We start from the raw sequence: 115,343 nt of genomic DNA on the forward strand, positions 1-115,343 counted from the left end.
GACCCCATGCCGAACTCAGAAGTGAAACGCCGTAGCGCCGATGGTAGTGTGGGGTCTCCCCATGTGAGAGTAGGGAACTGCCAGGCATTAATTAAGAAGAACCCCGTACCGGAAGGTGCGGGGTTTTTTGCTTTGTGCTTTTCCTCGCTGGCATTTCTCTTAATCCCTTATCCTGCTAATGGAATGTGTGATCTCTGTCTCAATGTTATTTATAACAAAATTATAACATTTCATTTACGAGGTAATTGAGTCTGCTGGCTCAATACGCCGCTGTTTATGGCAGGAGCATAATCACAATGACAGAAAGCATTGCATCAAACGGGACGCTGGCTAACAGCGATACCCGAAGAAGGGTATGGGCAATCGTCAGCGCCTCTTCAGGGAACCTGGTAGAATGGTTCGATTTTTACGTCTACTCATTCTGTTCACTCTACTTCGCACATATTTTCTTCCCCTCCGGCAACACCACGACGCAGCTTCTACAAACAGCAGGAGTATTTGCGGCAGGATTCTTAATGCGACCCATCGGTGGCTGGCTGTTTGGCCGCATTGCTGATCGTCGCGGGCGTAAGGCCTCCATGCTGATCTCCGTATGTATGATGTGCTTTGGTTCTCTGGTGATCGCCTGTTTACCAGGATATGAATCGATTGGTACCTGGGCTCCTGCGCTGCTTTTGCTGGCCCGCCTATTCCAGGGGTTATCGGTGGGCGGTGAATACGGCACCAGTGCGACCTATATGAGTGAAATTGCGCTGGAAGGCCGTAAAGGCTTTTACGCCTCATTCCAGTACGTCACGCTTATTGGTGGTCAACTGCTGGCGATTCTCGTCGTGGTGATCCTGCAGCAGATCCTGACAGACGAACAACTCCACGCCTGGGGATGGCGAATTCCTTTCGCGATGGGTGCCGTGCTGGCAGTTGTCGCACTTTGGCTACGTCGTCAGCTGGATGAAACCTCGCAGAAAGAGGTCAGAACGCTGAAGGAGGCGGGAACCTTTAAAGGGTTATGGCGTAACCGCAAGGCTTTCCTGATGGTGCTGGGCTTTACTGCGGGCGGTTCTCTCAGTTTTTACACGTTCACCACCTATATGCAGAAGTACCTGGTGAACACCACCGGGATGCACGCAAACGTCGCCAGCGTTGTAATGACCGTGGCGCTTTTTGTCTTTATGCTCATCCAACCGATCATCGGTGCGCTTTCGGATAAAATTGGCCGACGTACGTCGATGCTGATTTTTGGCGGGCTGTCGGCGTTGTGTACCGTACCTATTTTGTCTGCGCTCCAGCACGTATCATCGCCATATGCCGCATTTGCGCTGGTCATGATGGCAATGGTGATTGTCAGTTTCTATACCTCCATCAGCGGGATACTGAAAGCCGAAATGTTCCCGGCCCAGGTGCGTGCGCTGGGGGTTGGTCTTTCTTATGCGGTAGCCAACGCGTTGTTTGGCGGATCGGCGGAGTACGTTGCGCTGTCGCTTAAATCATGGGGAAGTGAAACGACATTCTTCTGGTACGTGACGGTAATGGGGGCGCTGGCCTTTGTTGTCTCCCTGATGCTGCATCGCAAAGGGAAAGGCATTCGTCTTTAATAATGCGCCATCTGCCACACGGCATAGCCGGTCGTTGCGCCGGCGACATCCCAGGCGAAATCTTTCCAGCTCCAGCCGCTCCCTGAGGGGCGGCTATCCCACAGTTCTTTTGATGCCCCAAGGCCCACTGAGAACATAAACCCTATCGCCGCGCTACGGTCCCGGCTGTATCCCTGATGCTGCGCGTACTCATTACCGGCTGCAGACAGCATAGCGGAAGCGAGGAAGTGTTGTGCTTTGTCCTGACCGGACCAGCTATCGTTGGCCATATGACTGCAGCCACTCAGAAAGAGGACGCTCAGTAACAGGAGGATGCGCATTATAGGGCTCCATAAAAAAGCCCTGCGGATAACAGGGCCTGGATATTACAGAATTCGGCTGATAAGTCGGTCAATACGGATACGACGCAAGCGGCGAATCAGCTTACGGACTTTCACCGGATAATCGGCAATGCTCTGCAGCTCGCGGTAATGATTAACCACCGTGGTATGCGTGCGAATCAACTCCAGTTCACGCTCACGCTGTGCGGCTAACTCATGCTGCGGGTCGTGGATCAGGATCGCGTTTTCCAGATCCAGTCGCCACGCGCGCGGGTTCAGGTTGTTACCGGTCAGCAGCATCCACTCATCGTCGACCCACATGCCTTTCAGATGATAACTGTTGTCTTCATCTTTCCACAGACGCACAACCAGCTGGTCAGTGTTTACGTAATACTGCAAACGGCTCAGGAAGCGGCGCAGGTTAATTTCGTAAAGGTAAGGCAGCGCACCGATGATTTTGAACGGCTGATCTTCAGGAATGAAGAAGTCGTTCGCCGTTTTATCCCCGACGATAATTTCCACTTTTTTACCATCGCGCAGCAGCTGAATGATATTACGCACCAGTACGGCAGGAAGGTTAAAGTACGGCGTGCAGATGGTGAGCTTTTGTTCCGCGCACGGCATCAGATGGAAGATCGTTTTATTCAGCAGGCTTGATTTGCCGAGCCCAACCAGCGGGGTAACGGATAACTCTTCGTTGTTTGCATCCCCCTGGAAATGATAGACCGCATCGCGCAGCTCCTGGCGGAAGGCGCGAACATCATTTTTGATCTCCGGGCTCTTAGGACGCTCAGGATCGTCAAGGCGATTAACGCCACGGCCGTGTACCAGGTTTTTATCAACCCAGTTAAACATGATATCGGCCATCTGCGGATTACGGATCAGATGGTAACGATCGTAGCGATATTTATCGAGCTGATGAAGGTAAACGTCATTAAGACTGGCGCCGCTGTACAGAACGCTGTCATCAATGATGAATCCTTTAAAATGGAGGACGCCGAGCGCTTCGCGGGTATTCACCGGTACGCCATAAACAGGCACATCGACGCCAGGATTTTCCTGCGCCGTGCGGCAATACCAGTCTGCATTGGTATTTGAAGCGGCCGCGCCAATACGGCCACGCTGGGCGCGATGCCAGTCAACCAGCACGCGAACATCCAGTTCTGGACGCTGACGCTTGGCTTCATAGAGCGCGTTCAGGATCGCGCGCCCGCCTTCATCTTGTTCAAGATACAGGGCCACAATGCAAATGCGTCGCCTGGCACTGGCAATCTTTTCCAGAAGCGTCTCCCGAAAATGAGCGGGAGCGTAAAAGAACTCTACATCATCAACTGACTGAGAAATCTTCGGTAGTTGAGCAAGGTGTTGTTGATGTTTATTACGCTTAAATTTTGACAACATCACAGTGCGTTTCTTCTCTGTTCATTGAAGGGTTGTCTGTCCCATGCAAACAACATAAGCGGACAATGATACCACCAGTCCTGTCCAAAGTGGGTAACATTTCCAGTAGCTTACTCGGGTTTGTCTGCTGATGTCAGGCCGAGGGATAGGGCGACAATACCTTCGTCCAGCTGAATATCAACGTCAAATCCGAGTTTTCGCGCCAGGGTCACCATACCGCGATTGTTCGGCATAGTAATGCCATTCAGACGTAACAATCCGTGATCTCGCGTATAACTGATGAGTTTTTCCAGCAGTCGTCTGCCCAGACCCAGGCCTTTAAGATCGGAGCGCACCAGCACAGCAAATTCCGCGTCGACGTTATCCGGGTCAGAAATTGCGCGCGTCACGCCCAGGATCTCATCGCCTTTATCAGAGCGCCGAACGGCGACAAACGCCATCTCTCGATCGTAGTCGATCTGGGTCATATTGGCTAAATCATCGTGGGTAAATTCGTTGATTTCGCTAAAGTAGCGGTAATAGAGATCTTCTTTCGTAACCTGAGAGATGAAGGTACGCAGCTGCGGTTCATCTTCCGGCAGGATAGGGCGGAACAGGGCGCGTTCCCCATTCTTCATCTCAACCCACTCCTCCAGCTGCAGAGGATACGGACGGATCGCCAGTCGGCTCTCTCTGTCCCCTTCGAATCGGGCGATATCCAGCGTCACGTCCAGCGCCGTAAACTCAGTGCCGGAGGCGAGCAGCGGATGGATATCCAGCCGCTGGATCTCCGCACAATCGACAATCAGGTTAGACACCTGCACCAGGAACTGACTCAGCCCGGCTATATCGAGCGGACGCAGGGCGCTGCGGCCACGGATCTTTTTGCTTTTAATCGCCTGAATGATCAGATAGCGCGCCAGATTCATGTTCAGCGGCGGTAGCGCCACCGCGGCCTGCTCCTCCGGACGCCACTCAACGCCGCCTTCTCCCAGCATAATGAGCGGACCGAAGACGGGATCGTGTTCAACCACCACCCGCAGTTCCTGAGCGCCCGCGCGGTTAGCCATGCTCTGCACCAGCAGCCCGTGGATCCGTGCCTGCGGCCAGGCCATTTTGACGCGATCGAAAATGGCATCGGCTGCCTGCTGCACCTCCGTTGCCGTACGCAGGTACAACATGACCCCCTGAACGTCCGACTTATGCGGGATATCGGGGGAACGCAGCTTAAGGGCGACCGGGTAGCCAATCTGTTCGGCTATATGTACGGCCTCAGCGCTGTCGCTGGCGATCCAGGTTGGCAGAGTTTGCATCCCGTAGCTGCCCAGTATGGGCTGCACTTCATGCGTATCAAGCGAGGTCGCACCTTCTTCGATAGCCTGCTGTAACAGTCGGTGAACGTCGACGGTATTCGCCGTCAGGTTACCGGGCAACGCCGGGGTCTCGCGTAACTGCTTCTGATTGCGCCGATATTCCACCATATGCATAAATGCCGTGATGGTGCCTTCCGGCGTGCGGTAGGTTGGCAGTCCGGCTTCACTGAACAAGCGTCGCGCCTCCTGAGAGGAAAACTCACCGCACCAGTTGGTCAGGAGGGTGACGTATTTGCCGCGCGGATGGTTTCGTACTGCCTCAATCAGCGCTCGCGCGCTTTCACTGCCCGGCGCGACCGCGCTGGGGGAGTGGATAATCATCAGCGCATCGAAATCCTGGCTGTCCAGCAAAATGGAGATTGCCCTGATATAGCGATCGCTGCTGGCGTCATCGCGCAAATCAAGGGGATTGCCGGGCGTCACGCTTGCCGGAAGCGCCTCTCTGAGACGTTGCAGCGTCTCTTCACCCAGCGTGGCCAGCTTGCCGTTACGTAGCCACAGCTCATCCAGCGCCAGCGCGGCGGGGGCCGCGCCATTGCTGACAATCATCAACTTCTCGCCGCGCAGCGGACGCATATGGCTTAGCGTCTCAACGGCGGAAAAAAGCTCGTGTGTATCCTGCACCCGCAGTAACCCCGCGCGCTGAATTGCAGCATCCCAGGCGGGGTCCATGCCGGAATGAGACTGCAGCAGACGCTGAGCCGCAGGGCTGCGGCCGCTTTTTATAACGAGGATCGGTTTATTGCGCGATGCGCTACGCGAAGCGGAAACAAAACGACGGGCGTCGCTCAGGTGTTCAAGATAAAGGAGGATTGCGCTGGTTTTACTGTCTCGCGCCAGGAAATCCAGCAGCTCGTCAACGTCGATATCCAGGCTGTCGCCCAGGGCTATGAAGTAGGAGAATCCCATTTCACGCTGCTGTGCCCAGTCGAGGATGGTGTTCGATACCGCAGCCGACTGCGAGATAAACGCCAGCTTGCCTTTACGGATCGGCACCGGGGAGAAGCTGGCGTTCAGCCCCTGCCAGGGCGCGAGCAGACCCAGGCTGTTCGGCCCAAGAATGCGCATTTGAAAGCGGCTGGCGCAGGCCAGCAGTTCGGGCTGCTGTTCAGGCGGAGACGAGAGAATAATGCAGGTTTTACATCCTTTCTTGCCGAGTGACTCCAGCAGTTCCGGATTGCGTTTGGCGTTTGTACACAGAACGGCGAGATCCGGTACGAAAGGCAGGCTCTCCACGTCCGGCCAGGCCAGCACGCCCTGAACGGCCTTATAAGCCGGCGTGACGGGCATAACGGGACCGTTAAATCCTCCGGCCAGCAGGTTGCGCATCATCAGATAGCCTGCACGATCCGGTTTCATTGATGCGCCGATGACGGCAATGGATTTAGGACGGAGTAGCGCTTCTAACCCTCTCTGGCTCATGCAGGCCTCCTGTGAATGCAAGCGACCTGATGATTTTAAACGCTTTCTGTCTCCGTTGCTGTGATGCTGCCCTTATGAACGGTTTTTCCCGCCAGATAGCGCTCCCGGAAACATGAGAAATGGTTGCCCAGGGCGCCTGCTGCAGCGGTATCTCCTGCTAAATCCAGCAGCGCGATGGCTACTTCGGCGGTGCAGTATTGCCCGTCAGCATGCGCTTCGCGCAGGCGGTAGGCCGAGACGCGGGAAAGATCGACAGAAATAACCGGCAGGGCGTCGAGGTAAGGGCTTTTGCGAAACATTTTCCGCGCTTCGGTCCAGGTACCGTCCAGCATAATAAACAGCGGCGGTTTTCCTGATGGCGGCGCAGTCAGAACCTGACGCTGTTCTCCTGCATAAGATGCCGGGAAAACCACCATCGGCTGGTAGTCCGGGCTTGCCACCAGGTCGAGCAGAGCCTGAGGTGGCTCAGTGCGCGACCACTGAAACGCGGCGGTATCCGGCAGAATATCGGCAATAAGACGCCCCGTATTGCTGGGCTTCATCGGCTCGGTATCGAACATCACCAGACAAAAGCGGCTCTCCGCCGTACTTGGGGCCAGCGTTTCGCACAGACACACCTTTAGCGGCAGCAGGCAGCGCTGACAGCGACGTATGCGGTTGCCACGAGCAAGAAAGGGGCGAGTCGCGCGCGCAAGGCGTTCGGCGCGTAATTTAAGGACGGCGTTATCAGTCATGGGCGAAATGGAGGAAAAACCCTATTTTCGCAGAGGCGGGAACGGGGCACAAGGTGTGCCCCGGGAATGTTACAGCGATTCGTTTAACCAGCTATCGAAGGGTGCTTTTGGAACCGCACCGTTGAGCATATCGATCACTTCACCATTTTTGAAAATCATGATGGTCGGGATACTGCGAATACGAAAACGTGCGCTCAGCTCGCGTTCGGCTTCGGTATTGACCTTAACGAACCGCATCTTTCCGCTGCGCTCTTCGGCAACATCTTCGAAGATCGGCGCAAAGCTGCGGCACGGACCGCACCATGGCGCCCAGAAATCGACCACCACCGGGAGATCGTCCTTGAGGAGTTTGTCCAGCGTAGCACCCGTCGCGTTAATGACATCGCCATCAAACAATTCATGGCCACAACGTCCGCATTTCGCACCATCTTCAATCCGATCGTCCGGAATGCGATTAAGAGCCTGACAGTTGGCACATACGGTATTCATAACTAACCTCTGATAGAGCCGTGGGACAGCGGCAGAACGCCGATAATGTTTCTAATATGTTACATATTATCAATGAGCCTGTTTGAAACAACAATGCGTTTTATTCAATGAGAACAATAGTCACAGGCTTTTGTACGAAATTATGGCTATGCGCTGGCACATCGGGTAATCTGCGCGCTTCGCGCAGCGCTGGTGGAGAAAAGCATGAACGACGAAATGAAAAATAAAAGCGGCAAGGTCAAAGTGATGTATGTCCGCAGTGATGATGACTCTGATAAACGCACCCAAAATCCGCGTACCGGAAAAGGGGGCGGGCGTCCGGCGTCCTCTCGTGCAGACGGTGGCCGTCGCCCCGCCCGCGATGACAGAAATAACCGCGGTGATGACCGCAAACGTGACGATCGTAAACGCGACGATCGTCCGCGTTCCGACCGCCCACGTAATGACCGCCCACGCGACGAGCGTCCGCGTGATGACTTCTCACGTGATAACGCCTCCCCGTGGCGCACCGTTTCTCGCGCCCCTGGCGATGAGACACCGGAAAAAGCCGATCACGGCGGCATCAGCGGTAAAAGCTTTATCGACCCGGAAGTGCTGCGTCGTCAGCGGGCGGAAGAGACCCGCGTATATGGCGAGAACGCCTGCCAGGCGCTGTTCCAGAGCCGTCCTGAGTGTATCGTCCGCGCCTGGTTTATCCAGAGCGTGACCCCGCGCTTCAAAGAAGCGCTGCGCTGGATGGCGGCGAACCGCAAAGCCTACCACGTGGTTGATGATGCTGAACTGACAAAAGCGTCCGGTACCGAGCACCACGGCGGCGTCTGCTTCCTGATCAAAAAACGTAACGGCACGACCGTTCAGCAGTGGGTCAGCCAGGCGGATGCCGATGACTGCGTGCTGGCGCTGGAAGACGTGGGCAACCCGCACAACCTGGGCGCAATGATGCGCAGCTGCGCGCATTTTGGCGTGAAGGGCGTGCTGCTGCAGGATGCCGCGCTGCTGGAGTCCGGTGCCGCGATCCGTACTGCGGAAGGCGGAGCCGAGCACGTACAGCCGATCACCGGCGACAGCGTTCTGGATGCCCTCGAGCAGTTCCGCAAAGCGGGCTATTCCATCGTGACCACATCCAGCCACGCCGGTACGCCGCTGTTTAAAGCGACGCTGCCGCGCAAGATGGTGCTGGTGTTGGGTCAGGAACGCGATGGTCTGTCTGACGCGGCGCTCTCCAGTGCGGATCTGAGCGTCTCTATCGACGGAACGGGCAATGTGGAAAGTCTGAACGTATCCGTTGCGACCGGCGTGCTGCTGGCCGAGTGGTGGCGTCAGAATAAAGCGTAAGCCTCTTATGTGCCGGGCCTGACCCGGCACATTCAAACCCTACTCGCTCTCTGCCGGCAACACAGGCATCCAGTCAATTGGCGTTTCGCCACGTTTTTCCAGCCATTCATTTGCCAGAACAAAATGATTACTGCCAAAGAAACCGCGATGGGCAGACAGCGGTGACGGGTGCGGTGCCTTCAACACGTGATGGCGCTGACGATCGATAATCGCCCCTTTCTTCTGCGCGTGAGAACCCCAGAGTAAAAACACAACCCCTTCACGATGCTCGTTAATCAGGCTGATAACTTTATCGGTAAAGGTTTCCCACCCAAGGCTGGCGTGCGAGTGCGCCTGTCCCGCCCGTACGGTGAGCACCGTGTTCAGTAACAGCACACCCTGGCGCGCCCAGCTTTCCAGATAACCGTGGTTGGGGCGGGTAAACCCGGGCACGGTTCCTTCCAGCTCTTTATACATGTTGAGCAGAGAAGGGGGGATAGCCACGCCTGGACGTACGGAAAACGCCAGCCCGTGCGCCTGCCCGGGGCCGTGATAGGGATCCTGGCCCAGAATGACGACTTTCACATCACTCAGCTCGGTATAGCGAAACGCGTTGAACACATCTTTTTGCGGCGGATAAATCGTCTGCCCGGACTGACGCTCAGCAGCAACGGTGCTGAGCGTATTGATAAAATAAGGCTGCTGCTTTTCTTCTGCCAGCACGTCATGCCAGGTTAAAGGTGTCGTCATGTCGCTCTCCTGCGAATCTCAATCTGTCACTAGCTTACCTGTTTAACTCTTGCGAGCAAAATTACGCGCTGAAATGCGTGCTAAGTAATTAAATTTATTTTGAAATGATGCAAGTTAAGTTGAAATGGTGGTGTCGTGAAATTGATCTAAAGCAATAAATTCAAACCACACTCTTTATGTGGTTGGTGTTTTTGTTGATTCAAATCAATAAATCGCCGTGGTGTGAATGATATATATACACACAAGAAACAATGGTTTTACCAATTGGCCGCGTAAGGCCAGCATCAGTTAATGTAGCCTAAGGGAGGCAACACATGATTACAGGTATCCAGATTACCAAAGCGGCAAATGACGATCTGCTCAACTCTTTCTGGCTGCTGGACAGCGAGAAAAATGAAGCGCGCTGTGTAGTCGCGAAAGCGGGTTTTGCTGAAGATGAAGTCGTGCCGGTGAACAAACTGGGCGAAATCGAATACCGTGAAATCCCAATGGAAGTGCAGCCGGAAGTGCGCGTTGAAGGGGGTCAGCACCTGAACGTTAACGTACTGCGCCGCGAAACGCTGATGGATGCCGTTGAGCACCCGGAAAAATACCCACAGCTGACAATCCGCGTGTCTGGTTATGCGGTTCGCTTTAACTCACTGACTCCAGAACAGCAGCGCGACGTTATCGCCCGTACCTTTACTGAAAGCCTGTAAGGCTTCAGCTACGGGGGGTGAATAAAAAAGCCGGGGATTTCCCCGGCTTTTTCTTACTCTTCAGTCTTCGTTTCCTGCGCTGCAGCGCTTGGCTTACGACGCTTACCAATGTTTTTGGTATCGCGGTGACGCTGCTTCACCCGCGGCTTCTCTTTTTCTTTCTCTTTTCTCTCAGCACGTTTCGCGAGCGCTTTCTTGGACGGTTTACCCGTCATTTTTTCGCTCGGCGCACGTGTGGTTGGGCGCAAGCCATCAATAACGCGCGCTTTCAGCGGCTCGTCAACATAGCGGCCAATTTTCTGCAGCAGCAGGTAGTCATGCGCTTCAACCAGTGAAATCGCAATCCCTTTGCGGCCCGCGCGACCGGTACGGCCGATGCGGTGCAGATAGGTATCGCCGCTGCGCGGCATATCGAAGTTAATGACATGGCTCACGTCAGGGATGTCGATCCCGCGTGCTGCAACGTCTGTTGCAACCAGCACGTTAACGCGGCCATCCGTCAGGCGCTTAATGCCTTCAGTACGCTTGATCTGCGCCATCTCACCTTCAAGATAGCAGTTGTTGATCCCGGCGTTACGCAGCATTTCAGCCAGCTCGTGCACGCGCTCGCGCTTACGCACAAACACGATGGTGCGGGTGGCGTCTTCCTGCTTCAGCAGGTGTTTGAGCAGTTCAACCTTGTGCTCAAGGTTGTCCGCACGGTAATACCACTGGTGGATCTTCTTACGCTCTCGCGTGGATGGCGTCGCAGAGACTTCCACCGGATCTTCCAGCAGGCGCTCTGCGAAGTCTTTAATCGCATCCCCTTCAAGGGTGGCAGAGAACAGCATCGTCTGGTTACGCCAGCGCGTTTCACCGGCAATATGCTCGATATCCTGCGCAAAGCCCATGTCCAACATGCGGTCCGCTTCGTCGAGGATCAGCGTTTCTACCGCGCGGCAGTCGAAGTTCTCTTCTTTAATATACTGCAGCAGGCGGCCCGTCGTCGCGACGACGATGTCCTGGTTTTCGCTGAACACTTCGGCGTGGTTCATATACGCAACGCCGCCGGTGATGGTCGCGATATCCAGATGCGTATTCGCCGCAAGTTCACGCGCGTGATCGGCAACCTGCATGGCCAGCTCGCGCGTAGGCGTCAGGATCAAAATACGCGGCGGGCCAGATTTTTTACGTGGAAAGTCGAGCAGGTGCTGCAACACAGGCAGCAAATAGGCTGCTGTCTTCCCCGTGCCGGTTGGCGCAGAACCGAGCACATCGCGGCCCTCAAGCGCAGGCGGAATGGCCGCTGCCTGAATGGCGGTCGGGCGTGTAAAGCCTTTGCTCTCAAGAGCATTGAGCAGGCTTTCATCGAGTTCAAGTTCGGAAAAAGTCGTTACAGTCATGTTCTACCTCTGTGTGGGGCGCTGATTATAGACGTTACGGCTGTAATCTTCATCTGTTTGTATGGATATCGCTTTGCGGCCACTTCGCTTTCCCCTATGCTACTCCAGTTTCACTTAGAAGGTTGTCCTGACATGTCTCAACTCAAAGCGCAGCTGCGCCGCGATGGTTTTACGTTTAAACAATTTTTTGTCGCTCACGATCGCTGTGCCATGAAAGTCGGTACAGACGGCATTTTACTGGGAGCATGGGCACCTGTCGCAGGTGTAAAGCGTATTCTTGATATCGGTACCGGCAGCGGGCTGGTGGCCTTGATGCTGGCGCAGCGTACTGAAGAGCATGTCACTATTGATGCCGTGGAGCTGGATGCGCAGGCCGCAGGGCAGGCGGGTGAAAACGCGGCCGAGTCCCCCTGGGCTGACCGGATAAGCGTTCAGTGCGCGGACGTGCTGGCTTGGGCGCCAGAGCAAACGGCGCGTTACGATCTGATCGTCAGCAACCCCCCTTACTACGAGCCCGGCGTGGAGTGCGGTTCACCGGAGCGTGAACAGGCGCGCTATACCGGTTCACTCGATCACAAAGCACTGCTCGTCAACGCGGCTGAACTTATCTCAGAAGAGGGCTTTTTCTGCGTGGTGCTGCCAGAAAGTACGGGCAATACGTTTATCGCTACCGCGCAGGAGATCGGCTGGACGTTACGTTTGCGAACTGACATCTCTGATACGGAAGGACGACTGCCGCACCGCGTACTGCTGGCGCTCTCGCCAAAAGAGGGGGAGTGTTTTAATGACCGCATGGTGATCCGTGGGCCAGACCAGCGTTATTCCGAAGATTACACCGCTCTGACCCAGGCGTTTTATTTGTTTATGTAAACCTGTGGGGCGAGTATCGACGGGCCGGACTCGGCAAGCTGATCCGGGTAGTCGAGTGTGTAGTGCAAACCGCGGCTCTCTTTACGCATCATCGCGCAGCGAACAATCAGCTCGGCAACCTGCACCAGATTGCGCAGCTCCAGCAGATTATTGGAGACGCGGAAATGGGCATAATATTCATCAATTTCCTGCTGCAGCATCGTAATGCGGCGCAACGCGCGTTCCAGACGTTTCGTGGTGCGCACAATCCCAACGTAGTCCCACATAAACAGCCGTAGCTCGTGCCAGTTGTGCTGGATCACTACCAGCTCGTCCGGGTTCTCCACGCGGCTTTCATCCCAGGCCGGTAAACGCTCTGTTTCACGGGCGTAAGGCATGCGCTTCGCGATGTCTTCTGCCGCTGACCAGCCGTACACCAGGCACTCAAGCAGCGAGTTAGACGCCATACGGTTCGCGCCGTGTAGCCCGGTATAGCTGACCTCGCCAATAGCATACAGACCGTCTACATCAGTGCGTCCGTGATCGTCAACCATCACGCCACCGCAGGTATAGTGGGCCGCAGGCACAATTGGCACCGGATCGCGTGTTAAATCAATGCCAAGATTGAGCAGCTTTTCGTAAATCATCGGGAAGTGCTGGCGAATGAATTCTGCGGGCTTATGGCTGATATCGAGATACATGCAGTCCACGCCAAGGCGCTTCATTTCGTGGTCGATGGCGCGGGCAACGATATCGCGCGGCGCCAGTTCACCCCGGGCGTCAAAGTCCGGCATAAAGCGGGTACCGTCAGGGCGCTTCAGATAAGCGCCTTCGCCGCGCAGGGCTTCCGTCAACAGGAAATTGCGCGCCTGAGGGTGGAACAGGGCGGTGGGGTGAAACTGATTAAATTCGAGATTCGCCACGCGGCAGCCGGCGCGCCAGGCCATGGCGATACCGTCTCCGGAAGCGATATCCGGATTCGTGGTGTATTGATACACCTTAGAGGCGCCACCCGTAGCCAGTACCACAGCCTTCGCCTGACAGGTTTCCACCTTCTCTTTATTACGGTTCCAGACCCACGCCCCCACCACGCGACGCGTGCCGGGCAGGCCTATCTTGTCGGAAATGATCAGGTCAACCGCGTTGCTCCGCTCAAGGACCCGGATGTTAGGATGGTTCAGCGCTTTGCTGACCAGCGTGGTTTCCACTTCTTTTCCGGTAGCATCCGCGGCGTGGAGGATGCGGCGGTGGCTATGGCCGCCTTCACGCGTTAAGTGGTAGCTCTCTTCACCGTTGGGCTGAACCTGAGTATCGAATAAAACACCCTGATCGATAAGCCACTGAACGCAATGGCGGGCATTGCTGGCGACAAACTCTGCCGCGTGTGCATCCACGATCCCGGCCCCGGCAATCAGCGTATCTTCAACATGTGACGCGATGCTGTCGGTCTCGTCAAATACCGCGGCAATACCGCCCTGAGCATAAAATGTGGAGCCTTCGCTTATCGGGCCTTTGCTCAGAACGATGACGTTCTGATGTTCGGCCAGACGCAGCGCCAGAGAGAGACCGGCAGCGCCGCTGCCGATGATCAGTACATCACAATGAAGTTCAGGTGTTGTGTTCATGATTGTTGTTTAATTTACTAAACAGTGTTGGGGCAGAATAGCACCTGAATGCGAGATATCGCACGTTTTTTTTAATGAGAGTTGCAATGGCTAAACGCACAGGCCGGGGTAAACGAAGGGTAAATGAATGAAATTATTTTGCGAAGCAGATCGTTAGCGTCAGATTTTGTGGTGAAATAAAGCCTGTGTTGCGTTACTCTTCTGGCGGGAAAAAGATGTTTCTTGTCAGAAAGTGGTGCGTATCGTGAACAGACTTATAATGAGAGAAAATGAATGGTCTGCGGCGCGATGAACAAAAACAAAGGCGTTACGGAACTTATTGAAGATCGGACACTCTAACCTGGTGCTTGCTCAAAGTGCGGTAGTTATAGAGTGGCGTTTCGATAACGCGTGGAATTTAGGTTTGGGGAGACATTACCTCGGATGAGCGAGCAGTTAACGGACCAGGTCCTGGTTGAACGGGTCCAGAAGGGAGATCAGAAAGCCTTTAACTTACTGGTGGTGCGCTACCAGCATAAGGTGGCGAGTCTGGTTTCCCGCTATGTACCGTCAGGTGATGTACCTGATGTGGTGCAAGAGTCTTTTATTAAGGCCTATCGCGCGCTGGAATCTTTCCGGGGAGATAGTGCTTTTTATACCTGGCTGTACCGTATTGCTGTCAATACGGCAAAGAATTATCTGGTTGCTCAGGGCCGTCGTCCGCCGTCCAGTGATGTAGACGCTATCGACGCCGAAAACTTCGAAAGTGGCGGTGCGCTGAAAGAAATTTCGAACCCTGAGAACTTAATGTTGTCAGAAGAACTGAGACAAATTGTTTTTCGCACGATCGAGTCGCTCCCGGAAGATTTACGCATGGCAATTACGTTACGGGAGCTTGATGGTCTGAGCTATGAAGAGATAGCCGCTATCATGGATTGTCCGGTCGGCACGGTACGTTCACGAATTTTCCGTGCGCGAGAAGCTATTGATAATAAAGTTCAACCGCTTATCAGGCGTTGACGATAGCGGGATACTGGAAAAGGTATTAGGCATGCAGAAAGAAAAACTTTCCGCTTTAATGGATGGTGAGACGCTGGATAGTGAGCTGCTCAACGAGCTGTCTCATTCTCCCGAAATGCAAGAGACCTGGGAGAGTTACCATCTCATCCGTGACACGCTGCGCGGTGATACCGGAGAGGTTCTCCATTTCGATATCTCAGCCCGCGTGATGGCGGCCATCGAGAATGAGCCTGTTCATCAGACCACTCCGCTGATTCCTGAAGCTCAACCCGCACCGCACCAGTGGCAGAAAATGCCGTTCTGGCATAAGGTGCGTCCGTGGGCCAGCCAGCTCACCCAAATGGGGGTGGCTGCATGCGTATCGCTTGCAGTTATCGTTGGCGTCCAGCACTATAATACTCAGTCTGAAACTAATCAGCAGCCAGAAGCGCCAGTGTTTAACACACTGCCGATGATGGGCAAAGCCAGCCCGGTAAGTCTGGGCGTACCGGCTGATGCCTCCGCCAGCGGCGGTCAGCAACAGCAGGTTCAGGAGCAGCGCCGTCGCATTAATGCGATGTTGCAGGATTACGAGTTGCAGCGTCGTCTGCACTCTGAACAGCTTCAGTTTGAGCAGGCCCAAACCCAGCAAGCTGCTGTGCAGGTGCCCGGAAACCAAACTTTAGGAACGCAATCGCAGTAATGAAGCAACTTTGGTTCGCCATGTCTCTGATGGCGGCTAGCCTGTTCTTCTCTGCTAACGCCTCGGCTGATGTTTCATCCGGGGCGTTGTTGCAGCAAATGAATCTGGCCAGCCAGTCACTCAATTACGAGTTGGCATTTATCAGCATCAATAAGCAGGGCGTCGAGTCGTTACGCTACCGCCATGCCCGTCTTGATAACCAGCCACTCGCCCAGCTTTTACAGATGGATGGCCCGCGTCGGGAAGTTGTCCAGCGTGGCAACGAAATCAGCTATTTCGAGCCCGGTCTGGAGCCTTTCACGCTGAATGGCGACTATATCGTTGATTCTTTGCCGTCGCTTATCTATACCGACTTCAAGCGGCTTGCCCCTTACTATGATTTTATTTCGGTAGGGCGTACCCGTATTGCAGACAGGCTGTGTGAAGTGATCCGCGTGGTTGCACGCGATGGCACGCGCTACAGCTATATCGTCTGGATTGATGCGGAAACCAAGCTGCCGATGCGCGTGGACCTGCTCGACCGCGACGGCGAGACGCTTGAACAGTTCCGCGTTATCTCCTTCAGCGTGAACAATCAGGTTGGCAACAGTATGCAGAATCTGGCGAAGGCCAGCCTGCCGCCGCTGCTTTCTGTTCCTGCAGGGGACTCCGCTAATTTCAACTGGGTTCCTTCCTGGATACCGCAAGGCTTTAGCGAAGTGTCCAGCAGCCGTCGTCAGCTGCCCACCATTGATACGCCGGTTGAATCACGCCTCTATTCCGATGGCTTGTTCAGCTTCTCGGTGAATATCAACCGCGCAACGGCAAACAGCGCTGAACAAATGCTTCGTACCGGGCGTCGTACGGTCAGCACCACGGTACGAGATAACGCAGAGATCACGATTGTGGGGGAATTACCTCCGCAGACGGCGAAGCGCATTTCAGACAGCATTAAATTCAGGGCCGCACAATGATTAAAGAGTGGGCGACCGTTGTCTCCTGGCAGAATGGCATTGCGCTGGTCAGCTGTGATGTTAAAGCCTCATGCAATAGCTGCGCATCCCGAGCCGGTTGTGGCAGCCGCGTGCTGAATAAGTTAGGACCACAGACATCGCATACGATCTCCGTGCCGAGCGAACAGCCGCTGGTGGCGGGTCAGAAGGTGGAGCTGGGCATTACGGAAGGCAGTCTGCTGAGTTCCGCGATGTTGGTCTATCTCTCCCCGCTGGTGGGGCTGTTTGCCATGGGCGGCCTTTTCCAGATGCTGTTTGGTACCGACGTGGCCGCCATGTGCGGTGCTGCTTTGGGTGGCGTAGGGGGATTTTGGCTTGCCAAAGGCATCTCACCGAAGCTCGCCGCGCGCGAAGAGTGGCAGCCCGTTATTCTGAGCGTTGCGCTGGCGCCTGACCAACTTCGCGTCGAGACGCTCTCTTCTGAGGCCCGGTGATCCACCGGGCTTTATCATTATTTACATCTCAAAAAAGAAAACGCCATTTCTTCGCGCTATGCTTGGGTCTAAGTGCATTTCCAGGTTGCGGGTATGTAGTGTAGAATGCTGCGTTTTCGCACTGAAAAACGTCAGGCTAAGAACAGCGGCCTCCAGGAATTCGTAAGGCATAATTATTTAACTATATGAAGAACATACGTAACTTTTCGATCATTGCTCACATTGACCACGGTAAGTCGACGCTGTCTGACCGTATTATCCAGATTTGCGGTGGCCTGTCTGATCGTGAAATGGCAGCCCAGGTACTGGACTCCATGGACCTGGAACGCGAACGCGGTATTACCATCAAAGCGCAGAGCGTGACGCTCGACTATAAAGCTTCTGATGGCGAAACCTATCAACTGAACTTTATCGACACCCCAGGCCACGTTGACTTCTCCTATGAAGTTTCACGCTCGCTGGCGGCCTGTGAAGGCGCGCTGCTGGTTGTCGATGCCGGGCAGGGCGTTGAAGCCCAGACCCTGGCGAACTGCTACACCGCGATGGAGATGGATCTCGAGGTTGTGCCGGTTCTGAACAAAATCGATCTGCCAGCTGCCGATCCTGAGCGCGTGGCGGAAGAGATTGAAGACATTGTCGGCATTGACGCGACCGACGCCGTGCGCTGCTCCGCGAAAACCGGCGTGGGTGTTCCAGATGTGCTGGAACGTCTGGTGCGTGACATTCCACCACCGGAAGGTGACCCGGATGCCCCGCTGCAGGCGCTGATCATCGACTCATGGTTCGATAACTACCTGGGCGTGGTCTCTCTGGTGCGTATTAAAAACGGCACCATGCGTAAAGGCGACAAAATCAAGGTTATGAGTACCGGACAGGTCTACAACGCAGACCGTCTGGGTATCTTCACGCCAAAACAGGTTGACCGTACCGAGCTGAAATGCGGCGAGGTAGGCTGGCTGGTCTGTGCGATTAAAGACATCCTCGGCGCGCCAGTGGGCGATACCCTGACCGGCGCGCGTAACCCGGCAGACAAAGCGCTGCCAGGCTTCAAAAAGGTGAAACCGCAGGTTTACGCGGGTCTGTTCCCGGTCAGCTCTGACGACTACGAAAACTTCCGCGATGCGCTCGGCAAGCTGAGCCTGAACGACGCCTCCCTGTTCTACGAGCCAGAAAGTTCAACGGCGCTGGGCTTCGGCTTCCGCTGCGGCTTCCTCGGCCTGCTGCACATGGAGATCATTCAGGAGCGTCTGGAGCGTGAATACGATCTGGATCTGATCACCACGGCACCGACCGTAGTCTACGAAGTGGAAACCACTTCGAAAGAAGTGATCTACGTCGACAGCCCGTCCAAGCTGCCGCCGCTGAACAACATTCACGAGCTGCGCGAGCCTATCGCAGAGTGTCATATGCTGCTGCCGCAGGAGTTCCTGGGCAACGTCATCACGCTCTGTATTGAGAAGCGTGGCGTACAGACCAACATGGTTTACCACGGTAACCAGGTGGCGCTGACCTATGAAATCCCGATGGCGGAAGTGGTACTCGACTTCTTCGACCGTCTGAAGTCTACCTCCCGTGGCTATGCGTCACTGGATTACAACTTCAAACGTTTCCAGGCCTCCAACATGGTGCGCGTGGACGTGCTGATCAACGGCGAGCGTGTGGATGCGCTGGCGCTGATCACCCACAACGACAATGCGCCGTACCGTGGCCGCGAGCTGGTTGAGAAGATGAAAGATCTGATCCCGCGTCAGCAGTTCGACATTGCGATTCAGGCAGCGATTGGCAACCACATCATCGCGCGCTCTACGGTGAAACAGCTGCGTAAAAACGTTCTGGCGAAGTGCTACGGCGGTGACGTCAGCCGTAAGAAAAAGCTGCTGCAGAAGCAGAAAGAAGGTAAGAAGCGTATGAAGCAGGTCGGTAACGTTGAGCTGCCGCAGGAAGCATTCCTTGCCATTCTTCATGTCGGTAAAGACGGCAAATAACCTTTAAGGAGTTGGCATGGCGAACATGTTTGCCCTGATCCTGGTCATCGCTACGCTGGTGACAGGCCTGCTGTGGTGTCTGGATAAGTTTATCTTCGCCCCAAAACGCCGTGAACGTCAGGCTGCCGCGCAGGCAGCGACTGGCGACCAGCTGGACGCGAAAACCCTGAAGAAAGTTGGCCCGAAACCGGGCTGGCTGGAGACGGGCGCGTCGGTATTCCCGGTGCTGGCGATTGTGCTGGTGGTACGTTCGTTTATTTACGAGCCGTTCCAGATCCCATCAGGTTCCATGATGCCAACGCTGCTGATTGGGGATTTTATTCTGGTGGAGAAGTTTGCCTACGGCATTAAAGATCCTATCTACCAGAAAACGCTGATCGAAACCGGTCATCCGAAACGTGGCGACATCGTGGTATTTAAATATCCGGAAGATCCGCGTCTGGACTACATCAAGCGTGCGGTAGGCCTGCCGGGTGATAAAGTAACCTACGATCCGGTTGCGAAGGAAATAACCGTTCAGCCGGGCTGCAGCTCCGGTACCGCGTGTGAAAACGCGCTGCCAATCACCTACTCAAACGTTGAGCCAAGTGATTTTGTGCAGACCTTCGCCCGTCGTAACGGCGGTGAGGCGACCAGCGGGTTCTTCCAGTTGCCGAAAGGTGAAACCAAAGAGAACGGTATCCGCCTGGTCGAGCGTAAAGAGACGCTGGGCGACGTGACGCACCGCATCCTGACCGTGCCAATCGCGCAGGATCAAGTGGGGATGTATTACAAACAGCCGGGTCAGCAGCTGGCCAGCTGGATCGTACCGCCGGGACACTACTTCATGATGGGTGATAACCGCGATAACTCCGCGGACAGCCGTTACTGGGGCTTTGTGCCGGAAGCGAATCTGGTGGGTAAAGCAACCGCGATCTGGATGAGTTTTGAGAAGCAGGAAGGCGAATGGCCGACCGGCGTACGCCTGAATCGTATTGGCGGAATCCATTAATTCTCAGGAAAAGAACACGTAGCCGCGTTATTTCGCGGCTATGTGAATTATTTCCTCGATAAATCTCTTTGAACTAACGACATCCCCTGTCGTTGTGTATAGAATATTCCCCCGAAGTTTAAGGTTGGCCCTGCAAGGGTGCCACGGCACACGAAACCGCGTTGGTTTTCTCAGGTCGGTTTCGTGTGCTGCATTTTTGACGCATTCATTGATTGGTATCGCATGAACCCCATCGTAATTAATCGGCTTCAACGGAAGCTGGGCTACACTTTTCATCATCAGGAGTTGTTGCAACAGGCATTAACCCACCGCAGTGCCAGCAGCAAACATAATGAGCGTCTCGAGTTTCTGGGTGACTCTATTTTAAGTTTCGTGATTGCGAATGCGCTTTATCATCGTTTCCCGCGCGTGGACGAAGGTGATATGAGCCGCATGCGCGCCACGCTGGTGCGGGGTAATACCCTTGCGGAAATCGCGCGCGAATTTGAACTGGGCGAATGTCTGCGTCTTGGGCCGGGTGAACTGAAAAGCGGCGGCTTCCGTCGTGAATCTATTCTTGCCGATACGGTCGAAGCATTAATTGGTGGCGTGTTCCTGGACAGCGATATCCAGACCGTAGAAAAGCTGATCCTTAACTGGTATCAGACCCGTCTGGACGAAATCAGCCCGGGCGATAAACAAAAAGATCCGAAAACGCGCCTGCAGGAATATTTGCAGGGTCGTCATCTGCCGCTGCCATCCTATCTGGTGGTGCAGGTTCGTGGCGAAGCGCACGATCAGGAATTTACCATCCATTGCCAGGTCAGTGGCCTGAGTGAACCGGTGGTGGGCACAGGTTCAAGCCGCCGTAAGGCTGAACAGGCTGCCGCCGAACAGGCGTTGAAAATGCTGGAGCTGGAATGAGCGAAGAAAAAACCTATTGCGGATTTATTGCCATCGTCGGACGTCCGAACGTCGGCAAATCCACGCTGTTGAATAATCTGCTTGGGCAGAAGATTTCCATCACCTCGCGTAAGGCGCAGACCACTCGTCACCGCATCGTCGGCATCCATACTGAAGGCGCGTATCAGGCGATCTACGTCGATACTCCGGGCCTGCACATGGAAGAGAAGCGTGCCATTAACCGTCTGATGAACAAGGCGGCGAGCAGTTCCATCGGCGATGTAGAGCTGGTGATTTTCGTTGTGGAAGGCACCCGCTGGACGCCGGACGACGAGATGGTGCTGAACAAGCTGCGTGACGGTAAAACCCCGGTCATCCTCGCGGTCAACAAAGTTGACAACGTGCAGGAAAAAGCTGACCTGCTGCCGCACCTGCAGTGGCTGGGCAGCCAGATGAACTTCCTCGACATCGTACCGCTGTCTGCTGAGACCGGCCTGAACGTCGATACCATCGCGGGGATCGTGCGCAAGCATCTGCCGGAAGCGATTCACCACTTCCCGGAAGACTACATCACCGATCGCTCTCAGCGCTTTATGGCGTCTGAAATCATCCGTGAAAAGCTGATGCGTTTCCTGGGCGCTGAACTGCCGTACTCCGTGACGGTGGAAATTGAGCGTTTCCAGAGCAACGAGCGCGGTGGCTACGACATCAACGGCCTGATCCTCGTTGAGCGTGAAGGGCAGAAGAAGATGGTGATCGGCAACAAAGGCGCCAAGATCAAAACCATCGGTATCGAAGCCCGTAAGGACATGCAGGAGATGTTCGAAGCGCCGGTTCACCTGGAGCTTTGGGTGAAGGTGAAGTCTGGCTGGGCCGATGATGAGCGTGCTCTGCGCAGCCTCGGTTACGGCGAAGACCAGTAATTCAAGACGACGATAATGGAAGGTTGGCAGCGCGCCTTCGTTCTCCATAGTCGTCCCTGGAGCGAAACCAGCCTGATGCTGGACGTCTTCACGGAAGAGTCCGGTCGCGTGCGCCTTGTTGCGAAAGGCGCACGTTCCAAACGTTCTAACCTGAAGGGTGCCCTACAGCCTTTCACGCCGCTGCTGGTTCGCTTTGGCGGGCGAGGGGAAGTCAAAACCCTGCGCAGCGCTGAAGCCGTCTCTCTGGCGCTTCCTCTTTCTGGTATTACCCTCTACAGCGGTCTGTACGTCAACGAGCTCATCTCACGGGTTCTTGAACATGAGACTCGCTTCTCTGAACTTTTCTTCGATTATCTGCACTGTATCCAGGCCCTGGCGGGTGCAACCGGCACGCCCGAACCCGCCCTGCGCCGTTTCGAACTGGCGCTGCTGGGGCACCTGGGGTACGGCGTGGATTTTCTGCACTGCGCGGGCAGCGGGGACGAGGTTGAAGACGCGATGACCTACCGCTACCGGGAAGAAAAAGGGTTTATCGCCAGCGTCGTGATAGACAACAGCACCTTTACCGGTCGCCAGCTTCGGGCGCTGTATGAGCGCGAGTTTCCCGATCGGGACACCCTGCGCGCCGCAAAACGCTTTACCCGGATTGCCCTCAAGCCGTATCTTGGCGGCAAGCCCTTAAAGAGCCGCGAATTATTCAGGCAGTTTATGCCGAAACGTTAGACCACAGAATCGAAAAGAAAACCGAGGATTGTCATGGCTGAATTACTGTTAGGCGTCAACATCGATCACATCGCCACGCTGCGTAATGCACGCGGCACGGCGTATCCCGATCCGGTTCAGGCGGCGTTTATCGCTGAACAGGCTGGCGCCGACGGCATTACCGTTCACCTGCGTGAAGACCGCCGCCACATTACCGACCGCGACGTGCGCATTCTTCGCCAGACGCTGGACACCCGTATGAATCTGGAGATGGCGGTCACCGAAGAGATGCTGACCATTGCCTGCGAGACTAAACCGCATTTCTGCTGCCTGGTGCCGGAAAAACGCCAGGAAGTGACCACCGAAGGCGGGTTGGACGTGGCGGGGCAGCAGGACAAAATGCGCGATGCCTGCAGGCGCCTGGCGGATGCCGGTATCCTGGTTTCTCTGTTTATAGACGCCGATTTCGCCCAGATTAAGGCGGCAGCCGACGTGGGCGCGCCGTATATCGAAATTCACACCGGCTGCTATGCCGACGCCAAAAACGATGCCGAGCAGGCCAAAGAGCTGGAGCGTATCGCCAAAGCGGCCACCTACGCCGCGAGCCTGGGACTGAAGGTTAACGCCGGTCACGGCCTGACCTACCACAACGTGAAGGCCATTGCCGCCCTGCCGGAAATGCACGAGCTGAACATCGGCCACGCCATTATTGGCCGCGCGGTGATGAGCGGCCTGAAAGAGGCGGTTTCAGAGATGAAACGTCTAATGCTGGAAGCGCGTCAGTAATGGCCATTCTGGGCTTAGGTACCGATATCGTCGAAATAGCCCGCATTGAAGCGGTGATCGCCCGGAGCGGCGATCGCCTCGCAAGACGCGTGCTGAGCGATAACGAATGGGCCATCTGGGAAGCGCACCAGCAGCCGGTGCGTTTTCTGGCAAAGCGCTTTGCGGTAAAAGAGGCAGCAGCCAAAGCCTTCGGAACCGGCATTCGTAACGGCCTGGCGTTTAACCAGTTCGAAGTGTTTAACGATGAGCTGGGCAAACCGAGCCTGCGTCTGTGGGGTGAGGCGCAAAAGCTGGCGGAGAAGCTGGGGGTGAATCACATGCACGTGACGATCGCGGATGAACGCCACTATGCCAGCGCGACGGTGATTATCGAAAGCTAAATTTTGTCCGCGTGATGCAGCAGGACAAATTTATCCCACAGCTGTTCTTCGCTCTCGACGTGTGCCGGATCCTTCAGGATAGTATTGGGGATCGGGCACACCTTCTGGCAGGTCGGCGTTTCATAGTGGCCGACGCATTCCGTGCAGCGGTCGCTGTTAATCTCATAAATGCTGTCGCCCATCGAAATCGCCTGGTTAGGGCATTCGGGTTCGCACATATCGCAATTGATGCATTTTTTGGTAATTAACAGCGCCATCAGGAAATTCTCAGAAACAACACAAACTGGGCGGGCATTATACGCGTCAAACCAGTTTCTTTACCAGTTCTTCGCTGTGACGAATGCGCTCGGGCGCGCGCTCCAGATCCTGCTGTACCAGCGCCATAAACAGCAGATCCGTCAGCATCATTTGTGCGCTGGTGGACGAAATTGCCGCGCTGCGCGTGGCCTGCTCTTCGGCAATGGTATACAAGCAGCGCGTTGCCCGCTGCTGCAGCGCATTTGGCGTAAAGCCGGTGATCGCCAGGATTTTGCCGCCGACGCGCAGGGCTTCGTCGGTCGCCATGTTGATCTCGCGGCGCTCGCCGGAGTAGGAGATCGCCAGCAGCAGATCGTCAGGATCCATCGCCTGCACGGTCGCCAGCAGGGCGTGCATATCCTGCTCGACGATTGCGTTAAAACCGATTTTAGTCAGCTTCCAGCCAAAATTACGCGCCACCAGACCGGACGCGCCAATACCGGTCAAAATAATACGCCGCGCCGCCCGCAGCATCGCCACGCTCTCCAGTAATTTCTCTTCGGTATTCACGTCCAGCGTGGCGTGCATGGCCGCCACGTTCTCCTTGATCAGCTTTTCCCCAACCAGACGCATCGGGTCATCGCCGCGGATCTGGTTATGCACCGGCATGGACTGCGGGTTCGGGTTACTCACCAGCGCTTCGCTGATTGCCAGCTTAAGAGCGGGAAAACCCTTAAACCCGATCTTCTGGGCAAATTTCACCACGCTTGACTGACTCACCCCGGCTTCGCTTGCCAGCTGCTGAGAGCTGAGGTGGCGGGCGCGATCGGGCTGAGAAAGCAGAAAATCCGCCAGCTTTTTGTCGCTTCGAGCAAAGCCGGCGTAGCGCTGGCGAATGCGAATTAAACAGTTCATAAGTACTCCCGGCGGAAATGTGATTGTCTGCGCAAATACGAATTTTGCTCGCCTGAATGAATTTTATATTCCATTATAGTGTGATTATTATGAATTAAAAATTCTTGAGGTACAAAAGATGAATCTTGGCTCACTTGTTTCTGAAACGCGTAACCCGCAAACCATGGATCTGGATGCGCTCTCCACCCTGGAGCTGGTTAACCGCTTTAATCAACAGGATACGCTGGTCGCGCAGGCAGTGAAAGAGACATTGCCCGAGGTGGCGAAAGCGGTCGATGCGGCGGCGGAGGCTCTTAAGGCCGGTGGCCGTATTATCTATATGGGGGCCGGCACCAGCGGGCGTCTTGGCGTGCTGGATGCCTCGGAATGTCCGCCCACCTTTGGCGTTCCGCACGGTCTGGTGGTTGGCCTGATTGCGGGTGGCCCCGGTGCGCTGCTGAAAGCCGTTGAAGGGGCGGAGGACAACAAACAGCTGGGTGAGGATGACCTGAAGGATCTGAACCTGACGGCGAACGATCTGGTGGTCGGCCTGGCGGCATCCGGGCGCACGCCGTACGTCATTGGCGGCCTGGAATACGCCAACCGGACCGGCTGCACGACGGTCGCCATCTCCTGCAACCCCGGCTCGCCGATTGCGCAGGTGGCCGCTATCGCCATCTCTCCGGTCGTTGGGCCGGAAGCGCTCACCGGCTCCACGCGCCTGAAATCCGGGACCGCGCAAAAGCTGGTGCTCAATATGATCTCCACCGGAGCGATGGTGAAGTTCGGCAAAGTCTACCAGAACCTGATGGTCGATATGCAGGCCACCAACGTCAAGCTGGTGGACAGAGCCTGCCGCATGGTGATGGAGGCGACAGGCGCTGGCCGTGAAGAGGCAGAAGCGGTACTCAAGCAGACCGATCACGACGTTAAACCCGCCATTTTGATGATCTTAAGCGGGCTGGACGCGGCGGCTGCGCGAGCCAGACTTGATGCGCACAACGGCTTCTTACGGGCGGCATTAGAAAACTAGCAGAGGCGTTTATGGACAAAACAGCAGCGCTCGCCAGCGATATCCTGCAGGGGATCGGCGGGGAGAAAAATATTCAGCGTCTGGAAAACTGCATGACGCGCGTGCGCGTCGAGGTGCATAACGACGATCGGCTTGACGTGCCGGGTTTGAAGAAGCTATCCGGCGTCAGCGGCTACGTGAAACAGGGGCAGCAGCACCAGCTGATCGTCGGGCCGGGCAAGGCGGCGCAGGTTGTCGACGCCATGCGCGCGCTGATGGTCGGCGGGGCGAGCGTGACGGTCGACGACGCTGAACGCACCAAAGCGCAGGCGAAGGCCAAATACAAAGCTCCCATGAGCGACGCGCTGCGACAGCTGGCAAACGTCTTTATCCCGCTGATCCCGGCGTTTATAGCCTCCGGCTTGATCACCGGGATTATCAATATCCTCAAGCGGCCGGATATCGTCGGGGACTTTGCCACGCAGTATCCGAACCTGCTGGGCATTCTCGCGATCTTCGGCAGCGCGGTGTTTGCCATCATGAACATCCTGGTCGGGGTCAATACCGCGAAGGTGTTTGGCGGCTCGCTGGCCATGGGCGGCGTAATGGCAGGGATCTTGTCCAGCCCGCAGCTGGCGCAAATCACGCTGTTTGGCGAGGCGCTTCAGCCGGGTCGCGGCGGGGTGATTGCCGTGCTGCTGGTGGTTATCCTGATGTGCTGGATCGAGAAAAAGCTACGTGCGGTTCTGCCTGGCTCGATTGAGCTTATCCTCAACCCGCTGCTGACCACGTTAATTACCGGTAGCGTCGCGATTGTGGTCCTTCAGCCGCTGGGCGGGTGGATCTCTGACGCCATCGCTCACGGCGCGTCTCTGGCAATCGACCGCGGCGGCCTGCTGGTGGGGGCGGTGCTGTCAGGTACCTTCCTGCCGCTGGTGCTGACCGGCCTGCATCAGGGGCTGGTGCCGATTCACGTTGAGCTGGTGCAGGCGCACGGTTATAACGCGCTGCTGCCTATTCTCTCAATGGCGGGCGTCGGGCAGGTGGGGGCAGCGATTGCCGTTCTGATGAAAACCCGCAACGCGCGCCTGAAAAAGGTGATTAAAGGGGCGCTGCCGGTCGGGCTGCTCGGCATCGGCGAGCCGCTGATCTTCGGCGTCACGCTGCCGCTGGGTAAACCGTTTCTTGCGGCCTGTCTGGGGGGCGCGGTAGGCGGGGCGCTTATCAGCTACTGGAAAGTCGCCACCGTTATCACCTTCGGTCTCTCCGGTTTACCGCTGGCGTTAACCATCGTGACCGGAAAAGTCATGCTCTATCTGTTAGGCTATTTAGTAGCGGTGATCGCCGGGTTCCTGTTTACCTGGCTGTTAGGATTCAACGACCCAGAGGAGTAAGGTTTGGCCAATCACGAGCGTCGCGTTGTCTTTTTCGATCTGGATGGAACGCTGCATCAGCAGGATATGTTCGGTACGTTTATGCGCTACCTCCTGCGGCGCCAGCCTCTGAACGCGCTGCTCGTCTTACCGCTCTTACCCGTGATTGGCATCGCGCTGCTGGTAAAAGGCCGGGCGGCGCGCTGGCCGATGAGCCTGCTGCTCTGGGGATGCACGTTCGGCCACAGCGAAGCGCGGCTTAAACAGCTCGAACAGGAGTTTGCTCTCTGGTTCCGCGGCCACGTTGCCGCGTTTCCCGTGGTGCAGGCGCGCCTGACCAGCTATCTTGACGCCAACGATGCCGACATCTGGCTGATTACCGGCTCCCCGCAGACGCTGGTGGAGCAGGTCTATTTTGATACGCCCTGGCTGCCGCGCGTGAATCTTATCGCCACGCAAATTTCCCGCGGCTACGGCGGCTGGGTCCTGACGATGCGCTGTCTGGGACATGAAAAAGTGGTCCAGCTGGAAAAACGTATCGGCACGCCGCTGCGCCTGTACAGCGGCTACAGCGACAGCAAGCAGGACAACCCGCTGCTCTATTTTTGCCAGCACCGCTGGCGCGTTACTCCCCTCGGTGAACTTCAGCAACTCGAATAGTCTTATCTATAAGGGCTGTGTATAATGCCGCCCGCTTTTCGACTGGAGTATCAGCCTTTGTCCACCTCAGAACACAATCATGAATACTGGATGCGCCACGCGCTGGCGCTGGCTCAACGTGCCTGGGACGAGGGCGAAGTGCCCGTGGGCGCGGTGCTGGTTCATAACAACCAGGTGATTGGGGAAGGGTGGAACCGTCCTATTGGCCGCCACGATCCTACCGCGCACGCCGAAATTATGGCGCTTCGTCAGGGCGGGCTGGTGCTGCAAAACTATCGCCTGCTCGATACCACCCTGTACGTGACGCTGGAGCCGTGCGTGATGTGCTCCGGTGCGATGGTCCACAGCCGAATCGGTACCCTGGTGTTTGGCGCGCGGGATGAAAAAACCGGGGCCGCCGGTTCACTGATGGACGTGCTGGGTCATCCCGGGATGAATCATCAGGTGCAGACTATCGGTGGGGTACTTGCACCAGAGTGTTCGGGGCTATTAAGCGATTTCTTTCGAATGCGCCGTCAGCAGAAAAAGCAACAAAAGGCAGAATTGAAGTTGTCGGATGATTAAGCTCGTCCGGCGCCACAACCGGGTAACTTTCCGCCAGCTGTTTTGCCTCTGTTGCCTCTTTCTCTTTCTCCAGCAGATAGCCGACCAGGCTAATCTGATACTTACGAATATTTTCCACGTAGGCGTAGGCTTCATGTCCGCGCGCGTAGCCATACGTCAGCTTGTTGTACCAAGGCTTCTGGCTCAGCAGCGGCAGGCGCTGTTTTACGTCTGACCAACTGTCCGGGTTTCCCTTCGTTTTCGCCGTCAGAGCCCGCGCGTCAAGCATGTGCGCGTAGCCCATGTTGTAGGCCGCCAGCGCAAACCAGATCCGTTCCTCTTCCGGCACCGTTTCCGGCACTTTAGCCATCATATCCTGCAGGTAGCGCGCCCCGCCGCTGATGCTCTGTTCCGCATCGGTACGGTCGTTCACGCCCAGGCTCAGCGCGGTATTTTTGGTTAACATCATCAGTCCGCGTACGCCCGTGGGGGAGGTTGCCTGGGTATCCCAGTGGGACTCCTGATACGAAATAGCCGCCAGCAGTTTCCAGTCAATCTCCTGGGCATATTTTTCGAATAGCGGCTGCAGGTCAGGCAGGACGCTGTCAACCGCGCGCAGGAAGCTGCGGGTGTCAACGTAGTCAAAGTCATCCCCGTGGCCGAGGTACTTCTCCTCAAGTCGCGCCAGCGTGCCGTCTTCATTGATGGTGTTATAAAAATCCAGCATGGCCGCCGAGAGGGTCTGGTCGTCATCCAGATGGGTAAACCAGGTCACCGGCTGTTCGTCCGTCACGTCCAGCGCCACGGCGATTTCAGGATGCACCCGCTGGAACAGGCTGATCGCCACCGAATCGGCGATTGTGTAGGGCAGTTTCCGATCTTTGACCTGCTCCAGCAGCTCCGTCGTGCCGAGCTTAGGGTCAACCGTCCAGCTCAAATCCGGGTATTTCTTCTCCTTCAACTCACGCAGGTCGTCAATCACCACGTGGCCGGGAGCAATCGTCAGCTGTTGCGCGTTGATCGAGGCAAGCGTACGCGGGCGCAGGCTCCCGACGCGATAAACCAGCTGCTGCGAAACGGAGTAGTAGGTCGGGCCCGGCTGGTAGTTCTTGCTGCGCTCGCTGTTGTACACCAGCCCGGCAGCGAGGATATCGGCGTTGTTGGTATCCAGGTCGTCAAACAGCTGGTTGATGTTCTGGCGGACGGTAATTTTAAGCTTCACGCCCAGATAATCGGCAAACTGCTGCGCCAGCTCATAATCCAGACCAATAATTTTGCCGTTGATGTCGCTGTAAATCAGCGGAGAGTTAAGGGTGCTGACGCGAAGTTCCCCCCGCTCCTGAATGGCGGCGATACGGTTTTCGGCTTTGCCGAACCAGGGGATGGAAGGCCAGAGGGCCACTGCCAGCAGCAACGTTACAATGCCGATGAGCAGATAATTAATCTTTAATTTTTTCAATTAGTTAATTCTCTGCGACGCCGGTTGCCTCAGTTTGCTGTAGCCATGTTAATCATAAGGTTTGCCATTGAATGAGCGGCATTTTGCGTAAACTTGCGCCACTTGGCAACCAATTAGAGAGACAGGTCACATCTATTGTTAAACGCTGAAGTCGATTTTATTTCGACGCAAACGGTTTCGTCGGCGCTCAGGATTCTCTATAATGACGCCCGTTTTCCCCCCTTGCGCACACTGTAAGCGCCCCGGCGCTTCGAAGACGAGAGACTTATGATGGAAATTCTGCGTGGTTCGCCTGCACTGTCTGCCTTCCGTATTACCAAACTGCTGGCACGTTTTCAGGCGGCCGACCTTCCGGTAAGCAATATTTACGCTGAGTATGTCCATTTTGCTGACCTGAATGCCCCCCTGAATGCAGAGGAGCGCGTACAGCTGGAACGCCTGCTCAAGTATGGCCCAAATCTGAGCAGCCATACGCCAACCGGCAAACTGATCCTTGCGACGCCGCGTCCGGGCACCATCTCCCCCTGGTCTTCCAAAGCCACCGACATTGCCCACAACTGCGGCCTGAACCAGATTAACCGTCTGGAGCGCGGCGTAGCGTACTACGTCGAAGCCTCTACCCTGAGCGAGGCGCAGTGGCAGGCGGTTGCGGCAGAGCTGCACGACCGCATGATGGAGAGCGTGTTTGCCTCTCTTGATGACGCACAGAAGCTTTTCTCCCACCATCAGCCTGCGCCGGTACAGAGCGTGGACCTGCTGGGGCAGGGCCGTCAGGCGCTGATTGACGCCAACCTGCGTCTCGGCCTGGCGCTGGCAGAAGACGAAATTGACTACCTGCAGGACGCGTTCGTTAAGCTCAACCGCAACCCGAACGACATCGAACTCTACATGTTCGCGCAGGCCAACTCTGAGCACTGCCGCCACAAGATTTTCAACGCCGACTGGATTATCGACGGCGAACAGCAGCCGAAGTCGCTGTTCAAAATGATCAAAAACACCATGGAGCAAACCCCTGACCACGTGCTGTCTGCCTATAAAGACAACGCCGCGGTGATGGAAGGTTCCGAGGTGGGCCGCTTCTTCGCCGATCGCGAAGCAGGGCGCTATGACTTCCATCAGGAGCCTGCGCATATCCTGATGAAAGTGGAAACCCACAACCACCCGACGGCCATTTCTCCGTGGCCGGGTGCGGCGACCGGCTCCGGCGGCGAAATCCGTGACGAAGGGGCGACCGGTCGTGGCGCTAAACCAAAAGCGGGTCTGGTCGGCTTCTCCGTCTCCAACCTGCGCATCCCTGGCTTTGAACAGCCGTGGGAAGAAGATTTCGGCAAGCCAGAGCGCATCGTGACCGCGCTGGATATCATGACCGAAGGCCCGCTGGGCGGCGCGGCGTTTAACAACGAATTTGGTCGTCCGGCGCTGAACGGTTACTTCCGTACATACGAAGAGAAGGTGGACAGCCACAACGGTGAAGAGCTGCGTGGCTACCACAAACCGATCATGCTGGCGGGCGGGATCGGCAACATCCGTGCCGATCACGTGCAGAAAGGCGAGATCGTCGTCGGCGCGAAGCTGATCGTGCTGGGCGGTCCGGCCATGAATATCGGCCTGGGCGGCGGTGCGGCCTCCTCTATGGCTTCCGGCCAGTCTGACGCGGATCTCGATTTTGCCTCCGTGCAGCGCGACAACCCTGAAATGGAGCGTCGCTGCCAGGAAGTGATCGACCGCTGCTGGCAGTTGGGCGATGCCAACCCGATTCTGTTCATCCACGACGTGGGCGCGGGCGGTCTGTCCAACGCCATGCCGGAACTGGTGAGCGACGGCGGCCGCGGCGGACGCTTCAACCTGCGCGACATCCTGAGCGATGAGCCGGGCATGAGCCCGCTGGAAATCTGGTGTAACGAATCCCAGGAGCGCTACGTGCTGGCTGTGGCCGCCGACCAGCTGCCGCTGTTTGACGAGCTGTGCCGCCGCGAGCGCGCGCCGTATGCCGTCATCGGTGAAGCGACCGAAGAGCAGCATCTTTCCTTGAGCGACACCCACTTTGACAACCAGCCGATCGATCTGCCGCTGGACGTGCTGCTCGGCAAAACGCCGAAGATGACCCGCGACGTGCTGCAGACCCGTAAAGCGGCGGGCAAAGCGCTGGATCGCCAGGGCATTACCGTGGCGGAAGCGGTCAACCGCGTGCTGCACCTGCCTGCTGTGGCAGAGAAAACCTTCCTGGTGACCATCGGCGACCGTACCGTGACCGGTATGGTATCCCGCGACCAGATGGTCGGCCCGTGGCAGATCCCGGTGGCGAACTGCGCCGTGACCACCGCGAGCCTCGACAGCTACTACGGCGAAGCGATGGCCCTGGGCGAACGCACCCCGGTGGCGCTGCTGGACTTCGCCGCCTCTGCCCGTCTGGCAGTGGGTGAAGCGCTGACCAACATCGCGGCGACGCAGATTGGCGACATCAAACGTATCAAGCTCTCCGCAAACTGGATGGCCGCTGCCGGTCACCCAGGCGAAGACGCGGGCCTGTATGAAGCCGTGAAAGCGGTGGGTGAGGAGCTGTGTCCAGCCCTCGGCCTGACCATTCCGGTGGGTAAAGACTCCATGTCGATGAAAACCCGCTGGCAGGAAGGCAACGAGCAGCGCGAGATGACCTCTCCGCTGTCGCTGGTGATCACCGCGTTTGCCCGCGTGGAAGACGTGCGTCACACCGTTACGCCGCAGCTTGTGACCGAAGACAACGCCCTGCTGCTGATTGACCTGGGTAAAGGTCACAACGCGCTGGGTGCCACCGCGCTGGCGCAGGTTTACCGTCAGCTCGGCGACAAGCCAGCCGACGTGCGAGACGTGGCGCAGCTGAAAGGCTTTTACGATGCGATTCAGGCGCTGGTGGCGCAGCGCAAGCTGCTGGCCTACCACGACCGCTCCGACGGCGGCCTGCTGGTGACCCTGGCAGAGATGGCCTTCACCGGCCACTGCGGCGTGGAAGCGAACATTGCCTCTCTGGGCGAAGACCGCCTGGCGGCGCTGTTTAACGAAGAGCTGGGCGCGGTGATTCAGGTTCGCGCGGCAGACCGCGAGGCGGTGGAAGCGATTCTGGCGAAGCACGGTCTGGCAGACTGCGTGCACTATCTGGGTAAAGCCGTTCAGGGCGACCGCTTCGTCATTGAAGCAGACGGTCACGCCGTGTTCAGCGAAAGCCGCACCACGCTGCGCATGTGGTGGGCAGAAACCACCTGGCAGATGCAGCGCCTGCGTGATAACCCGGACTGCGCCGATCAGGAGCACAATGCGAAGGCTAACGACAACGATCCTGGCCTGAACGTGAAGCTCTCCTTCGACATCAACGAAGACATTGCCGCGCCGTACATTGCGACCGGCGCACGTCCGAAAGTGGCGGTGCTGCGCGAGCAGGGCGTTAACTCCCACGTTGAGATGGCGGCTGCCTTCCACCGCGCGGGCTTTGACGCTATCGACGTCCACATGAGCGACCTGCTGGCCGGGCGTACCGGTCTGGAAGATTTCCATGCGCTGGTGGCGTGCGGCGGTTTCTCCTACGGCGACGTGCTGGGCGCGGGTGAAGGCTGGGCGAAGTCCATTCTTTTCAACAGCCGCGTGCGCGACGAGTTCGAGACCTTCTTCCACCGTCCGCAAACCCTGGCGCTGGGCGTGTGCAACGGCTGCCAGATGATGTCTAACCTGCGCGAGCTGATCCCTGGCAGCGAAGCCTGGCCGCGCTTTGTGCGTAACCAGTCCGACCGCTTTGAAGCGCGCTTCAGCCTGGTAGAAGTGACTCAGAGCCCGTCTCTGCTGCTGCAGGGGATGGTTGGCTCGCAGATGCCAATCGCCGTTTCCCACGGTGAAGGTCAGGTGGAAGTGCGCGATGCGGCCCATCTGGCTCAGTTGGAGAGCAAAGGCCTGGTAGCGCTGCGCTTTGTCGATAACTTCGGCAAGGTCACGGAAACCTATCCGGCGAACCCGAACGGCTCCGTCAACGGTATTACGGCGGTGACCAGCGAAAGCGGTCGCGCGACCATCATGATGCCGCACCCGGAGCGCGTGTTCCGTACCGTGAGCAACTCCTGGCACCCGGAAAACTGGGGCGAGGACAGCCCGTGGATGCGCATCTTCCGCAACGCGCGTAAACAGTTGGGTTAAGACGTAAAGCAGGTACTTTGTAGGCCCGGTAAGCGGTAGCGCCACCGGGCTTTTTTGTATCTGTCGCAAAATCGCGACAAATAATATATGCAGGTGTCTCCAAAAGGAGACATTTAAATCATTGATTTATATAGGCTGGTATGGGTTCCCGTTAAGGTGTTGCTTAATAGCGACACTTAGCCTGGAAATCATTCAGCGCACAATGAACAGGTTAAGCGAATAAAAGTTATAAATTTCAGTATGTTAATATTTTGTTTTGCATTCTGGCATGGGTGTTGCATAATATTAACCAGTGGCTCATTCACCTTCTTATGTCAGCCCCTTCGGGACGTGCTACATAAACTTCGAATGACGCACAAAAAGGTGCCTGCCGTCCAACTACTGATCATAGCGATGCTTTATCAGGCCAGGGCGAAACGTCGAGTTAGGCACCGCCTTATTCCATGACAAAGCCGGGTTTTTACCCGGCTTTGTTGTATCTGAAGGGCAGACTCAGTTACGCTCTCCGTAAACCCCCATGAAGAGAGTAATGCGTTGAAACGCTGGCCCGTTTTTCCCCGCTCCCTGCGACAGCTCGTGATGATGGCCTTTCTGCTGATCCTGCTGCCGCTGCTTATCCTCGCCTGGCAGGCGTGGCAGAGCCTCAACGCGCTGAGTGCCCAGGCGGCACTGACGAACCGCACCACGCTTATCGATGCCAGACGCAGTGAAGCGATGACCAACGCCGCGCTGGAGATGGAGCGTAGCTATCGTCAGTACTGCGTGCTCGACGATCGGACGCTGGAGAAGGTGTACCAGAGCCAGCGCAAGCGCTACAGCGAAATGCTGGATGCCCACGCGGGCGTGCTGCCGGACGACAGGCTGTATCAGGCGTTACGTCAGGATCTGAACGATCTCGCGCAGCTGCAGTGCCAGAACAGCGGCCCGGATGCGGCTGCCGCCGCGCGCCTTGAGGCATTCGCCGCCGCCAATACCGAAATGGTGCAGTCAACGCGCACGGTCATTTTCTCTCGCGGTCAGCAGCTGCAGCAGGAGATTGCCGAGCGCGGCCAGTTCTTCGGCTGGCAGGCGCTGGTGCTGTTCCTGGTGAGCCTCGGGCTGGTGCTGCTCTTTACCCGCATGATCATCGGCCCGGTGAAGGGTATCCAGCGTATGATCAACCGCCTGGGGGAGGGGAAATCGCTCGGGGATACGGTTGCCTTTAAAGGCCCGCGCGAGCTGCGCTCCGTCGGCCAGCGCATTATCTGGCTATCCGAGCGCCTGGCGTGGCTGGAATCCCAGCGTCATCAGTTCCTGCGCCATATTTCCCATGAGCTGAAAACCCCGCTGGCCAGCATGCGTGAAGGAACGGAGCTGCTGGCGGACGAGGTGGCAGGGCCGCTTACGCCGGAGCAGAAAGAGATTGTCGACATTCTGGACGCCAGCAGCCGCAATCTGCAAAAGCTGATTGAGCAGCTTCTGGATTACAACCGCAAGCTGGCTGACGGGGTGGTGGTGCTGGAAACCGTCGAGATTGAGCCGCTGGTGGATATGGTGATCTCCGCCCATAGCTTGCCGGCACGAGCTAAAATGATGCATACCGGGGTAGAGCTGACTGCGCCGACCTGTCTCGCTGAACCCATGCTATTAATGAGCGTTCTGGATAATCTTTACTCCAATGCGGTGCACTATGGTACTGAATCCGGTAACATTTATATCCGAAGTTATACGAAGGGTTCCCGGGTGTTTATTGACGTCGCAAACACCGGCACCCCCATCCCCGATGACGAAAAAACCATGATCTTCGAACCCTTTTTCCAGGGGAGTCATCAGCGGAAAGGTGCGGTAAAAGGAAGCGGTCTGGGCTTAAGCATTGCCCGGGACTGCATACGACGCATGCAGGGTGAGCTAAACATTGCCACGGACGAACGTTCAGATGTTTGCTTCCGTATTGAACTGCCCCTGAGCCGGAAAAATTAATAAAATGAATCTATATCTGGTGAGTATGTCACACGTCTTTTTCCGCGCCATACGCGCGGTGTTTTCCAGCAAAGCGGGTCGCCTGAGTCTGCCCTGTTTAGTTCTGGCGGGGTGCGTTTCCCATGCGCCGCAAAGTGCGATAAGCGGTAAACAAGAAGATAAATGGCCCGATAACCAGCTGGCGGATTTCCTCTCTACCCGCTGTGACGATATCTGGAGCCTCTCAGGGCATGATGTCGAAAATAATCCGCTGTTCTGGCTGCGCGGAATAGATTGCGCCCAGCGGCTTGCGCCGGTAGACGCCCGCTCGAAGGCGGCGATGCTGGATGAAGACACCTGGCAGGACGCTTTCAAGCGTGGGATTTTACTGGGCGATGCGAAAATTACCCCCGTTGAGCGTCGGGCTAACGTGACCCGTCTTGACACGTTTGTCATCAATCTTCCGGCACAGGTGCGCCCGGTATACCAGCTCTGGCGGGATGGGCAGACGTTACAGCTGCAGCTGTCTGAAGAGCGCTCCCGCTACAGCAAGCTGCAACAGTCAACCGACAGCGAGCTTGATACGCTGCGCCAACAGCAACAGCATTTACGTACTCAGCTGGATACCACGACGCGCAAGCTGGAAAACCTGACCGATATCGAAAGACAGCTCTCGTCGCGTAAATATCAGCCCGGTAGTTCATCTGCTGCGCCGGACAGCGATATGCCGAAACAAGAGGATGTGAAGCATGACGAGCCGTAAACCAGCCCATCTCTTACTGGTGGATGACGATCCCGGCCTGTTAAAGCTGCTGGGAATGCGTCTGGTGAGTGAAGGCTATACCGTGGTGACCGCGGAAAGCGGGCAGGAGGGGCTTAAAGTCCTCAGCCGCGAGAAGATCGACCTGGTGATCAGCGACCTGCGGATGGACGAAATGGACGGCATGCAGCTGTTCGCGGAGATCCAGAAGCAGCAGCCGGGCATGCCGGTAATTATCCTGACGGCGCACGGGTCAATCCCGGATGCCGTCGCCGCAACCCAGCAGGGCGTGTTCAGCTTCCTCACCAAGCCGGTAGATAAAGACGCGCTCTACAAAGCCATCGACAGCGCGCTGGAGCACGCCGCGCCCTCCGGCGACGACGCATGGCGTGAATCAATAGTCACCCGCAGCCCGATAATGCTGCGTCTGCTTGAGCAGGCGCGAATGGTTGCACAGTCAGACGTTAGCGTGCTGATTAACGGCCAGAGCGGAACCGGGAAAGAGATCCTGGCGCAGGCGATCCACAACGCCAGCCCGCGCAGCAAAAACGCCTTTATCGCCATTAACTGCGGCGCGCTTCCGGAACAGCTGCTCGAATCTGAACTGTTTGGCCACGCCCGCGGGGCATTCACCGGTGCGGTCAGCAGCCGGGAAGGGCTGTTCCAGGCCGCGGAAGGCGGCACGCTGTTCCTGGACGAGATTGGCGACATGCCCGCGCCGCTGCAGGTCAAACTGCTGCGCGTGCTTCAGGAGCGCAAAGTGCGCCCGCTGGGCAGCAACCGCGATATTGATATTAACGTGCGAATCATTTCCGCCACCCACCGCGACCTGCCAAAAGTGATGGCCCGCAACGAGTTCCGTGAAGATCTCTACTACCGCCTGAACGTGGTGAACCTCAAGATCCCGGCGCTGGCGGAGCGTGCGGAAGATATTCCGCTGCTGGCGAATCACCTCCTGCGCCAGGCGGCAGATCGGCATAAACCGTTCGTGCGCGCCTTTTCGACGGATGCGATGAAACGGCTGATGGCCGCCAGCTGGCCGGGTAACGTGCGCCAGCTGGTGAACGTGATTGAGCAGTGCGTGGCGCTGACGTCCTCGCCCGTTATCAGCGACGCGCTGGTGGAGCAGGCGCTGGAAGGGGAGAACACGGCCTTGCCGACGTTTGCGGAAGCGCGTAACCAGTTCGAACTGAACTATCTGCGCAAGCTGCTGCAGATAACCAAAGGCAACATGACCCACGCGGCGCGGATGGCCGGACGCAACCGCACCGAGTTCTATAAGCTGCTCTCACGCCACGAGCTGGAAGCAAACGATTTTAAAGAGTAGTGCCGTATGGTACTGTGAGCAACCGATTACGAAGCAGCTTACAGGCAAGAGTTTAAGGACCCACCATGAAAAAGATTGATGCGATTATTAAACCTTTCAAACTGGATGACGTGCGTGAAGCGCTGGCGGAAGTGGGCATCACCGGGATGACCGTGACGGAAGTGAAAGGTTTTGGTCGTCAGAAGGGCCACACCGAGCTTTATCGTGGCGCAGAGTACATGGTCGACTTTCTGCCGAAAGTGAAAATTGAAATCGTGGTCAGCGACGATATCGTCGATACCTGCGTGGATACCATTATCCGCACGGCGCAGACGGGCAAAATTGGCGACGGGAAAATCTTCGTCTTTGACGTGGCGCGCGTGATCCGTATCCGTACCGGTGAAGAAGACGACGCGGCGATTTAACCATTCGCCACCCGGCGAAAAAAAGCCCCTCGTTCGAGGGGCTTTTTGCGTTACAGCACCTTATGCGGCCCGAAACATTCGTAATGAATATTGTCTTTATTCACGCCCAGCTCAACCAGCTGCTTCGCGGCATACTGCATAAACGCCACCGGTCCACAGACGTAGAACTGCATCTCCGGCGCGCTAAACGCCCCTTCCATCTGGCTTAAGTTCATCAGACCTTCGCTGTCAAAGCGAGCGGCTGCGCGGTCTGCCTCCGTCGGCAGGCGATACCAGGTGTGGGCGGTGAAGCGGGGCAGATCCGCCCCCAGCGCTTTCACTTCATCCGCAAAGGCGTGCACGTCGCCGTTTTCCGCGGCGTGGAACCAGTTAACCTGCGCGCCGTGGTTTGCTTTCGCCAGCGTGTCCAGCATCGCCAGCACAGGCGTTTGGCCGACGCCCGCAGAGATCAGCGTCACCGGAATATTGGCTTCAACGGCCATAAAGAAGTCACCCGCCGGCGCTGCCAGATGAACGACGTCACCCACGTTCGCTTCGTTGTGCAGCCAGCTGGAAACCTGACCGCCGTCCTCGCGCTTCACCGCAATGCGGTAGCCTTTGCCGTTTGGTTTGCGGGTCAAGGAGTACTGGCGGATCTCCTGGTGCGGGAAGCCTTCAGGCTTCAGCCATACGCCCAGATACTGGCCCGGCTGGTAATCGGCCACCGGCTGTCCGTCTACCGACTCAAACTCAAAGCTGGTGATTAAGGCGCTGCGCGGCGTTTTCTCGACAATGCGGAAGGCGCGCGTCCCTTCCCATCCACCCGTTTTACCGGCGTTTTCGCTGTAGATCTGCGCTTCACGATTGATAAACACGTTTGCCAGCACGCCGTAGGCTTTGCCCCAGGCGTCCAGCACCTCCTGGCCCGGGCTGAACATTTCGTCCAGCGTCGCCAGCAGGTGAGTGCCGACGATGTTGTACTGCTCGGGTTGGATCTGGAAGCTGGTGTGCTTCTGGGCGATTTTTTCCACCGCGGGCAGCAACGCCGCCAGGTTTTCGATATTGCTGGCGTAGGCCGCGATGGCGTTGAAAAGCGCTTCACGCTGATCGCCGTTACGCTGGTTGCTCATGTTGAAAATCTCTTTGAGCTCCGGGTTGTGCGTGAACATGCGATCGTAGAAATGGGCGGTAAGTTTAGGACCGGTTTCCACCAGCAGGGGAATGGTGGATTTAACGGTAGCGATGGTTTGAGCGTCGAGCATAGCAGCTTCCTTCTGATGTCACTTTAATGATGTATTTTAAATGCATCTTATAAAAAATACCCATGCTTTGTAAATGGTTCTTTGTAAGATGAAAAATACGCATCACAAACCTGAAAAGAAATCCGCTGGAAATAGCGAGATCTTTATTCCTCAAACCCTTGCGTGGCGCGAAGGGAAACGTTTGCGTAAAATCATTTGTCAAGACCTGTTATCACAGAACTATTCAGTTATACTGTTGCCCGTCGTCCAACAGGACTGCCTTTTCAGGCCAAAATTTACTTGTTAGCTGAGTCAGGAGATGCGGATGTTAAAGCGTGAAATGAACATTGCCGATTATGATGCCGAACTGTGGCAGGCTATGGAGCAGGAAAAAGTACGTCAGGAAGAGCACATCGAACTGATCGCCTCCGAAAACTACACCAGCCCGCGCGTGATGCAGGCGCAGGGCTCTCAGCTGACCAACAAATACGCTGAAGGTTATCCGGGCAAGCGCTACTACGGCGGTTGCGAGTACGTTGATATCGTTGAGCAGCTGGCGATTGACCGTGCGAAAGAACTTTTTGGCGCTGACTACGCGAACGTGCAGCCGCACTCTGGCTCTCAGGCTAACTTCGCGGTCTACACCGCGCTGCTGCAGCCGGGCGATACCGTTCTGGGCATGAACCTGGCGCAGGGCGGCCACCTGACTCACGGCTCCCCGGTTAACTTCTCCGGCAAACTGTACAACATCATTCCTTACGGTATTGATGAGTCCGGTAAAATTGACTACGAAGATATGGCGAAGCAGGCCAAAGAGCACAAGCCGAAGATGATCATCGGTGGCTTCTCTGCTTACTCCGGTATCGTTGACTGGGCAAAAATGCGTGAAATCGCAGACAGCATCGGCGCGTACCTGTTCGTTGACATGGCGCACGTTGCGGGCCTGATCGCCGCTGGCGTTTACCCGAACCCGGTTCCTCACGCTCACGTTGTGACCACTACCACCCATAAAACCCTGGCGGGTCCACGCGGTGGCCTGATCCTGGCGAAAGGCGGTGACGAAGATCTGTATAAGAAACTGAATTCTGCCGTGTTCCCAAGCGCGCAGGGCGGCCCGCTGATGCACGTTATCGCCGCAAAAGCGGTAGCGCTGAAAGAAGCGATGGAGCCAGAGTTCAAGGTTTACCAGCAGCAGGTTGCTAAGAACGCCAAAGCGATGGTGGAAGTGTTCCTGAGCCGTGGCTACAAAGTGGTGTCTGGCGGTACTGAAAACCACCTGTTCCTGCTGGATCTGGTTGATAAGAACCTGACCGGTAAAGAAGCTGACGCTGCCCTGGGCCGCGCCAACATCACCGTGAACAAAAACAGCGTGCCAAACGATCCGAAGAGCCCGTTCGTAACCTCCGGTATCCGTATCGGTTCTCCGGCCGTAACGCGCCGCGGCTTCAAAGAAGCGGAAGTGAAAGAGCTGGCTGGCTGGATGTGTGACGTTCTGGACAACATCAATGACGACGCGGTTATCGAGCGCGTCAAAGGTAAAGTACTGGATATCTGCGCACGCTTCCCGGTATACGCATAATTCCTCTGCTTTGCAGAAACAAAAAAGGCCGCGCTTGCGGCCTTTTTTTATGGCTTAACGTCGGTCCAGGGAAATGGCCCCCGGTCCCACAATCGCCAGCAAAATAAACGCGCCAGCAATACTGACGTTCTTGTAGAAATTAATCATATTCGGCACCACCGCATCACCGTTCATATCCCAGTAGTGGTGACCAATAATCGCCGTGCCCAGCGTGTAGAAAACAAAGAGAACCGCGAGAGGGCGGGTGAAAAAGCCCAGTACGATCAGGATGGCGGCAGGCACTTCCATCACCACCGCAATAATGGCCGCCAGCATGGGCATCGGCGTGCCCAGCGAGGTCATATATTGTACGGTGCCGCTAAATCCCGTCAGTTTCGGGTAACCAAAGATAATAAACAGTACGACAAGCGCGATGCGGCCAATCAGCAGCAGCAGATGACGCGACTGACCAAAATCAAGATAACGCAGTGAGTTCATGGCAGAAATACCTCTGCAAGTGGAGTAATTTAAACGTAATACACATTTTCATTCCCCGCCATAAGCCAGACGACTGCGCAATATGTTAATTTTTCGTTAATTTATAGCAGGCTATCTACTTGCTTAATTTTTCTATTCTCGCCAGACTATGGCCTCCATTTCGGGAGGGATTCATGGTCTTGCATTCCACGCGCTGGCTGGCGCTCAGCTACTTCACCTACTTCTTTAGCTACGGTATTTTTCTGCCTTTCTGGAGCGTCTGGCTCAAGGGAATTGGTTTGACGCCAGAAACCATCGGCATCCTGCTGGGCGCTGGGCTGGTGGCACGTTTCCTGGGTAGCCTGTTGATTGCACCCCGCGTCAGCGATCCCTCTCTACTGATTAAAGCGGTGCGTATTCTGGCGCTGCTGACGCTGGTCTTTGCGGCCTGCTTCTGGGTCAGCCACCAGTTTGCCTGGCTGATGGTGGTGATGGTCGGTTTTAACCTGTTCTTCTCGCCGCTGGTACCCCTGACGGATGCCCTGGCAAACACCTGGCAAAAGCAGATCACCATGGACTATGGCCGCGTGCGCCTGTGGGGCTCGATTGCCTTCGTGATCGGCTCGGCGCTGGTGGGGAAACTGGTCAGCCTATACGACTACCGCGCAATTCTGGCTCTGCTCAGTATCGGGATAGGCTCAATGCTGCTTGGGATGCTGCTGCGTCCGTCGGTGATGCCGCAAGGGGAGAGTCGCCATCACGAGAGCGCGGGCTGGCCCGCCTGGCGGAGCCTGGTGGCTCAGAGCTGGCGTTTTCTGGCGTGCGTCTGCCTGCTTCAGGGAGCGCATGCGGCGTATTATGGATTCAGCGCAATCTACTGGCAGGGGGCGGGCTACTCTGCCTCTGCGGTCGGTTACCTGTGGTCGCTCGGCGTGGTTGCGGAAGTGATCATCTTTGCGCTTAGTAAAAAGCTCTTTCGCCGCTTTGGCGCGCGCGACCTGCTGCTGCTTTCCGCCGTCTGCGGCGTGGCGCGCTGGGGCATTATGGGCTGGACGACCGAACTGCCGTGGCTGATTGTGGCGCAGATTCTTCACTGCGGCACCTTCACCGTGTGCCATCTGGCGGCGATGCGCTATATCGCGGCGCGCGAGGGCGGGGACGTGATACGTCTGCAGGCGGTCTACTCTGCGGTGGCGATGGGCGGCAGCATTGCGGTGATGACGGTCTTTGCGGGCTTCCTCTACCAGCATCTGGGACACGGCGTGTTCTGGGTCATGGCGCTGGTGGCGCTCCCGGCGATGTTTGTTCGACCTAAAGTGGCTGCGCGGGCGTAGCTACGATTCCAGCATGGCGCGAATATGTTCCCGCTGCTGCGCGTTCAGTGATTCAACCGCGTGGATCAGCGGCGGCGAGAACAGCGGCAGCGCGGTAGGATAGGGGGTGACAACCAGCGCGGCTTCGCGCGGTGCCCCCTCTTTCTGGAACGCCTGCAGCGTCAGATAGCGAATGTTGAGCGGCAGCAGGGTTAATTCGCGCAGCTGCTGTTCAATCACTTCCTCACAGGATTTATCCTCCCCGGTCAGCAGCACCACCTGTTTTTCATGCAGATCGGTCTCCTGCATCAGCCAGGCACCGAAAATAACCGCTACCAGCGCCATCTCTTCATCGGAAAAACGCAGGCCAAACTCCGCCTCCAGCTCAAAGAGTGCCTCTTTTGTGGTGCGCAGCAGCCGGGGATAGAGACGGTGAATTTCCTCGGGCAGGCTATTGTCGATGCCAATCTCAAACAGCGAGCGGTCCAGCGCCTGAGCCAGATGGATATACAGCTGATCGGTCAGCCCCTGCTCGTCGCTGAAGTTCATCCCGGTCTGGGAGCGAAAACGGGCCACCATGCGCACAATGGCGCGGCGCAAACGCTGATCCTGCTGGTGCTTATCGAGCACCGGATCGGGCGTGCGGAGCATCATAAACAGCAGCGCCAGAAACAGCTGCTCGTCCACGTGCGCGCCCTGCGGCACGCGCCGCTTCCAGTGACGGACTATTTCCTGCGCCGTAAAATACTCTCCCCGCGACTGGGTCCAGCTACGCTGGGCGTGGGAAAACTGCGGCGTATTTCCTAAGTGGTGCTGGATGAGGCAGTATTGTAAATAGAGCTGTAAGAACTGGACGTCCCGGCATTCAAACTGACGCTGCAGCTTGCGCGAGCAGAAGCCGATCAGCGCCCGCAGGTTCGCATCGTCGTAAAGAGGCCGCGCGATGCCGTGCTGTTTAAGCGCGGTTTTTAAGGCCGGGGTAAACTGGTGCGAGACAAACTGCGGGCAAAGGCGGAGCGCCCTGCGCAGCCAGTGCAGCAGACATAAACGCTGATTCAGGGCAGTGCCTTCAATTCGGTAGCTGCCGTCGTGGTGCGTGACGATATCCAGCCGGTGATAGCGCTGGATTTCATCGCGCGTCTCGGCTATATCTTGCCGTGCCATGACGTCGTCCACGCCGTTGGCAGCGATTATGCTCTGTGCGGTGACGGCAGCATCGGGCAGGTAAAGCATTAATAGCACCTGGCAGCGGCGCTGCGAACTGGAAAGCACAGATGGAATTTCAAGCGTCGTCATCATCTGTCGGGTATCCAGTGTGAATGTTTGATAAGAATAGCTAAAGGATGGGCGCTGAAAAGCGCGCCGGCAGGCCTTTCACTCAGGATTGCTGGGGAACATCACAGAATTTTTGACGTGAGGAATTGATGCAGACAGTTAAACAAAATGCGATGGCGGTATTTTTGGCGGTTATCACCTTCACCGCCAGCGCACATCCTCACAGTTTTATCAGCCTGAAAACCGAGCTGGTCACCGACGGCACGCAGCTGAGCGGCCTGAAAATGCGCTGGACGATGGATGAAATCACCTCGGCGGATCTGCTTTATGATGCGGGCAACGCGAAGCCCGGCGACGAAATCTGGAAAAAGCTGGCGGCGGAAGTGATGGCCAACGTGCTCGGGCAGCACTACTTCACCGAGTTCTGGCATAACGGACAAAAGGTGAAGTTCCTCAATCGCCCGACAGAATACGGCATGTCCCGCGACGGGCATCAGGCGGTGCTGACGTTCGTGCTGCCGCTGGCTCACCCGCAGCCGCTGGCAGGACAAACCTATACGTTTTCCACCTTTGATCCAACGTACTACGTAGACATGAGCTATGCCGAAGATCGCGACGTTCAGCTTCCGGCGTCGTTGCAAAAAACCTGCAAAATTGCGGTCCACACTCCAAAGCCCAGCGAAGAGACGCTGAATTTTGCGGTCTCCCTCGATAAAGAAGATGCGCCACCGGAGGACATGGAGCTGGGTAAACAGTTTGCGCAGAAGGTGACGTTACAATGTCAGTGATCTCCTCTTCGGTACGAAAACCGCGCCGCTGGCTGCACCTCTGGCCGCTGGCGCTCTTTTTACTGTTAGCCTTCGGCGGTTCGCTCTGGCTGTGGCAGACCTGGCCGCAGGTGATGATGAAAAGCATCATCTGGCAGCGTGAGGTCAATCAGCAGATGAGCGGGCTGCTGAAGGCGGTGGCGGAGAACCCGACCAAAGCGGGCGGTTCCCTGCTGGCGTTCAGCTTTATCTACGGCGTGCTGCACGCGCTGGGTCCGGGGCACGGTAAAATCGTTATCACCACCTGGCTTGCGACCCATCCGTCGAAGCTGAAATCGAGCATTGGCCTGACGCTGGCCTCTTCGCTGCTTCAGGGGGGCGTGGCCATTGCGCTGGTGGTGGTTGTGCTTTCGCTATTACAGCTTCCCGCGCGCCAGCTGCACATGAGCAGCTTCTGGCTGGAGAAGGGCAGCTATGCGCTGGTCGGCGTGCTGGGGCTGATCCTCTGCTGGCGGGCGCTGAAAAAGCTGCGCGCGCTGCTGCAAAAGCCCAAATTCAAAACCTTTACGCCGCACCACGTGCATGATGAACACTGCGGCTGCGGGCATCAGCATCTGCCGACGCAGGAACAATTACAGAGCGGTGACGACTGGCGCGCGCGGCTGATGATCGTTCTCTCGATGGGGATGCGCCCGTGCTCGGGGGCAATCATGGTGCTGCTGTTCAGTAAGGTGATTGGCGTGTTCGGCTGGGGCATGCTCTCGGCGCTGGCGATGGCGGCGGGAACGTCCCTCACCATTTCATCTTTAGCCCTGCTGGTTCACAGCTTCCGTCAGCTGGCGGTAAAACTCAGCGGCAATAAAACGCCGGTACTGTGGCGGCAGGTAGGATGGACAACGCTCGCGCTGGCGGGGGGAGTGATTCTGCTAGTGGCGGCGGTGACGATGTGGATGAGTACGGTGCCGGTGGGGCGGGGATTGCGGCCGTTTTAAAAGGGTGCGGCCTGATGCCCTCACCCTGACCCTCTCCCACAGGGAGAGGGCATTTTCGGCATTAACGCTTCAGCGCATCGCTCAGCTCGTCACGCATGTTGGCCAGCATGGCTTTAACAACGCGTGGGTTACCCGCAACGATGTTGCCGGTGGTCATGTAGTTGTGGCCGCCGGTGAAGTCGCAAACAATCGCGCCGGCTTCACGCGCGATCAGCTCGCCCGCAGCGAAGTCCCACGGCTTCAGTGACAGTTCGAAGTAACCGTCAACGCGGCCGGTGGCAACGTAGGCCAGATCCAGCGCAGCGGAGCCGGTGCGACGGAAGTCCGCGCATTCGGTGAACAGCTTGCCCAGAATATTCATATAGGTGGTTGCGTGCTGCTTCGCCTTGAACGGGAAGCCGGTCGCCAGGATGGTGCCGTCCAGGTCGCGTGCATTGCTGCAGCGCAGACGGTAGCCGTTCAGCTGTGCGCCCTGGCCACGGGTAGCGGTGAACAGTTCGTTACGCATTGGATCGTAAACAACGGCGACTTCAGTACGGCCTTTGATGCGTACTGCGATTGACACAGAGAAGTGTGGCAGGCGTTTGACGAAGTTGGTGGTGCCATCCAGTGGATCGATAACCCATTGAACATCCTGATCGGTACCTTCATGTTCACCGCTTTCTTCGGTGATGATGGTGTGCTGCGGGTAAGATTTACGGATCGTTTCGATAATAATCGCTTCTGCGGCTTTATCGACGTTAGTCACGAAATCATTGCTGCCTTTCTGGCTGGTTTCTACGGAGTCTGGCGTTTCGTAGTGTTTGGCAATTACGTTACCCGCCTTGCGCGCTGCGCGCACGGCGATGGTCAGCATCGGATGCATCGGTCTCTCTCACTGGATGTTAAAGAACAGGAAAATCGGCGCAGAGTATAGCAGCGGGATCGGATTATGTCTCCCGTTTATGATAATATGCCCGAATATTCTTCAGACACTGAATCCAGACATCTAAAAATTATGCTGCAAAACATTCGAATCGTGCTGGTCGAAACATCGCACACCGGCAACATGGGCTCCGTTGCCCGCGCTATGAAAACCATGGGCTTAACGAACCTGTGGCTGGTTAACCCGCTGGTGAAGCCTGACTCCCAGGCCATCGCTCTGGCGGCCGGAGCCAGCGACGTGATCGGCAACGCGCAGATCGTTGATACCCTCGACGAAGCGCTGGCCGGCTGCAGCCTTGTTGTGGGCACCAGCGCGCGCTCACGCACGCTGCCGTGGCCGATGCTGGACCCGCGTGAATGCGGCCTGAAAAGCGTCTCGGAAGCAGAGCAGGCGCCGGTTGCGCTGGTGTTTGGCCGCGAGCGCGTTGGCCTGACCAACGACGAACTGCAGAAGTGTCACTACCACGTGGCGATTGCCGCCAACCCGGAATACAGCTCGCTGAACCTGGCGATGGCGGTGCAGGTTATCGCCTACGAAGTGCGTATGGCGTGGCTGGCGACGCAGGAGAAGCAGGCAGAACCGAAAGAAGAGACGGCCTATCCATTGGTGGACGACCTGGAGCGTTTCTACGGTCACCTGGAGCAGACGCTGCTCGCGACCGGCTTCATCCGTGAAGGCCACCCTGGCCAGGTAATGAACAAGCTGCGCCGCATGTTCACCCGCGCGCGCCCGGAAAGCCAGGAGCTGAATATCCTGCGCGGAATTCTTGCGTCGATTGAGCAGAAGAATAAAGAGTAGTGCCGGTTTGTTTTCGCCCTCTCCCAGTGGCAGAGGGCCGGGTTGAGGGCATCAGGCCGCACCCCGGCAAAACGGCACGGAAGGTTAAATACCTGACTAAAACAGTCAAGTAAATAGTTGACCATTTTAGTCAGGAATGTCAGACTTGGCCCTGCTATGCAATACCCCCATTTTACAATAAAAAACCCCGGGCAGGGGCGAGTTTGAGGTTAAGTAAGACATGAGACTGACATCTAAAGGGCGTTATGCCGTGACCGCGATGCTGGACGTTGCGCTCAACTCCGAAGCGGGCCCGGTTCCGTTGGCTGATATTTCTGAACGACAAGGGATCTCCCTCTCTTACCTGGAACAGCTGTTCTCCAGACTGCGTAAAAATGGACTGGTTTCCAGCGTTCGTGGCCCGGGCGGCGGTTATCTGCTGGGGAAAGACGCGGGCAGTATTGCGGTTGGCGAAGTGATTAGCGCCGTTGACGAATCCGTTGACGCGACCCGTTGCCAAGGTAAAGGCGGCTGCCAGGGCGGCGATAAGTGCCTGACCCACGCGCTGTGGCGCGACCTGAGCGACCGTCTGACCGGCTTCCTGAACAACATCACCCTCGGTGAGCTGGTCAATAACCAGGAAGTTCTGGACGTATCAGGCCGTCAGCACAGCCATGATTCACAACGCAGCACCCGCGCGCAGGACGCTATCGACGTCAAATTACGCGCGTAATAAAACGATAAGTATTTCAGAATCAGGCCGGGGTGATAACACCCCGCGTACTCGGTCGTACATCCAGCCGGTTGCCTGATTCCTTGCATTGAAGCGATGTACGGAGTTTATAGAGCAATGAAATTACCGATTTATCTCGACTACTCCGCAACCACGCCGGTGGACCCGCGTGTTGCCGAGAAAATGATGCAGTGTCTGACCCTGGACGGAAACTTTGGTAACCCAGCTTCCCGTTCACACCGTTTTGGTTGGCATGCTGAAGAGGCGGTGGATATCGCCCGTAATCAGATCGCTGACCTGGTGGGTGCCGACCCGCGTGAGATTGTTTTCACCTCCGGTGCGACCGAATCCGACAACCTGGCGATCAAAGGTGCAGCCAACTTTTATCAGAAAAAAGGCAAGCACATCATCACCAGCAAAACCGAACACAAAGCCGTGCTGGACACCTGCCGCCAGCTGGAGCGTGAAGGGTTCGAAGTAACCTATCTGGCGCCACAGAGCAACGGTATTATTGACCTGAAAGAGCTCGAAGCAGCCATGCGTGATGACACCATCCTGGTCTCCATCATGCACGTTAACAACGAAATCGGCGTCGTTCAGGACATCGCGACCATCGGCGAAATGTGCCGCGCGCGCGGTATCATCTACCACGTGGATGCGACCCAGAGCGTGGGCAAACTGCCTATCGACCTGAGCCAGCTGAAAGTAGATCTGATGTCCTTCTCCGGCCACAAAATCTATGGCCCGAAAGGGATCGGCGCGCTGTATGTTCGTCGTAAGCCTCGTATCCGCATCGAAGCACAGATGCACGGCGGTGGTCACGAGCGCGGCATGCGTTCCGGTACGCTGCCTGTTCACCAGATCGTGGGCATGGGCGAAGCGTACCGCATTGCGAAAGAAGAGATGGAAACCGAGATGGCGCGCCTGCGCACGCTGCGTAACCGTCTGTGGGACGGCGTGAAAGATATGGAAGAAGTATATCTGAACGGCGATCTCGAGCAGGGCGCGCCGAACATCCTCAACGTCAGCTTCAACTATGTTGAAGGCGAATCGCTGATCATGGCGCTGAAAGACCTGGCCGTTTCTTCCGGTTCTGCCTGTACGTCTGCAAGCCTGGAGCCATCCTACGTGCTGCGCGCGCTGGGCATGACCGACGAGCTGGCACACAGCTCTATCCGTTTCTCTTTAGGTCGTTTCACTACCGAAGAAGAGATTGACTACACCATCAAGCTGGTTCGTAACTCCATCGGCCGTCTGCGCGATCTTTCTCCACTGTGGGAAATGTTTAAGCAGGGCGTGGATCTGAACAGCATTGAATGGTCACATCACTAATCGGTACATAAGGAGAATTCAATCATGGCATACAGCGAAAAAGTTATCGATCATTACGAGAACCCGCGCAACGTTGGCTCTTTTGACAACAGCGACGAATCTGTCGGTAGCGGCATGGTTGGCGCACCGGCGTGTGGCGACGTGATGAAGTTGCAGATTAAAGTCAACAATGAAGGTATCATTGAAGACGCGCGTTTCAAGACTTACGGCTGCGGTTCTGCAATTGCGTCCAGCTCCCTGGTCACCGAGTGGGTGAAGGGCAAGTCTCTGGACGAAGCACAGGCAATCAAAAACACGGATATTGCTGAAGAACTCGAACTGCCGCCGGTGAAAATTCACTGTTCAATTCTGGCAGAAGACGCGATCAAAGCCGCCATTGCGGATTACAAAAGCAAACGTGAAGCAAAATAATTGAGGTTTGAGTATGTCGATTACCCTTAGCGACAGCGCTGCCGCGCGAGTAAGCTCTTTTCTGGCGAACCGTGGTAAAGGCTTTGGCCTGCGACTGGGCGTACGTACCTCCGGCTGTTCTGGTATGGCTTACGTACTGGAGTTTGTTGACGAGCCGGCGTCTGACGACACCGTGTTTGAAGACAAGGGCGTGAAGGTGGTGGTCGATGGCAAAAGCCTGCAATTCCTCAACGGCACTCAGCTGGACTTCGTAAAAGAAGGCCTGAACGAAGGGTTCAAATTCACGAACCCGAACGTTAAAGACGAGTGTGGTTGCGGCGAAAGCTTCCACGTTTAACCGCGCGTCATCCGAAACCCCACCGTGGCTTTGCTACGCGTGGGGTTTGTTCTAACAGGCTACCCCTGAGATTGTTATGGATTACTTCACTCTCTTCGGACTACCCGCTCAATACCCGATCGATTTGCAGGCGCTGACGGTCCGCTTTCAGGATCTGCAGCGTCAGTATCATCCGGATAAATTCGCCAGCGGGACGCAGGCAGAACAGCTGGCTGCGGTTTCCCATTCTGCCACCATCAATCAGGCCTGGCAGACGCTGCGCCATCCGCTGGCGCGTGCAGAATACCTGCTCTCGCTCCACGGCTTTGATCTCGCGAGCGAGCAGCACACCGTGCGCGACACGGCGTTTCTGATGGAGCAGCTTACGCTTCGCGAAGAGCTGGACGAGATTGAACAGGCCAAAGACGAAGCGCGTCTGGAAAGCTTCATTAAGCGCGTAAAGGGCATGTTCGATACCCGCCATCAGCAGATGGTGGAGCAACTGAACAACGAGACCTGGGACGTGGCGGCAGATACTGTGCGCAAACTCCGTTTTCTCGATAAACTGCGAAGCAGCGCTGAACAACTCGAAGAAAAGCTGCTCGATTTTTAATTTCGGAAGCAATTATGGCCTTATTACAAATTAGTGAGCCTGGCTTAAGTGCCGCACCGCACCAGCGTCGACTGGCGGTGGGTATCGATCTGGGCACCACCAATTCCCTCGTGGCGACCGTGCGCAGCGGCCAGGCGGAAACGCTGGCCGACGAGCAGGGCCGCCATCTGCTGCCTTCCGTGGTTCACTACCAGCAGCAGGGGCACGCGGTCGGCTATGACGCCCGCGCCAACGCCGCGCGCGATCCGGCCAACACCATCAGCTCCGTCAAGCGCATGATGGGCCGCTCGCTGGCCGATATTCAGGCCCGCTATCCGCATCTGCCGTATCAGCTGCAGGCCAGTGAAAACGGCCTGCCGATGATCGCGACCGCGGCCGGCCTGCTGAACCCGATTCGCGTTTCCGCTGACATCCTCAAAGCGCTGGCGGAGCGTGCTAAAGCGACGCTCGGCGGCGATCTGGACGGCGTGGTGATCACCGTTCCGGCCTATTTTGACGATGCACAGCGTCAGGGCACCAAAGACGCCGCGCGTCTGGCGGGCCTGCACGTGCTGCGCCTGCTGAACGAACCGACGGCGGCGGCGATTGCCTACGGCCTCGACTCCGGTCAGGAAGGGGTAATCGCGGTTTACGACCTCGGCGGCGGCACCTTTGATATCTCGATCCTGCGCTTAAGCCGCGGGGTGTTTGAAGTCCTGGCGACCGGCGGGGATTCCGCGCTGGGCGGCGATGACTTCGACCATCTGCTGGCGGATTACATTCGCGAGCAGGCGGGCATCAGCGATCGCAGCGATGCCCGCGTACAGCGTGAACTGCTGGACGCGGCGATTGACGCCAAAATCGCCCTGAGCGATGCGCAGGCGGTTACCGTTAATGTCGCAGGCTGGCAGGGTGACATCACCCGCGACCAGTTCAGCGATCTGATTGCCCCGCTGGTGAAACGTACCCTGCTGGCCTGCCGTCGCGCATTGAAAGATGCGGGCGTCGAGGCCAGCGAGGTGCTGGAAGTGGTCATGGTGGGCGGTTCGACCCGCGTGCCGCTGGTGCGCGAGCGCGTGGGCGAATTCTTTGGCCGCACGCCGCTGACCTCCATCGACCCGGACAAAGTGGTCGCCGTGGGCGCCGCGATCCAGGCCGATATTCTGGTCGGCAACAAGCCGGACAGCGAAATGCTGCTGCTGGACGTCATCCCGCTGTCGCTGGGTTTAGAAACCATGGGCGGCCTGGTGGAGAAAGTGATCCCGCGTAACACCACCATTCCGGTGGCGCGCGCGCAGGAGTTCACTACCTTTAAGGACGGCCAGACCGCGATGTCCATCCACGTGATGCAGGGCGAACGCGAGCTGGTGCAGGACTGCCGCTCTCTGGCGCGCTTTGCGCTGCGCGGCATTCCGGCGCTACCTGCGGGCGGGGCGCATATTCGCGTGACTTTCCAGGTGGATGCGGACGGCCTGCTGAGCGTCACGGCGATGGAAAAATCCACCGGCGTGGAATCGTCCATCCAGGTGAAGCCGTCTTACGGCCTGACCGATGGCGAAATCGCCTCCATGATTCAGGACTCAATGAGCTACGCCGAGCAGGATGTGAAGGCGCGTATGCTGGCTGAACAAAAAGTTGAAGCCGCCCGCGTGCTGGAAAGCCTGAACGGCGCGCTTGCTGCCGATGCCGCGCTGTTAAGCGCCGCTGAGCGTCAGGTAATTGACGAGGCTGCCGCGCACTTAAGCGAGGTCGCTGAAGGCAATGACGCTGACGCAATAGAAGAAGCCATTAAAAACGTTGATAAACAAACCCAGGACTTCGCTGCTCGCCGCATGGACAAATCTGTCCGCGTCGCGCTGAAAGGCCAGTCCGTGGACGAGGTTTAATATGCCAAAGATTGTTATTTTGCCTCATGCGGACCTCTGTCCGGATGGCGCTGTTCTGGAAGCGAAGACCGGTGAAACCATTCTCGATGTTGCCCTGCGTGCAGGTATCGAAGTGGAACACGCCTGTGAAAAATCCTGTGCCTGCACCACCTGCCACTGCATCGTGCGTGAAGGTTTTGACTCTCTCGCCGAGAGCACCGAAGACGAAGACGACATGCTGGATAAAGCATGGGGTCTGGAGCCAGACAGCCGCCTGAGCTGCCAGGCCGCGGTGACCGATGAAGATCTGGTCGTGGAATTCCCACGCTATACCATCAACCACGCACGCGAGCATTAATATGGGACTGAAGTGGACAGACAGCCGCGAAATCGGCGAAGCGCTCTACGACGCGAACCCGGATCTCGATCCGAAGACCGTACGATTCACCGACATGCACCAGTGGATCTGCGATTTAGAGGATTTCGACGACGATCCAAACGCATCCAATGAAAAAATTCTGGAGGCGATTCTGTTAGTCTGGTTAGATGAAGCAGAGTAAATCACTTAACGGGCTGCCTTCAGGCGGCCCGTTTGCTAATAAGGATAAATAAAATGACCGAAGCGATGAAGATTACGCTCTCTACGCAGCCAGCCGACGCGCGCTGGGGCGAGAAAGCCACGTACAGCATCAACAACGACGGTATTACCCTGCACCTGACGGGCAAAGATGATTTAGGTCTGATCCAGCGCGCGGCGCGTAAAATTGATGGACTGGGCATTAAGCATGTGTCCCTGGAAGGCGAAGGCTGGGACACCGACCGCAGCTGGGCATTCTGGGCGGGCTACAAAGGCCCGAAGGGCACCCGCAAAATTGAGTGGGCGAACCTCGACGAAGCCGGTCAAAAAGAGCTGGAAAGCCGCCTGCAAATTATCGACTGGGTGCGCGACACCATCAACGCCCCGGCGGAAGAGTTAGGCCCTGAGCAGCTGGCGCAGCGCGCGGTTGACCTGCTGTGCGGCGTGGCGGGCGACAAGATGTCTTACCGTATCACCAAAGGTGAAGATCTGCGCGAGCAGAACTACATGGGCATCCACACCGTGGGCCGCGGTTCTGAGCGTCCTCCGGTCCTGCTGGCGCTGGATTACAACCCAACCGGCGATAAAGAAGCTCCGGTGTTTGCCTGCCTGGTGGGTAAAGGCATCACCTTTGACACCGGCGGCTACAGCCTGAAGCAGAGCGCGTTCATGGACTCCATGAAGTCCGACATGGGCGGCGCGGCTACCATCACCGGCGCGCTGGCGTTCGCCATCACCCGCGGTCTGAACAAGCGCGTGAAGCTCTACCTGTGCTGCGCGGACAACATGGTGAGCGGCAACGCCTTCAAGCTGGGCGACATCATTCGCTACCGCAACGGTAAAAACGTTGAGGTGATGAACACCGACGCCGAAGGCCGTCTGGTGCTGGCCGATGGCCTGATCGACGCCTCCGCGCAGAAGCCAGAGCTGATTATCGACATGGCGACCCTGACCGGCGCGGCGAAAACCGCCCTGGGCAACGACTACCACGCGCTGTTCAGCTTCGACGACAAGCTGGCCGCTCGCCTGCTGGCAAGCGCCGCTGCGGAAAACGAACCGTTCTGGCGTCTGCCTCTGGCCGAGTTCCACCGCAGCCAGCTGCCGTCTAACTTTGCCGAACTGAACAACACCGCGAGCGCGGCGTACCCGGCGGGGGCAAGCACCGCAGCAGGCTTCCTGTCGCACTTCGTTGAGAATTATCACGAAGGCTGGCTGCACATCGACTGCTCCGCAACCTACCGTAAAGCGGCAGTTGAGCAGTGGTCCGCGGGCGCGACCGGTCTGGGCGTTCGTACCGTGGCGAACCTGCTGACGGCTGAGTAATCGTTGCCCCTCACCCCAGCCCTCTCCCCAAAGGGGAGAGGGTGTTCAAATTCCCTCTCCCCTTTGGGGAGAGGGTTAGGGTGAGGGGAAAAGCACCATCTGGAATAACTATGTCCGAAACCAAAAACGAATTAGAAACCCTGCTGGAGCAGGCGGCGACCGAGCCCGCCCACCGTCCGGCATTTTTCCGCACGCTGCTGGAATCCACCGTCTGGGTGCCGGGCACCGCGGCGGAAGGTGAGCAGGTTGTCGAAGACAGCGCGCTGGATCTGCTGCACTGGGAGAAAGACGACGGCACCTCGGTGATCCCGTTCTTCACCTCGCTGGAAGCGCTGCAGGAAGCGGTAGAAGATGAACAGGCGTTCGTGGTGATGCCGGTGCGTACCCTGTTTGAAATGACGCTGGGCCAGACGCTGTTCCTTAACGCTAAGCTGCCAACCGGGAAAGAGTTCACCCCGCGTGAAATCAGCCACCTGATCGGTGAAGAGGGTAACCCGCTCAGCACCCAGGAGGTGCTGGAAGGGGGAGAAACGCTGCTGCTGTCTGAGGTGGCCGAGCCGCCTGCGCAGATGATCGATTCGCTGACCACGCTGTTCAAAACCCTGAAACCGGTTAGACGCGCGTTCCTCTGCTCGATCAAAGAGAGCGCTGACGAAAAGCCTGTTCTGCTGATTGGGATTGAGGCCGACGGCGATATCGACGACATCATTCAGGCGGCGGGAAGCGTGGCCACCGACACGCTGCCTGGCGATGAGCCGATCGATATCTGTCAGGTGACGAAAGGTGAAAAGGGCATCAGCCACTTTATCACCGAACACATCCCCCCGTTCTACGAGCGTCGCTGGGGCGGCTTCCTGCGCGATCTCAAGACTAACCGCATCATCTGATTACGGCGGGGTGAATATCACCCCGTTGCTTCCAGCAGCAGTAGATCCATCAGCAGCACCAGATTCGACTCAAACGACGTCACGCCCGCGGCTTCGGCGGCGAAGTGCACCGCTTCGTCATAGAGAGCAAAATGCACGTCCGCCATCCCCGCCAGCGTATTGGCCGACGCGCGGGTAAAGGCGACGATCGTCATGCCGACGTTTTTGGCAATCCGCGCTTTATCCAGCACCTGCTCCGTTTCGCCGCTTCGCGAAACGGCGATAAACACCTGATAGCGGGCGGCGTTGCTGAGGAAAATATTCCGGCTGTCCCCCGGCCCGGAGATGAACGCCGTTTTGCCCAACACCTGCAGCTTCTTGGTCAGGTACTCGGCAAACAGATAGGAAAATCCGGCCCCGTAGAGAAAAAAGCTCTCTTTCTGGCGCAGCAGCCCGGCAAACTGCTGGCGCTTCTCCTGCGTGACCCACTGGAAGGTGTGCTGATAGTTGGCGATAAACTGATTAAACAGCGCCGGGAGTTCAGGAAGGGATTGCGCCTCGGCGGCAATATGCGGCGTGTCGGAGAGCAGCTGCTTGCAGTGCCAGATAAATTCGCTAAAGCCGCTGAACCCCAGCTTCTGACACAGCCGCATAATGGTGGCGGTCGAAACAAACGTCGCCTGCGCCAGCTCACGCACCGTGATGTTGCCCACCAGCAGCGGATGCTCCGTGAGGTGGGCGAGGACGCGATACTCCGCGCGGGTCAGCGACGCCCCGCGCGTTAACAGCGTGGCCAGGCGGTTATCCATTATTTCGTTGGTTCAACCGGCAGATCGTCTCGCGCACCCCATTCGCTCCAGGCGCCGTCGTAGAGCGTGACGTCGTTCGCGCCGAGCGTGGCGAGCGCCAGAATCACTACGCAGGCGGTTACGCCGGAACCGCAGCTGGCAATAATCGGACGATGTAAATCCACGCCCGCACGATCAAAAATGGCGCGCAGCTCGTCGGTGGTTTTCAGCTCGCCCTCAAACACCAGGTCGCCCCACGGCACGTTCAGCGCCCCCGGGATATGTCCGCGCTTCAGTCCCGGACGCGGCTCGTCCGCTTCGGCATTAAAGCGCGGGGCGGGGCGGGCATCGACGATTTGCGCCGTTTTTTCATGGCTCGCGACCAGCACGTCGGTCAGGCGTTTCACCACGTTAGCGTCGAACGTCGCGTCGAACTCGCCTTCCGGCAGCGTCACGTCGCCCTGCTGGAGCGGCAGCTCGTCGCGCTTCCAGCCCGCCAGACCGCCCGCCAGAATCGAAACTTTTTCCACGCCAAACTGTTTCAGCATCCACCACGCGCGCGGCGCGGAGAAGAGGTTACCTTCATCGTAAACAACAAGATGTTTGTCTTTGCTGACGCCCAGCTCGCGCATCGCCACGGAAAACGCTTCCGGGCGCGGCAGCATGTGCGGCAGGGGGGAGGTATGATCGGAGAGGGCTTCGATATCAAAAAATACCGCGCCAGGCAGATGCCCTTCGCGGTATTCACCTGGAACGTCTCGATGTTCCTGGCCCGGCGGGGCCATACGCGCGTCAATGATCTGGACTTCCGGATCGTCGCCGTGCTCAATCAGCCAGTCGGCGGCGACAAAATATGAGGTGGACATGGGTTGCCTCCATTCTTTTCCGTAAAAAAGGATTGTCGGTGTTTTTTCTGACACCGACAAGCAAACCTCGTTCAACTCGCGAGCAAGCCCCTATTTTTTCACCGGTTCGCCGTCTTGCCAGGCTTTTTGCAGCGCAGGCCAGTAGTCGCGGTTGGCTTCAATCATATCATCCAGAATCGCTTTCGCGTGCTCCATGGTCGGCACGGTGCGGTTGAGGGTGAACGCCTGAAGCGCTTTCTCATAGCTGCCCTCGATGGTCGCCTCTACCAGCAGCTGTTCAGACGCCAGCTGCTGTTGCAGCAGAGTCTGATGGAACAGCGGCACCTGCCCCACGCGCACAGGCTCCGGCCCTTCGGAGGTGATATAGGCGGGCACTTCCACCACCGCATTGTACGGTAGATTAGTTATCGCCCCGCGGTTTTCCACCATCACCAGATGTCGTTGGCGCAGGTTAAAGGCCAGCGAGCAGGCGACATCGACGATAAACTCGCCGTGAACGCCCACGTGGAAGGCATCCGGTAAAATCCCGGTGCGCTTGTACTCTTCAGCAGCGGCAAAAAGTTTTTTCTCACGCCCGTTCATCACTTCATTGGCGCGGGTATAGTCCGGGTTCTGATGCTCCACAATCTGGTTCGGCATCAGGTAGTACTGCAAATACGGGTTCGGCAGGTACTCCGGGAAGTTATCCATAATCGGCTTGATGTTGCGCCAGGTTTTAACCCACGACGGATCGGAGTGCTGCGGATCGGTTTTGGCCGCATCTTCCGTCAGCAGGCCAAACTTCGCGATATGCTTGCGCAGCTCCGGCAGCTTGTCCTCGCCGTCCACCAGCACGCGAGTAAACCAGCCGAAGTGGTTCAGGCCAAAGTAGTCCACCTCCAGCCTGCGGCGATCCACGCCCAGAATCGCCCCCATATTGCGCATCGCGGCGACGGGCATATCGCAGATGTTCAGCACGCGAGCGTGCGGGCGCAGGCGGCGCACGCCTTCCGCGACGATCGCCGCCGGGTTGGAGTAGTTCACGATCCAGGCTTTCTCATGCGCGTAGCGATCCACCAGATCGATAAGCTCGACCATCGGCAGGATCGTGCGCAGTCCGTAGGCCAGCCCGCCGGGGCCGCAGGTCTCCTGGCCGACCACGCCGTGACGCAGCGGGATCTTCTCATCCTGCTCGCGCATTTTGTACTGGCCGACGCGCATCTGGGCAAAGACGAAATGCGCGCCGCTGAACGCCACTTCCGGGTCACTGGTGACGGTAAATTTGATGCTCTGGCTGTGGTCGCGAATCACTTTCTCAACCACCGGCGCAATGGTGTTCTGACGCGCCTCGTCGATGTCATAGAGGCGGATTTCGGCCAGCGGGAAATCCTGCAGGCGCACCATCAGGCTTTTCACAATACCCGGCGTGTAGGTGCTGCCGCCGCCGGCAATCGACAGAATGAATGGGGGTGTAAACATCTTTAGCTCCTTTCAGAGAAACGTCTCAACGGCTTCTCGCATTTTTTTGACGTGCAGCCCGTAGACCACCTGAACGTTATTACCTTGTTTGATAACCCCTTTCGCGCCGGTCGCCTTCAGGCGCGGCTCGTCGATGATGGCGACATCCTTCACCGTGACGCGTAAGCGGGTGTAGCAGTTATCCACAACCTCAATATTTTCCCGGCCGCCCAGGCCCACCACGATGGACTCGCCCAGCCCGTCGTTATTACCTTTCGCCTGGTACTCCTGCTTGCTGTAGAGGCGTGTCTCCCGATCCTCATCCTCACGGCCCGGGGTTTTCATGTTGAAGCGCAGGATCAGGAAGCGGAACACCACGAAGTAGAGGGCAAACATGATCAGCCCGACCACGATGTACATCGGCCAGTTGGACTTCTCGGTGCCGAGCGGCAGGTTGTAGAGAATGAAATCGATTATCCCGTTGGCGCCGATGGCGTGAACGCCCAGCAGCGAGAACAGCATCATGCCGATACCGGTCAGCACCGCATGCACCACGAACAGCAGCGGGGCGACGAACAGGAAGGAGAACTCAATCGGCTCGGTCACGCCGACCAGCAGCGAGGTCAGCGCCGCCGGGATCAGAATGGCTTTCGCAACGGCTTTACGCTCCGGCTTCGCGGTCATGTACATCGCCAGCGCGGCGGCGGGTAGGCCGAACATCTTGCTGATGCCGCGCGCGTCCCACACTACCGTACTGCTGAGCTGCTTCACGTCCGGGCAGGCCATCTCGGCGAAGTAGATATTGCGCGCGCCCTGATAGGTTGCGCCGCACACCTCCTGCGTGCCGCCCAGTTCGGTATAGAGGAACGGCGTATAAACCAGATGGTGCAGGCCGGTCGGCACAAGAATGCGCTCAAGGAAACCGTAAATGGCTACGCCGAACGGGCCGGAACCTTTAATGGCCAGCGCCAGCGCGCTAATGCCGTGCTGGGCAAACGGCCAGAGTTCGCTCATTACCACGCCGAGCAGCATAGAGACGGGCAACATGACAATCGCCACAAAGCAGTGGCCGGAGTAAATCGCCATCGCGCCGTTAAACTGTACGCCGGAATATTTGTTGTACAGATAACCGGAGAGCGCCCCGGTCAGGATCCCGGCGAAAACGCCCATCTCCAGCACCTGAACGCCCAGCACCATGCTTTGCCCGGCGGCTTTCATCTGCTCAGCAGGGGCCAGTTCGCCCTGCAGCTGTAGCGTCACGTTCATGGCATTGATAAACACCACGAAGGTCACCAACCCAATCAGCGCCGCGTAGCCTTTATCGCGCGTCGCCAGGCCAATCGGGATCCCGACGGCAAACACCAGCGCCAGGTTGACCAGTACCGACACGGCAGATTTGGCGATCAGCTGGCCGATACTCTGGATAAGCGGATGGCCAAGGAACGGCAAGTATTCGGCCAGGTTGCCGTTGCCCAGCACATTTCCAAAGGCGATAAACAGACCGACGATAGGTAAGATAAGTACCGGTCCGTACAATGATTTTCCGAAATTTTGTAGGGCGTTCACGGCTCGTTTCATGGCTTTCTCTCTTATTGAACCGCGCACTCGGGGTGCGTCATGGTCATAAAACTAGCAGGCTCAGAGCGGACATATCCAGCTATCTTCTTGTTTTAAAAACAAATGACGTAAAAGGTAACATGTGACGTTATGCGCTGTGATCGCTGTTCCATCCCGGTATAACGGGGGAATACCATTCTGCGAGGCGCTTTCCAGATTCTAAAATTGGACTTTTGGTATTAACGAAACTTGCGGATAATACTTATCCGGACGACGACCAACAGGCCCCCTCAGGCCAGGGACACAGGATGAAACCGTTTCGCTTAGCCGCGATCTCTCTCGCGCTGCTCACCACGTTTACGCTTGTCGGCTGTGATAACAGCGACGATAAGCCTCAGGCTGCTGCGCCAGCAGCGTCTACTGCATCAACACCGAAAGCCGCAGAAAAGCCCGACGCTGAAAAGCTGGCTAAAATGGCCGCCCAGAGTCAGGGAAAAGCGCTGACCCTGCTTGATGCCTCTGAAGTTCAGCTCGACGGTGCCGCCACGCTGGTGCTGACCTTCTCTGTGCCGCTGGATCCAAATCAGGATTTCGCCAAAACGGTGCATGTCGTGGATAAGAAAAGCGGCAAAGTTGACGGGGCGTGGGAACTCGCGCCTAACCTGAAAGAGCTTCGCCTGCGTCATCTGGAGCCTAACCGAAACCTGGTCATCACCGTGGATCGTGGCCTGGTGGCGCTGAACAAAGCGACCTTTGGCATTGATTATGAAAAAGCCCTGACCACGCGAGATATAGAACCAACGGTCGGTTTTGCCAGCCGCGGCTCGCTGCTGCCGGGCAAGGTGGTGGAAGGTCTGCCGGTGATGGCGCTTAACGTCAACAACGTGGACGTCAATTTCTACCGCGTGAAGCCGGAATCGCTGGCCTCGTTTGTCAGCCAGTGGGAGTACCGTAACGCCCTGACCAACTGGGAATCCGACAATCTGCTGAAGATGTCGGAACTGGTCTATACCGGTCGTTTTGACCTCAATCCGGCGCGCAACACGCGTGAAAAATTGCTCCTGCCGCTCAAAGATATCAAGCCGCTTCAGCAGTCCGGCGTTTATATCGCCGTCATGAACCAGGCCGGGCACTACAACTACAGCAATGCCGCAACGCTCTTTACCCTGAGCGATATCGGTTTGTCCGCTCACCGCTATCATAACCGGCTGGACATTTTCACCCAGAGTCTGGAAAACGGTGCGGCGCAGTCCGGCGTCACCGTCACGCTGTTGAATGACAAAGGGCAGACGCTTGCCGAGGCGAACAGCGACGCCGACGGTCATGCGAAGCTTGAAACCGATAAAGAAGCCGCGCTGATTCTGGCCAGCAAAGACGGCCAGACCACGCTGCTTGACCTCAAGCTTCCGGCGCTGGATCTGGCGGAGTTCGATATTGCCGGTAACCCGGGCTTCAGCAAGCAATTCTTTATGTTTGGCCCGCGCGATCTCTATCGTCCGGGTGAAACGGTGATCCTCAACGGCTTACTGCGCGACAGCGACGGAAAACCGCTTCCCGACCAGCCCGTGAAGCTTGACGTGCTGCGCCCGGACGGCCAGGTGGCACGCACGATCGTTGTTCAGCCTGAGAACGGCCTCTACCGCTTCAATTATCCGCTGGATAGCGGCGCGCAGACCGGCATGTGGCATATTCGCGCCAACACGGGCGATAACCTGCAGCGCCTGTGGGACTTCCACGTCGAAGACTTCATGCCTGAGCGTATGGCGCTGAACCTGACGGGACAAAAAGCGCCGGTTTCCCCGCAGGATAACGTGGACTTTAACGTCGTGGGCTATTACCTCTATGGCGCGCCGGCCAACGGCAACTCGCTGCAGGGCCAGCTTTTCCTGCGTCCGCTGCGCGAGGCGGTTGCTGCGCTGCCGGGCTTCCAGTTCGGTGATATTGCTGAGGAAAACCTGAGCCGCAGCCTGGATGAAGTGCAGCTTACGCTGGACGAGCAGGGGCGCGGGCAGGTGACCACCGAAAGCCAGTGGAAAGAGGTACACTCGCCGCTGCAGCTGATTCTGCAGGCCAGCCTGCTGGAGTCGGGCGGTCGTCCCGTGACGCGCCGCGCTGAGCAGGCCATCTGGCCCGCGGCGGAGCTGCCGGGTATTCGCCCGCAGTTCGCCAGTAAAGCGGTTTACGACTACCGTACCGATACCACCGTCAACCAGCCGATTGTCGATGAGAACGGCAACGCCAGCTTTGACATCGTCTATGCCGACGCCAGCGGGGCGAAAAAAGCGGTGTCCGGCTTGCAGGTTCGTCTGATCCGCGAGCGCCGCGACTACTTCTGGAACTGGTCTGAGAGCGAAGGCTGGCAGTCTCAGTTCGATCAAAAAGATCTGGTTGAGGGCGAGCAGGAGCTTAGCCTCAAGGCCGATGAAACCGGCAAAGTCACCTTCCCGGTGGAGTGGGGCTCATACCGTCTGGAAGTGAAAGCGCCTGATGAAATGGTCAGCAGCGTGCGCTTCTGGGCAGGCTACAGCTGGCAGGATAACAGTGACGGCACGGGAGCCGCACGCCCTGACCGCGTGACGCTGAAACTGGATAAGCCGGCCTATCAGCCAGGCGATACCATCCAGCTGCACATTGCAGCGCCAGCCGCAGGCAAGGGCTATGCCATGATTGAATCCAGCGAAGGGCCGCTGTGGTGGAAAGAGATCGACGTACCGGCAAACGGTCTGGATCTCTCCATTCCGGTGGATAAAGCCTGGAAACGGCACGATCTCTACCTCAGCACGCTGGTGGTGCGTCCTGGCGATAAATCCAAATCCGCCACGCCGAAGCGCGCGGTCGGTCTGCTGCATCTGCCGATGGGCGACGAAAATCGCCGTCTGAACATAGCGCTGGATAACCCGCAGAAAATGCGTCCAAACCAGACGCTCTCCGTGAAGGTGAAGGCCAGCGTGAAAGAGGGGGCGGTTCCGCAGAAAGTGAACGTGCTGGTCTCGGCGGTGGACAGCGGCGTGCTGAACATTACCGATTACGTCACGCCGGATCCGTGGCAGGCTTTCTTTGGCCAGAAGCGCTACGGCGCGGATATCTACGATATTTACGGCCAGGTCATTGAAGGGCAGGGCCGTATGGCCGCGCTGCGCTTCGGTGGTGATGGCGATGAACTCAAGCGCGGCGGCAAACCGCCGGTGAACCACGTCACCATTATTGCCCAGCAGGCTCAGCCGGTTACGCTGGATGCCAACGGAGAAGGCACCGTTACGCTGCCGATTGGTGATTTCAACGGCGAACTGCGTCTGATGGCGCAGGCGTGGACGGAAGATGATTTCGGCAGCAGCGAAAGTAAGGTTGTGGTGGCCGCGCCGGTTATTACCGAGCTTAATACGCCGCGCTTCCTGGCAAGTGGAGATACCTCACGGCTGACGCTGGATCTCACTAACCTGACCGACAAACCGCAAACGCTGAACGTCGCCCTGAGCGCGACAGGCAAACTGTCACTGGAAGGCGCACAGCCGCAGCCGGTTCAGTTGCCTCCGGGCGCGCGCAGCACCCTGTTCATTCCGGTGCGCGCGCTGGAGGGGGATGGCGAGGGTGAGGTGACGGCGCAGGTTACCGGCCTGGAGCTTCCGGGCGAAACCTTTGCCCCGCAGCAGAAGAGCTGGAAAATCGGCATTCGTCCGGCGTTCCCGGCGCAGACGGTCAATACCGGTGCCATGCTGACCCCCGGCGAGTCCTGGACCGCACCGGCGCAGCATAGTAACGGTTTCTCTCCTGCCACCCTGCAGGGGCAACTGCTGCTGAGCGGCAAACCACCGCTCAACCTGGCACGCTACATCCGCGAACTGCAGGCGTATCCGTATGGCTGCCTGGAACAAACCACCAGCGGCCTGTTCCCGTCTCTTTATACCAACGCGGCGCAGCTGACCGCGCTTGGCATCAAAGGAGATACCGATGACAAGCGCCGCGCTGCCATTGATATTGGGATCTCCCGCCTGCTGCAGATGCAGCGTGATGATGGCGGTTTTGCCTTGTGGGATAAAAACGGCCCGGAAGAGTACTGGCTGACCGCCTATGTGACTGACTTCCTGGTGCGCGCGGGCGAGCAGGGTTATAGCGTGCCTGCCGATGCGGTGAACAACGCCAGCAACCGTCTGCTGCGCTACCTGCAGGATCCGGGCATGATGTCTATCCGCTACAGCGACGACACCCAGGCCAGCAAGTTTGCCGTACAGGCGTATGCCTCGCTGGTGCTGGCGCGTCAGCAAAAAGCGCCGCTCGGTGCGCTGCGTGAAATCTGGGAGCGTCACGCTCAGGCCGCCTCCGGGCTGCCGCTGATGCAGCTGGGTATGGCGCTTAAACTGATGGGCGACGCGCCGCGCAGCCAGCAGGCGCTGGATCTGGCACTTAAAACGCCGCGCAACGACAGCAAAAACTGGATGGCTGATTACGGCAGCCAGTTGCGCGACAATGCCCTGATGCTCTCCCTGCTGGAAGAGTACAAGCTGCTGCCGGATGCGCAAAATACGCTGCTGAACGCGTTGTCTGAACAGGCTTTCAGCCAGCGCTGGCTGTCTACTCAGGAAAGCAACGCGCTGTTCCTGGCCGGACGTTCTCTGCAAACCCTGTCAGGCGCATGGCAGGCGAAAACCTCCCTGTCTGATACCGCATCAGGCGGCGATAAGGCGCAGGTACAAAACGTGAACGGCGACCAGCTTGGTGCGCTGCAGGTAACCAATACCGGCACGGCACCGCTGTGGGTACGTCTGGACAGCACCGGCTATCCGGAATATGCGCCTCAGCCGAGCTCCAGCGTGCTGCAGGTTGAACGTCATATCCTGGCAACAGACGGCAGCAGCAAATCGCTCTCTTCGCTGAAGAGCGGTGAGCTGGTGCTGGTCTGGCTTGAAGTGAAAGCCAGCCAGAACGTGCCGGATGCGCTGGTAGTGGATCTTCTCCCGGCAGGTCTGGAGCTGGAAAACCAGAACCTGGCGAGCAGCAGCGCCAGCCTGCAGGACAGCGGTAGCGAAGTGCAGAACCTGCTCAGCCAGATGCAGCAGGCGGACATTCAGCATATGGAGTTCCGCGACGACCGCTTTGTGGCAGCCGTGCCGGTAAACGAAGGTCAGCCGGTCACGCTGGTCTATCTGGCCCGCGCCGTGACGCCGGGAACCTATCAGGTGCCGGTTCCGATGGTGGAGTCTATGTACGTTCCGCAGTGGCGGGCAACGGGTGCGGCCAGCGGCCCGCTGATTGTTGTTCCGTAACATGCGAATGGCACGTCTGATACGCTCCCGCTGGCTCTGGCTGGCGGGAGCGCTTCTCGTTTTAGGGGGGCTGATTGTCGCCGCCGACCGCCTGTGGCCGCTGCCTCTGAAAGAGGTTAACCCCGCGCGAGTTGTGGTAGACGAAAAGGGCGCGCCGCTCTGGCGTTTTGCCGATAGCGAAGGCATCTGGCGCTACCCGGTTACGATTGAAGAGGTTTCTCCCCGTTATCTTGAGGCTCTGATCCAGTATGAAGATCGCTGGTTCTGGGATCATCCTGGCGTAAACCCGCTCTCTGTTCTTCGCGCAGCCTGGCAGGATCTCAGCTCCGGAAGAGTGGTTTCGGGAGGAAGCACGCTTACCATGCAGGTGGCGCGCCTGCTGGATCCGCATCCGCGCACCTTTGGCGGCAAAATTCGCCAGCTCTGGCGGGCGATGCAGCTGGAGTGGCATCTTTCTAAGCGTGACATTCTTACGCTCTATCTCAACCGCGCTCCGTTTGGCGGCACGCTGCAGGGCGTGGGGGCGGCAAGCTGGACCTATCTTGGAAAACCCCCTTCGCAGCTGAGCTACTCCGACGCGGCGCTGCTGGCGGTACTGCCGCAGGCACCCAGCCGTCTGCGCCCGGACCGCTGGCCCGAGCGGGCCGAAGCGGCACGCAACAAAGTGCTCGACCGCATGATGATTCAGGGCGTCTGGTCAGCAAAGCAGGTGAAAGAGTCCCGTGAAGAGCCGGTATGGCTGGCTCCCCGGCAGATGCCGCAGCTGGCGCCGCTCTTTGCACGCATGATGCTTGGCAAAAGCCGAGATACGAAAATTGTCACCACGCTGGATGCCGGACTGCAACGGCAGCTGGAAGAGCTGGCGATGAACTGGAAATCCCGCCTGCCTGCGCGCAGCTCGCTGGCGATGATCGTGGTCGATCATACCGACATGAAGGTGCGAGGCTGGGTTGGCTCGGTGGATATCAACGATGACAGCCGTTTTAGCCACGTGGATATGGTCAACGCGATCCGATCCCCGGGATCGGTATTAAAGCCCTTTATCTACGGCATGGCGCTGGACGATGGTCTAATCCATCCCGCCTCGCTGCTTCAGGACGTGCCCAGAAAAACCGGTGATTATCGCCCGGGAAATTTTGACAGCGGGTTCCACGGGCCGGTCAGCATGAGTGAAGCGCTGGTGCGTTCGCTCAACCTGCCAGCGGTACAGGTGCTGGAAGCCTATGGTCCCAAACGGTTTGCCGGGATGCTGAGCAATGCCGGGCTGCCGCTGATCCTGCCTGCCGGAGCGCAGCCGAATCTGTCGCTGATCCTGGGTGGCGCAGGCGCGAGGCTGGCGGATATCGCCGCCGCGTACAGCGCCTTTGCAAGGCATGGCAAGGCGGGCCGGCTGCGCTTACAGCCGAGCGACCCGCTGACTGAACGCCCGCTGTTATCGCCAGGTTCGGCGTGGATTATTCGCCGTATTCTGGCGAACGAGGCGCAGCCGCTGCCGGACAGCGCGCTGCCGCAAATCGCCCCCCTGGCGTGGAAAACGGGCACCAGCTACGGCTATCGCGATGCCTGGGCCATCGGTTTGAATGCCCGTTACGTAATAGGTATCTGGACAGGGCGACCTGACGGCACGCCGGTAGCGGGGCAGTTTGGTTTCGCCAGCGCGGTTCCGCTATTAAACCAGGTGAATAACCTGCTTCAGTCACGCTCGACGATAGACGAAGCCCGCCTGCCGCGCGATCCGCGCCCGGAAAGCGTCGGGCGGGGCGTGATCTGCTGGCCGGGCGGTCAGTCGCTGCCGGAAGGCAGTGAAAACTGTCGGCGCCGTCTTTCGACCTGGCTGCTGGAAGGGAGTGAACCGCCCACGCTACTGCTGCCGGAACAGGAAGGCATTCGCGGCATTCGTTTTCCGGTCTGGCTGGATAAAACGGGCAAGCGTGTGGCGGCAGATTGCCCTGATGCCACAGAAAAAGTTCTCGACGTCTGGCCGCTGCCGCTGGAGCCGTGGCTGCCTGCGACCGAGCGTCGTGCGGTACGGGTCCCGCCTTCATCAACAACCTGTCCTCCGTTGTCGCAGGATGCACCTGCGCCACTCATCCTGACAGGCGTGCGCGAAGGGGCCGTTATCAAACGTCTCCCGGGTGAATCCCGCGTTTCGCTGCCGCTTCAGGCGACCGGCAACAGCGGTGAGCGCTGGTGGTTTTTGAACGGTGAACCGCTGAGTGTAAAGGGAAGAGTTTACACATTACAGCTTGATAAATCGGGCGATTATCAGTTACTCGTTATGGATGAGAGCGGGCAGGTCGCGACGGTGAATTTTACGTTGCAGTGATCTGAAAACAGCTTTCGGATGTGAGCTGTTGCTAAAACTCGTCTTATTTTAAAAAAATGTTACCTGAATCCATAGGCAATGGCGCTATTGCTCTTTATAATCCGCGCCACACCATACTCAGGTATGCAAAACAACAGAACATTTTACAGAGGTTATCATGGCTATTGAACGTACTTTTTCCATCATCAAACCAAACGCGGTGGCAAAAAACGTTATTGGCAGCATCTTCGCTCGCTTCGAATCAGCAGGGTTTAAGATCGTTGGCACCAAAATGCTGCACCTGACCGTTGAGCAGGCTCGTGGTTTCTACGCTGAGCACGAAGGTCGTCCATTCTTTGATGGCCTGGTTGAGTTCATGACCTCCGGTCCAATCGTGGTGTCCGTGCTGGAAGGCGAAAACGCAGTTCAGCGTCACCGCGATCTGCTGGGTGCAACCAACCCGGACAACGCGCTGGCGGGTACCCTGCGCGCTGACTACGCGGACAGCTTCACCGAGAACGGCACCCACGGTTCCGACTCTGTTGAATCTGCTGCGCGCGAAATCGCCTTCTTCTTCGCGGAAGGCGAAGTGTGTCCACGTACCCGTTAATTTAACGGTTTCGTTTACACATTATTTTCGTAAATGCCACGTCCAGACGTGGCATCCCTGCGCCAGACTTTGTACAATGCAACGCCCCGGACGAGCAGACCGCTTTCCGGGGCGTTTCTATTCAACCCTCCATGGGCCACAACGTGTAACAACGAGGCCGGAAAAAATTATGTCTGAACTAGTGAATACCTCCGAAGTCGCCATTCCTGCGGTTCCCAATAAAAATGGAAAAATTAACCTGCTGGACCTGAACCGTCAGCAGATGCGCGAGTTCTTTAAAGATATGGGTGAGAAGCCGTTTCGTGCCGATCAGGTAATGAAGTGGATGTACCACTACTGCAGCGACAACTTTGATGAGATGACCGACATCAACAAAGTGCTGCGCAACAAGCTCAAAGAAGTGGCTGAAATCCGCGCGCCGGAAGTGGTGGAAGAGCAGCGCTCGGCAGACGGCACCATCAAATGGGCGATTGCGGTAGGCGATCAGCGCGTTGAAACCGTCTACATCCCGGAAGAAGACCGCGCCACGCTGTGCGTCTCTTCTCAGGTGGGCTGTGCGCTGGAGTGCAAATTCTGCTCTACGGCTCAGCAGGGTTTTAACCGTAACCTGCGCGTGTCTGAAATTATCGGCCAGGTCTGGCGTGCCGCTAAGATCGTGGGTGCGGCAAAAGTGACCGGCACGCGTCCGATCACCAACGTGGTAATGATGGGGATGGGCGAACCGCTGCTGAACCTGACCAACGTGGTGCCGGCGATGGAGATCATGCTGGATGACTTCGGTTTTGGCCTCTCCAAGCGCCGCGTGACGCTGTCTACCTCAGGCGTTGTGCCTGCGCTGGACAAGCTCGGCGACATGATTGACGTTGCGCTGGCTATCTCCCTGCACGCGCCAAACGATGAAATTCGTGACGAGATTGTACCGATTAACAAAAAGTACAATATCGAAACCTTCCTCGCTGCCGTGCGTCGCTACCTGGAGAAATCCAACGCGAATCAGGGCCGCGTTACCATCGAGTACGTGATGCTTGACCACGTTAACGACGGTACCGAGCACGCGCATCAGCTGGCTGAGCTGCTGAAAGATACGCCATGCAAAATCAACCTGATCCCATGGAACCCGTTCCCGGGCGCGCCGTATGGCCGCAGCTCGAACAGCCGTATCGACCGTTTCTCCAAGGTGCTGATGGAGTATGGTTTCACCACCATTGTGCGTAAAACCCGTGGTGATGATATCGATGCCGCGTGCGGGCAGCTGGCGGGCGACGTCATTGACCGTACCAAACGTACCCTGCGTAAACGCATGCAGGGCGAGACGATTGCGGTCAAAGCTGTTTGATTATTATGCACTCACGGCGCATTATCTGCGCCGTGATGCTTAATCTTTCTGAATAATCAGTCAGATTCGTGATGACTGATCAATAATTACGGTGCGTTTCATCCGACTTTCGGGCAGTATGTAACGACGTAACAACAGTTTAGCCGTTCGGGCAGGGCTGTACTGTCATCTCCGGGCTGACAGTCTTATACTGTCTGTTCAAGGTTAACTGACCTGAAGTTTCGCGGTGCGGGTGGCATTGTGACTCACCGGCACCTGAACCCTTTTTTTCACGTACCAGTAGTTGTAGCGAATGAATACTGAAGCCACTCACGACCAACATGAAGCACTCTCCACTGGCGTTCGTCTTCGCAACGCCCGTGAACAACTCGGACTCAGCCAGCAAGCTGTCGCAGAACGCTTGTGCCTGAAGGTTTCCACGGTTCGCGATATTGAAGAAGATAAGGCGCCTGCCGATCTGGCTTCAACATTTCTGCGCGGGTATATCCGCTCTTACGCAAAACTGGTGCACATCCCCGAAAACGAATTACTGCCAATGATGGAGAAGCAGGCACCGGTTCGTGCAGCAAAAGTTGCCCCGATGCAAACTTTCTCCCTGGGGAAACGTCGTAAAAAACGCGATGGCTGGCTGATGAGCTTTACCTGGCTGGTGCTGTTTGTTGTTGTCGGTCTGACCGGCGCGTGGTGGTGGCAAAACCACAAGGCGCAGCAGGAAGAGATCACCACCATGGCCGATCAATCCTCCGCCGAACTCAATCAGGCGAGCAACGGTGGCGCCCAGAGCGTCCCGCTGAACACCGAGGGTGCGGCGGCCTCAAGCGAGCCGCAAACGACGGCTCCGGCAACCGATGCAGCACAGGCTCCGGCCGCAACGGCTAACACCGCTGCGCCGCAGGCTCAGGATCAAAACGCGGTCGTCGCGCCTTCTCAGGCAAATGTCGATACCGCAACGAACGCCCCTGCAGCGACTCAGCCTGCGGACAACGCCGCGGCGTCCCTGCCGACTGACCCGGCGGCAACCGCCGCACCAGCCGCCGATCCAAACGCGCTGGTGATGAACTTCACGGCTGACTGCTGGCTGGAAGTGACTGACGCGACAGGTAAAAAACTCTTCAGTGGCCTGCAGCGTAAAGATGGCAATTTAAATCTGGTCGGTCAGGCTCCTTATAAGCTTAAAATTGGCGCTCCGGCAGCGGTACAGATCCAGTATCAAGGAAAACCTGTCGACCTGAGCCGCTTTATCAGAACTAACCAGGTTGCACGTCTTACCGTTAATGCCGAACAATCAGCAGCACAGTAACAGACGGGCAACGCGGGAGATTTTTCATGCATAACCAGGCTCCGATTCAACGTAGAAAATCGAAACGGATTTACGTTGGGAATGTGCCAGTCGGCGATGGGGCACCTATCGCCGTCCAGTCGATGACCAATACGCGCACCACGGACGTGGAAGCGACGGTCAACCAAATCAAAGCATTAGAGCGTGTAGGCGCGGACATTGTTCGCGTCTCCGTGCCCACCATGGATGCCGCTGAGGCGTTTAAGCTGATCAAACAGCAGGTCAGCGTTCCGCTGGTTGCAGATATCCACTTCGACTACCGTATCGCGCTGAAAGTCGCTGAATACGGCGTCGACTGCCTGCGTATCAACCCGGGCAACATCGGTAATGAAGAGCGAATCCGCATGGTGGTGGACTGCGCCCGCGACAAAAATATCCCTATCCGTATCGGCGTCAACGCCGGCTCCCTGGAAAAGGATCTCCAGGAAAAATACGGCGAGCCTACGCCGCAGGCGCTGCTCGAATCCGCGATGCGTCACGTCGATCATCTCGATCGCCTTAACTTCGATCAGTTTAAAGTCAGCGTAAAAGCGTCCGACGTCTTCCTCGCGGTGGAATCTTACCGCCTGCTGGCAAAAGAGATCGATCAGCCTCTGCACCTCGGGATCACCGAAGCGGGCGGCCTGCGTAGCGGTTCGGTTAAGTCCGCGATCGGTCTGGGGCTGCTGCTCTCCGAAGGGATCGGCGACACCCTGCGCGTCTCGCTGGCGGCCGATCCGGTCGAAGAGATCAAGGTCGGTTTCGATATCCTGAAATCACTGCGCATTCGTTCGCGCGGGATCAACTTCATTGCCTGCCCAACCTGCTCACGTCAGGAATTTGACGTGATCGGCACGGTGAATGCCCTGGAACAGCGTTTGGAAGACATCATCACCCCGATGGACGTTTCCATCATCGGCTGCGTGGTGAACGGTCCGGGTGAAGCGCTGGTGTCAACTCTGGGCGTAACCGGCGGTAACAAGAAAAGTGGTCTCTATGAAGATGGCGTTCGTAAAGATCGTCTGGATAATAGCGACATGATCGATCAGCTTGAAGCCCGCATCCGCGCCAAGGCCGCGATGATGGACGAAACGCAGCGCATTAGCGTTCAGCAGGTTGAAAAATAACGTGATGGGAAGCGTGCCGCTTCCCATGTATGATTGAACCCATTCTTTGGGTTTTTTTTGTATATAGAAAGAGAATAAACGTGGCAAAAAACATTCAAGCCATCCGCGGCATGAACGATTACCTGCCTGGCGAAACCGCCATCTGGCAGCGCATTGAAGGCACGCTGAAGCAGGTGCTCGGCAGCTACGGTTACAGCGAAATCCGTTTGCCGATTGTAGAGCAGACCCCGTTATTCAAACGCGCGATCGGTGAAGTAACCGACGTGGTTGAAAAAGAGATGTACACCTTTGAGGACCGCAACGGCGACAGCCTGACCCTGCGTCCGGAAGGTACGGCGGGCTGCGTACGCGCCGGCATCGAACATGGTCTTCTGTACAATCAGGAGCAGCGCCTGTGGTATATCGGCCCGATGTTCCGCCACGAACGTCCGCAGAAAGGTCGTTACCGTCAGTTCAACCAGCTGGGTGTGGAAGTCTTTGGCCTGCAGGGCCCGGACATCGACGCCGAACTGATTATGCTGACCGCCCGCTGGTGGCGTGCCCTCGGTATCGCCGATCATGTCTCCCTGGAGCTGAACTCAATCGGTTCTCTGGAAGCGCGCGCAAACTACCGCGATGCGCTGGTGGCGTTCCTGGAGCAGCATAAAGAGAAGCTGGACGAAGACTGCAAACGTCGCATGTACAGCAACCCGCTGCGCGTGCTGGATTCCAAAAACCCTGATGTCCAGGCGCTGCTGAACGATGCCCCTGCGCTGGGTGACTACCTGGACGACGAGTCTCGCGAACACTTTACCGGCCTGTGCAAGCTGCTCGAAGCGGCGGGCATTGCCTACACCGTGAACCAGCGTCTGGTGCGCGGTCTGGACTACTATAACCGCACCGTGTTTGAGTGGGTAACCACCAGCCTCGGTTCGCAGGGTACCGTGTGTGCCGGCGGCCGTTATGACGGTCTGGTTGAGCAGCTGGGTGGCCGTGCGGCGCCTGCGGTTGGCTTCGCGATGGGTCTTGAGCGACTTGTTTTGCTGGTTCAGGCAGTTAATCCGGAATTTAAAGCAGATTCCGTTGTCGATATATACCTGGTGGCTTCAGGCGCGGAAACGCAGTCTGCGGCGATGCAGCTTGCCGAACGCGTGCGCGATGCGCTGCCGGGCGTTAAGCTGATGACCAACCATGGCGGCGGCAACTTCAAAAAACAGTTTGCTCGTGCCGATAAGTGGGGCGCAAGTATTGCACTGGTGCTGGGCGAGTCCGAAGTGGCTAACGGCGAAGTGGTAGTAAAAGACCTGCGCTCTGGTGAGCAGACAACGGTAACGCAGGACGGCGTTGCGGCGCACTTGCGCACTCTATTGGGCTAAGGAGAAAGACGGCGTGGAAATGTACGAGAACGAACACGATCAGGTCGACGCGATTAAACGCTTCTTTGCTGAAAACGGCAAAGCGCTGGTTGTTGGGGTAATTTTAGGTGTGGGTGCGCTGGTTGGCTGGCGTTACTGGAACAATCATCAGGCGGATTCCGCGCGCGGCGCGTCGCTGTCTTATGAAAATACCGTTAGCGCGCTCCGCGCCGATCAGCCACAAACGCTGGTGGCGGCAGAGAAATTTGCCGCTGACAACAAAAACACCTACGGTGCGCTGGCTGCACTGGAAGTGGCTCAGCAGTACGTTGATAAAAACGAACTGGATAAAGCCGCTGCTCAGCTGTCTCAGGGCCTTGCTGCTGCCAGCGATGAAAACCTGAAAGCCGTGATCAATCTGCGCCTGGCACGTATTCAGGTTCAGCAGAAAAAAGCTGACGACGCGCTGAAAACGCTCGATACCATCAAAGGCGAAGGTTTTGCTGCCATCGTTGCCGATCTGCGCGGTGAAGCACTGCTGAGCAAGGGTGACAAAGCGGGCGCGCGTAAAGCGTGGCAAGCTGGCGTAGAGAGCAAAGCGTCACCTGCGCTGAGCGAAATGATGCAGATGAAAATAAATAATTTGTCCGTCTGAGAGGGACCCGATGCAATTGCGTAAATTACTTCTGCCAGGACTGCTTTCTGTTACGTTATTGAGTGGTTGTTCACTGTTCAGTGGCGAAGAAGACGTTGTGAAAATGTCCCCACTGCCGACGGTTGAAAACCAGTTTACCCCATCCACCGCGTGGGATGTCTCCGTGGGAAGTGGGATTGGCGATTTCTATTCCAACCTTCATCCTGCGTATGCAGACAGCGTTGTCTATGCCGCTGACCGCAAAGGCACCGTGAAAGCGGTAAACGCCGATGACGGGAAAGAAGTCTGGTCCGTTAACCTGGCGGAAAAAGACGGCTGGTTCTCCCGTAAACCTGCACTGCTGTCTGGCGGCCTGACCGTTTCCGGTGGGCATGTCTACGTGGGCAGCGAAAAAGCGCAGGTTTATGCGCTGAACAGCAGCGACGGCTCTATTGCCTGGCAAACAACCGTAGCCGGTGAGTCGCTGTCTCGCCCGGTGGTGAGCGACGGCCTGGTGCTGATTCATACCAGCAACGGCCAGCTGCAGGCGCTGAACGAAGCGGACGGTCTGGTGAAATGGACCGTTAACCTGGATATGCCTGCGCTCTCTCTGCGCGGTGAATCTGCACCTGCGACCGCATTCGGCGCTGCCATTGTGGGCGGTGACAACGGTCGCGTGAGCGCCGTGCTGATGCAGCAGGGCCAGATGATCTGGCAGCAGCGTATCTCTCAGGCCACTGGCTCAACGGAAATTGACCGCCTGAGCGACGTAGATACTACCCCGGTTATCGTTGACGGTGTGGTTTACGCCCTGGCCTATAACGGCAACCTGACCGCGCTGGACCTGCGCAGCGGCCAGATCATGTGGAAACGTGAGCTGGGCTCTGTGAATGATTTCATCGTGGACGGTAACCGCATCTATATGGTTGACCAGAACGACCGCCTGCTGGCGCTGAGCACCGAAGGCGGCGTGACGCTGTGGACGCAAAGCGATCTGCTGCACCGTCTGCTGACCGCGCCAGTGCTGTACAACGGTAGCCTGGTGGTTGGCGACAGCGAAGGCTATATGCACTGGGTTGATCCAGAGAATGGCCGCTTCGTGGCACAGCAGAAAGTGGACGGTTCAGGCTTCCTGACCGACCCGGTTGTGGCTGACGGCAAACTGCTGATTCAGGCAAAAGACGGCACGCTGTACGCGATCACGCGTTAATTACCCGGCGGTTGTAGTATACTAAACGGCTCCTGTTCACTCAGGAGCCGTTTTGACATTTTTAAAAACGCTGCGAAAGCGACGTTTATTTGAATTTTATGAGGCTTCAAACATGGTACCTGTGGTCGCGCTTGTCGGGCGCCCTAACGTTGGAAAATCCACTCTTTTTAACCGTTTAACACGCACCCGTGATGCGCTGGTTGCGGATTTCCCGGGGCTGACGCGTGACCGTAAGTACGGTCGTGCAGAGGTGGAAGGACGCGAGTTCATCTGTATCGATACCGGCGGTATCGATGGCACAGAAGACGGCGTTGAAACCCGCATGGCGGAACAGTCCTTGCTGGCGATTGAAGAAGCGGACGTCGTGCTGTTCATGGTGGATGCGCGCGCTGGCCTGATGCCGGCGGACTCCGCAATCGCTAAGCACCTGCGTTCACGTGAAAAGCCAACTTTCCTGGTGGCGAACAAAACTGACGGCATTGACGCCGATCAGGCTATCGCGGACTTCTGGTCTCTGGGCATGGGAGATATCCACCCGATTGCGGCATCGCATGGCCGCGGTGTGACCAGCCTGCTGGAAACCGTTCTGCTGCCGTGGGTTGACGAAGTGAACCCGCCGGAAGAGGTGGACGAAGACGCCGCATACTGGGCGCAGTTCGAAGACGGTGAAGAGGGCGAAGAAGAAGAGCCTGAGGATGACTTCAACCCGCAGGATCTGCCGATCAAGCTGGCTATCGTCGGTCGTCCAAACGTAGGTAAGTCTACACTTACTAACCGTATTCTGGGTGAAGAGCGCGTGGTGGTTTACGACATGCCGGGCACTACGCGTGACAGCATCTACATCCCGATGCAGCGCGATGAGCGTGAGTATGTCCTCATCGACACCGCCGGGGTACGTAAGCGCGGAAAAATCACCGACGTGGTGGAAAAATTCTCCGTAATCAAAACCCTGCAGGCGATTGAAGATGCCAACGTGGTGCTGCTGGTCATCGACGCGCGCGAAGGTATCTCCGATCAGGATCTCTCTCTGCTCGGCTTTATCCTCAATAGTGGGCGCTCACTGGTTATCGTGGTCAACAAGTGGGACGGCCTGAGCAATGAAGTGCGCGAGCAGGTGAAAGAGACCCTGGACTTCCGTCTTGGCTTTATCGACTTTGCCCGCGTGCACTTTATCTCTGCGCTGCACGGCAGCGGCGTCGGTAACCTGTTCGAATCCGTGCGTGAAGCGTATGACAGCTCCACCCGTCGTCAGAGCACCGCCATGCTGACCCGCATCATGAATATGGCTGCGGAAGACCATCAGCCGCCGCTGGTGCGCGGTCGTCGCGTGAAGCTGAAATATGCCCACGCCGGTGGCTATAACCCGCCAATCGTGGTGATTCACGGCAACCAGGTGAAAGACCTGCCGGATTCCTACAAGCGCTACCTGATGAACTACTTCCGTAAATCGCTGGACGTGATGGGCACGCCTATTCGTATCCAGTTCAAGGAAGGGGAAAACCCGTTCGCCAACAAGCGCAACACCCTGACGCCGAACCAGATGCGTAAGCGTAAGCGTTTGATTAAGCACATTAAGAAAAGCAAATAATCATTGCCGATCTCACTAAGGCCCGCGTTTATCGCGGGCTTTTTTTTGCCCAGCCATACCGACGGTTTTCTCTGTGTGATGTCAATCACTATTCATTTTCAACCACGTTTAAATCTAAGAAAGTAGACAATCGTCGAATTTTCATCTTAAAGTCCAGGGGCTGGTACTAGACAAAACTAGCGACTGGTTATCAAATGGTTAACTAACTTTTCGCCGCATGTAAAAAATCGGTCAGATACGTAACTGGCCGGCGTACCTGCTGGTGTTTACAAGCACGACACATACCTTTCGGGAGAATTATGCAATCCTCTGTTAATCAAAAAGAGAGCCGAACGTTCTTCGGCCATCCGTATCCGCTCGGTTCGCTGTTCTTTACCGAGATGTGGGAGCGTTTCTCGTTCTACGGCATTCGCCCGCTGCTGATCCTGTTTATGGCCGCCACCGTCTATGACGGCGGCATGGGGCTGGCGCGCGAAAACGCCTCGGCGATTGTCGGTATCTTTGCCGGCACCATGTACCTGGCCGCGCTGCCGGGCGGCTGGCTGGCGGATAACTGGCTCGGCCAGCAGAGAGCCGTCTGGTACGGCTCGATTCTGATCGCGCTCGGCCACCTGTCGATTGCGCTGTCGGCCATCATGGGCAATAACCTGTTCTTTATCGGCCTGATGTTCATCGTGCTCGGCTCTGGCCTGTTCAAAACCTGTATCTCGGTGATGGTCGGCACCCTGTATAAAAAAGGCGACGCGCGTCGTGACGGCGGCTTCTCGCTGTTCTACATGGGCATCAATATGGGCTCGTTCATCGCCCCGCTGATCTCCGGCTGGCTGATTAAAACCCACGGCTGGCACTGGGGCTTTGGTATTGGCGGCATCGGGATGCTGGTGGCGCTGATTATCTTCCGCGTGTTTGCGGTTCCGGCGATGAAGCGCTACGACAGCGAAGTCGGCCTGGACTCCACCTGGAACAGCCCGGTGGTGAAGCGCAACGGCGTGGGCGTCTGGCTGCTGGCGCTGGCGGCAGGCGTGGCAACGCTCGTGACGCTGATCGCGCAGGGCGTGATTGTCATTAACCCGGTCGCGGTAGCCAGCGTGCTGGTCTACGTAATTGCGGCGTCCGTTGCCCTCTACTTTATCTACCTGTTCATTTTCGCGGGCCTGAACCGAAAAGAGCGCGCCAGGCTGCTGGTCTGCTTTATTCTGCTGGTCTCCGCCGCGTTCTTCTGGTCCGCGTTTGAGCAGAAGCCAACCTCGTTCAACCTGTTTGCCAACGACTACACTAACCGCATGATGGGTGATTTTGAAATTCCGGCGGTGTGGTTCCAGTCGATCAACGCCCTGTTCATTATCCTTCTGGCCCCGGTGTTCAGCTGGGCATGGCCGAAGCTGGCGAGCATGAACATTCGCCCGAGCAGCATCACCAAGTTTGTTATCGGCATTCTGTGTGCGGCAGGGGGCTTTGGCCTGATGATGCTGGCAGCACAGAACGTGCTGAGCAACGGCGGGGCGGGCGTGTCGCCGTTCTGGCTGGTGGGCAGTATCTTAATGCTGACGCTCGGCGAGCTGTGCCTGAGCCCTATCGGTCTGGCGACCATGACCCTGCTGGCGCCGGAGAGAATGCGCGGCCAGATGATGGGGCTGTGGTTCTGCGCCAGCGCGCTGGGTAACCTGGCGGCGGGCCTGATTGGCGGTCACGTGAAGGCCGACCAGCTGGATATGCTGCCGGATCTCTTCGCGCGCTGCTCCATCGCGCTGCTGATTTGTGCCGCAGTGCTGATCGTCCTCATCGTTCCGGTGCGCCGCATGCTGGAAAATGTGCAGACTAAACCGGCAGCTAGCGCCTCATAAACCTCGGTGTGCCGGGGCAGGCGTTTCGCCCCGGCACGGTATTTTCTGAGGTGAAACTATGCAGTTAGGATTTGTTGGTCTTGGTGCGGTAGTGGAAACAGCGTATCTGCCCGCACTACGTAACCTGTTCGATGGCGCTGTTCGTTGTTTCGGCTTTGATGTTCTCCCCGCGAAGCACCCTGAAGGCGTTACGCGCTGCGCCTCGCTTGCGGCGCTTTTAGCCACCCCGCTGGATACCCTTTTTATTACCACCGCATCGCTGCACCACCTTGAGGTGCTTGAGCAGGCGATTGCCTCGCCGATCCCGCGGATTGTGATTGAAAAACCGATTGTCGCCACGCTTCCTCAAATCGAAAAACTCAACGCGCTGCTGGCAACGCCCGGTGTGGCGTCCCGCGTGCTGGCGCTCGACCACTGGATGGCGCGCATTGAAACGGTGACGCGGTCGCTGGTCGGCCATGTTACTGATATCGCCAGAATCGAAGGCTTTTTGCAGGAGCCGAGCGGGTATAACGCCGCAGGGGAACCGATTGCGCTCAATTTCGCAACCGGAGAACCGGATACCAGAACGCTTCGCCACCCGGACGGTGTGATTCTGGATATCGGTACGCACGTGCTGGCGATGCTGCGTGAAACGGTGCGCTATCTGGGCGGTCAGGACGAGATGACGCTGCAGGTGGTGGCGGCCAAAGACCGCCTGGGCCGCAATATTGCAAAAGGTGACCTGACCACCGCAGAAGGCGAGGCGCACCTGCAGGGAAGCATCAGCGGCGTGCCGGTGGACATCTGGCTTAACAAATACGCGGGGCCCGCGGGCGGGCAAAAGGGGCTGCGGCTCTGGTTACGCGACGGGCGAATTATCAACTACGACCGACGCGGCGCGGAAGATGTGCTGGAGCTAATTAAAGGTAAGGATATTCAGCGCTGGCATATCCCCGGCACGATCTACGAACGCTGTCTTGCAGGACACATTCTTGGCGCAAACAGTCTGTTTGAGCGCGATCCCCAGGAGGTGAGCCGCACAACGCGCCGCAGAATTGAAGAGGTGGCGCTGCTGCTGACCTTGCAGCAACAGTTGCGTGGCCCGCACTGAAGACGTGGTAAAATTATCGCAGACCTGAACGCCCTGAAGGAGACACCATGACCATTACCTGCCCGGATTGCCAGGCACAGCTTGAACCCCTGAACGGGGTAGCGCACTGCGAAAACTGTAATAAAGATATCGCGCTCGAAGCCCGCTGCCCGGAGTGCCATCAGCCACTCCAGGTACTAAAAGCCTGCGGGGCGGTGGACTATTTCTGCCAGAACGGCCACGGCTTAATTTCTAAAAAGCGCGTGGAGTTTGTCCCGGCCGAAGGTTAATCGCACACGCAGTCTTCGCCTTTCTTCCACAGCTCGACCAGCGACTCGGGCGCTTCCTGCTCAGGTACCAGCACGATGATATCGGCGTAGTGCGCCTGATTTTGCCCGGTCCAGATAATCTGGATGCGGAAATAGCGCTGGTCCCCGCTGCCGGGTGACGACGACTGACCCGGCGGCTGACCGCGTGGAAAGGCCTGCTCCAGGATGCTCACCAGGCGCTGGCGCTGGGCCTCATTAAGCGAGGAGAGCGCGATGGTACGCTGGCCGCTCAGCTTAGGGATAAAAGCGACGCCGCCTTCCCGGGCCAGCTCAACCACGGCGTCATCCGTCAGTTCCGGAACCTGCATTTACAGCACTCCCACCTGTTCCCAGGCGTGTTTTATCGCCGCCCCAACGTCGCTGCCGGAGCGTTTCTCTCCGTGGGCTATCGTCAGTTTTGCGAAGGCATCAAAATCCGCATCCTGCGCCAGATTACGATCGCAAACCGTGTCGTACCAGGCATAACCGGCTTTTTCCCAGGCGTAACCGCCGATCGCCGTCGCGGCCAGATAAAACGCCCGGTTGGGGATGCCGGAGTTAAGGTGCACGCCGCCGTTATCCTCGCGCGTTTTGATGAAATCTTTCATGTGCGCGGGCTGCGGGTCTTTTCCGAGCAGAGGATCGTCGTAGGCGGTGCCGGGTTCAGACATGGAGCGCAGCCCCTTGCCGTTAATACCCGCGGCCAGCAGCCCTTCACCAATCAGCCAGTCTGCTTTATCTGCGGTTTGCTTCAGATGGTACTGTTTCACCAGCGAGCCAAACACGTCTGAAAGGGACTCATTCAGCGCGCCCGACTGCTCAAAATAGATAAGCCCGGCTTCGGTCTCGGTTACGCCGTGGCTCAGCTCGTGCGCCACCACGTCGATGGCAATCGTGAAGCGGTTAAAGATCTCCCCGTCGCCGTCGCCAAACACCATCTGCTGACCGTTCCAGAAGGCGTTCTGATATTCCCGGCCGTAGTGAACGGTGCCGGTCAAAATAAGCCCCTTATTATCGAGCGAATCACGCTGATATTCTTTCCAGAAGAAATCATGGGTGATGCCTAAATAGCTATAGGCTTCATCCACCGCCACATCGCCGTTGGAGGGCTGCCCCTCATAACGCACCTGGGTACCCGGCAGCTCCTGGGTCTGTTTCGCGTCGTAGATATCGCGCTCAAGCTGACCGGCCTTATTCACGTGCGGCGCGGCGGGTTTGCCCGGCATATGCGCCATCAGCGTCTGGACGTGGGTTAAGGTCTGACGGGCATAGCGCTGCTGCGGCTCGGAACCGCTTTCGATAATACGACGAAGAATATAAGGGGGAATAACGCTACGAAGATGGGACATGCTGCTCTCCTTATTAAAAAAGGGAATAGCAGCAGTATAGTAAGTAACCGGCGAAGAATTATCCGGTTTTGCGCTGACGCGTCTTTTTCACCGGTTTAATTGATTTCACTTCGCTTTCTACCCAGCCGTCAGACAGGCGGGTGGTAAGAACGTCACCGGTATTCACCTGTTTTGCTTGCTTCAGCACTTTGCCGTCCGCTGCCGTCGTCACGCTATAGCCGCGCGCCAGCGTGGAGAGGGGGCTCACGGCTTCCAGATGGGTCACCGCGTTGCCAAAACGTTCGCGGGTGGTGCTCAGCCGCGCCCGGAGAGTCTCCGCCAGGCGATACTCCAGCTGCTGAATGCGCGTTTGCGCACGATAGATTTTCGGCTGCGGGTTCTGCTGGTTCAGGCGCTGGGTCACGCGCTGCTGGCGCGACACCGCGCGCTTAAGCTGATTATCCAGCGCAAAGTTCATGCGCTGACGCAGGCGCTCCAGCACGGTCTGCTGACGCGCCAGACGCAGCTGCGGGTGCTGCTGCTGAAGACGGTGATGAAGCTGGGTAAAGCGGCGGGTACGATTCGCGAGGAAGTAATCCATCGCCATCTCAAGACGCTGCTGGCCGTTCTGAAGCTGACGCAGCAGCTCCAGCTGGTTACGGCTCACCACTTCCGCCGCGGCGGACGGCGTAGGCGCACGCAGATCCGCAACAAAATCGGCTATCGTTACGTCCGTTTCATGCCCGACGGCGCTCACCACGGGGATGGCGCTTGCAAAGATTGCCCGCGCCACGCGCTCGTCGTTAAAGCTCCACAGGTCTTCCAGCGATCCGCCGCCGCGCCCGACGATTAATACGTCGCACTCCTGACGCGCGTTCGCCAGTTCAATGGCGCGAACAATCTGGCCTGGCGCATCGTCGCCCTGAACGGCGGTCGGATAGATAATGACGGGCAGGGAAGGGTCGCGACGCTTCAGGACGTGCAAAATGTCGTGCAGAGCGGCACCGGTTTTCGAGGTGATGACCCCAACGCAGTGGGCAGGTGAGGGCAGCGGTTTTTTGAACTGCTGGTCGAACAATCCCTCGGCAGAGAGCTTTGCTTTTAGCTGTTCATACTTCTGCTGCAGCAGGCCTTCGCCCGCGGGCTGCATGCTATCGACGATAATTTGGTAATCGCCGCGCGGCTCATACAGGGTGATATTGGCGCGAACCAGAACCTGCTGACCGTGCTGCGGACGGAACGTCACGCGGCGGTTGCTGTTGCGGAACATCGCACAGCGCACCTGAGCGGTATCGTCTTTTAAGGTAAAGTACCAGTGTCCGGAGGACGGTTGCGTGAAGTTAGAAATCTCACCGCTGATCCAGACCTGCCCCATTTCCTGCTCAAGCAGCAAACGCACCGTCTGATTAAGGCGGCTGACAGTATAAATTGAGGGGGATTGAGAGGATAACATGTGAGCGGGATCAAATTCTAAATCAGCAAGTTATTCAGTCGATAGTAACCTGCTGAGAGGCATTCGCAAGCATTTTTTCAAAAAAGTGTAGATGCAATCGGTTACGCTCTGTATAATGCCACGGCAATATTTAACCACCCAGGTCAGAGATATTGCCCATGCTACGTATCGCTAAAGAAGCACTGACGTTTGACGACGTCCTCCTCGTTCCCGCTCATTCCACCGTTCTGCCGAATACTGCCGACCTCAGCACGCAGTTGACGAAAACCATTCGTCTGAACATTCCTATGCTCTCCGCGGCAATGGACACCGTGACTGAAGCGCGCCTGGCTATCGCCCTGGCACAGGAAGGCGGCATTGGCTTTATCCACAAAAACATGTCTATCGAGCGTCAGGCGGAAGAAGTTCGCCGCGTGAAGAAGCATGAGTCCGGCATCGTGTCCGACCCACAGACCGTTCTGCCAACCACCACCCTGCACGAAGTGAAAGCCCTGACCGAACGTAACGGCTTTGCCGGCTACCCGGTAGTGACCGAAGACAATGAACTGGTCGGCATCATCACCGGTCGTGACGTGCGCTTCGTGACTGACCTGAACCAGCCTGTCAGCGTCTACATGACGCCAAAAGAGCGTCTGGTGACCGTCCGCGAAGGCGAAACCCGCGACGTGGTGCTGGCGAAAATGCACGAAAAACGCGTTGAGAAAGCGCTGGTTGTGGATGCGAACTTCCACCTGCGCGGCATGATCACCGTTAAAGATTTCCAGAAAGCAGAACGTAAACCGAACGCCTGTAAAGACGAGCATGGCCGTCTGCGCGTTGGCGCTGCGGTTGGCGCAGGTGCAGGTAACGAAGAGCGCGTTGACGCGCTGGTTGCTGCGGGCGTTGACGTGCTGCTGATTGACTCCTCTCACGGCCACTCCGAAGGCGTGCTGCAGCGTATTCGCGACACCCGTGCAAAATATCCTGACCTGCAGATCATCGGCGGCAACGTAGCAACAGGCGCAGGCGCTCGCGCGCTGGCTGACGCCGGCTGCAGCGCGGTGAAAGTGGGTATCGGCCCTGGCTCTATCTGTACCACCCGTATCGTGACCGGCGTGGGCGTTCCGCAGATCACCGCGGTTTCTGACGCGGTTGAAGCGCTGGAAGGTACCGGTATTCCGGTTATCGCTGACGGCGGTATCCGCTTCTCTGGCGACATCGCTAAAGCCATCGCCGCGGGCGCAGCTGCCGTAATGGTAGGCTCCATGCTGGCCGGTACCGAAGAATCCCCGGGCGAAATCGAACTCTACCAGGGCCGTTCTTACAAATCTTACCGCGGTATGGGCTCCCTGGGCGCGATGTCCAAAGGTTCCTCTGACCGTTACTTCCAGACCGATAACGCCGCTGACAAACTGGTACCGGAAGGTATCGAAGGCCGCGTTGCCTATAAAGGCCGTCTGAAAGAGATCATTCACCAGCAGATGGGCGGCCTGCGCTCCTGTATGGGCCTGACCGGCTGTGGTACCATTGACCTGCTGCGTACCAAAGCGGAATTCGTACGCATCAGCGGTGCGGGTATCCAGGAGAGCCACGTTCACGACGTGACGATCACCAAAGAGTCCCCGAACTATCGTCTGGGCTCCTGATTTTTCTTCGCCCGACCTCGTGTCGGGCGATTTATTTAATCTGTTTCACTTGCCTCGGAATTAGCGTCAATGACGGAAAACATTCATAAACATCGCATTCTCATCCTGGACTTTGGTTCTCAGTACACTCAGCTGGTGGCGCGTCGCGTACGTGAACTGGGCGTTTACTGTGAACTGTGGGCGTGGGATGTCACGGAAGCACAGATTCGCGAATTCAATCCAAGCGGCATCATCCTGTCCGGCGGCCCGGAAAGCACCACCGAAGAGAACAGCCCGCGCGCGCCGCAGTACGTGTTCGAAGCGGGCGTGCCGGTATTCGGCGTTTGCTACGGTATGCAGACCATGGCAATGCAGCTGGGCGGCCACGTTGAAGGCTCTAACGAGCGCGAGTTTGGCTATGCGCAGGTAGAAGTCGTCACCGACAGCGCGCTGGTGCGCGGTATCGAAGACTCCCTGACCGCAGACGGCAAACCGCTGCTGGACGTGTGGATGAGCCACGGCGACAAAGTCACCGCCATCCCGTCTGACTTCGTGACCGTTGCCAGCACCGAAAGCTGCCCGTTTGCGATCATGGCGAACGAAGAAAAACGCTTCTACGGCGTGCAGTTCCACCCGGAAGTGACCCACACCCGTCAGGGTATGCGCATGCTGGAGCGCTTCGTGCGCGACATCTGCCATTGTGAAGCCCTGTGGACCCCTGCAAAAATCATCGACGACGCCGTTGAGCGTATCCGCCAGCAGGTTGGCGATGACAAAGTGATCCTCGGCCTCTCCGGCGGCGTGGACTCCTCCGTGACCGCGATGCTGCTGCACCGCGCCATCGGCAAAAACCTCACCTGCGTCTTCGTGGACAACGGCCTGCTGCGTCTGAACGAAGCGAAACAGGTCATGGACATGTTCGGCGACCACTTCGGTCTGAACATCGTTCACGTGGAAGGCGAGCAGCGCTTCCTGGACGCGCTGAAAGGCGAGAACGATCCGGAAGCCAAGCGTAAGATCATCGGCCGCGTGTTCGTGGAAGTGTTCGACGAAGAAGCGCTGAAGCTGGAAGACGTGAAGTGGCTGGCGCAGGGCACCATCTACCCTGACGTGATCGAGTCTGCGGCCTCCGCAACCGGTAAAGCGCACGTCATCAAATCTCACCACAACGTGGGCGGCCTGCCGAAAGAGATGAAGATGGGCCTGGTTGAACCGCTGCGCGAGCTGTTCAAAGACGAAGTGCGTAAGATCGGTCTGGAACTGGGTCTGCCGTACGACATGCTCTACCGTCACCCGTTCCCTGGCCCGGGTCTGGGCGTGCGCGTGCTGGGCGAAGTGAAGAAAGAGTACTGCGACCTGCTGCGCCGCGCGGACGCTATCTTCATCGAAGAGCTGCACAAAGCTGACCTGTACAACAAGGTGAGCCAGGCGTTCACCGTGTTCCTGCCGGTTCGCTCCGTCGGCGTGATGGGCGATGGCCGCAAGTACGACTGGGTTGTTTCCCTGCGTGCGGTGGAAACCATCGACTTCATGACGGCGCACTGGGCGCACCTGCCGTATGACTTCTTAGGCCGCGTGTCTAACCGCATCATCAACGAAGTGAACGGTATTTCCCGCGTGGTGTATGACATCAGCGGTAAGCCACCGGCTACGATTGAGTGGGAGTAACCCCGCGTCTGGCATAAACCGACAGCGAGTTGCAAGAAACACCCGGAAGCCCGCGAAATTGCGGGCTTTTTTTGTGCACAGAAAACCCCCAGCTAGGCTGGGGGTTCCGTCAAGCTTTCAGCTTTGAGCCAGTTATCAAAACCCCTTTTGATTTGTTAAAACACCTTGCGGTCTGGCAACTGCAAAAGTTCAACAAGAAATCAAAAGGGGGTCCCAATGGGGGACGAAAAGAGCTTAGCGCACACCCGATGGAACTGTAAATATCACATAGTTTTTGCGCCGAAATACCGAAGGCAAGTGTTCTACGGTGAGAGACGTAGAGCGATAGGCAGCATTTTAAGGAAACTGTGTGAGTGGAAAAATGTGAACATTCTGGAAGCAGAATGCTGTGCAGATCATATCCATATGCTTCTTGAGATCCCTCCGAAGATGAGTGTCTCGGGGTTTATGGGTTATCTGAAGGGGAAAAGCAGCCTGATGCTTTATGAGCAGTTTGCGATTTGAAATTCAAATACAGGAACAGGGAATTCTGGTGCAGAGGGTACTACGTCGATACGGTGGGTAAGAACACGGCGAAGATACAGGAATACATAAAGCACCAGCTTGAAGAGGATAAAATGGGAGAGCAGTTATCGATCCCTTATCCGGGAAGCCCGTTTACGGGCCGTAAGTAGCGAAGTCTGATGCAAATGTCAGATCGCATGCGCCTGTTAGGGCGCGGCAGGTAAGAGAGCCTTATAGGCGCATCAGAAAAACCTCCGGCTATGCCGGAGGATATTTATTGTTTTTGTGTCTGGCACTTCCTGACAGCTGTTAGCAACGGTACGTACGTTTTATTCACTGGTATATTGATGGTACTCTCTGGTTTCGAATTTAGGTTTGGAAAAGTATCACGTAATGAATAGCAGATGATTTATGGTATTTTTATTACTGAACTAAAAAATAATAAAGTTATTTTATTTTTAGATTTTACAACATCGCACTTATTAAAAAAGGAGAGCAATATCTATGTATGACTCATACAAGTAATTACTACCTTAAGTAATTGAAAAAAATAAATTTTAGCAGGATGAGGTCTTTACATGGTGATGACTAGGGTTGGACAGGTATAATCTTGCTATAATTATTCATTAAACGGAATACAAAATAGCTAGGGCTATGTCGTTAAAGGGCGCACGCTAGAGAGTTCTCATCGCAAGTCTATCGTTGGCTGTTGAGTACGGATGAAAAATTAAGAATGTAATTGATAGTATGCGCACTGCAAGCATTGACGCCAAGCGAAATTGCGTAGATGTATCGTTATAAAGAAAGGATATGGGTGGCGTATGAATTGCCATCCATACCATAAACTCACAAAAACTTCCGCACTTGGACTGTTTTGTGACTAATTAAATTCAATATAGGCCTGAGTCATCCAATTATGCTATTTCCTCAAAATTGTGCTGCAACTAATTTTTCACATCATTTGTATATTGACTACTATGTTAGTAAACTGACTGTTTTAACCCTCAAACTCTCAGCTAAATCAAGTCTGCTGTTGTGCTTTATAGATATACTAAAATACTATCGTGACTTTAAGTCAAACTCACCATATAAAGACTTAGAAAAACCATCAATTCCGGGGTAAAGAGTTTCACTTGAAATATTCATCAGTTTTAGCTCTTTTCGTATTTCATTATGCAATAATTTTGGGATCTTAATTTTTAATAATGCACATTCGTACCGCAAAATCTCAAGTTCTTCAATATAACTATCGATAACTCTGCTTTTGGGTAATTCTTTTTGGTAACGATTTACGGTTAGTGATAAGTTATACTCGAACGATTGCCTCCCTTCAAAAGGCACCGCAAACAATCCTTGTTGTCTGGATAATCTTTCATGCATGTTAAAAGGCTCAACTAGAATTACTAAGGGGTTTGATGTCTGTTCTTTAAGTGCATCATTGCAATACTCCCGAGTTCCAAATTTATTCTCATTATCTAATCCTCTCCATTTTTCTGTCTCTAGTCCTTTCTGTCTAACCAATTCTCTATTGAGACAGTAAATGGAAGACTCTTTTATTGCTTGATCGATTGAGAAAAATAGTGAAACGTAATAGGAATACGAAAAGTCTAACAATCTCGTAGGGCCTCCATGATGTTGAATTAGAGATAACCACTCCAGAATGTTTTCTTTTTCTGGATATTTATCTAAATAATGAATAGCTCGTCGTTGAAATTTATCTATAATATTTTTTTCCACTAATGGTATGTTCCTTGTATTGGTGGAGTTAATTTTAGCTCCCCTTTCAAGAGTGGTTTGTAGGAGCCAGTCACTATCCGCTTGTCCTCTAAAAACCCAACCCTCGATAAGCTTCAATAATTCTCTACAATCCTTCCAGGACTCAACGGTGTACTCGCAGAATATATTTTCACTATGTTGAATCATTTTATCTTTTTCCTTTGTTAATTAATGATATTAAAATATAGGGGTAGGCTCACGACAAGATAAGCAATACCCCCATTATTTCAAAGCACCCTTTTAGCCCATAACACAGAAACAATCCTCAAAAAAATCCAGCTTAGAAGCATGTCTTCGACGCATTGCTAAGTATAAATTTCCATAATGCCTTTTAATTCTTTTAAAGAATATGGAGGGATCCGGGTATGAGCTATTCGATGACACGTTGGACATAGCGAAACAAGGTCATCTAATTTTGTTTTTCTTTTCCCTAAATTAATTGGGTTCAAATGGTGGCAATCAATAACATATTTATTATTCACTAGGTATTGTTTTTTACATGACTGACAAGTGTAATTATCCTTTTTCTTTCGAGCATTAGCTAAATCTCTATCTCTAGCACTCATCATTTGGCTATAGTCTTTTCTATATCCTTCTTCGGCTTCAATTGAGTCAGGGTCTAGATATTTAGGTTTCTCCTGTCCTTTGTTTTCTAAATATATTCGTTCGAAGCCACCATTGTTTTTTCCTACAAAAGAAGTCCAGTTTGTATTAGTTTTTAGAGCTAGCTTAATATTTTTTATAAAAATTCGATAGCGTGGGTATTTTTTTTCCTTCCGCTCGGTAAATTCCTCAGCCTTTTTTCCAATAAATTCGCCAATATATACATTGTTAACAGAACTTGTTTGGTGAAAAACAATCACATAATCATCGACTCTATCTTTTGATACAACCCAACAACCTGTAGATGATATTCCCTTGCGATCGATGAAAAAGTTGTGCCCCTTTGTTTTCACTGCTATAGCTGTAAATCCTTTAGGTAAAATATCTAAGTATGAATCCATTAAAACTCCAAAAGAATTATTTTTTCTGCATTTTTCATTTTGATTGAGAATCGAGTGGGAATAATCCCCTCTCAATTAACGCTGAAACCCTCTTCTCCCCGAAGGGGGGCTACTTCCCGCTATTGCCCCGACGATACGCCAGCGCCACCACCAGCGACTGCACCAGGCACAGCGTTGCCGACTGAGACCGGAACGCATCCACCTGCGCCTCTTTCACCACAAAGCAGAGATCGCTGAACGTCGCCAGCGGGCTGATCTGGCTGTCCGTAATCACAATCTGCCGCGCGCCGACGCTGGCGGCGGTTTCGCTGACCATCACCGTCTCTTCCGCGTACGGCGAGAAGCTGATCGACACCACAATGTCGCGCGCCTTAATGCGGCTGATCTGCTCGCGCAGCATCCCGCCCATGCCGTCGAGCAGGATAGGGCGACACTCGAGGTGGCTCAGGGCGTAGGTAAGATAGGCCGCGACGCTAAAGGAGCGGCGCAGTCCGGCGATGTAGATGGTGTCGGCGTCGGCCAGCAGCTGTACGGCGCGCTCCAGCATTTCCGGCTCGGCGCGGGCGGCCAGCTGCTGCAGCGACTGCGCGTTAGAGCGGGCGAACTCCTGCAGAATATCGAGCGGCGTTTCCGGCACGGCCTCGCTCTCCATTTCGCGGAACAGCCGCGCGCGGTCGCTGTAGCTGGCGGTCTCCTCCACCAGGTTCATGCGAAACAGCTGTTTCATTTCGTTGAAGCCGGTGAAGTCAAACGCGTTGGCAAAGCGGATCAGCGTCGACGGCGGCACGTCGGCGCGCTCGGCAATGACGGCAACCGTATCAAAGGCCACGCTGTTGGTGTTATCCAGCACGTAGCGGGAGACCTGCTGCAGCCTCTTGCTCAGGCTATCGTAGCGATCGCGGATTTGCTGCTGCAGTTCGTTCAGGCTGGTTGCTGTCGTCATCTTATCCCCCAAATACAGTCTTATGATTCTAAACGCAAAACCGCGTCTTTTAAATGTCGGCCATCCATCTGGCAGCAAAAATGAAACAGAAGCTTCAGCCATTTCCTCGCCCGAAATCCCTTAATAGCGCACGCGGCGTCAGTGTTGCTGGCTATTAACATAAAAATCCATCCTTGATCACAATAATCATTATTTATTTTATTTCAACTTAAAATGGAATGTTTGTTTCATATATAGTGTCCAGTACACAGCGTTCAGGTAACAGTCACGTATCAACAGCGAGAGGTTAAGGATGGAGACGGTAGCGAATTTTATTCACGGCGAATGTGTCACCGGTTCAGGCCAGCGCGTTCAGGCGATCTTCAACCCGGCCACCGGCGAGCAGATCCGCCAGGTGGTGATGAGTACGGCGCGGGAAACCGAACAGGCGATTGCCGCCGCGCAGCAGGCGTTTCCGGCGTGGGCGCGCCAGGCTCCGCTTAAGCGCGCGCGCGTGATGTTCCGCTTCAAGGCGCTGCTGGAAGAGAACATGACGCGCCTGGCCCGCATCATCAGCGAGGAGCACGGCAAGGTCTTCTCCGACGCGGTGGGCGAACTGACCCGCGGCCTGGAAGTGGTGGAATTTGCCTGCGGCATCCCGCATCTGCAAAAGGGCGAACACTCTGCGAACGTTGGCACGGGCGTGGACAGCCACTCGCTGATGCAGCCGCTCGGCGTCTGCGCTGGGATCACTCCGTTTAACTTCCCGGCGATGGTGCCGATGTGGATGTTCCCGATTGCGCTGGCGACCGGCAATACCTTCGTGCTGAAACCCTCTGAAAAAGATCCCTCTCTTGCGCTCGCGCTGGCGCAGCTGCTGAAAGAGGCCGGCCTGCCGGACGGCGTGTTCAACGTGGTGCAGGGGGATAAAGAGTCCGTTGACGTGCTCCTGACCGACCCGCGCGTGCAGGCGGTGAGCTTTGTTGGCTCCACGCCGATTGCCGAATACATCTACCAGACCGCGTCCGCCCACGGTAAGCGCTGTCAGGCGCTGGGCGGCGCGAAAAACCACTGCATTCTGATGCCGGACGCCGATATGGAGATGGCGGCCAACGCCATCATGGGCGCGGCCTATGGCGCGGCGGGCGAGCGCTGCATGGCGCTCTCGGTGGTGCTGGCGGTGGGGGATAAAACCGCCGACGACCTCTGCTCCCGGCTGGAAAAACAGATTGCCGCGCTGCGCGTCGGGCCGGGCCTGGACCAGTCGCCGGAAAACGAAATGGGGCCGCTTATCTCTTCCGCGCACCGCAGCAAGGTGCTGGGCTACATCGACAGCGGGGAAGCGCAGGGGGCGAATCTGCGCGTGGACGGGCGCGGCTTCAGCGTGAAGGACCACGAGCAGGGCTACTTCGTCGGGCCGACTCTGTTCGATAACGTCACCCCGGAGATGACCATCTATAAAGAAGAGATTTTCGGCCCGGTGCTTTCTGTGGTGCGCGTAGCAGATTACGCCAGCGCGGTGGACCTGATTAACCGCCATGAATATGGTAATGGCTCGGCGATCTTCACCCGCGACGGCGGCTGCGCGCGCCGCTTCTGCGAAGAGGTGCAGTCGGGCATGGTGGGGATCAACGTGCCGATCCCGGTGCCGATGGCGTTCCACAGCTTCGGCGGCTGGAAGCGATCCATCTTTGGCGCGCTCAACGTGCACGGCAACGACGGCGTGCGTTTCTACACCCGAATGAAAACCATCACCGCGCGCTGGCCGGAAATGCAGCAGGAGACAGGCGCTGCGTTCTCCATGCCGACGCTGGGCTGACAGGAGGCGTTATGCAAACCGAACGTATGACCATGGCCCAGGCGCTGGTCCGGTTCCTGAATCAACAGTACGTCAGCGTGGACGGCAACGAAACGCCCTTCGTGGAGGGCGTGGCGACCATCTTTGGGCACGGCAACGTGCTGGGTATCGGCCAGGCGCTGGAGCAGGATCCCGGTCATCTGAAAATCATGCAGGGGTGCAACGAGCAGGGCATCGCCCACATGGCTACGGGATTTGCCAAACAGCACCGTCGCCAGCGCATTTTTGCCGTCACCTCCTCGGTCGGGCCGGGCGCCGCCAATATGGTAACGGCGGCGGCCACCGCCACGGCGAACCGCATCCCGCTTTTGCTGCTGCCGGGCGATATCTACGCCAGCCGACAGCCGGACCCGGTGCTGCAGCAGATCGAGCAGTATCACAATCTCAGCATCAGCACCAACGACTGCTTCCGTCCGGTTTCCCGCTACTGGGACCGCATCAACCGCCCCGAGCAGCTGATGAGCGCCATGCTAAGCGCGATGCGAACGCTCACTGACCCCGCAGATACCGGGGCGGTGACCATCTGCCTGCCGCAGGACGTGCAGGGGGAAGCGTGGGATTACCCGCTGAGCTTCTTCGCGCGTCGCGTGCACCACATCGAGCGCCGTCCGCCCGATCCGCAGCGTCTGGCGCAGGCGCGGGCGCTGATCGCCCGCAAGCGTCGTCCGCTGGTGGTGTGCGGCGGCGGCGTGCGCTACTCCGGCGCGCATGAGGCGTTTCTCGAATTCGTCGAGACGCTGCGGCTGCCGTTTGCCGAAACCCAGGCCGGAAAGGGGGCGCTGGTAAGTGATCACCCACTTAACCTGGGTGGCGTAGGGGTGACGGGCGGAATGGCCGCCAACCAGCTTGCGCCACAGGCTGACTTAGTGATTGGCGTCGGCACGCGCCTGACCGACTTTACCACCGGCTCCAAGGCGCTCTTTTCCCACCCGGACGTCGAATTCCTGCTGCTGAACGTGGCCGAGTTTGACGCCCTGAAGCTGGACGCGACCGCGCTGGTAGCCGATGCCCTAGCCGGGCTCCAGGCCTTAACCCACGCGCTCGGTGATTACCGCAGCGGCTGGGGAGAGGCGATCGCCCAGGCGAAATCCGCGTGGCGCGACGAGTGCCGCCGCCTGTGGGATCGCCAGTGGCATCCGGACGACGCGCCTGAGGTGGCGGGACACCTGGACGCGCAGCTGGCTGAATACGGCGAGACGCTCAACACCCGCCTGACCCAGACGCGGGTGCTGGGGCTGATCAACCAGCATATTGAAGATAACGCCATCGTGGTGGGCGCGGCCGGTTCGCTGCCGGGCGATTTACAGCGCCTCTGGCAGGTCAAAACGCCGGACAGCTATCACCTGGAGTACGGCTACTCCTGCATGGGCTACGAGATTGCGGCGGCGATTGGCGCGAAGCTCGCCCGACCCGCGCTGCCGGTATACGCCATGGTGGGGGATGGCTCCTACATGATGCTGCACTCCGAGCTGCAAACCGCCGTGCAGGAGGGCATTAAGGTCACCGTTCTGCTGTTTGATAACGCCAGCTTCGGCTGCATTAATAACCTGCAGATGGGGCACGGGATGGGCAGCTTCGGCACGGAAAACCGCCATCGCAGCCCGGAAACCGGGCGGCTCGACGGGCCGCTGGTGAAGGTCGATTTTGCGCAAAACGCGGAAAGCTACGGCTGCCGCGCGTGGCGGGTGCACGATGAGCAAAGCCTGCTGGCGGCGCTTGAGGCGTCCCGCGCCCATCCGGGCCCGACGCTGCTGGACATCAAGGTGCTGCCGAAGACCATGACCCACGACTATGCCTCGTGGTGGCGAACCGGTGACGCGCAGGTGGCAGAGTCTTCTGCCGTGCGTAAGGCCGCAGCGCAGACGCAGGCGCAGGTGAAAAAAGCCCGTCAGTATTGAGTTTTTCCGCTTTAACGAAATTTTCATTTCATTTCCCCTCACCCTAACCCTCTCCCCAAAGGGGAGAGGGGATGGTTCGGTGCGGCCTTTTCTCCCTCGCCCCTTTGGGGAGAGGGCCGGGGTGAGGGGTTGGTAGCACGTCTTCGCATGTTGTGAGATTGATAACAAAAATTATCTCATTCATCTCAAAAGTGTTAACCCACACTCAAAAACATAATTTTCACTATTTATAAAAATGAAATAAATGTTTTATTTATAGGGTCGTTAGTTCACAGCATTCACCAACACCGGGAGCCGTTATGTTTAACATTGCTTTACTGGGCGCTGGCCGAATTGGCCAGGTACATGCAGCTAACATCGCCAGCCACGGCGCGACCACGCTCTGGTCCGTGGTTGACCCGAATCAAGAATTTGCCACCCGCCTCGCCACCCAATATCAGGCCCGCCAGCAGAGCCTCATTGATGCGATGACCGACCCTAACGTTCATGCCGTGCTGATCGCCTCCGCCACCGACACCCACGCGGACCTGATTGAAATGGCCGCCCGCCACGGCAAGGCCATCTTCTGCGAAAAGCCGGTCCACCTTGATCTCGCCCGCGTGCGCGACTGCCTGAAGGTGGTTAAAGAGTACGACGTGCCGCTGTTCATCGGCTTTAACCGCCGCTTTGACCCGCAGTTCCGCCGCGTGAAAACCGACGCCCAGGCCGGGCGCATCGGCAAGCCGGAATCGCTGCTGATTATCTCCCGCGACCCGTCTCCGCCGCCCGCCGAGTACGTGCGCGTCTCCGGCGGCATGTTCCGCGATATGACCATTCACGACTTCGACATGGCGCGCTTCATCATGGGCGAAGAGCCGGTGTCGGTGTATGCCCAGGGCAGCAACCTGGTGGATCCGGCGATTGGCGAGGCGGGGGATATCGATACCGCGTTTATCGTTCTGAAATATGCCTCCGGCGCGATGGCGACCATCGTCAACAGCCGCCGCTCATCTTACGGCTACGACCAGCGTCTGGAGCTGCACGGCTCCGAAGGGCTGCTGTGCGCGGGCAACATTCTTGAAAACCAGGTGCAGCACTACGGCAAACAGGGCTGCACCAGCGCGCTGCCGGAACACTTCTTCCTGCAGCGCTACAAATCCGCTTACGCCGCGGAATGGGAACACTTTGTTGCGGTCCTGCGCGGCGAAGCGGTGCCTGACTGCAGCGGCGATGATGGTGAACGTGCGCTGTACCTTGCGGATAAAGCGCTGGAGTCGCTGCGTAGCCAGCGCGAGATCGTCCTCTAAACACCACAACCCTACACAGAGAGACATAATAATGAAAAAACTGATCTTAGCCGCCCTCATCGCCATGAGGTCCGGGGCCGCCCTCGCCGAAAACGAGCAGATTGTTTTCAGTACGCCAAACCTGGCGATGCCGTTTGAGGTTCACATGCAGCGCACGGCGGTGAAAGCCGCGAAAGAGATGGGCGTGAAGCTTCAGGTGCTGGACGGGCAGGGCAGTTCGCCGAAGCAGGTGGCTGACCTGGAAAACGCCATCACCCGCGGGGCGCAGGGCTTTATCGTCTCCCCGAACGACGTGAACGCGGTCTCCAGCGCGGTGGATGAAATTCAGGATGCGAAGCTGCCGGTGGTCACCCTTGACCGCTCCGTCGACAGCCAGAAGAAAGTGCCGCACTTTGGCGCCAACAACTATAAAGGCGGCCAGGCGATTGGCGACTTCGTCAAAACCAAATTCCCCGACGGTGCGGAGATCATTCTGCTCACCGGCCAGCCGGGCTCCTCCTCCAATATTGAACGCACCAAAGGGATCCGCGACAGCCTGAAGGCGGGCGGGGATAAGTACAAGATCGTCGCCGATCAGACCGGCAACTGGATGCGTTCCGAAGGGATGCGCATCGTTGAAAGCGTGCTGCCTTCGCTGCCGAAACGCCCGCAGGTGATCCTCTCCGCCAACGACGATATGGCGCTGGGAGCGATTGAAGCCCTGCAGAGCCAGGGCGTGAAGCCGGGTGAAATACTCGTGACCGGCTTTGATGCGGTGCCGGAAGCGCTGGCCCGCGTGCGCGACGGCTGGCTGGCGGTAACGGCGGATCAGCGTCCGGGCTTTGCGGTGCAGACGGCGATGAGCCAGCTGGTGGCCAACGTGCGCGAGAAGAAAGCCATCACCGGGGCCGACTATCCGCCAACGCTTATCACCAAAGAGAACCTGCAGCAGGCTGAGCGTATCGGTGAGGCCGGTAACTGATATGTCCCGAGCCGCCTCCGGCGGCTCAACATGAGGAGGAGCAGACCGATGTCGCAACCCTTACTGAAAGTGACCGACCTGGCAAAAAGCTTTTCCGGCGTCTGGGCGCTGAGCAGCGCCCAGCTGACCGTCGGCGCGGGGGAGATCCACGCCCTGCTGGGGGAAAACGGAGCGGGAAAATCCACGCTGCTGAAGGCGCTCGCGGGCGCGCAGCCGCAAACGCGCGGGGATATCTGGTTCAACGGCGAAACGCTGCCGATGGACGACTCCCCGGTGGAACGGCAGAACAAGGGCATTATCACCATCTATCAGGAGTTCAACCTGCTGCCCAACATGACCGTCGCGGAAAACATGTTTCTCGGGCGCGAGCCGCGTAAACGTAACCTGATCGTCGACGAAAAGGCGGTAAACCAGGAGGCGCAGGTCATTCTCGATTACCTGCAGCTGAACGTTGCGCCGACCACGCCGGTCGCCCGTCTGAGCGTCGCCCAGCAGCAGATGGTGGAAATCGCCCGGGCGCTGACCCTCAACGCCAGGCTAATCATCATGGACGAACCTTCCGCCGCGCTGAGCGACAGCGAGGTGGAAAGCCTGCACCGCGTGGTGCGCGAGCTTAAAAACCGCGGCGTGAGCATTATTTACGTTACCCACCGCCTGCACGAGGTTTTCCAGCTCTGCGATCGCTTCACCGTGTTCCAGGACGGCCGCTTTACCGGCACCGGCGCGGTGGCGGAGACCAACGTAGAGCAGCTGATCCGCCTGATGGTCGGGCGCGACGTGGCCTTTAACCGCCGCCCCGCCAGCGAAACCCATCATGAAGACAAACCCGTCCGCCTGTCGGTGAAAGGGCTGAGCCGCGAAAAGCCGCCGCTGGATCCGCACGGCATCGCCCTGCACGACATCAGCTTCCACGTCCACGCCGGGGAGGTCTTAGGCATTGCCGGGCTGGTGGGCGCGGGACGCACCGAGGTGGCCCGCTGCCTGTTTGGCGCAGACGCGTTTACCTCCGGCAGCTTTGAGCTGGACGGCGTGCCGTACCAGCCGCGCGACCCGCTGTATGCCCTCGACCAGGGCGTGGCGCTGGTGCCGGAAGATCGCAAAAAAGAGGGGGCGGTGTTGGGGCTGTCGATTCGCGACAACCTGTCGCTCTCGTGCCTCTCCTCGCTGCTGCAGTGGCGCTGGTTTGTGAATACCCGCAAAGAGGACGACCTGATTGAGTCCTACCGGCAGGCGCTGCAGATCAAAATGGTCAACAGCGCGCAGGAGGTGCGCAAGCTCTCCGGCGGTAACCAGCAAAAGGTGATCCTCGCGCGCTGCATGGCGCTCAACCCGCGGGTGCTGATCGTCGATGAGCCGACGCGCGGTATCGACGTGGGGACCAAATCGGAAGTGCACCAGGTGCTGTTTGACATGGCGAAAAAGGGCGTGGCGGTGATCGTGATCTCCTCCGATCTGCCTGAAGTGATGGCGGTGTCTGACCGGATCATCACCCTCAGCGAAGGCCGGGTCACCGGCGAGATCCACGGTGACGACGCTAACGAAGAACGGCTGATGACGATGATGGCCATCAACCACAACGCCCTGAACGCGGCATAACGGAGTTTCTCATGACGCAGATGATTTCTAAAACGCAGGCCCCGGTCAAACGCGCCGGACGCATCGATCCCATCGCCTTCTTCGAGCGCTTCGGGGTGCTGATTTTCATGATCCTGCTGCTGATCTTCTTCCAGTCGCAGAACAGCAATTTTTTCTCTGAGCGCAATATTTTCAACATCCTGACCGAGGTATCCATCTACGGGATCATGGCCGTGGGGATGACCTTCGTCATTCTCACCGCCGGGATCGACCTCTCCGTAGGCTCCATTCTGGCGGTGTGCGCTATGACCGCGGCGTACGTGATCAAAGGCGACAACTTTACCACCGTCGACCCGAACGCCTGGGGCGGCATGAGCTGGCTGATCGGGCTGGGGATTTGTCTGGCCATGGGCACGGCGATTGGCTTCCTGCACGGCCTGGGCGTCACCCGCCTGCGCCTGCCGCCGTTCATCGTCACCCTCGGGGGGATGACCATCTGGCGCGGCCTGACGCTGGTGATTAACGACGGCGCGCCGATCGCCGGTTTTGATCCCGGCTACCGCTGGTGGGGGCGCGGCGAGCTGCTCGGCATATCTATTCCTATCTGGATCTTCGCCATCGTCGCCGTCGGCGGCTATCTGGCGCTGCATAAAACCCGCTGGGGTCGCTTCGTCTACGCCATCGGCGGCAACCCGGAGGCGGCGCGCCTGGCGGGGGTTAACGTGAAGCGCGTGCTGGTCAGCGTCTACGTGCTGATCGGCTGTCTGGCGGGGCTGGCGGGCTTCATTCTGAGCGCGCGTCTGGGGAGCGCCGAGGCGGTCGCCGGGATCTCCTTTGAGCTGCGCGTTATCGCCTCGGTGGTGATCGGCGGTACCTCGTTGATGGGCGGCTACGGGCGCATCGGCGGCACCATTATCGGCTCCATCATCATGGGCATTTTGATTAACGGCCTGGTGCTGATGAACGTCTCGGCCTACTACCAGCAGATTATCACCGGGTTAATTATCGTTCTGGCGGTGGCATTCGATACCTATGCCAAGAGCCGTCGCGGCGCACTGTGAGGATAGCGATGAAAGAGGTTCGTATTGGATTGATTGGCACCGGGTATATCGGCAAGGCGCACGCTATCGCCTATGCCCAGGCCCCGACGGTGTTCAACCTGCGCGGCAGGCTGGTGCGGGAGATGGTGGCGGAAGTCACGCCGGAGCTGGCGGCAGAGCGCGCGCGGGCGTTTGGTTTTAACCGTTCAACGGGAGACTGGCGGGCGCTGGTGGCCGACCCGGCCATTGACGTGGTGGATATTTGCTCGCCCAACCACCTGCATAAGGAGATGGCGCTGGAGGCGATCCGCCACGGCAAGCACGTCTACTCGGAGAAGCCGCTGGCGCTCAACGCCCACGACGCGCGCGAGATGGTCGACGCCGCGAAGCGGGCCGGGGTGAAAACGCTGGTGGGGTTCAACTACATGAAGAACCCGACGGCGCAGCTGGCGAAGGAGATTATCGCCCGCGGCGAGATTGGCGAGGTGATCCACTTCTACGGCACCCACAACGAAGACTATATGGCCGACCCGCTGTCGCCCATTCACTGGCACTGCTTTAAAGAGACTGCCGGGCTGGGGGCGCTGGGCGACCTGGCGGCGCATATCGTCAATATGGCCCAGTACCTGGTGGGGGATATCGAGCAGGTCTGCGGCGACCTGAAGATTGTGGTCCCGGCGCGCCCGGCAAAGGCCGGATCGTCAGAGATGATTGCGGTGGAAAACGAGGATCAGGCCCACGCGATGGTGCGTTTTGCCGGTGGGGCGCAGGGGGTGATTGAAACCTCCCGCGTCGCCTGCGGCCGCAAGATGGGGCTGTCGTACGTTATCACCGGAACGAAGGGCGCCATCAGCTTCACCCAGGAGCGCATGGCGGAGCTGAAGCTCTATCTGCATGACGATCCGGTGAACCGTCAGGGGTTCCGCACGCTGTTGGTCGGCCCGGCGCACCCGGACTACGCCGCGTTCTGCATGGGCGCGGGACACGGGATTGGCTTTAACGATCAAAAAACGGTGGAGGTGCGCGACCTGGTGGACGGGATTGCCGCCGACGCGCCGATGTGGCCGGACTTCGAAGAGGGCTGGAAGGTGTCGCGTGTGCTGGACGCGATTGCACTCTCGCACCGGGAAGGCCGCTGGCTGAACGTGAACGACATTGTCTGATGAGGTATCAACGTGGAAAAGCAGTTTGATGTGATATGCATGGGCCGCGTGGCGGTAGACCTCTACAGTCAGCAGATTGGTGCCCGTCTGGAAGATGCGTCGAGCTTCGCCAAATATCTCGGCGGGTCATCGGGCAACGTGGCGTACGGCACCGCGCGTCAGGGCCTGCGCTCGTCGATGCTGGCGCGCGTTGGCGATGAACATATGGGCCGCTTCCTGCGCGAAGAGCTCAGCCAGGTAGGCTGCGATACCAGCCATCTTATTACCGATAAAGAGCGCCTCACGGCGCTGGTGCTACTCGGCATTAAAGACCGGGACACCTTTCCTCTGATTTTTTATCGCGATAACTGCGCGGATATGGCGATTACCGCCAGCGATGTGGACGAAAGCTACATTGCCTCCGCACGTTGTCTTGCCATCACCGGGACCCACCTTTCTCATCCGCAGACCCGCGAGGCGGTGCTGACGGCGCTGGGCTATGCCCGCCGTCACGGCGTGCGCACGGTGCTGGACATCGACTACCGTCCGGTGCTGTGGGGGCTCACTTCCTTAGGCGACGGCGAAACGCGATTTATCGCCGCCGACCAGGTCACCCGCGAGCTGCAGGAAGTGCTGCACCTCTTCGACGTCATTGTCGGCACCGAAGAGGAGTTCCACATTGCGGGCGGCAGCACGGATACCCTGCAGGCGCTGGGGCAGGTGCGCGCCGTCAGTGAAGCAGCGCTGGTCTGCAAGCGCGGCGCGCTCGGCTGCTCGGTCTATACCGACGCCATTCCGCCCCGGCTGGACGACGGCCTGACGGTCACCGGCGTGCGCGTGGAGGTGCTGAACGTCCTCGGCGCGGGGGACGCGTTTATGTCCGGCCTGCTGCGCGGCTACCTGAACGACGAGGGCTGGGAGCAGGCGTGCCGCTACGCCAACGCCTGCGGCGCGCTGGTGGTTTCGCGCCACGGCTGCGCCCCGGCGATGCCGAGCAAAATCGAGCTGGATGACTATCTCTCCCGCGCTGCGGTTGTGCCGCGCCCGGATCTTGACCCGCGTCTTAACCATCTGCACCGGGTCACCACCCGCCGCCGCGAGTGGCCGGAGCTGTGCGTGATGGCCTTCGACCACCGCAGCCAGCTGGAGGATATGGCGATGCAGTGCGGCGCGTCGCTTAAGCGCATTCCGGCGCTGAAGCAGCTGATCCTGCAGGCCAGCCGCGAGGCGGCGAGCCGCGCCGGGCTGGAGGGTAAAGCCGGTCTGCTGTGCGACGGCACCTTTGGTCAGGACGCGCTGAACGCGATCACCGGGGAAGGGTGGTGGATTGGTCGCCCCATTGAGCTGCCGGGCTCCCGGCCGCTGGAGATGGAGCACGGCAACATCGGCACCCAGCTTATCAGCTGGCCGCAGGAGCACGTGGTGAAGTGCCTGGTCTTTTTCCACCCGGAAGACGCCCACGGCCTGCGCCTGGAGCAGGAGCAGAAAATCGCCGAGGTGTACCACGCCTGCTGCCGGTCCGGGCACGAGCTGCTGCTGGAGGTGATCCTGCCCGCCAGCATGCCGCGCAGCGACGAGCTCTACCTGCGCGCCATCTCCCGCTTCTACAACCTCGGCATTTACCCGGACTGGTGGAAGCTGCCGCCGCTTTCCGCCGACGGCTGGACGGCGCTTGGCGAAATTATCGAACGCCGGGACCCGCACTGCCGCGGGGTGGTGATTCTCGGTCTGGACGCTCCGGCGGAACAGCTGCGCGCTGGCTTCAAGGCCGCAGCGGGGCAGCCGCTGGTTAAAGGCTTCGCCGTGGGGCGCACGCTGTTTGGCGACGCCTCCCGCGCGTGGCTGAAGCACGATATTGACGATGCGCAGCTGGTGGCGCGCATCCGGGACAACTACCTGCAGCTTATCGCCTGGTGGCGCGAGCGCGGACACGCATAATGGAGATGACAATGAGTGTACAACTGGGCATTAACCCGCTGACGTGGACGAACGACGATCTGCCTTCCCTCGGCGCGGAGACGTCGCTTGAGACCTGCCTGAGCGAAGGAAAAGAGGCCGGTTTTGCCGGCTTCGAGCTGGGCAATAAGTTCCCTCGCGAAGCGCGCCTGCTTGGCCCGATTTTGCAGCGCCACGACCTGCAGCTGGTCTCCGGCTGGTACTCCGGCCGCCTGCTGGAGCGCAGCGTGGAGGAGGAGATCGCCGCCGTGCAGCCGCACCTGACGCTGCTGCGCGAGCTGGGGGCGAAGGTGCTGGTCTTTGCGGAAGTGAGCGGCTGCATTCACGGCGAGCAGCAGACCCCGGTGCATCTGCGTCCGCGCTTCCCGCAGGAACGCTGGAAGGAGTACGGAGAGAAGCTCACCGAATTTGCCCGCTATACGCAGCAACAGGGCGTGCAGATTGCCTACCATCACCATATGGGCACGGTGATTGAGTCCGCCGACGACGTGGACAACCTGATGACCCACACCGGGGAGGCGGTCGGACTGCTGCTGGACACCGGCCATCTGACCTTTGCCGGGGCCGATCCGCTGGCGGTGGCGCAGCGCTGGGCGTCGCGCATCAACCACGTTCACTGCAAAGACGTGCGCGCCGACGTGCTGGCGGACGTAAAGAACCGCAAAACCAGCTTCCTCGATGCAGTGCTGAGCGGCGTGTTTACCGTGCCGGGCGACGGCTGCGTGGATTACCCGCCGATTATGCGGCTGCTGAAGGTGCAGGACTATCGCGGCTGGCTGGTGGTGGAGGCCGAGCAGGATCCGGCCATTGCCCATCCGCTGACCTACGCCCGTCTGGGGTATAACAACCTGAGCCGCCTGGCGCGCGACGCCGGACTTATTTGAGGAGGTGACATGTCACGTCTGTTATCACGCTGGCAGCAGCCGAACGCGGAGGGGCGCACCCAGTCCGTCACGCCGGAACGCGCAGGGTGGGGGTACGTCGGGTTTGAGGCGTATGAGCTGCAGGAGGGGCAGACGCTGACGCTGCCCGCCGTCAGGGAAGAGCGCTGCCTGGTGCTGGTCGCCGGACGCGCCTCCATCAGTACCCCTTCCGCGCAGTTTAACGACATCGGCGAGCGGATGAGCCCCTTTGAACGCATCAAGCCGTGGGCGGTGTACGTCACCCCGCAGGAGACGGTGCAGGTGAAGGCGCTGACGGCGCTGGAGCTGGCGGTCTGCGCCGCGCCGGGCAAGGGCACGTATCCGACGCGGCTGATTGCCCCGCAGGACATCGACGCTGAAGCGCGCGGCAAGGGCCACAACCAGCGCTACGTGCACAACATTCTGCCGGAAGACAGGCCCGCCGACAGCCTGCTGGTGGTGGAGGTGTGGACCAACGAGGGCTGCACCAGCTCGTACCCGAGCCACAAGCACGATACGGATAACCCGCCGCAGGAGACCTATCTGGAGGAGACCTACTATCATCGCCTCAACCCGGAGCAGGGGTTCTGCATGCAGCGCGTCTACACCGACGACAGAACGCTGGACGAGTGTATGGCGGTCTACAACCGTGACGTGGTGATGGTGCCGAAGGGGTATCACCCGGTGGCGACGATGGCCGGGTATGACAGCTACTACCTCAACGTGATGGCGGGGCCGGTGCGTAAATGGATGTTCACCTGGGAAGAGGACCACGCGTGGATTAATCGGGATTATCCCGCAGATGGCGGTGGCTGAGGCTGTTTTTTGCCGGGTGGCGCTGCGCTTACCCGGCCTCTAATTCGCAAAATTTTACTTTGCTTCAACCGCCTGCTCAATCGTCCGGGCGATGGCCTCCGGCTGGCTTACCATCGACACGTGGCTCGCCGCCACCTCGGTGGTTTTCGCGTGGATCGCCTTCGCCATCGCACGTTCCAGATCGGGGTTGATCATCCGGTCATTCTTGCTGACCACAAACCAGCTCGGTTTATCATGCCACGCCGCGTGGATCACCTTTTCACCAAACGCATCGGCCTTAATCGGCCCCTGCGTGGCCGCAATAGCGTTTTGTTCCCCCGGCTTCACGTCCGGCGCGAAGTCCTTCCTGACGGCTTCCGTCGGCAGGTATAAATAGCCCTCCGCCGTTTTGGCGATGCCCGCGCTGCCCGGCGGCGGCGGGTAGCTTCCCGCCAGATCCGCCGTCGACTGGCCGGAATCCGGCGCGAATGCCGCCACATACACCAGCGATTTTACCCGCGCATCGTTGCCCGCCTCGCTAATGACGGTGCCGCCCCAGGAGTGGCCCACCAGCACCACGTCGCCGTGCGCCCGGGAGATGGCCCGTTTCGTGGCGGCAACATCATCCTTAAGCGAGGTGAGCGGGAGCTGGACGGCAATCACCTCGTCGTGCTGCTTTTGCAGCAGGGCGATCACCTTATTCCAGCTGCTGCCGTCGGCAAACGCGCCGTGCACCAGCACGACGCTGGTGTTATTTTCCGCGAAGGCGCTGGCGGAAAGCGCCAGCAGGCCCGCCGTCAGTACAGACAATGCTTTCATGTTCAGACTCCTTAAAAATGGTGGACCGCCGCGTGGGGCGGGACGGTGAATTCAATGGTTTTGTGGTCGAGCGGCTTGTGCGTCGGGTCGGCCAGGATGATCGTTACCTTGTGCTTGCCGGCGGGCAGCCCCACCAGGATCACCGGCTCGCTGCTGGCGTCAGCCCAGTGCCACGGCGCACCGTCCACCACCACGTGAATGTGTCCGATACGCGGGGTCACCTTGAGCGCCTCGGGGCCGAAGACCGGCTCGATGCGCAGGTTTTCGGCCCGGTACTGAATAAACACCGCGCCTTTGCTCAGCGGGCCCGGGAGCGGGGGATCGACGATCAGCCTGGCGGGCGGCTGCGGGTGTTCCAGCGGCGCAACGGCGGCAGGGCCGTTAACGTCGGCGGCGCTGAGGCCGCTCAGGGGGGCAGCGCAGACGGAAGTCGTCAGGGCGAGTATGGAAAGCAACAGATGCTGGCGAATCATTTCGGTATCTCCTCGTGGGTAATGTCACGAGAGACAGCAGACCATTTTTATGTATCGCGCCTGTTTGCTTATGCGGGGTTTTTGTATCGACGCGTAAGCCTGATGGGGCAGATACAGTGTGATACATTCTGCCCGGGCACAGCAGGCTGTTTGCTGGCATGGTATCTCCAGGCGCACCCATCGGGTGCACAAACTGACCGGAGAAAATATGATGAATAGTCAAAAAGTCGCTTTGATTTTCGGCGGCGCACGTGGAATTGGCGCGGCTATAGCGGTGCGGCTGGCGAAGGAAGGGTATCGCGTTGCCGTGACGTGGGTATCACGCCCGGACCGGGCTAATGCGCTTGTCTCATCCATTGCTGATGCGGGCGGGCAGGCGCTGGCGATTAATGCGGATAGCGCGGACGCTGCCGCTATTCAGGCTGCGGTTGATGCCACGATTAAACATTACGGCAGGCTGGATGTCGCCGTCGTGAACGCAGGCGTACTGCGGCTGGGAAGGCTTGAGGAATATTCGCTGGAAGATCTGGATGCCACGCTGTCGGTGAACGTGCGCGGCGTTTTTCTCTCCATTCAGGCGGCAGTAAAAGGGATGGCGGAAGGGGGCAGAGTGATCACCATTGGCAGCAACACCGCAGTGCGGACCGGGCATGCGGGAAGCAGCGTTTACGCAATGAGTAAAGCCGCGGTGGCTGCGATGGTGCAGAACCTGGCGCTGGATCTGGCGCCTAAGCGGATCACCATTAACAACATCCAGCCCGGCCCCATTGCCACGGATATGACGGCCGGAATGGCGGAGCAGATCGTGGCGCATATCCCTTTGCAGCGCATCGGGCAGCCGGACGAGATCGCATCGCTTGCCGCATGGCTTGCTGGCGAGGAGTCCGGATATATGACGGGCGCGAGCCTGACTATTGACGGTGGCTTTGTGCTCTAGTCGCTCAGGGCAGGGACGCCCTGCTGCGGTTGCGATCTCAACATACTCACCGCCAGCCCCGCGATAATCAGCGTCAGGCTCACCGAAAACCACAGCGTGCCCGTAATACCCAGTGTTTTATTCAGCCACGCAAAGGCAAACGGGGAAGCCGCGGCCATCATCTGGCCCGGGATGAGAAGCATGCCTGTCCGGCTGGCGTAACGCTCCGCGCTGAACAGCTCCAGCGGCAGGGTCGCTTTGACAATGGTTACCAGCCCGTTAATTGCGCCATAGCCCAGCACAAATCCGGCGGCACACCAGGCAAACAGGGGGCTGCTCAGACCGATGAGAAAACAAAGCGGCATGGCAAGGGCAGTAAAAAGCGTGAGTTTTAACGGGGTTAAGCGTGCACCCCCCAGCACCTCCATAAAGCGCGCGCCCGTCTGGCCGATCCCCCACAGCATGCCGACCGCGACCGGCAGGCCGAAACTGGCGATAAACTCGGGGAGGTGGGTAGAGGTCCCGTTTGAGACGAAGGTAATGAGCGCAATAAAGGTCGCATACAGCCAGCCGTTACGCCTGTCTCGTGGCGAGACCGGCGCGCTTGCTTTTGGCTTCACCATAAAGCGCTGACGCGGAAAGTGGCGAAGCAGCAGGGCGCTCAGTAATCCGAAGAGGGCGTAGATTTTCAGCGCGTCCTGCCATGCCATCACCTTGAGTAAAGCGTCACCCAGCGGCCAGAAGACGGCAGACGCCAGCCCGCCCATCAGCGTAATACGTGAGATCGTCCCGCGTGCCTGCTGGCCATAAAGATTGACCAGCGCGGCGAACAGCGCGTCATACAGCGACAGACGCATCCCGATGCCGCACAGTAGCCAGGCACCGTACCAGCCATACAGCGTCCGGGTATACGCCATACCGGCGCAGCTTGCGGCAATCAGCAGCGTTCCGCCCATCACCACTTTCTGTCCGCCAAAGCGTGCCAGCAGGCGGGCGACGAAAGGGGAGACCGCGGCCATCACCAGCATCGCCAGCGTCAGGCCGAGGTAAATCTGCGGCGCTGACCACCCCCGGTCGGCTGAAATCGCCCGCGCAAAGGTGCCGGGCAGGTAAAACGAGATCCCCCAGTTGATAAGCTGATTACATCCGGCAGTGAGGGCAAGGCGACGAGGCAGGGCAGGTGTTTCCATTGTTTTTCATTCCGTTATGCAGTTGTCCTGAGCATAGCGAGCGCGGTATTGTGCTGGCAGGCCTGCAACCTTATGCGCTGTATAAGAGAAACTTTGAATGACGACGCTTAACCTTGGCTATCTCGCGACGTTCCGTCTGGTGATCCAGCGCGGCAGCTTTTCCGCGGCGGCGGATCTGCTGGGCATTTCCCAGCCCGCGGTTAGCCTGCAAATACGCCAGCTGGAGCAGTTTCTGCAAACGCGGCTGGTGGAGCGTACCGGGCGGGGCATTAAGGCCACGGCGGCCGGAGAGTCACTGCTGGTGCACGGAGAGCGCATTCAGCAGGTCGTGGACGAAACCCTCCGGTCCGTGAGCGCGTTCAGCCACGATGTCAGCGGGACCATTACCCTTGGCACGGGGGCGACGGCCTGCATCCATCTTCTGCCGCCCCTGCTGGCGCAGCTGCGCCGCGACTATCCGCTCCTGCGGGTGGGCGTAACGACGGGCAACACCCTCGATATCGTCAGGGCTATCGAAGAGAACCGTCTCGATATGGGGCTGGTGACGCTGCCGGTCAGCGGCAGAGCGCTGGACGTTATGCCGGTGATGGACGAGGAGTTTGTTTTTATCGCCTCGCGGGAGCAGCAGGACGCTTTCAGGGAGTTAACCCCGGAGGCGCTTCATGCTCAGCCGCTGATCGCCTTTGAGTCTGGCAGCGGAACACGGGCGCTGATTGATGGCTGGTTTGCGGCCAATGGGTTAGCGATCGCGCCGGTGATGCAGCTTGGCAGCATTGAGGCGATCAAGCGTATGGTTCGCGTGGGGCTCGGCTACAGTATCGTTCCGCGAATGGCGGTTGAGCATGACGCTGACCGTGAAGGGCTCTGCGTCATGTCGCTCACGCCCATGCTGCAGCGGCAGCTGGCCATCGTGATGCGGCAGGACAAGATCCTCAGCAAAGGGATCGCGGGGATTATTCGGCTGGTGCAAAACCCTCCGCAGGGCTAGCGGTCAGCGGCGTCGACGTTAAGGCTGGACTGCTGTGACTGGACTTTGTCCTGGTGGTGATACCAGGCGCCGATGGAAGAGTAAACGAAGCGGCCAAAGAAAAACAGAAAGCTAATGAGCAGTATGATGCGGGTCATTCGGGTGTTAAAACGGTGTCGTTTGCGCATACGCGTGGCCTGACTCACTCTCTTTTTTCCTGGGCATGCCCTTCTGGGCGACGGGGATATTAAGGCACAGCGGAAAGAGAGGGTCAATTCCGTCATGTGTAAATAACCGTCAATGCTTACATTAATTATTGTTATTGAAATTAATAATTGCATTTACCATATTGATAATATGAAGAAAATTATTTCAAAAAAACGCTGTGCAAGGCTTATTTGCGTAAAATAGTTTGATTTATGTCAACGGATTCCCGGCCCTGATATTTAAAATCCCTCCTCCATACCGTTCGCCCCGCACGTCGCCGGGCGGCGCCAGGTCAGGTTGGATGCCTGTCTTATTTTCCCTCTGGAGAAAAAGGGGTTTAACCGGGCATCTATGAATATTTTCGCTTTTCTGAAAAAGAATAAACACCGCTGGTGGTCTTTGCCGCTTATTTTACCGGTGGTTTTACTTCCCGTACTGAGCGTGGCGAATACGTTCACCCAGCTGGGCGACGGGATAGCGGCACTCTATTATTTACCGCTCTCGTTTTTGCTTTCGCTGATGATGTTTTTTGGCCTGGAAGCCCTTCCCGGGATCGTATTGTCGCTGTTTATCCGCTATTACCCGTCGGTCGGGATGTTTGAAACCGTCGCCGGCGTGCTCCATTTTATTGTCCCTATAGTGCTTAGCTGGGGCGGCTACCGGGTGTTTGCGCCCAGACGCAATATGACGGCGTACGGCGACGTACGGCTGATGGCGCAGCGCATCTTCTGGCAGGCCTTCTGCCCCGCGACGCTGTTTCTGCTGCTGTTCCAGTTTGCGGTGTATCTGGGCGTGTATGAGAGTCGCCAGAGCCTGGCAGGGCTTAACCCCCTCAATATTCGCACGCTGATTAACTATCAGGCCCTGCTGGTCAGCGGACTGACGGGCGTGCCGTTAAGTTATCTGCTGATCCGCCTGATTCGTCATCCGCGCTATCTTAAAAGCCTCATCTCGCAGATCCGTACCCAGATAGACAAAAAGGTGACGCTCGCGGAGTTTCTGATTTGGGCCATTGCGCTTGCCGGGCTGCTTTCGCTTCTGCTGCTGCCGATGAATGAAAACAGTTCGATTTTCACCACTAACTACACACTGTCGCTGCTGATGCCGGTGATGCTCTGGGGGGCGATGCGCTTTGGCTATAAGCTGATTTCGCTTATCTGGATCCCGATACTGCTGGTGTCTATTCACTATTTTTACCGCTATATCCCCGTGAACCAGGGGTACGACATTCAGCTGGCGATCACCTCTTCCAGCTATCTGGTCTTCTCCTTTGTGGTGATTTACATGTCGATGCTGGCGACCCGGCAGCGGGCGGTGAACAAGCGCTCCCGCAGGCTGGCGCTGCTCGACCCGGTTCTGCATATGCCTAACCTGCGGGCGCTCTCGCGCGATCTGGCGAAAAACCCCTGGTCGGCGCTCTGTTTACTCCGCGTTCCGGAGCTGGAAATCCTGGGCCGTAACTATGGCGTGTTACTGCGCATTCAGTACAAGCAGCAGCTGGCGCAGTGGGTAAACGGTACGCTCCAGCCCAATGAGCAGGTCTATCACCTGACGGGCTGTGACATGGCGGTTCGCCTTAACGCCGAATCGCACCAGCAGCGGATTGAAACCCTGGACGAGCACATCAAGCAGTTCCGCTTTGTCTGGGACGGCATGCCGCTGCAGCCGCAGGTGGGCGTGAGCTACTGCTATGTGCGTTCGCCGGTTAACCACCTCTATCTGGTGCTGGGTGAGCTGGGAGTGGTGGCCGATCTGTCGCTCTCCTCTAACCACCCGGAAAATCTCCAGCAGCGCGGTGCCGTGCATCTGCAGCGCAGCCTGAAGGATAAAGTCGCGGTGATGAGTCGCCTGCAGCGTGCGCTGGATAACAACGCATTCACGCTGCTCGTTCAGCCCGTACGCGGCCTGCGCGGCGATAGCTATCACGAGGTTTTGCTGCGGATGACGGACGCAAACGGACTGTTGATCTCCCCTGAACAATTCCTGCCGATAGCCCAGGAGTTCGGCCTCTCTTCGCGGGTGGATTTGTGGGTGCTGGAGCATACGCTGCGCTTCCTCGCCGCGCATCGTGAACGACTGCCCGGCCAGCGCTTTGCCATTAATCTGGCTCCTTCAACGGTGTGTCGGGTGCAGTTCCCGCTTGAGGTGAGTCGCCTGCTGGCGAAATATGCCATTGAGCCGTGGCAGCTGATCTTTGAAGTGACGGAGTGCAGCACCTTCAGCAACGCGGAGCAGGGGCTTCACATCCTTAGCCAGCTGCAGAAAATGGGGGTACGCATTGCGATTGATGACTTCGGTACCGGCTATGCGAGCTATGCGCGGCTGAAAAGCGTGGACGCAGACATCCTCAAGATTGACGGCAGCTTTATTCGCAATATCGTCAGCAACAGCCTGGATTACCAGATTGTGGCCTCTATTTGCCATCTGGCGCGCATGAAGAAGATGCTGGTGGTGGCGGAATATGTCGAGACCGAAGAGATACGTAGCGCGGTGCACGCGCTAGGCATCGATTATGTGCAGGGCTATCTGATTGGCAGACCGGCAGCGCTTGAGTCACTGCTGGAAGCAGAGGCGTCCACGGCGGACGCCTGAGCCATTACGCGGCGACGTCGGCGCTCTCTTCCTCGATTTTGAGCAGCCAGCCGGTGACCGCTTCCCAGTACTGCTGCTCTTTTTCCAGGTCCAGCAGGACCAGCGCGTTCTGGCTGAACCAGTCGTGCGGGAAGCTCAGCGTCCAGTGGTGATCGTCGGTTTTCAGCTTCAGCGTCGGCGGTGTGGTGGTGGCCTGACGCTGATTATTCAGCAGCACGCCCAGGCGCAGCAGCTGAATAAGCGGCAGGAACTGCTTTTTCTTGAACAGCGTGAAGCGCGGCAGATCGTCGAGCTTGATGGCTTTGCGGTGATAGCGCACCAGCGTCGCCATCATGGTTTGCTGTTCCTGGTTGAAGCCAGGGAGATCGCTGTTTTGCAGAATATAGGCCGAATGGCGGTGCATCCCGCTGTGGTTGATGTTCAGCCCCACCTCGTGCAGCATCGCGGCCCACTTCAGCAGGGCGGCAAGCTGCGGGTGCGCCAGCTTGGGGTTCTGCTCCTGCCACTGCTCGTACATCTGCACCGTGGTTTCCAGCACGCGCTTCGCCTGCTCGCGGTCGATGTTGTACTGGTTGGCCAGGCTCTGCGCGGTGCGGCTGCGAATGTCCTGATGACGGAAGCGGCCTTCCATCTCGTACAGCACGCCCTCACGCAGCGCGCCGTCGGAGAGGCGCAGCTCTTTAATCGCCAGGGCGTCAAACACGCCGCAGAGAATAGCCAGGCCCGGCACGAAAACTGCCTTACGCTCGTCGGAAAGCCCCGGCAGGCTTAGGGCGTCAAAACTTTTATGCTTCAGCACCTCTTCGGTCAGCAACGTCAGGCGTTCAGGCGTGATAAAGCCGTCTTTTTCACCCATCGCCAGCAGCACTTCATGCGCCGCCTTGATGGTGCCCGACGCGCCCAGCGCCACGTTCCAGCCCTGAATGCGGTACTGCCAGGCCAGATTCTCCAGCTTCTGGATCGCAGCCATTTTTGCCCGCTGGAAGTTCTCACGGGTGATGGTACCGCCCGGGAAGTACATCTGCGCGAAGCTGACGCAGCCCATGCGACGGCTCTCCACCAGGCGCGGCTCAAAGTCTTCGCCGATCACCAGCTCCGTTGAGCCGCCGCCGATGTCGATCACCAGCTTGCGCCCTTTTTCCGGCTGGGTGTGCTCCACGCCCATGAATATCAGACGCGCCTCCTCGTTACCGGAGATGATCTCAATCGGGTAGGGGATCACTTTTTCGGCCCGCTTGAGGAACTCCGGCGCGTTCAGCGCCTGGCGCAGCGTGTGGGTGCCCACGATGCACACGCTGGAGGGCGAGAAGCCCTGCAGGCGTTCAGCAAACAGCGACAGGCAGTTGAGGCCGCGCTCCATCGCCTCTTCGCTGAGCATGCTGCGCTCATCAAGCCCATCCGCCAGGTGTACGCGCTGCTTCAGACGACCGATGATCTGCAGCGCGCCATCCACCTCACGGGCGATGACCATGTGAAAACTGTTAGAGCCAAGATCGACCGCGGCGTATTCCTGCGGGCGTGGGGTCTTATCATTTATCGGCATAGGTTAATCGGGTTGCTCGAGTGATTTGATATAGTCGTAAATCGCCAGCTGTGACCGCACTTTACGGCGGTTGCCGCGCGGTACGTAGCGGTTACTGAGTTCTTTGTCGATATAGCGCGCCTTCACCGTATCGCTGAACAGGATCTCGATAATGTCGAGGATACGCTGTTTCAGACGCGGATCCAGCAGCGGCGTCGCGACTTCAATTCGATAGTCAATATTGCGCGTCATCCAGTCTGCTGAAGAGAGATAGACCTGTTTATCACCCGCATTATCGAAAATATAGACCCGATCGTGCTCCAGGTAGCGGTCAACAATGCTGATAACGCGAATATTGTCGCTAATGCCTTCCAGTTCCGGGATAAGCGAACACATGCCGCGGATCAGCAGGTTAACCGGTACGCCGGAGCTGGACGCGGCATACAGCCTGTCCACCAGTCCTTTATCGACCAGGTTGTTAAGCTTCAGCGTGATGCCGGACGACAAGCCTTTCTGGGCATTGGCGATCTCTTTATCGATCATATCGTACAGCAGGCGGCGCGAGTTCTGCGGCGAGACCAGCAGATAGTCAAAGCTCACCGGGCGGTATGGGTTTTCGATAAAGTTAAAGACCCGGCGCACCTCGTTGGTGATGCGCGCGTCGGCGGTCAGCAGCGAATAGTCGGTGTAAATCCGCGCGGTTTTTTCGTTAAAGTTCCCGGTGCCGATGTGGGCGTAGCGCACCACGTCGTCGCCCTCTTTACGCGAGATCAGGAACAGCTTGGCGTGAATTTTCAGCCCCGGCGCGGAGAAGATCACGTGCACGCCCGCTTCCGTCAGGCGGCGCGCCCAGTGGATGTTCGCCTCTTCGTCGAAGCGCGCCTGCAGCTCAACCACCACGGTCACTTTTTTGCCGTTGTGCGCCGCGTGGATCATCGCGTCGATGATGCGGGAATCTTTTGCCACGCGGTAGATGTTGATTTTGATCGCCAGCACGTTCGGGTCGAACGACGCCTGACGCAGCAGCTCCAGCACGTGTTCAAACGTGTGGTACGGGTAGTAGAGCAGCACGTCGCGTTCGCGAATGGCGTCGAACCCGTTGCGGAACTTATCGAACCAGATATGACGCAGGCGCGGCAGCGGCTTGTTCACCAGATTGGCTTTGCCGACGTTCGGGAAGCCAATGAAGTCTTTAAAGTTGTGGTAACGGCCACCCGGCACGATGGAGTCATAGCGCGAAATGGTCAGCTTCTCGCGCAGCATCTCCACCATGGCGTCCGGCATATCGCGCTGATAGACAAAACGCACCGGTTCGGCCGTCAGGCGCTGTTTCAGGCTGGAGGACATCAGCTCCATCAGGCTGGCTTCCATCTCGTGCACCAGGTCATATTCGGCGTCACGGGTCATTTTCATCGAGTAGGCGTTTAACGCATCGTAATCGAAGAAGCCTTTGAAAATGTCGTCCAGACAGTAGCGGAGGATGTTATCCAGAAGGATCATCGGCTTGCGTCTGCGCGGGGTTTCCGGCGGCAGGTTCACAAAGCGCGGCACCTTGTCGGACGGGATCTCCAGCAGGGCGTAACGGATGGATTCACCGCGAATAATTTCCACCGCCAGGTAGGTGTAGTCATCCTTCAGGAACTGCACCAGATCGGTTTCGCGGTTGATGAGAATCGGGGTAATGTGCTGGCGCAGGTACTGTTTAAAGTAGTGGCGCAGCCAGTTTTGTTGGTTAACGGAAAGCTGACGTTCGTTAATCAGGAAGATTTGATTGCGCGCCATCTCCAGCAGCAGTTCGTTATAAAGGCCGTCAAATTCCTGATCGGCTTTCAACACGCGGGACTGGATTTTGCCCAGCAGATGCCGCGAGTGCGAGTTTAAGCCCTGTTCTTCGCTGATGATGATCCGTCTTTTCAGCTCGGCAAAGCGAACCTTGTAGAACTCATCCAGGTTGTTGGAATAAATGCCTAAAAAACGCATGCGTTCGATCAGCGGGTTACTTTTGTCTGCCGCTTCCTGGAGTACACGTTCGTTAAATGCTAACCAGCTTAGCTCTTTCTCGATATATAACTTTTCCTGACCCATTACAGCTCACACTCCAGTTCAATCACAGGACGTGGTAAATCCGTCTCGTCCTTATTATGGCGAGCATTTCCACGATATGTCCAACAGTGCCAGAAAAGTATGACAGTTATTTTTTTTGTTGGGGAATTTAGCGGGTTGGGGGAGGGAATATCGGGTAAGCGGAGCGCCACCCGACATAGCAAACTACTCTTCGGCCGCATAACCCTGCGGGGGTAACTTCACGCCGTCCAGCCAGGCCGCGCCGTCGCGCATCGCCAGACGCCCGTCGACAAACCAGCTTACCACCAGCGGGTAAATGGCGTGTTCCTGAGCCTGCACGCGTTCGGTCACGTCGTCTTCGTTGTCGCCGTCAAAGACCGGGACTTTCGCCTGCAGGATCACCGGGCCGCCGTCCAGCTCGTCGGTCACGAAATGGACGGAGGTGCCGTGTTCCTCGTCGCCGTTTTCCAGCACCTGTCGATGGGTGTGCAGGCCGGGATATTTTGGCAGCAGGGAAGGGTGAATATTCAGCAGACGACCGGCGTAATGTTCGACGAA

Annotated in this window: 100 protein-coding genes, 1 rRNA gene and 1 pseudogene (1 of these 102 running past the window's edge); 70 read left to right on the forward strand and 32 right to left on the reverse strand. The window is 57.5% G+C overall.

The annotated features are described in order from the left end of the window. Positions 1–86, forward strand: a 5S ribosomal RNA gene (gene rrf, locus USG84_RS19010); the annotation flags it as partial. Positions 87–296: 210 nt separating this feature from the next. Then, positions 297–1,592 (forward strand): MFS transporter, encoded by a 1,296-nt coding sequence (locus tag USG84_RS19015; RefSeq protein ID WP_151414125.1) that lies wholly within the window; start codon positions 297–299, stop codon positions 1,590–1,592. On the opposite strand, the gene USG84_RS19020 is transcribed toward USG84_RS19015, so the two are convergent. The 5 genes from USG84_RS19020 to trxC all read right to left on the reverse strand — a co-directional run bounded on the left by USG84_RS19020 (position 1,589) and on the right by trxC (position 7,310). Beyond that, a complete protein-coding gene (locus USG84_RS19020; RefSeq protein ID WP_151414124.1) occupies positions 1,589–1,912 on the reverse strand; it encodes a YfiM family lipoprotein in 324 nt (107 codons plus the stop codon). The two genes, USG84_RS19015 and USG84_RS19020, sit on opposite strands and share 4 nt — an antisense overlap. A gap of 45 nt (positions 1,913–1,957) precedes the next feature. Further along, entirely contained in the window at positions 1,958–3,313 is a 1,356-nt protein-coding gene (gene pssA / locus USG84_RS19025) for a CDP-diacylglycerol--serine O-phosphatidyltransferase (RefSeq protein WP_151414127.1), read from the reverse strand. A gap of 110 nt (positions 3,314–3,423) precedes the next feature. After that, positions 3,424–6,087, reverse strand: a complete 2,664-nt coding sequence (locus USG84_RS19035; RefSeq protein ID WP_253543054.1) for a bifunctional acetate--CoA ligase family protein/GNAT family N-acetyltransferase — start codon at positions 6,085–6,087, stop codon at positions 3,424–3,426. Positions 6,088–6,122: 35 nt separating this feature from the next. Beyond that, a complete protein-coding gene (gene tapT, locus USG84_RS19040) occupies positions 6,123–6,821 on the reverse strand; it encodes a tRNA-uridine aminocarboxypropyltransferase (protein WP_045260163.1) in 699 nt (232 codons plus the stop codon). Between the two features lie 69 nt (positions 6,822–6,890). Beyond that, positions 6,891–7,310 (reverse strand): thioredoxin TrxC, encoded by a 420-nt coding sequence (gene trxC / locus USG84_RS19045; protein ID WP_061097357.1) that lies wholly within the window; start codon positions 7,308–7,310, stop codon positions 6,891–6,893. Between the two features lie 204 nt (positions 7,311–7,514). Here trxC and USG84_RS19050 point away from each other — a divergent pair, with 204 nt between their 5' ends. After that, a complete protein-coding gene (locus USG84_RS19050; RefSeq protein ID WP_253543051.1) occupies positions 7,515–8,645 on the forward strand; it encodes a tRNA/rRNA methyltransferase in 1,131 nt (376 codons plus the stop codon). Between the two features lie 39 nt (positions 8,646–8,684). Here USG84_RS19050 and ung read toward each other — a convergent pair whose 3' ends face one another. Further along, entirely contained in the window at positions 8,685–9,374 is a 690-nt protein-coding gene (gene ung, locus USG84_RS19055) for a uracil-DNA glycosylase (protein ID WP_023333064.1), read from the reverse strand. 314 nt (positions 9,375–9,688) lie between these two features. Between ung and grcA the strand changes: the two genes are divergently transcribed. Then, positions 9,689–10,072, forward strand: coding sequence for an autonomous glycyl radical cofactor GrcA (grcA, locus tag USG84_RS19060; RefSeq protein WP_061097359.1), 384 nt, complete (start codon positions 9,689–9,691; stop codon positions 10,070–10,072). A 53-nt stretch (positions 10,073–10,125) separates the two neighbouring features. Here grcA and srmB read toward each other — a convergent pair whose 3' ends face one another. Next, positions 10,126–11,454, reverse strand: coding sequence for an ATP-dependent RNA helicase SrmB (gene srmB / locus USG84_RS19065; RefSeq protein WP_041908660.1), 1,329 nt, complete (start codon positions 11,452–11,454; stop codon positions 10,126–10,128). Between the two features lie 132 nt (positions 11,455–11,586). On the opposite strand from srmB, the gene trmN reads away from it, so the two are divergent. Next, the gene (gene trmN / locus USG84_RS19070) at positions 11,587–12,324 is read left to right on the forward strand and encodes a tRNA(1)(Val) (adenine(37)-N(6))-methyltransferase TrmN (protein WP_151414123.1); all 738 of its coding nucleotides are present in this window, start codon (positions 11,587–11,589) and stop codon (positions 12,322–12,324) included. On the opposite strand, the gene nadB is transcribed toward trmN, so the two are convergent. Continuing rightward, a complete protein-coding gene (gene nadB, locus USG84_RS19075; protein ID WP_061097362.1) occupies positions 12,309–13,928 on the reverse strand; it encodes an L-aspartate oxidase in 1,620 nt (539 codons plus the stop codon). The two genes, trmN and nadB, sit on opposite strands and share 16 nt — an antisense overlap. Before the next feature lie 343 nt (positions 13,929–14,271). Between nadB and rseD the strand changes: the two genes are divergently transcribed. The 12 genes from rseD to acpS all read left to right on the forward strand — a co-directional run bounded on the left by rseD (position 14,272) and on the right by acpS (position 23,684). Further along, entirely contained in the window at positions 14,272–14,355 is an 84-nt protein-coding gene (rseD, locus tag USG84_RS24090) for a rpoE leader peptide RseD (RefSeq protein WP_231940818.1), read from the forward strand. Beyond that, on the forward strand, positions 14,352–14,927 hold the full coding sequence (gene rpoE / locus USG84_RS19080; RefSeq protein WP_028014102.1) for an RNA polymerase sigma factor RpoE: 576 nt from the start codon (positions 14,352–14,354) through the stop codon (positions 14,925–14,927). Before rseD ends, rpoE begins: the two co-directional genes overlap by 4 nt. 31 nt (positions 14,928–14,958) lie before the next feature. Next, on the forward strand, positions 14,959–15,609 hold the full coding sequence (gene rseA, locus USG84_RS19085) for an anti-sigma-E factor RseA (RefSeq protein ID WP_061097363.1): 651 nt from the start codon (positions 14,959–14,961) through the stop codon (positions 15,607–15,609). Further along, the gene (gene rseB / locus USG84_RS19090) at positions 15,609–16,562 is read left to right on the forward strand and encodes a sigma-E factor regulatory protein RseB (protein WP_061097364.1); all 954 of its coding nucleotides are present in this window, start codon (positions 15,609–15,611) and stop codon (positions 16,560–16,562) included. The genes rseA and rseB overlap by 1 nt, the downstream gene beginning before the upstream one ends. Next, positions 16,559–17,035 carry a SoxR-reducing system protein RseC gene (gene rseC, locus USG84_RS19095; RefSeq protein ID WP_151414122.1) on the forward strand — a complete coding sequence of 159 codons (477 nt, stop codon included), beginning with the start codon at positions 16,559–16,561 and terminating at the stop codon, positions 17,033–17,035. Before rseB ends, rseC begins: the two co-directional genes overlap by 4 nt. Positions 17,036–17,220: 185 nt before the next feature. After that, entirely contained in the window at positions 17,221–19,020 is a 1,800-nt protein-coding gene (gene lepA / locus USG84_RS19100) for a translation elongation factor 4 (protein WP_061097366.1), read from the forward strand. Positions 19,021–19,036: 16 nt separating this feature from the next. Continuing rightward, positions 19,037–20,011 carry a signal peptidase I gene (gene lepB / locus USG84_RS19105; RefSeq protein WP_151414121.1) on the forward strand — a complete coding sequence of 325 codons (975 nt, stop codon included), beginning with the start codon at positions 19,037–19,039 and terminating at the stop codon, positions 20,009–20,011. Between the two features lie 222 nt (positions 20,012–20,233). Beyond that, positions 20,234–20,914, forward strand: coding sequence for a ribonuclease III (gene rnc, locus USG84_RS19110; RefSeq protein ID WP_003860711.1), 681 nt, complete (start codon positions 20,234–20,236; stop codon positions 20,912–20,914). Beyond that, entirely contained in the window at positions 20,911–21,816 is a 906-nt protein-coding gene (era, locus tag USG84_RS19115; protein ID WP_028014097.1) for a GTPase Era, read from the forward strand. The genes rnc and era overlap by 4 nt, the downstream gene beginning before the upstream one ends. 15 nt (positions 21,817–21,831) lie before the next feature. Beyond that, a complete protein-coding gene (gene recO / locus USG84_RS19120; protein WP_061097368.1) occupies positions 21,832–22,539 on the forward strand; it encodes a DNA repair protein RecO in 708 nt (235 codons plus the stop codon). 33 nt (positions 22,540–22,572) lie between these two features. Further along, positions 22,573–23,304 (forward strand): pyridoxine 5'-phosphate synthase, encoded by a 732-nt coding sequence (pdxJ, locus tag USG84_RS19125; protein WP_151414120.1) that lies wholly within the window; start codon positions 22,573–22,575, stop codon positions 23,302–23,304. Next, positions 23,304–23,684, forward strand: coding sequence for a holo-ACP synthase (gene acpS, locus USG84_RS19130; RefSeq protein ID WP_023294331.1), 381 nt, complete (start codon positions 23,304–23,306; stop codon positions 23,682–23,684). The genes pdxJ and acpS overlap by 1 nt, the downstream gene beginning before the upstream one ends. Here acpS and USG84_RS19135 read toward each other — a convergent pair. Then, on the reverse strand, positions 23,681–23,941 hold the full coding sequence (locus tag USG84_RS19135) for a YfhL family 4Fe-4S dicluster ferredoxin (protein WP_151414119.1): 261 nt from the start codon (positions 23,939–23,941) through the stop codon (positions 23,681–23,683). The genes acpS and USG84_RS19135 overlap by 4 nt on opposite strands. A gap of 46 nt (positions 23,942–23,987) precedes the next feature. Next, complete coding sequence (locus USG84_RS19140; protein ID WP_151414118.1) at positions 23,988–24,836, reverse strand: MurR/RpiR family transcriptional regulator; 849 nt, start codon at positions 24,834–24,836, stop codon at positions 23,988–23,990. A 118-nt stretch (positions 24,837–24,954) separates the two neighbouring features. Here USG84_RS19140 and murQ point away from each other — a divergent pair, with 118 nt between their 5' ends. Genes murQ through tadA form a run of 4 tightly spaced genes read left to right on the forward strand, consistent with a single transcriptional unit; the run spans position 24,955 to position 28,424 of the window. Further along, on the forward strand, positions 24,955–25,848 hold the full coding sequence (murQ, locus tag USG84_RS19145; RefSeq protein WP_061097371.1) for an N-acetylmuramic acid 6-phosphate etherase: 894 nt from the start codon (positions 24,955–24,957) through the stop codon (positions 25,846–25,848). An 11-nt stretch (positions 25,849–25,859) separates the two neighbouring features. Beyond that, a complete protein-coding gene (locus USG84_RS19150) occupies positions 25,860–27,221 on the forward strand; it encodes a PTS transporter subunit EIIC (RefSeq protein ID WP_061097372.1) in 1,362 nt (453 codons plus the stop codon). Positions 27,222–27,224: 3 nt separating this feature from the next. Continuing rightward, positions 27,225–27,860 (forward strand): phosphatidylglycerophosphatase C, encoded by a 636-nt coding sequence (gene yfhb / locus USG84_RS19155; RefSeq protein ID WP_253542973.1) that lies wholly within the window; start codon positions 27,225–27,227, stop codon positions 27,858–27,860. A gap of 24 nt (positions 27,861–27,884) precedes the next feature. Further along, on the forward strand, positions 27,885–28,424 hold the full coding sequence (gene tadA / locus USG84_RS19160; RefSeq protein WP_061097374.1) for a tRNA adenosine(34) deaminase TadA: 540 nt from the start codon (positions 27,885–27,887) through the stop codon (positions 28,422–28,424). Here tadA and mltF read toward each other — a convergent pair. Further along, positions 28,312–29,862: a membrane-bound lytic murein transglycosylase MltF gene (gene mltF / locus USG84_RS19165; RefSeq protein WP_253542971.1), complete on the reverse strand. Its 1,551-nt coding sequence runs from the start codon at positions 29,860–29,862 to the stop codon at positions 28,312–28,314. The two genes, tadA and mltF, sit on opposite strands and share 113 nt — an antisense overlap. A gap of 267 nt (positions 29,863–30,129) precedes the next feature. Between mltF and purL the strand changes: the two genes are divergently transcribed. The 5 genes from purL (at position 30,130) to glnB (ending at position 38,449) form a co-directional block, all read left to right on the forward strand. Then, entirely contained in the window at positions 30,130–34,020 is a 3,891-nt protein-coding gene (gene purL, locus USG84_RS19170; protein ID WP_151414117.1) for a phosphoribosylformylglycinamidine synthase, read from the forward strand. A 534-nt stretch (positions 34,021–34,554) separates the two neighbouring features. Beyond that, a complete protein-coding gene (gene qseE / locus USG84_RS19175) occupies positions 34,555–35,979 on the forward strand; it encodes a two component system sensor histidine kinase QseE/GlrK (RefSeq protein WP_253542967.1) in 1,425 nt (474 codons plus the stop codon). A 4-nt stretch (positions 35,980–35,983) separates the two neighbouring features. Then, positions 35,984–36,721, forward strand: coding sequence for a two-component system QseEF-associated lipoprotein QseG (gene qseG, locus USG84_RS19180; RefSeq protein WP_061097377.1), 738 nt, complete (start codon positions 35,984–35,986; stop codon positions 36,719–36,721). After that, positions 36,708–38,045, forward strand: a complete 1,338-nt coding sequence (gene glrR, locus USG84_RS19185; RefSeq protein ID WP_320738422.1) for a two-component system response regulator GlrR — start codon at positions 36,708–36,710, stop codon at positions 38,043–38,045. Before qseG ends, glrR begins: the two co-directional genes overlap by 14 nt. Before the next feature lie 65 nt (positions 38,046–38,110). Then, positions 38,111–38,449, forward strand: a complete 339-nt coding sequence (gene glnB / locus USG84_RS19190) for a nitrogen regulatory protein P-II (protein ID WP_003860685.1) — start codon at positions 38,111–38,113, stop codon at positions 38,447–38,449. Between the two features lie 50 nt (positions 38,450–38,499). Here glnB and hmpA read toward each other — a convergent pair whose 3' ends face one another. Beyond that, complete coding sequence (gene hmpA / locus USG84_RS19195) at positions 38,500–39,690, reverse strand: NO-inducible flavohemoprotein (RefSeq protein ID WP_151414116.1); 1,191 nt, start codon at positions 39,688–39,690, stop codon at positions 38,500–38,502. A gap of 304 nt (positions 39,691–39,994) precedes the next feature. Here hmpA and glyA point away from each other — a divergent pair, with 304 nt between their 5' ends. Continuing rightward, the gene (gene glyA / locus USG84_RS19200) at positions 39,995–41,248 is read left to right on the forward strand and encodes a serine hydroxymethyltransferase (RefSeq protein ID WP_253542965.1); all 1,254 of its coding nucleotides are present in this window, start codon (positions 39,995–39,997) and stop codon (positions 41,246–41,248) included. A gap of 54 nt (positions 41,249–41,302) precedes the next feature. On the opposite strand, the gene USG84_RS19205 is transcribed toward glyA, so the two are convergent. Then, on the reverse strand, positions 41,303–41,725 hold the full coding sequence (locus tag USG84_RS19205; protein ID WP_061097381.1) for a DoxX family protein: 423 nt from the start codon (positions 41,723–41,725) through the stop codon (positions 41,303–41,305). Between the two features lie 173 nt (positions 41,726–41,898). Between USG84_RS19205 and USG84_RS19210 the strand changes: the two genes are divergently transcribed. Then, positions 41,899–43,038, forward strand: coding sequence for a 3-phenylpropionate MFS transporter (locus USG84_RS19210; protein ID WP_151414115.1), 1,140 nt, complete (start codon positions 41,899–41,901; stop codon positions 43,036–43,038). On the opposite strand, the gene csiE is transcribed toward USG84_RS19210, so the two are convergent. Continuing rightward, positions 43,039–44,316 (reverse strand): stationary phase inducible protein CsiE, encoded by a 1,278-nt coding sequence (gene csiE / locus USG84_RS19215; RefSeq protein ID WP_151414114.1) that lies wholly within the window; start codon positions 44,314–44,316, stop codon positions 43,039–43,041. A gap of 125 nt (positions 44,317–44,441) precedes the next feature. Between csiE and USG84_RS19220 the strand changes: the two genes are divergently transcribed. Beyond that, positions 44,442–45,080: a DUF1007 family protein gene (locus USG84_RS19220; RefSeq protein WP_151414113.1), complete on the forward strand. Its 639-nt coding sequence runs from the start codon at positions 44,442–44,444 to the stop codon at positions 45,078–45,080. Beyond that, complete coding sequence (locus USG84_RS19225; RefSeq protein ID WP_151414112.1) at positions 45,071–46,051, forward strand: nickel/cobalt transporter; 981 nt, start codon at positions 45,071–45,073, stop codon at positions 46,049–46,051. Before USG84_RS19220 ends, USG84_RS19225 begins: the two co-directional genes overlap by 10 nt. A 61-nt stretch (positions 46,052–46,112) precedes the next feature. On the opposite strand, the gene suhB is transcribed toward USG84_RS19225, so the two are convergent. Next, on the reverse strand, positions 46,113–46,916 hold the full coding sequence (gene suhB / locus USG84_RS19230; protein ID WP_028014077.1) for an inositol-1-monophosphatase: 804 nt from the start codon (positions 46,914–46,916) through the stop codon (positions 46,113–46,115). A gap of 132 nt (positions 46,917–47,048) precedes the next feature. Between suhB and trmJ the strand changes: the two genes are divergently transcribed. The 11 genes from trmJ to sseB all read left to right on the forward strand — a co-directional run bounded on the left by trmJ (position 47,049) and on the right by sseB (position 55,789). Then, entirely contained in the window at positions 47,049–47,774 is a 726-nt protein-coding gene (gene trmJ, locus USG84_RS19235) for a tRNA (cytosine(32)/uridine(32)-2'-O)-methyltransferase TrmJ (RefSeq protein WP_028014076.1), read from the forward strand. 220 nt (positions 47,775–47,994) lie between these two features. Beyond that, a complete protein-coding gene (iscR, locus tag USG84_RS19240) occupies positions 47,995–48,486 on the forward strand; it encodes a Fe-S cluster assembly transcriptional regulator IscR (RefSeq protein WP_008502158.1) in 492 nt (163 codons plus the stop codon). A gap of 117 nt (positions 48,487–48,603) precedes the next feature. After that, positions 48,604–49,818: a cysteine desulfurase gene (iscS, locus tag USG84_RS19245; RefSeq protein WP_003860663.1), complete on the forward strand. Its 1,215-nt coding sequence runs from the start codon at positions 48,604–48,606 to the stop codon at positions 49,816–49,818. A 24-nt stretch (positions 49,819–49,842) separates the two neighbouring features. After that, positions 49,843–50,229: a Fe-S cluster assembly scaffold IscU gene (gene iscU / locus USG84_RS19250; protein WP_003860661.1), complete on the forward strand. Its 387-nt coding sequence runs from the start codon at positions 49,843–49,845 to the stop codon at positions 50,227–50,229. A gap of 13 nt (positions 50,230–50,242) precedes the next feature. Further along, entirely contained in the window at positions 50,243–50,566 is a 324-nt protein-coding gene (gene iscA, locus USG84_RS19255) for an iron-sulfur cluster assembly protein IscA (RefSeq protein ID WP_003860659.1), read from the forward strand. A gap of 76 nt (positions 50,567–50,642) precedes the next feature. Beyond that, positions 50,643–51,158: a co-chaperone HscB gene (gene hscB, locus USG84_RS19260; protein ID WP_061097385.1), complete on the forward strand. Its 516-nt coding sequence runs from the start codon at positions 50,643–50,645 to the stop codon at positions 51,156–51,158. A 14-nt stretch (positions 51,159–51,172) separates the two neighbouring features. Further along, positions 51,173–53,023, forward strand: coding sequence for a Fe-S protein assembly chaperone HscA (hscA, locus tag USG84_RS19265; protein WP_253542963.1), 1,851 nt, complete (start codon positions 51,173–51,175; stop codon positions 53,021–53,023). 1 nt (position 53,024) lies between these two features. Next, positions 53,025–53,360, forward strand: coding sequence for an ISC system 2Fe-2S type ferredoxin (fdx, locus tag USG84_RS19270; RefSeq protein ID WP_003860652.1), 336 nt, complete (start codon positions 53,025–53,027; stop codon positions 53,358–53,360). Position 53,361: 1 nt separating this feature from the next. Then, positions 53,362–53,562 carry a Fe-S cluster assembly protein IscX gene (gene iscX / locus USG84_RS19275; protein WP_003860650.1) on the forward strand — a complete coding sequence of 67 codons (201 nt, stop codon included), beginning with the start codon at positions 53,362–53,364 and terminating at the stop codon, positions 53,560–53,562. Between the two features lie 53 nt (positions 53,563–53,615). Further along, on the forward strand, positions 53,616–54,902 hold the full coding sequence (gene pepB, locus USG84_RS19280) for an aminopeptidase PepB (RefSeq protein ID WP_061097387.1): 1,287 nt from the start codon (positions 53,616–53,618) through the stop codon (positions 54,900–54,902). Between the two features lie 110 nt (positions 54,903–55,012). Then, positions 55,013–55,789, forward strand: coding sequence for an enhanced serine sensitivity protein SseB (gene sseB / locus USG84_RS19285; RefSeq protein WP_151414111.1), 777 nt, complete (start codon positions 55,013–55,015; stop codon positions 55,787–55,789). 17 nt (positions 55,790–55,806) lie between these two features. On the opposite strand, the gene USG84_RS19290 is transcribed toward sseB, so the two are convergent. The 4 genes from USG84_RS19290 to USG84_RS19305 all read right to left on the reverse strand — a co-directional run bounded on the left by USG84_RS19290 (position 55,807) and on the right by USG84_RS19305 (position 60,437). Further along, a complete protein-coding gene (locus tag USG84_RS19290) occupies positions 55,807–56,577 on the reverse strand; it encodes a MurR/RpiR family transcriptional regulator (RefSeq protein WP_151414110.1) in 771 nt (256 codons plus the stop codon). Further along, positions 56,577–57,422 (reverse strand): 3-mercaptopyruvate sulfurtransferase, encoded by an 846-nt coding sequence (gene sseA, locus USG84_RS19295; RefSeq protein WP_253542961.1) that lies wholly within the window; start codon positions 57,420–57,422, stop codon positions 56,577–56,579. The genes USG84_RS19290 and sseA overlap by 1 nt, the downstream gene beginning before the upstream one ends. A 90-nt stretch (positions 57,423–57,512) precedes the next feature. Further along, the gene (locus USG84_RS19300; RefSeq protein WP_151414109.1) at positions 57,513–58,880 is read right to left on the reverse strand and encodes a 6-phospho-alpha-glucosidase; all 1,368 of its coding nucleotides are present in this window, start codon (positions 58,878–58,880) and stop codon (positions 57,513–57,515) included. A gap of 12 nt (positions 58,881–58,892) precedes the next feature. Further along, positions 58,893–60,437 carry a PTS transporter subunit EIIC gene (locus tag USG84_RS19305; protein ID WP_061097392.1) on the reverse strand — a complete coding sequence of 515 codons (1,545 nt, stop codon included), beginning with the start codon at positions 60,435–60,437 and terminating at the stop codon, positions 58,893–58,895. A 287-nt stretch (positions 60,438–60,724) separates the two neighbouring features. Here USG84_RS19305 and USG84_RS19310 point away from each other — a divergent pair, with 287 nt between their 5' ends. From USG84_RS19310 to USG84_RS19370, 13 genes are all read left to right on the forward strand, one after another. Further along, positions 60,725–65,677 carry an alpha-2-macroglobulin family protein gene (locus USG84_RS19310; protein ID WP_253542959.1) on the forward strand — a complete coding sequence of 1,651 codons (4,953 nt, stop codon included), beginning with the start codon at positions 60,725–60,727 and terminating at the stop codon, positions 65,675–65,677. A 1-nt stretch (position 65,678) separates the two neighbouring features. Beyond that, positions 65,679–68,003: a peptidoglycan glycosyltransferase PbpC gene (gene pbpC / locus USG84_RS19315; RefSeq protein WP_253542957.1), complete on the forward strand. Its 2,325-nt coding sequence runs from the start codon at positions 65,679–65,681 to the stop codon at positions 68,001–68,003. Between the two features lie 157 nt (positions 68,004–68,160). After that, positions 68,161–68,592, forward strand: coding sequence for a nucleoside-diphosphate kinase (gene ndk, locus USG84_RS19320; protein ID WP_003860625.1), 432 nt, complete (start codon positions 68,161–68,163; stop codon positions 68,590–68,592). A gap of 169 nt (positions 68,593–68,761) precedes the next feature. Then, positions 68,762–69,928, forward strand: coding sequence for a bifunctional tRNA (adenosine(37)-C2)-methyltransferase TrmG/ribosomal RNA large subunit methyltransferase RlmN (locus tag USG84_RS19325; protein WP_014884812.1), 1,167 nt, complete (start codon positions 68,762–68,764; stop codon positions 69,926–69,928). 292 nt (positions 69,929–70,220) lie between these two features. Further along, complete coding sequence (gene rodZ / locus USG84_RS19330) at positions 70,221–71,228, forward strand: cytoskeleton protein RodZ (RefSeq protein WP_061097399.1); 1,008 nt, start codon at positions 70,221–70,223, stop codon at positions 71,226–71,228. 26 nt (positions 71,229–71,254) lie between these two features. Continuing rightward, complete coding sequence (ispG, locus tag USG84_RS19335) at positions 71,255–72,373, forward strand: flavodoxin-dependent (E)-4-hydroxy-3-methylbut-2-enyl-diphosphate synthase (RefSeq protein WP_320738423.1); 1,119 nt, start codon at positions 71,255–71,257, stop codon at positions 72,371–72,373. Positions 72,374–72,453: 80 nt separating this feature from the next. Then, the gene (gene hisS / locus USG84_RS19340; RefSeq protein WP_116343255.1) at positions 72,454–73,728 is read left to right on the forward strand and encodes a histidine--tRNA ligase; all 1,275 of its coding nucleotides are present in this window, start codon (positions 72,454–72,456) and stop codon (positions 73,726–73,728) included. A 13-nt stretch (positions 73,729–73,741) separates the two neighbouring features. Then, positions 73,742–74,362, forward strand: coding sequence for a YfgM family protein (locus USG84_RS19345; RefSeq protein ID WP_061097402.1), 621 nt, complete (start codon positions 73,742–73,744; stop codon positions 74,360–74,362). A gap of 10 nt (positions 74,363–74,372) precedes the next feature. Next, positions 74,373–75,551 (forward strand): outer membrane protein assembly factor BamB, encoded by a 1,179-nt coding sequence (gene bamB, locus USG84_RS19350; RefSeq protein ID WP_048957768.1) that lies wholly within the window; start codon positions 74,373–74,375, stop codon positions 75,549–75,551. Between the two features lie 112 nt (positions 75,552–75,663). Then, entirely contained in the window at positions 75,664–77,139 is a 1,476-nt protein-coding gene (gene der / locus USG84_RS19355) for a ribosome biogenesis GTPase Der (RefSeq protein ID WP_028014057.1), read from the forward strand. Positions 77,140–77,438: 299 nt separating this feature from the next. After that, a complete protein-coding gene (locus USG84_RS19360) occupies positions 77,439–78,983 on the forward strand; it encodes a peptide MFS transporter (protein ID WP_151414108.1) in 1,545 nt (514 codons plus the stop codon). Between the two features lie 58 nt (positions 78,984–79,041). Beyond that, positions 79,042–80,076, forward strand: coding sequence for a Gfo/Idh/MocA family oxidoreductase (locus USG84_RS19365; RefSeq protein WP_151414107.1), 1,035 nt, complete (start codon positions 79,042–79,044; stop codon positions 80,074–80,076). A gap of 47 nt (positions 80,077–80,123) precedes the next feature. Beyond that, a complete protein-coding gene (locus tag USG84_RS19370) occupies positions 80,124–80,345 on the forward strand; it encodes a zinc ribbon domain-containing protein (RefSeq protein WP_061097405.1) in 222 nt (73 codons plus the stop codon). Here USG84_RS19370 and USG84_RS19375 read toward each other — a convergent pair. Genes USG84_RS19375 through xseA form a run of 3 tightly spaced genes read right to left on the reverse strand, consistent with a single transcriptional unit; the run spans position 80,342 to position 83,144 of the window. Continuing rightward, the gene (locus USG84_RS19375) at positions 80,342–80,692 is read right to left on the reverse strand and encodes a protealysin inhibitor emfourin (RefSeq protein ID WP_151414106.1); all 351 of its coding nucleotides are present in this window, start codon (positions 80,690–80,692) and stop codon (positions 80,342–80,344) included. The two genes, USG84_RS19370 and USG84_RS19375, sit on opposite strands and share 4 nt — an antisense overlap. Continuing rightward, positions 80,693–81,712, reverse strand: a complete 1,020-nt coding sequence (locus USG84_RS19380; RefSeq protein WP_061097406.1) for a M4 family metallopeptidase — start codon at positions 81,710–81,712, stop codon at positions 80,693–80,695. 58 nt (positions 81,713–81,770) lie between these two features. Then, entirely contained in the window at positions 81,771–83,144 is a 1,374-nt protein-coding gene (xseA, locus tag USG84_RS19385; protein ID WP_253542953.1) for an exodeoxyribonuclease VII large subunit, read from the reverse strand. 158 nt (positions 83,145–83,302) lie between these two features. Between xseA and guaB the strand changes: the two genes are divergently transcribed. The 3 genes and pseudogenes from guaB to tnpA all read left to right on the forward strand — a co-directional run bounded on the left by guaB (position 83,303) and on the right by tnpA (position 87,090). Then, on the forward strand, positions 83,303–84,769 hold the full coding sequence (guaB, locus tag USG84_RS19390) for an IMP dehydrogenase (protein ID WP_014884799.1): 1,467 nt from the start codon (positions 83,303–83,305) through the stop codon (positions 84,767–84,769). Between the two features lie 69 nt (positions 84,770–84,838). Beyond that, entirely contained in the window at positions 84,839–86,416 is a 1,578-nt protein-coding gene (guaA, locus tag USG84_RS19395) for a glutamine-hydrolyzing GMP synthase (RefSeq protein ID WP_253542951.1), read from the forward strand. 216 nt (positions 86,417–86,632) lie between these two features. After that, a pseudogene (gene tnpA, locus USG84_RS19400) lies at positions 86,633–87,090 on the forward strand (IS200/IS605 family transposase). Positions 87,091–87,979: 889 nt separating this feature from the next. On the opposite strand, the gene USG84_RS19405 reads toward tnpA, so the two are convergent. The 3 genes from USG84_RS19405 to USG84_RS19415 form a co-directional block, all read right to left on the reverse strand. Next, a complete protein-coding gene (locus USG84_RS19405; protein WP_253542949.1) occupies positions 87,980–88,843 on the reverse strand; it encodes an FRG domain-containing protein in 864 nt (287 codons plus the stop codon). A gap of 158 nt (positions 88,844–89,001) precedes the next feature. Continuing rightward, positions 89,002–89,700 carry an HNH endonuclease gene (locus tag USG84_RS19410; protein WP_253542947.1) on the reverse strand — a complete coding sequence of 233 codons (699 nt, stop codon included), beginning with the start codon at positions 89,698–89,700 and terminating at the stop codon, positions 89,002–89,004. A gap of 109 nt (positions 89,701–89,809) precedes the next feature. Continuing rightward, entirely contained in the window at positions 89,810–90,643 is an 834-nt protein-coding gene (locus tag USG84_RS19415) for a MurR/RpiR family transcriptional regulator (RefSeq protein WP_151414103.1), read from the reverse strand. A 292-nt stretch (positions 90,644–90,935) separates the two neighbouring features. Between USG84_RS19415 and USG84_RS19420 the strand changes: the two genes are divergently transcribed. The 10 genes from USG84_RS19420 to iolB all read left to right on the forward strand — a co-directional run bounded on the left by USG84_RS19420 (position 90,936) and on the right by iolB (position 104,056). Then, complete coding sequence (locus USG84_RS19420; RefSeq protein ID WP_253542945.1) at positions 90,936–92,441, forward strand: CoA-acylating methylmalonate-semialdehyde dehydrogenase; 1,506 nt, start codon at positions 90,936–90,938, stop codon at positions 92,439–92,441. An 11-nt stretch (positions 92,442–92,452) separates the two neighbouring features. After that, positions 92,453–94,378 (forward strand): 3D-(3,5/4)-trihydroxycyclohexane-1,2-dione acylhydrolase (decyclizing), encoded by a 1,926-nt coding sequence (gene iolD / locus USG84_RS19425; RefSeq protein WP_320738424.1) that lies wholly within the window; start codon positions 92,453–92,455, stop codon positions 94,376–94,378. Between the two features lie 299 nt (positions 94,379–94,677). After that, on the forward strand, positions 94,678–95,664 hold the full coding sequence (gene iolG / locus USG84_RS19430) for an inositol 2-dehydrogenase (RefSeq protein ID WP_320738425.1): 987 nt from the start codon (positions 94,678–94,680) through the stop codon (positions 95,662–95,664). A gap of 31 nt (positions 95,665–95,695) precedes the next feature. Beyond that, complete coding sequence (locus tag USG84_RS19435) at positions 95,696–96,625, forward strand: sugar ABC transporter substrate-binding protein (protein WP_151414101.1); 930 nt, start codon at positions 95,696–95,698, stop codon at positions 96,623–96,625. Between the two features lie 48 nt (positions 96,626–96,673). Next, positions 96,674–98,221 (forward strand): sugar ABC transporter ATP-binding protein, encoded by a 1,548-nt coding sequence (locus USG84_RS19440; protein ID WP_151414100.1) that lies wholly within the window; start codon positions 96,674–96,676, stop codon positions 98,219–98,221. A gap of 11 nt (positions 98,222–98,232) precedes the next feature. Then, a complete protein-coding gene (locus USG84_RS19445; protein WP_028014045.1) occupies positions 98,233–99,261 on the forward strand; it encodes an ABC transporter permease in 1,029 nt (342 codons plus the stop codon). An 8-nt stretch (positions 99,262–99,269) separates the two neighbouring features. Next, positions 99,270–100,403: a Gfo/Idh/MocA family protein gene (locus tag USG84_RS19450; RefSeq protein WP_151414099.1), complete on the forward strand. Its 1,134-nt coding sequence runs from the start codon at positions 99,270–99,272 to the stop codon at positions 100,401–100,403. Between the two features lie 12 nt (positions 100,404–100,415). Continuing rightward, a complete protein-coding gene (locus USG84_RS19455; RefSeq protein WP_320738426.1) occupies positions 100,416–102,320 on the forward strand; it encodes a bifunctional 5-dehydro-2-deoxygluconokinase/5-dehydro-2-deoxyphosphogluconate aldolase in 1,905 nt (634 codons plus the stop codon). 11 nt (positions 102,321–102,331) lie between these two features. Next, positions 102,332–103,222, forward strand: a complete 891-nt coding sequence (gene iolE / locus USG84_RS19460) for a myo-inosose-2 dehydratase (protein ID WP_151414098.1) — start codon at positions 102,332–102,334, stop codon at positions 103,220–103,222. Positions 103,223–103,231: 9 nt separating this feature from the next. Further along, positions 103,232–104,056, forward strand: a complete 825-nt coding sequence (gene iolB / locus USG84_RS19465) for a 5-deoxy-glucuronate isomerase (protein ID WP_151414097.1) — start codon at positions 103,232–103,234, stop codon at positions 104,054–104,056. A 54-nt stretch (positions 104,057–104,110) separates the two neighbouring features. Here iolB and USG84_RS19470 read toward each other — a convergent pair whose 3' ends face one another. After that, positions 104,111–104,854: an alpha/beta hydrolase gene (locus tag USG84_RS19470; RefSeq protein WP_320738427.1), complete on the reverse strand. Its 744-nt coding sequence runs from the start codon at positions 104,852–104,854 to the stop codon at positions 104,111–104,113. A gap of 11 nt (positions 104,855–104,865) precedes the next feature. Further along, on the reverse strand, positions 104,866–105,327 hold the full coding sequence (locus tag USG84_RS19475; RefSeq protein ID WP_320738428.1) for a DUF6130 family protein: 462 nt from the start codon (positions 105,325–105,327) through the stop codon (positions 104,866–104,868). Positions 105,328–105,538: 211 nt separating this feature from the next. Between USG84_RS19475 and USG84_RS19480 the strand changes: the two genes are divergently transcribed. After that, positions 105,539–106,264 (forward strand): SDR family oxidoreductase, encoded by a 726-nt coding sequence (locus USG84_RS19480; RefSeq protein ID WP_080442047.1) that lies wholly within the window; start codon positions 105,539–105,541, stop codon positions 106,262–106,264. Here USG84_RS19480 and USG84_RS19485 read toward each other — a convergent pair. After that, on the reverse strand, positions 106,261–107,433 hold the full coding sequence (locus USG84_RS19485; protein ID WP_320738429.1) for an MFS transporter: 1,173 nt from the start codon (positions 107,431–107,433) through the stop codon (positions 106,261–106,263). The two genes, USG84_RS19480 and USG84_RS19485, sit on opposite strands and share 4 nt — an antisense overlap. Positions 107,434–107,530: 97 nt before the next feature. On the opposite strand from USG84_RS19485, the gene USG84_RS19490 reads away from it, so the two are divergent. Then, positions 107,531–108,421 carry a LysR family transcriptional regulator gene (locus USG84_RS19490; protein ID WP_151414096.1) on the forward strand — a complete coding sequence of 297 codons (891 nt, stop codon included), beginning with the start codon at positions 107,531–107,533 and terminating at the stop codon, positions 108,419–108,421. On the opposite strand, the gene USG84_RS19495 is transcribed toward USG84_RS19490, so the two are convergent. Beyond that, positions 108,418–108,588: a YfgG family protein gene (locus USG84_RS19495; RefSeq protein ID WP_071888235.1), complete on the reverse strand. Its 171-nt coding sequence runs from the start codon at positions 108,586–108,588 to the stop codon at positions 108,418–108,420. The genes USG84_RS19490 and USG84_RS19495 overlap by 4 nt on opposite strands. A 370-nt stretch (positions 108,589–108,958) precedes the next feature. Here USG84_RS19495 and USG84_RS19500 point away from each other — a divergent pair, with 370 nt between their 5' ends. After that, positions 108,959–111,199 carry an EAL domain-containing protein gene (locus USG84_RS19500; RefSeq protein ID WP_061099633.1) on the forward strand — a complete coding sequence of 747 codons (2,241 nt, stop codon included), beginning with the start codon at positions 108,959–108,961 and terminating at the stop codon, positions 111,197–111,199. Between the two features lie 4 nt (positions 111,200–111,203). Here USG84_RS19500 and ppx read toward each other — a convergent pair whose 3' ends face one another. The 3 genes from ppx to purN all read right to left on the reverse strand — a co-directional run. Continuing rightward, positions 111,204–112,742 (reverse strand): exopolyphosphatase, encoded by a 1,539-nt coding sequence (gene ppx / locus USG84_RS19505; protein ID WP_061097421.1) that lies wholly within the window; start codon positions 112,740–112,742, stop codon positions 111,204–111,206. Positions 112,743–112,745: 3 nt separating this feature from the next. Further along, positions 112,746–114,806, reverse strand: coding sequence for a polyphosphate kinase 1 (gene ppk1 / locus USG84_RS19510; protein ID WP_028014033.1), 2,061 nt, complete (start codon positions 114,804–114,806; stop codon positions 112,746–112,748). Between the two features lie 183 nt (positions 114,807–114,989). Beyond that, on the reverse strand, positions 114,990–115,343 hold the 3' portion of the coding sequence (purN, locus tag USG84_RS19515) for a phosphoribosylglycinamide formyltransferase (protein WP_061097422.1). Its footprint extends 288 nt past the window's final position; 354 of the gene's 642 nt are visible here — the last part of the coding sequence; its start codon lies beyond the right edge, outside the window — the gene reads right to left on this strand; it ends in the stop codon at positions 114,990–114,992.

Origin of the sequence: Enterobacter sp. 168J2, from assembly GCF_034107265.1 — a bacterium.
In the GTDB taxonomy this organism is placed as follows: Bacteria; Pseudomonadota; Gammaproteobacteria; order Enterobacterales; family Enterobacteriaceae; genus Enterobacter; species Enterobacter nematophilus.

Bases quoted from the DNA above. Each gene is read 5' to 3' on its own strand.
- USG84_RS19305 (WP_061097392.1), bottom strand. From the start codon at position 60,437: ATGAAACGAGCCGTGAACGCCCTACAAAATTTCGGAAAATCATTGTAC.
- glrR (WP_320738422.1), top strand. From the start codon at position 36,708: ATGACGAGCCGTAAACCAGCCCATCTCTTACTGGTGGATGACGATCCC.
- USG84_RS19310 (WP_253542959.1), top strand. From the start codon at position 60,725: ATGAAACCGTTTCGCTTAGCCGCGATCTCTCTCGCGCTGCTCACCACG.
- recO (WP_061097368.1), top strand. From the start codon at position 21,832: ATGGAAGGTTGGCAGCGCGCCTTCGTTCTCCATAGTCGTCCCTGGAGC.
- fdx (WP_003860652.1), top strand. From the start codon at position 53,025: ATGCCAAAGATTGTTATTTTGCCTCATGCGGACCTCTGTCCGGATGGC.
- USG84_RS19470 (WP_320738427.1), bottom strand. From the start codon at position 104,854: ATGAAAGCATTGTCTGTACTGACGGCGGGCCTGCTGGCGCTTTCCGCC.
- ispG (WP_320738423.1), top strand. From the start codon at position 71,255: ATGCATAACCAGGCTCCGATTCAACGTAGAAAATCGAAACGGATTTAC.
- rpoE (WP_028014102.1), top strand. From the start codon at position 14,352: ATGAGCGAGCAGTTAACGGACCAGGTCCTGGTTGAACGGGTCCAGAAG.
- USG84_RS19480 (WP_080442047.1), top strand. From the start codon at position 105,539: ATGAATAGTCAAAAAGTCGCTTTGATTTTCGGCGGCGCACGTGGAATT.
- pepB (WP_061097387.1), top strand. From the start codon at position 53,616: ATGACCGAAGCGATGAAGATTACGCTCTCTACGCAGCCAGCCGACGCG.
- USG84_RS19440 (WP_151414100.1), top strand. From the start codon at position 96,674: ATGTCGCAACCCTTACTGAAAGTGACCGACCTGGCAAAAAGCTTTTCC.
- USG84_RS19325 (WP_014884812.1), top strand. From the start codon at position 68,762: ATGTCTGAACTAGTGAATACCTCCGAAGTCGCCATTCCTGCGGTTCCC.
- sseB (WP_151414111.1), top strand. From the start codon at position 55,013: ATGTCCGAAACCAAAAACGAATTAGAAACCCTGCTGGAGCAGGCGGCG.
- USG84_RS19290 (WP_151414110.1), bottom strand. From the start codon at position 56,577: ATGGATAACCGCCTGGCCACGCTGTTAACGCGCGGGGCGTCGCTGACC.
- trmN (WP_151414123.1), top strand. From the start codon at position 11,587: ATGTCTCAACTCAAAGCGCAGCTGCGCCGCGATGGTTTTACGTTTAAA.
- iscX (WP_003860650.1), top strand. From the start codon at position 53,362: ATGGGACTGAAGTGGACAGACAGCCGCGAAATCGGCGAAGCGCTCTAC.
- USG84_RS19415 (WP_151414103.1), bottom strand. From the start codon at position 90,643: ATGACGACAGCAACCAGCCTGAACGAACTGCAGCAGCAAATCCGCGAT.
- glyA (WP_253542965.1), top strand. From the start codon at position 39,995: ATGTTAAAGCGTGAAATGAACATTGCCGATTATGATGCCGAACTGTGG.
- glnB (WP_003860685.1), top strand. From the start codon at position 38,111: ATGAAAAAGATTGATGCGATTATTAAACCTTTCAAACTGGATGACGTG.
- USG84_RS19015 (WP_151414125.1), top strand. From the start codon at position 297: ATGACAGAAAGCATTGCATCAAACGGGACGCTGGCTAACAGCGATACC.
- iscS (WP_003860663.1), top strand. From the start codon at position 48,604: ATGAAATTACCGATTTATCTCGACTACTCCGCAACCACGCCGGTGGAC.
- rodZ (WP_061097399.1), top strand. From the start codon at position 70,221: ATGAATACTGAAGCCACTCACGACCAACATGAAGCACTCTCCACTGGC.
- USG84_RS19050 (WP_253543051.1), top strand. From the start codon at position 7,515: ATGAACGACGAAATGAAAAATAAAAGCGGCAAGGTCAAAGTGATGTAT.
- USG84_RS19135 (WP_151414119.1), bottom strand. From the start codon at position 23,941: ATGGCGCTGTTAATTACCAAAAAATGCATCAATTGCGATATGTGCGAA.
- USG84_RS19205 (WP_061097381.1), bottom strand. From the start codon at position 41,725: ATGAACTCACTGCGTTATCTTGATTTTGGTCAGTCGCGTCATCTGCTG.
- iolB (WP_151414097.1), top strand. From the start codon at position 103,232: ATGTCACGTCTGTTATCACGCTGGCAGCAGCCGAACGCGGAGGGGCGC.
- iolE (WP_151414098.1), top strand. From the start codon at position 102,332: ATGAGTGTACAACTGGGCATTAACCCGCTGACGTGGACGAACGACGAT.
- pbpC (WP_253542957.1), top strand. From the start codon at position 65,679: ATGCGAATGGCACGTCTGATACGCTCCCGCTGGCTCTGGCTGGCGGGA.
- sseA (WP_253542961.1), bottom strand. From the start codon at position 57,422: ATGTCCACCTCATATTTTGTCGCCGCCGACTGGCTGATTGAGCACGGC.
- murQ (WP_061097371.1), top strand. From the start codon at position 24,955: ATGAATCTTGGCTCACTTGTTTCTGAAACGCGTAACCCGCAAACCATG.
- USG84_RS19370 (WP_061097405.1), top strand. From the start codon at position 80,124: ATGACCATTACCTGCCCGGATTGCCAGGCACAGCTTGAACCCCTGAAC.
- ppk1 (WP_028014033.1), bottom strand. From the start codon at position 114,806: ATGGGTCAGGAAAAGTTATATATCGAGAAAGAGCTAAGCTGGTTAGCA.
- iolG (WP_320738425.1), top strand. From the start codon at position 94,678: ATGTTTAACATTGCTTTACTGGGCGCTGGCCGAATTGGCCAGGTACAT.
- iolD (WP_320738424.1), top strand. From the start codon at position 92,453: ATGCAAACCGAACGTATGACCATGGCCCAGGCGCTGGTCCGGTTCCTG.
- guaA (WP_253542951.1), top strand. From the start codon at position 84,839: ATGACGGAAAACATTCATAAACATCGCATTCTCATCCTGGACTTTGGT.
- qseG (WP_061097377.1), top strand. From the start codon at position 35,984: ATGAATCTATATCTGGTGAGTATGTCACACGTCTTTTTCCGCGCCATA.
- guaB (WP_014884799.1), top strand. From the start codon at position 83,303: ATGCTACGTATCGCTAAAGAAGCACTGACGTTTGACGACGTCCTCCTC.
- USG84_RS19410 (WP_253542947.1), bottom strand. From the start codon at position 89,700: ATGGATTCATACTTAGATATTTTACCTAAAGGATTTACAGCTATAGCA.
- hscB (WP_061097385.1), top strand. From the start codon at position 50,643: ATGGATTACTTCACTCTCTTCGGACTACCCGCTCAATACCCGATCGAT.
- rseB (WP_061097364.1), top strand. From the start codon at position 15,609: ATGAAGCAACTTTGGTTCGCCATGTCTCTGATGGCGGCTAGCCTGTTC.
- USG84_RS19500 (WP_061099633.1), top strand. From the start codon at position 108,959: ATGAATATTTTCGCTTTTCTGAAAAAGAATAAACACCGCTGGTGGTCT.
- suhB (WP_028014077.1), bottom strand. From the start codon at position 46,916: ATGCATCCGATGCTGACCATCGCCGTGCGCGCAGCGCGCAAGGCGGGT.
- USG84_RS19360 (WP_151414108.1), top strand. From the start codon at position 77,439: ATGCAATCCTCTGTTAATCAAAAAGAGAGCCGAACGTTCTTCGGCCAT.
- purL (WP_151414117.1), top strand. From the start codon at position 30,130: ATGATGGAAATTCTGCGTGGTTCGCCTGCACTGTCTGCCTTCCGTATT.
- USG84_RS19445 (WP_028014045.1), top strand. From the start codon at position 98,233: ATGACGCAGATGATTTCTAAAACGCAGGCCCCGGTCAAACGCGCCGGA.
- rnc (WP_003860711.1), top strand. From the start codon at position 20,234: ATGAACCCCATCGTAATTAATCGGCTTCAACGGAAGCTGGGCTACACT.
- iscA (WP_003860659.1), top strand. From the start codon at position 50,243: ATGTCGATTACCCTTAGCGACAGCGCTGCCGCGCGAGTAAGCTCTTTT.
- USG84_RS19140 (WP_151414118.1), bottom strand. From the start codon at position 24,836: ATGAACTGTTTAATTCGCATTCGCCAGCGCTACGCCGGCTTTGCTCGA.
- era (WP_028014097.1), top strand. From the start codon at position 20,911: ATGAGCGAAGAAAAAACCTATTGCGGATTTATTGCCATCGTCGGACGT.
- USG84_RS19220 (WP_151414113.1), top strand. From the start codon at position 44,442: ATGCAGACAGTTAAACAAAATGCGATGGCGGTATTTTTGGCGGTTATC.
- iscR (WP_008502158.1), top strand. From the start codon at position 47,995: ATGAGACTGACATCTAAAGGGCGTTATGCCGTGACCGCGATGCTGGAC.
- trxC (WP_061097357.1), bottom strand. From the start codon at position 7,310: ATGAATACCGTATGTGCCAACTGTCAGGCTCTTAATCGCATTCCGGAC.
- bamB (WP_048957768.1), top strand. From the start codon at position 74,373: ATGCAATTGCGTAAATTACTTCTGCCAGGACTGCTTTCTGTTACGTTA.
- iscU (WP_003860661.1), top strand. From the start codon at position 49,843: ATGGCATACAGCGAAAAAGTTATCGATCATTACGAGAACCCGCGCAAC.
- rseC (WP_151414122.1), top strand. From the start codon at position 16,559: ATGATTAAAGAGTGGGCGACCGTTGTCTCCTGGCAGAATGGCATTGCG.
- xseA (WP_253542953.1), bottom strand. From the start codon at position 83,144: ATGTTATCCTCTCAATCCCCCTCAATTTATACTGTCAGCCGCCTTAAT.
- der (WP_028014057.1), top strand. From the start codon at position 75,664: ATGGTACCTGTGGTCGCGCTTGTCGGGCGCCCTAACGTTGGAAAATCC.
- USG84_RS19405 (WP_253542949.1), bottom strand. From the start codon at position 88,843: ATGATTCAACATAGTGAAAATATATTCTGCGAGTACACCGTTGAGTCC.
- USG84_RS19210 (WP_151414115.1), top strand. From the start codon at position 41,899: ATGGTCTTGCATTCCACGCGCTGGCTGGCGCTCAGCTACTTCACCTAC.
- tadA (WP_061097374.1), top strand. From the start codon at position 27,885: ATGCCGCCCGCTTTTCGACTGGAGTATCAGCCTTTGTCCACCTCAGAA.
- USG84_RS19365 (WP_151414107.1), top strand. From the start codon at position 79,042: ATGCAGTTAGGATTTGTTGGTCTTGGTGCGGTAGTGGAAACAGCGTAT.
- ppx (WP_061097421.1), bottom strand. From the start codon at position 112,742: ATGCCGATAAATGATAAGACCCCACGCCCGCAGGAATACGCCGCGGTC.
- hscA (WP_253542963.1), top strand. From the start codon at position 51,173: ATGGCCTTATTACAAATTAGTGAGCCTGGCTTAAGTGCCGCACCGCAC.
- pssA (WP_151414127.1), bottom strand. From the start codon at position 3,313: ATGTTGTCAAAATTTAAGCGTAATAAACATCAACAACACCTTGCTCAA.
- USG84_RS19420 (WP_253542945.1), top strand. From the start codon at position 90,936: ATGGAGACGGTAGCGAATTTTATTCACGGCGAATGTGTCACCGGTTCA.
- srmB (WP_041908660.1), bottom strand. From the start codon at position 11,454: ATGACTGTAACGACTTTTTCCGAACTTGAACTCGATGAAAGCCTGCTC.
- USG84_RS19450 (WP_151414099.1), top strand. From the start codon at position 99,270: ATGAAAGAGGTTCGTATTGGATTGATTGGCACCGGGTATATCGGCAAG.
- lepB (WP_151414121.1), top strand. From the start codon at position 19,037: ATGGCGAACATGTTTGCCCTGATCCTGGTCATCGCTACGCTGGTGACA.
- USG84_RS19035 (WP_253543054.1), bottom strand. From the start codon at position 6,087: ATGAGCCAGAGAGGGTTAGAAGCGCTACTCCGTCCTAAATCCATTGCC.
- USG84_RS19435 (WP_151414101.1), top strand. From the start codon at position 95,696: ATGAAAAAACTGATCTTAGCCGCCCTCATCGCCATGAGGTCCGGGGCC.
- USG84_RS19375 (WP_151414106.1), bottom strand. From the start codon at position 80,692: ATGCAGGTTCCGGAACTGACGGATGACGCCGTGGTTGAGCTGGCCCGG.
- grcA (WP_061097359.1), top strand. From the start codon at position 9,689: ATGATTACAGGTATCCAGATTACCAAAGCGGCAAATGACGATCTGCTC.
- USG84_RS19300 (WP_151414109.1), bottom strand. From the start codon at position 58,880: ATGTTTACACCCCCATTCATTCTGTCGATTGCCGGCGGCGGCAGCACC.
- USG84_RS19225 (WP_151414112.1), top strand. From the start codon at position 45,071: ATGTCAGTGATCTCCTCTTCGGTACGAAAACCGCGCCGCTGGCTGCAC.
- USG84_RS19380 (WP_061097406.1), bottom strand. From the start codon at position 81,712: ATGTCCCATCTTCGTAGCGTTATTCCCCCTTATATTCTTCGTCGTATT.
- USG84_RS19020 (WP_151414124.1), bottom strand. From the start codon at position 1,912: ATGCGCATCCTCCTGTTACTGAGCGTCCTCTTTCTGAGTGGCTGCAGT.
- ndk (WP_003860625.1), top strand. From the start codon at position 68,161: ATGGCTATTGAACGTACTTTTTCCATCATCAAACCAAACGCGGTGGCA.
- hmpA (WP_151414116.1), bottom strand. From the start codon at position 39,690: ATGCTCGACGCTCAAACCATCGCTACCGTTAAATCCACCATTCCCCTG.
- USG84_RS19150 (WP_061097372.1), top strand. From the start codon at position 25,860: ATGGACAAAACAGCAGCGCTCGCCAGCGATATCCTGCAGGGGATCGGC.
- lepA (WP_061097366.1), top strand. From the start codon at position 17,221: ATGAAGAACATACGTAACTTTTCGATCATTGCTCACATTGACCACGGT.
- USG84_RS19490 (WP_151414096.1), top strand. From the start codon at position 107,531: ATGACGACGCTTAACCTTGGCTATCTCGCGACGTTCCGTCTGGTGATC.
- rseA (WP_061097363.1), top strand. From the start codon at position 14,959: ATGCAGAAAGAAAAACTTTCCGCTTTAATGGATGGTGAGACGCTGGAT.
- pdxJ (WP_151414120.1), top strand. From the start codon at position 22,573: ATGGCTGAATTACTGTTAGGCGTCAACATCGATCACATCGCCACGCTG.
- USG84_RS19475 (WP_320738428.1), bottom strand. From the start codon at position 105,327: ATGATTCGCCAGCATCTGTTGCTTTCCATACTCGCCCTGACGACTTCC.
- ung (WP_023333064.1), bottom strand. From the start codon at position 9,374: ATGACGACACCTTTAACCTGGCATGACGTGCTGGCAGAAGAAAAGCAG.
- tapT (WP_045260163.1), bottom strand. From the start codon at position 6,821: ATGACTGATAACGCCGTCCTTAAATTACGCGCCGAACGCCTTGCGCGC.
- USG84_RS19495 (WP_071888235.1), bottom strand. From the start codon at position 108,588: ATGCGCAAACGACACCGTTTTAACACCCGAATGACCCGCATCATACTG.
- trmJ (WP_028014076.1), top strand. From the start codon at position 47,049: ATGCTGCAAAACATTCGAATCGTGCTGGTCGAAACATCGCACACCGGC.
- USG84_RS19485 (WP_320738429.1), bottom strand. From the start codon at position 107,433: ATGGAAACACCTGCCCTGCCTCGTCGCCTTGCCCTCACTGCCGGATGT.
- csiE (WP_151414114.1), bottom strand. From the start codon at position 44,316: ATGATGACGACGCTTGAAATTCCATCTGTGCTTTCCAGTTCGCAGCGC.
- nadB (WP_061097362.1), bottom strand. From the start codon at position 13,928: ATGAACACAACACCTGAACTTCATTGTGATGTACTGATCATCGGCAGC.
- acpS (WP_023294331.1), top strand. From the start codon at position 23,304: ATGGCCATTCTGGGCTTAGGTACCGATATCGTCGAAATAGCCCGCATT.